Origin of the sequence: Anoxybacillus sp. EFIL, assembly GCF_013096955.1 — a bacterium.
Lineage (GTDB): Bacteria > Bacillota > Bacilli > Bacillales > Anoxybacillaceae > Anoxybacillus > Anoxybacillus ayderensis.
On sequence record NZ_SDLH01000002.1, the window covers coordinates 344,120 to 459,462 of the forward strand.

Here is a 115,343-nt window from a genome sequence, read left to right on the forward strand (position 1 = left end):
ACAAATACACTTCAATACGACGGTGACGTTCAGCAAATTAAAGTGATTTTATGGAAAGGACATTGTTCTGTCCATGAAAATTTTACAGTAAAACATATTGAACATATTCGAAAAACAAAGCCGGATATGAAAATTATTGTTCATCCAGAATGTAGCTGGGAAGTTGTTCAACAAGCAGATGATGCAGGTTCGACAAAATATATTATTGAAACGATCGCTCAAGCACCGTCAGGAAGTAAATGGGCAATCGGAACAGAAATGAATTTAGTTAATCGGATTATTCAGCAACATCCAGATAAAGAAATTGTGTCGTTAAACCCGTATATGTGTCCATGTTTAACGATGAATCGCATTGATTTACCACATTTGCTTTGGGCGCTTGAATCATTGCTTGAAGGGAAAGTTGTCAATCGCATTACTGTTCCGAAAGATGTAGCTGAAGGAGCGATGTTAGCGCTTGAGCGCATGTTAGCGCGAGCATAAACGGATCGGCATTTTTTTGCCGGTCTTTTTTATTTTTATCATAAAAAAAGCTTTCCGTTCATAAGTTATGTTGAAGCCTAGTAGCGACAAGCTGAACATGACATACACGTCACGTCTGAGTATAGGAGGGGGAAACACGTGAAAATCCATATCGTTCAAAAAGGAGATACCCTTTGGAAAATTGCGCAAAAATATGGAGTTGATTTTGAAGAGTTAAAAAAAATGAATGCTCATTTAAGTGATCCAAACTACATTATGCCAGGTATGAAAATTAAAGTACCGACGCCAGTAGCTCCAGTAAAACCTGTCAAAAAAGAAACACAAAATATTTCTGTTGATGTCGACATTCACGTAAACAAAAAGGAACAACAGTTACAACAGCCGGTGAATGTTGAACCAATTGCAAAAGAAATTCCAATTGCAAAAGAACAAGAGAAAAAAGAACAACCGAAACAAGAAACGCCGCTTTTACCACCGAAGCCACCAAATATTATGCCAAATATGATGGAGCCTGAAGAAGAGATACCAATGCCACCGTTTCCAGACATTCCACCGATTCCAACGACAGAGGCGCCAGTCATGGAAGAACAACCACAACAACCGATGCAGCCGCAGCCTGTTCCAATGCCTGTGCCGATGCCAATGCCAATGCCGTGCGTTCCTGTTTCGCCGATTATGCCGGGATACGGTTTTTATCCATGGTTCCCACCGATGTATCCTGTTATGCCATGGACGTATCCACAGGGTGCGATGAATAACGATGATTGCGGATGCGGTGAGCAGTTACAACCGACACCATATATGCCACAAATGCCAACAGGTGAATATGCTCAACAGTCGCAACCGATGATGCCGCAAATGCCAACAGGTGCAGGGGGATATTCACAGCAACCGCAACAAGCACCGTATCCACAACAAATGTATGGTGAAAATGTGCCAATGATGCAACAGCCGATGTATATGCCACAAGCTATGCCGTATGGTCCGTACGGATGGCAACAAGGATGGCCGGGGCAACCGTATATAAATCCGTATTTTTCAGTTCCTTATCGTGAGGAAGAAGAGGGGCAATAATGTCGCCTCTTTTTCTTTTTGTTTTTTGTGTGATAAAATGAACATGATGATGTAAAAAGAAAGGGATGTACATATATGGAACAAAAAATTGAAAAACTAATTACATGGCTTCGTGAACGAGTACAAGAAGCTGGAATGAATGGGGCGATCGTCGGCATTAGTGGCGGAATCGATTCTGCTGTCGTTGCCCATTTAATTAAACGAGCGTTTCCTAACAACTCGTTAGGGTTAATTATGCCATGTAAAAGCAATCCGAAAGATAAAGAAGACGCATTAAAAGTTGTCCAAAGTTGTGGGGTTGATTACCATATCATTGACTTAACAGAAACGCATCGCGTACTATTTGGGGAAATTGAAAAGCAATTAAAAGAAAAAGGGCAATGGAACGAGCAAGCGGCTCGCCTTGGCGATGCAAATACACGTGCGCGTTTGCGCATGACGACGTTGTATGCTGTGGCGAACAATTACGGTTATCTCGTTGTCGGAACGGATAATGCGGCGGAATGGCATACAGGGTATTTTACAAAATACGGTGACGGTGGCGTCGATTTAGTGCCACTCGTTCATTTCACAAAAGGCGAAGTGCGCGAAATGGCACGCATTCTCGGTGTACCTGAAGAAATTATTACAAAAGCGCCAAGCGCAGGTCTTTGGGAAGGACAAACAGACGAAAACGAAATGGGAACAACGTACGATATGATTGACAAATATTTAAAAGGTGAGCCCGTTCCAGAACGAGACCGTGAGATTATTGAGCGACTTCATGAACGTTCCCACCATAAACGGCAATTAGCGATCGCTCCGCCAAAATTTTAACAGCGATAAAACCCCTTTTTTTGCGCCAAGCTAATGATGTAGACTGATCGTCTACAAAAGCAAAAAGGGGGTTTTTCCTTTGCGGAAACGAATCGTCGCTCTCGGTGCAGTCATTGCGCTTAGTGGCTTAGCAGCTTGTAATAACCAAGCGTTTGATACACGTTATACCGATCGTACACGTCCGATCGGATATTACTCAAATGAAAATGATATGACCGGTTTTCAATACGGTCGTTACGGGACGGAACGTTTAAACGGAAACGTTCGTCCAGTGCGGGATAACGACGGATCGATTACAGAAATGCTTGATCGGGGCATGGATCGAACAACGCGAACACCGCAAGTCGATCGCAATTTTAGTCGTGCCGATCGCAACTATCATGGACATTTGAATGCGATGGATGAACGAACACGCCCATCGTATTACCGTAACTATAACGGGGCGTTAGCTGAAAAAATTGCAAAACGTGCAGCGAACGTTGCCAACGTAAAAGATGCACGCGCCGTTGTCTCAGGAGATCGTGTCGTCGTTGCTGTATCGACGACAGAGAAAAATACAACGCGCATTGAGCGTCTCGTTCGGCAGGCGATCGCCCCATATACAGCGGGGAAAACGGTTCGCGTTGTGGCAAATGAAAGCATGTATAACCGCATCCGCACGCTCGATAACGATATTCGCGACGGTGGTCCAATGGATCAACTAGAGCGTGATATTCGCGACATATTTAATGACATGGGTGATATGATGGAACGTCCATTTATGAATCGTGGGTAAAGAACAGGGGTGAGCCCCTGTTCTTTTTTATTTATTTTTGGTATAGTTTTTATGGACATTTTTCACATATGAGAGGGGATCCGAATGGCAGGACATTCCAAGTGGAAAAATATTCAACGGCGCAAAAATGCACAAGATGCGAAACGCGGAAAATTGTTTATGAAGCTTGCAAAAGAAATTTATGTAGCTGCCAAAATGGGCGGAGGCGATCCGACGACAAACGCTACGTTGCGTCTTGCGATTGAAAAAGCAAAATCAGCGAACATGCCGAATGAAAACATTGAACGTGCGATTAAAAAAGCAACAGGCAACCAAGAACATACACATTACGAAGAAATTCGTTATGAAGGATATGGACCGGGTGGCGTAGCGGTCATGGTCATTTGTTTAACAGATAATAAAAACCGTACCGCATCTAACGTTCGTGTCGCGTTTTCGAAAAACGGTGGAAACTTAGGAGAAACGGGATGCGTGTCGTATTTATTTGATCGGAAAGGGCTCATTGTCATCGCTCGTGAAGATTTAAACATCGATGAAGATGACATGTTGTTACAAGCGATCGAAGCAGGGGCGGATGAAATGGAAACGACGGAAGATTCGTTTGAAATTTACACATCCCCTGAACAGTTTGAGCAAGTAAAAAATACGTTAGCTGCGCAAGGGTTTACGTTTGCGACGGCTGAAATCACAATGATTCCGCAAACGTACACAACATTAACAGGCGACGATTTAACGAAAATGTTAAAGCTTATTGATATGCTTGAAGATGATGACGATGTACAAGAAATTTACCACAATTTAGATGAATCGATGTTAGAATAACGGTCTTGCGATGGCAAGACCGTTTATTTTTGGCGAAAATGGTCAACATATGAATGAGGTGAGAATGATGAATATTGTACTTACACTATGCCTTAGTTTATTTTTGACACAACACACATCTCCTGTACAGATGACAGTCATTTTAGAAACGGTATATATGGATGGAGAGGTGAGCGAGGAAATAAGAGAAGAAACAGTGATATCGATGAAAGACATTTGGAACAAATATAAAGATTGGCAGCTTATCAATATGGATGACGAACAAATTGTTTTCCAACGTTACGTTGATGACCTTTCGCCATTAACGAAAGCAGGGTATTTCGGTCTTACTGAAGATGGCACGCTTTCTATTTTTGAAGGAAAACCAGGTGAGTCATCTCGCGTCATTCAGTCGTTTTTTCAAATTGATGTAAAAAAACTCGAAAGTCACGAACGAGAAAAGCTGAAAAAAGGTATTTCTGTTCGTTCAAAAAGAAATTTTGAACGCGTCATCGAAGCGTATGAGCCATTCGGAAAATAAGTCCGCGCATAACAGCGGACTTTTTTTATGAGTGACTTGCGCTTTCCGCTTTCCTCATCTTATGCTAAAATGAGAGGCGTGAGAAAAGGAGGACGGGGCTTTGATTGAATTTATTCGTGGCTATGTGAATTACGTTTGTCCGGAATATATTGTTATTGAAAATAACGGAATAGGCTATCAAGTTTTTACCCCTAATCCGTTTTCGTTCCAAATGAATAAACAACAACAAATCGTTGTATATACATATCAGTATGTGCGTGAAGATGTCCTCGCCCTTTATGGATTTCATACGCGCCAAGAGCGATCGTTATTTTCTAAATTATTACAAGTGTCGGGAATCGGACCAAAAGGGGCGCTTGCCATTTTAGCTGCTGGTCAACTTGAACAGCTTGTGGAAGCGATCGAAGCGGAAGATGATAAGTTTTTATGTAAGTTTCCAGGAGTAGGAAAGAAAACAGCACGACAAATGATTTTAGATTTAAAAGGAAAATTGCAAGCAGTTGTCCCAGACGCTTTTCCGAATTTATTTACGGAGCCGATTGAAGAAACGAACCCGCTTTCTGAAGCGCTTGAAGCGTTGAAGGCGCTCGGCTATGCTGAGAAAGAAATTCAAAAAGTGGTGCCTATATTAAAACAAGAGCAGTTATCGACAGAAGGATATATTAAGCTCGCTTTACAAAAACTATTAAAGTAAGGGAGGATGCATGATGGAAGAGCGTCTCATTTCAAGCGCGGCCGATTACGACGATGCCTCGCTTGAATACAGTCTTCGCCCAAAGCAGTTGCGAGAATATATCGGGCAACAAAAAGTAAAGGAAAACTTAACTGTATTTATTGAAGCGGCGAAAATGCGGGGAGAGACGCTTGATCACGTATTGTTATATGGACCACCAGGGCTTGGAAAAACGACGCTGGCCGCCATTATTGCCAACGAGATGGGCGTTCAATTGCGCACGACAGCTGGACCAGCGATTGAGCGTCCGGGGGACTTGGCGGCAATTTTAACGACGCTTGAACCGGGTGATGTCCTATTCATTGATGAAATACATCGCTTGCCACGAGCAGTGGAAGAAGTGTTGTATCCGGCAATGGAAGACTTTTGTTTAGATATCGTCATCGGCAAAGGACCGGCTGCCCGTTCTGTCCGCCTCGATTTGCCGCCATTTACGCTCGTAGGAGCAACAACAAGATCCGGAGCACTCTCTGCTCCGCTTCGCGACCGTTTCGGTGTGTTAAGCCGTTTAGAATATTATACCCCTGAAGAGCTCGCTCATATTGTGAAGCGAACCGCCCACATTTTTGCTGTCGAAATCGAAGAAGAAGCAGCGTTTGAAATTGCACGGCGTTCGCGTGGCACACCGCGAATCGCCAACCGATTGTTGCGCCGCGTGCGCGATTTTGCTCAAGTGCGTGGGAATGGAACGATTACGTTTATTTTAGCGAATGAAGCGCTAGAACAATTACAAGTCGACCGTTTAGGATTAGACCATCTGGACCATAAACTATTAAAAAGCATGATGGAAAAATTCCGAGGTGGACCAGTCGGATTAGAAACAATTGCCGCAACGATTGGGGAAGAAGCGCAAACGATTGAAGATGTATATGAACCGTATTTGCTACAAATCGGCTTTTTACAGCGAACACCGCGCGGGCGAATCGTTACGCCACTTGCGTACAACCATTTCGGTTTGGAGGTGCCACGATGATGAATGTGCCAAAAACAATTATGCTTCTTGGTGTCGTTCTTATTATTGTCGGTTTTTTGATGCAATTTATTAAGCTTGGTCGTTTACCTGGAGATATCGTTATTAAAAAAGAAAATGCAACTTTTTATTTTCCGATTATGACGTCAATCATTTTAAGCGTCGTTTTATCGCTTATTTTTTATATGATTGGTCGTTTTCGTTAATAAAATAAAGAAAGGGACGTGTGGATATGAAAATAGATTTGTTTGATTTTTATTTACCAGAAGAGCTCATTGCGCAAACCCCATTGCCTAATCGTGAAGCATCACGTCTGATGGTACTTCATAAACAAACGGGGGAAGTGACGCATGAACCAACGTTTCGTTCCATTTTATCGTACTTGAAAGAAGGGGACTGCCTCGTTTTAAACGATACGCGCGTATTGCCAGCGCGATTGTATGGGGAAAAAGAAGGAACAGGGGCGCACATTGAAGTACTTTTATTAAAACAGCTTAGTGGAGATCAATGGGAAACGCTTGTTAAGCCCGCTAAACGTGTGAAAGTCGGAACGACGCTTTCGTTCGGTGATGGACGTTTACGCGCGGAATGTGTAGCTGAGCTGGAGCACGGTGGGCGCATTCTTTCGTTTTCATATGATGGCATTTTTCTTGAAGTACTTGAGTCGCTTGGCGAAATGCCGCTTCCGCCATACATTAAAGAACAGCTCGATGACCGAGAGCGATATCAAACCGTCTATGCTCGCGAAGCTGGATCAGCTGCAGCACCGACGGCTGGGTTACATTTTACAGAACAACTTCTTGAAGATGTGAAGAAAAAAGGAGTGCATCTTGCCTTTATTACGTTGCATGTCGGTTTAGGTACGTTTCGCCCTGTGAACGTAGAAAATATTGAAGAACATGATATGCATGCCGAGTTTTATCAAATGACAGAGGAAACAGCGAACTTGCTAAACGATGTCAAAGCAAAAGGAGGGCGCATCATTGCCGTTGGGACGACATCGACACGCACGCTTGAAACGATCGCCTCTCGTCACGATGGTACGTTTGTCGCTGAAAGCGGTTGGACGGATATTTTTATTTATCCTGGCTATACGTTTCGAGCGATTGATGGAATGATTACAAATTTTCATTTACCAAAGTCAACGCTCATTATGCTCGTGAGCGCGCTAGCTGGTCGGGAGCATGTGTTGCGAGCTTATGAAGAAGCGGTAAAAGAGCGTTACCGATTTTTCAGTTTTGGCGATGCGATGCTCATTATATAATTAAGAAAGGGGACTATACGTGACACCAATTCGTTACGAACTAATTAAAACATGTAAACAAACAGGGGCGCGTCTCGGTATTCTTCATACGCCACACGGGTCGTTTGAAACACCGATGTTTATGCCTGTCGGTACACTTGCGACAGTAAAGACGCTTTCGCCTGAAGAATTAAAAGAAATGGGAGCAGGCGTCATTTTAAGCAACACATATCATTTATGGCTTCGACCAGGACATGACATCGTCAAAGAAGCGGGCGGTCTTCATTCATTTATGAATTGGGATCGCGGGATTTTAACGGATTCTGGCGGGTTCCAAGTGTTTAGTTTAAGCGAGTTTCGTCGCATTGAAGAAGAAGGCGTATATTTCCGAAATCATTTAAATGGAGATAAATTATTTTTATCGCCAGAAAAAGCGATGGAAATTCAAAATGCGCTCGGGTCTGATATTATGATGGCGTTTGATGAATGTCCACCGTATCCTGCGACGTATGAGTATATGAAGCAATCTGTCGAACGGACAAGCCGATGGGCAGAGCGATGCTTAAAAGCACATCAGCGACCGAATGAGCAAGGTTTATTTGGCATCGTGCAAGGTGGAGAGTTTGAAGATTTGCGCAAACAAAGTGCGCAAGATTTAGTGTCGCTCGATTTTCCAGGATACGCAGTCGGCGGCTTGTCTGTTGGCGAGCCGAAAGATGTGATGAATCGCGTATTAGAATTTACAACGCCGTTATTGCCAGCGAATAAGCCGCGTTATTTAATGGGTGTCGGTTCACCAGATTCGCTTATTGACGGGGCGATCCGCGGCATTGACATGTTTGACTGCGTGTTGCCAACGCGCATCGGTCGCAACGGAACGGTCATGACAAGCGAAGGCCGCGTCGTCATTAAAAACGCAAAATATGCGCGCGATTTTTCACCGCTTGACCCGAACTGTGACTGTTATACGTGCCGAAATTACACGCGTGCGTACATCCGCCATTTAATTAAATGTGATGAAACGTTTGGTATTCGTCTTACGTCTTACCATAACGTCTACTTTTTGATAAAATTAATGGAGCAAGTTCGACAAGCGATTCGCGAAGATCGTCTCGGTGATTTCCGCGAGCAGTTTTTTGAACAATACGGCTTTCATGGACCGAATGCAAAAAACTTTTAGAAAGGGGTGAAAACATGGAAACGTTAGCAAGCTTACTACCGCTTATTTTATTCTTTGCGATTTTTTACTTTTTGCTTATTCGCCCGCAACAAAAACGCCAAAAAGCTGTTCAACAAATGCAGGCGAACTTGCAAAAAGGAGATAAAGTCATTACAATTGGCGGATTGCACGGCATCATCGATTCGCTCGATGAAAATACGGTCGTCATTCGCGCGGGTGACGGTTCGCGTCTTACATACGACCGTGCGGCCGTTCGTGAAGTCGTGAATGAAAAATAAGACAGGTTGCTGCCTGTCTTATTTTTATGCGCTTCGTGAACGAGATGTGGCGACATTGACACCAATGATGCCACCGATCATGGCAGTGATGAGAAAACCGACGTGGTATCCCCACTGTTCAATCGAAAACGTTCGATCCATTCCGAGAAATTGAAATAAAAAAATGATAGTTGTAAAGATGATGCCCGTTGCTCCACCAAGCATCCAGCCGCGTTCTTTCCCTTTTCCACCTGCAATAAACCCACCGAAAAATAATGATAAAAATGCGAGACCGTGCATGACCCATTGCAATGACGTTTCATCATAACTTGTCAACTTCAATAAAAGCGCAAATATAAAACTGCATATGATGGCGCTTATAAAAATTGTTATGACCCCGTGCAAAATAGCGCGAATCATTCTTATCCCTCCTTACTACATTTAGTACAAACATATTCCATTGTCCATTTGTTTAGAATAAAAACGTAGAACAAACGAGGAGGAATAAAGGTGGAGTACGTCACGATTATTTTGCGAACGTTACTGTTGTATGGAGCTATTTTATTTATTTTTCGCATGATGGGGAAAAGGGAAATTGGGGAGTTGAGCATTTTAGACTTAGTTGTTTTTATTATGATTGGGGAAATGGCGGTCATTGCGATCGAGCAACCGAAAGATCCGATTTTTCATACGCTCGTTCCGATGATTGTATTGACAATCGCCCAAATTGCTTTTGCATTTTTTTCTTTAAAAAGCGAAGTGTTTCGGCGTCTCGTTGATGGCTCCCCGACTGTCATTATTAAAAACGGAAAAATTGATGAAAAAGCGATGCGAAAGCAACGGTACAATTTTGATGATTTGCTTATTCAATTGCGTGAAAAAAATATTAAAAACATTGCGGACGTTGAATTTGCCATTTTAGAGCCGTCTGGCAAACTGTCCGTATTTGAAAAAGAAAAAGGAAAAAAGAAAACACCGTCTTTAGCCTTGCCTCTCATTAAAGACGGTGTCATTCAAGAAGAACATTTAACATTGATCGATCAAACGCCCACATGGTTAATCAAGCAACTAAAAAAGCGCGGATATGAACGAATTGAACATATTTCTTATTGTACATATGAAAATGGGACGTTCTATATTGATGAAAAAGATGAATAACTAACGAAACAATTGGCGAAATTCATCTTTTTCAATTAAACGAAACGATTGTGCAAGAACGAGATAGATGACCGTCATGATGACGATGACAACAATCGTTTTCGTAAGCAATGAAAACGGCAAAATCGGAACGAGTATATGTCCAATTGCTGCAACAGAAACGATAACGACGAAATGAGCAACATATTGTTTGACATATAAAGTAAGCGAAATCGCTTTAACGATTGTAGCAGCATGTAATAACGTGACAATCATGATGCCGACCGTAATGGCTAGCGCAGCCCCCATAATGCCGAGCGACGGTTGTGAAGCGAGCCAAAAAATAAGCGCTGTTTTTACGACGGCACCGATGAGACTATTTGTCATCGCTTCTTTTGCTAAATCAAGCGCTTGCAATACAGCTTGCAACGGCCCTTGCAAGTAGTAAAAGATAAAAAACGGAGCCATGACTTTGACAAAGATTGCTGCTTGATTAGCCCCATACATGAGGTGCATGATTTCTTCTGCTAATACGTACAACACGACAATGGACAATCCCCCAGCGAAAAGCGACAACCGTACCGCTTGATGTAACCGATATTCAATTAAACGATGTTGCTTTTGGGCAGCGGCTTCGCTAATTGCTGGAACGAGCGAAGTGGCGAGCGCGTATGTAATAAACGATGGAAGCATTAAAAGGGGCAGTGCGTATCCGGTCAGCTCCCCATATTGTTTTGTCGCATGGGTTGCAGTGATGCCGGCGAGCGCTAAACTTTGTGCGACGACGATCGGTTCAAAAAACCATGCAATCGATCCAATCATTCGGCTTCCGAGAGTTGGGACGGCGATGCGCATCAGCGAAGCAAACGTATCTTTCCCTTGTTTGACGTACGTAAAAAAACGATATCGAATGCGAATCGGCTTTTTTCGTTTAAACGTAATAAACAAATAAATAAGAGATACAAGCTCGCCAACGACGGCAGAAATCATCGCTCCCGCTGCGGCATATTCGATACCGTAAGGCAAAAAAGCGGTTGTAAAAGCAGCGATGAGCGTAATGCGTACCGCTTGTTCAAGCAATTGAGAATACGCATACGGTTTCATTTGCTGCCTTCCTTGAAAATAGCCACGTAAGACAGAAGAAACAGCGACAATCGGGACGACCGGTGCAATCGCAACGAGCGGATAATATACGCGCGCATCTGTAAATAACGTGTTAGAAAGAATTGGTGCAATGGCTAGTAGTGCTGGGAAAAAGATGAAACTTAAAACGACGGTAATAGATAAAGATACAACTAATATTTTTTTCACTTTTCGTTTATCGCCTACCGCTTCCGCTTCAGCAACGAGCTTTGAAATGGCGACTGGGAGGCCGAACTGCGTAATTGTAATCGCTAATACGAGCGTCGGCACAGCCATCATATATAAACCTACCCCTTCTTCACCGATGAGACGAGCAACGACGATGCGATTAATAAAGCCAAGTATGCGCGTCAACAATCCAGCAACAATTAAAATTATCGTCCCTTTCAAAAATTTGGACATGTTCCTCCCTACCTTCTCAAATGAGGTCATCTTTTATACAATGAAATATATGCACATGTTGGCCAAGCATGACAAAATGGGGGAGACGAATATGGATCGCGAACAATTAATGCCAGCGTTACAAAGTAAAGTGGATGAGTTAAAGTTGCTCGGCTATGAACAAGCGACGATTGAAGACGTATGGAATTGTTTAATGATGAAAAAATGGAAAAAAAACAAAGAAGAAAAGCGTCTATTTGAGCTTGTGAACGACGTTTTATCATTGCGGGCAAGCGACTATATGGCGTATATTGTCACAAAGGAACAAAAGCACGATCGATGGTTTACGGAAGAAGGGTTTTCGGAGTTAGAACAATTGTTTTAATTGTTCGTTTGGAAATTGACAGAAAGTGTACTGTCATTCATAATTTGTTTTGTTGGTAAAAATTCTGGCAGCGTCCAGAATAGAGGAGGATTTTTATGGTAAAACGTAGTCGCATCATTGCTTTTTTCCTTCTTGTCGTTTTACTAGGCGGCATGATGGGAACGACAGCAGAGAAAATTGTCAAAAATATTAAACTCGGCTTAGACTTGCAAGGTGGTTTTGAAATTTTATACGAAGTGAAGCCGACAAAAGAAGGAGAAAAAATTACGAAAGATGTATTGCTTAGCACGGTAAGCGCATTAAATAAACGCATTAACGTGCTTGGCGTAAGCGAACCGCGCATTGATGTAGAAGGAAACGATCGCATTCGCGTTCAGTTAGCAGGGGTAAAAGATCAAAATAAAGCGCGCGAAATTTTATCTACAGAGGCGAAATTAACGTTTCGCGACGTGCATGATAACGTATTGATGGATGGAAGCGACCTCGTTGAAGGAGGCGCGAAACAAACGTTTGATGATAAAGGAAAACCGAGCGTTGCGATTCAATTAAAAGATGCAAACAAATTTAAAGAAGTGACACAAAAAGTATTAAGCATGGCACCAAATAATGTGCTCGTCATTTGGCTTGATTTTGAGGAAGGCGTTGACTCATACGCAAAAGAAGTAGGAAAAGAGCATCCGAAATTTATTTCGGCCGCCCAAGTCAATGAAGTGTTCAACCAGACGGACGTTTCTATCGTTGGAAACTTTACCGTTGAAGAAGCGAAACAATTAGCCGATTTACTAAATGCAGGGGCTCTTCCTGTGGAATTAAAAGAAATTTATTCAACATCAGTAGGTGCACAGTTTGGGGAACAAGCATTACAAAAAACGATTTTTGCAGGAATCATTGGTATTGCGCTCGTCTTTTTATTTATGCTCGTTTTTTATCGCTTGCCTGGGATTGTTGCAGTCGTCACATTAAGCGTATATATTTACCTTATTTTGCTCGTCTTTGATTGGATGAACGGTGTGCTAACGCTACCGGGAATTGCTGCGCTCATTCTTGGGGTTGGGATGGCAGTCGATGCAAATATTATTACATACGAGCGAATAAAAGATGAATTAAAGCTCGGAAAATCGCTTATGTCAGCGTACCGCATCGGAAATCGTGGTTCTTTTGGAACGATTTTGGACGCGAACATTACAACGATCATTGCTGGCGTTGTTTTGTTTGTATACGGGACGAGCTCTGTAAAAGGATTTGCAACGATGCTCATCATTAGCATTTTAGCGAGCTTTATTACAGCAGTATATGGTACTCGTCTTCTGCTCGGCTTGCTCGTGAAGAGCCGCTTATTCGATAAAAAACCGCATTATTTTGGCGTCAATTCGAAAGATATATTAGATATTGCGAAAGTAACAGATGATACAGACGTTCCGACAAAATTTGCACGTCTTGATTTTGTTAAACGAAGCAAACTATTTTTCATGATTTCAGGAGCGATGGTCGTTATTGGACTCGTGTTATTATTGACCGCTAAATTAAATTTAGGCATTGATTTTTCAAGCGGAACGCGCGTCGATTTAATGAGTGAAAAACCGCTCACAACAGAAGAAGTGAAGAGAGAATTAAGTGAATTACGTCTTAAGCCGAAAGATGTTGTTCTGTCAGGCAACAACAACGAGATGGCGATTGTACGTTTTCTCGGCGTACTTGATCAAAAAGAAATTTCACAGTTGAAATCGCATTTTAAAGAAAAATATGGCATCGAGCCAAACGTAAGCACGGTATCGCCAACGGTCGGAAAAGAACTAGCGCGCAATGCGTTTATTTCTGTACTCATTGCGTCGATCGGGATCATTATTTACGTTACCGTTCGCTTTGAGATGTATATGGCGATTGCGGCCATTGTTGCGCTATTGCACGATGCGTTTTTCATCATTGCTTTCTTTAGTTTGACGCGTTTAGAAGTCGACTTAACGTTTATTGCCGCTGTGTTAACGATCGTCGGTTATTCGATTAATGATACTATCGTGACGTTTGACCGCATTCGTTATTTAATGAAAAAGCGGACAGTAAAAACGGTCGATGATTTAAAAGATGTCGTCAACAAAGCATTGCAACAAACATTTGGTCGTTCAATTAATACGGTATTAACCGTCGTGTTTACCGTTGTCGCCCTTTTATTGTTCGGTAGTGAAGCGATTCGCAATTTCTCATTTGCGTTGCTTGCTGGCTTAATTTCCGGCACATATTCTTCGCTCTTTATCGCGGCACAATTATGGCTCATTTGGAAATCGAAACAATTGAAAAAAGGAAAGCAAAAACGCGAACAGTGGGAAGCAGAACCGGAAGTATAAACGTCGTGGCGCATGCCGCGACGTTTTTTCGTGAAGTGAATAGGATACACTAAAAAAAACAAAAGAGAAAGGGAGCGAATGGGGTGAATGAACAAACGCGTTTTCAACAAGCTCAATTTGCCGCTATGGTTGGTGTTGTCGGCAACATTATTCTGGCGGTAATTAAAGGGTGGATCGGAATGATCGCAAACAGTAAGGCACTTATTGCCGATGCGGTACATTCCGCATCTGATGTGGCAGGATCATTTGCCGTATGGATTGGCTTGCGTGCGGCGAAGCAGCCGCCGGATGACGATCATCCGTATGGACACGGGAAGGCCGAATCAATTGCTGCCATTATTGTCGCGGTTTTGCTTTTTCTCGTCGGAATAGAAATTGGAACATCTTCTTTTTCTTCATTTTTTCATCCGATTGAACCGCCGAAAATGATTGCTGTATATGCCGTTATTTTATCGATCGTCGTGAAAGAAGCGATGTTTCGCTACAAGTATGCGTTAGGGAAAAAAATTAAAAGCGATGCCATTATCGTGAACGCGTATGAACATCGTTCAGACGTTTTTTCGTCGCTTGCAGCTCTCATCGGCATCGTCGCAGCGATCGTTGGACAAAAAACGGACATCGATTGGCTTATTTACGCTGACCCTGTCGCTGGATTGTTTGTTTCACTTCTCGTCTTAAAAATGGCGTGGAAGTTAGGAGCGGAATCGATTCATCATGCGCTTGACCACGTGTGGCATGAGGAAGAAACGATGAGTTTGCGCGAAGCCGTTTTGTCATTTTCAGAAGTGAAGCGCATTGACTCGCTTTATGCTCGTCAACATGGTCATTATGTTGTTGTTGACTTAAAAATTGCTGTGTCGCCACATTTAACGGTTTTAGAGGCGCATGATATCGGAAAAAAAGTGAAAGAAAAGTTATTGTCATTTCCACAAGTGCATAATGTGATGGTGCATATTAATCCATACGATGAATCAATTGCCCCTTAGCCTATTGTTTTGTATAATAAAAAGGTTGAGGGGTGAATGACATGTTAGCATCGAAAACCCGCTGGAACATGAAACAAGTAAACGAACAGCAAGTGCAAATGATTGCGCAAGCGTTACATATAGCTCCGCTCGTTGCTACATTGCTCGTCAGCCGCGGCTACGATACCGTTGAAGCCGCTCGTTCTTTTTTTGAGCAAAAGCAATCGTTTCACTCGCCATTTTTGTTAAACGATATGGAAAAAGCGGTTGAGCGAATAGAGAAAGCGATTACAAACGGTGAACATATTCTCGTTTTTGGCGATTATGATGCCGATGGGGTAAGTAGCACAGTCGTGATGGTAAGTGCGTTACGGGAAAAAGGAGCGAATGTTTCCTTTTACATTCCGAACCGCTTTTTAGAAGGATACGGTCCGAATGAACAAGCGTTTCGACTTGCGAAAGAACAAGGTGTCTCACTAATTATTACAGTCGATACAGGCATTTCCGCTTTGCATGAAGCGAACGTAGCAAAACAGCTTGGCATCGATTTAATTATTACCGATCATCACGAACCGGGTCCTGTGCTTCCTGAATCGTATGCGACGATCCATCCGAAAATTAGTCCAAATTATCCGTTTAAACATTTAGCCGGCGTCGGTGTAGCATTTAAACTCGCCCATGCGCTTATCGGGCGCGTGCCGTATGAATGGCTGGACGTCGTCGCGATCGGGACGATCGCCGATCTCGTTCCGCTTCAAGATGAAAATCACTTATTTGCTCGGCTAGGCATTGAACAATTTCGGCAAACGAACCGCCTCGGCTTACAGGCGCTTTGTAAACAATGTGGCGTATCTCATACGGCGGTGACAGAAGATACGATTGCGTTTATGATCGGTCCACGTATTAATGCGGCCGGACGTCTCGATTGCGCCGATCCTGCTGTGCAGTTGTTGTTGACGACAGATGTGCATGAGGCGGACATGCTCGCTGAACAAATTGATATGATGAATCGCGAGCGTCAACAACTTGTAAACGACATAACAGAAGAAGCGATTCAACTCGTTGAACAACATTATGCCGACGACCGCGTGTTAGTTGTAGCGAAAGAAGGATGGAATGTCGGCGTCATTGGCATTGTTGCCTCCCGATTAGTGGAACGATTTTACCGCCCGACGATCGTTTTAAGTATAGATCAAGAAAAGGGAGTTGCGAAAGGATCAGCGCGCAGCATTGAGGGGTTCGATTTATTTGCCAATTTGTCAAACTGCCGCGACATTTTACCGCATTTTGGTGGACATCCGATGGCTGCGGGGATGACGCTTTCTTTACATGATGTACATGAATTACGTCACCGTCTAAACGAGGCGGCGAAGCAACAGCTAACTCCTGAACATTTCGTTCCTGTCACGCATGTCGATGTATGTTGTTCGATCTCGGACGTTTCACTTGAATTAATTGAACAAATGAATCGGCTTGCACCGTTTGGCATGGGGAATCCGAAACCGCGTGTTCTTCTCGAACGTGTGCAGCTTGATACGTTACGAAAAATTGGAACAGATCAAAGTCATTTGAAGCTGTTGTTAGTTGAAGATGGAAAAACGTTAGAAGCGATCGGATTTGGCTTTGGACATATTGGCGATGAAATTGCACCGAACGCTCGTCTTTCTGTCGTGGGAGAGCTGTCTATTAACGAATGGAATAACTTTCGCAAACCGCAATTAATGATTCAAGATATAGCTGTCAATGAGTGGCAGCTGTTTGATGTCCGTCATATTCGTCATCCGAGCAAGTTCATGGCATCGCTTCCGAAAGAAAAGCGGTTGTTTATTGCTTTTCATCGCGACACTGCAGATACGTTGCAATTGTCCGCATACGCGAATGAAATTGTTTATGTGCAAAGCGAACAAGAAGCGGCGATCGATGTGAGTGGAAAGTATGTCGTCCTTCTTGACTTACCTCCGTCGCAACAAATCGTTAAAGTTTTATTAAGTTGTAGTTTACCTGAACGCATTTATGCGTTATTCTATCAAAGGGAGAGTCACTTCTTCAGCGTGTTGCCGACGCGCGAACATTTTAAGTGGCTGTATTCTTTTTTGCATAAGCGTAGCCCGTTTGATGTGCGGCGTTACGCAGACGATTTAGCTCGCTCGCGCGGATGGACGAAAGAAACGATTTTGTTTATGATTCAAGTGTTTAGAGAGCTTGGTTTCATTACAGTCGAAAACGGGATCGTTTCTTTAGCACGTAATGTACAAAAGCGGGATTTAACGGAATCACCGTCTTACCGGCTGAAACAAGCGCAAGCAGAGCTTGAACATATGTTTTTATATTCATCTTATGCCCAACTAAAACGTTGGTTTGATTCATTGTATGAGGAGGAAAAAGTCAATGGATTTAAAACAATACGTCACGATTGTTCCTGATTTCCCAAAACCAGGTATTCAATTTAAAGATATTACAACGATTATGGATAAAGGGGAAGTATATAAATACGCGACGGATCAAATCGTCAATTATGCACGAGAAAAGAAAATTGATGTCGTCGTTGGACCAGAGGCGCGCGGATTTATTATCGGCTGCCCGGTTGCTTACGCGCTCGGTGTTGGATTTGTTCCTGTTCGGAAAGAAGGAAAACTACCTCGCGAAGTCATTCGCGTGGAATATGGCTTAGAGTACGGCAAGGACGTATTAACGATGCATAAAGACGCGATTAAGCCAGGGCAACGCGTTCTCATTACAGACGATTTATTAGCGACAGGTGGAACGATTGAAGCAACGATTAAGCTCGTTGAACAACTTGGCGGCGTTGTCGCAGGTATTGCGTTTTTAATTGAATTAACGTATTTAGAAGGTCGCGAGAAGTTAAAAGGATACGATATTTTAACGTTAATGCAATTTTAAGGAAGGAGGGGCAAAACGCTCCTCTTTTTCACATCGTTGCTCTTTACATTTAAAAAAATTTTCATGATAATATTGTCAATACGTTTAAAATAAAAAAGGTGATTGCATGGCAAATGAACAAGTATTAACGGCGGAACAAGTCATTGAAAAGGCGAGCCGTTATTTGTCGAAAGACGACGTACAGTTTATCGAACGGGCATATGAGTTTGCGAAAGAAGCGCATCGCGAGCAATACCGAAAGTCTGGAGAACCGTACATTATTCATCCGATTCAAGTGGCGGGTATTTTAGTCGATTTGGAAATGGATCCTGCAACAATTGCGGCGGGATTTTTACATGATGTTGTGGAAGATACAGCTGTGACGAAAGAAGATTTAGAAAAAGAGTTTGGCAAAGAAGTAGCGATGCTCGTTGATGGCGTGACGAAGCTTGGGAAAATTAAATATAAATCACATGAAGAACAGCAAGCGGAAAACCATCGAAAAATGTTTTTAGCAATGGCGCAAGATATACGGGTAATTTTAATTAAGTTAGCGGACCGTTTGCACAATATGCGCACGTTAAAACATTTGCCGTTAGAAAAGCAGCGCCGTATCGCAAATGAGACGCTTGAAATTTTCGCACCGCTTGCGCATCGTCTCGGAATTTCAAAAATTAAATGGGAGCTCGAAGATACAGCGCTCCGCTATTTAAATCCACAACAATATTATCGGATTGTCAACTTAATGAAAAAAAAGCGTGCAGAACGTGAGCAATATTTAGAAGAAGTCATTCGAGAAATGCGCGAACGGTTAAACGAAGTCGGCATTGAAGCTGAAATTTCTGGACGTCCGAAGCATATTTATAGCATTTATCGAAAAATGGTTTTGCAAAATAAACAATTTAACGAAATTTATGATTTGCTTGCTGTGCGCATTATCGTTGAAAGCATTAAAGACTGTTATGCGGTTCTTGGCATCATTCATACATGTTGGAAGCCGATGCCAGGTCGCTTTAAAGATTATATTGCCATGCCGAAGCCGAATATGTATCAATCGCTTCATACGACGGTTGTCGGCCCAAAAGGTGAGCCGCTTGAAGTGCAAATTCGGACGTTTGACATGCATCATATTGCGGAATTTGGAATTGCTGCCCATTGGGCATACAAAGAAGGAAAGACGATTCGCCCAAATACGTTTGAAGAAAAACTATCATGGTTTCGTGAAATTGTCGAATGGCAAAACGAAACGAACAACGCGGAAGAGTTTGTAGAGACGTTGAAGATGGATTTATTTTCCGACATGGTGTTCGTTTTTACACCAAAAGGCGACGTCATTGAACTTCCAGCTGGTTCGGTGCCGATTGATTTTGCATATCGCATTCATTCAGAAATCGGAAATAAAACGATCGGTGCAAAAGTAAACGGAAAAATGGTGCCGCTCGATCATCCGCTTCAAACGGGAGATATTGTTGAAATTTTAACGTCTAACCATTCATACGGTCCAAGTCAAGACTGGTTAAAAATTGCGCAAACGTCGCATGCAAAAAATAAAATTCGACAATTTTTCAAAAAACAACGCCGCGAAGAAAATGTTGAAAAAGGAAAAGAGCTCGTTGAAAAAGAAATTCGCAACATGGGTTTTGACGTAAAAGAAGTGCTTACTGCAGAAAACACGAAACGTGTTGCGGAAAAATTTAATTTCGCCAGCGAAGAAGACATGTATGCCGCTGTTGGCTATAACGGCATTACCGCTGCTCAAGTGGCTCACCGCTTAACAGAAAAATGGCGCAAACAACGCGACTTAGAAGAGCAAGCGAAACGCCTGTCGGACATGCTGCAAGAAGCAAAAACGATTGCACCGATGAAAAAGCGCGATTTTGGCGTATGCGTCGAAGGTGTGGACAATTTGCTCATTCGTTTGTCGCGCTGTTGCAATCCGGTTCCGGGCGATGAAATTATCGGTTTTATTACAAAAGGGCGTGGCGTTTCCGTGCATCGTGCCGATTGTCCGAATGTACTTGCAGAAGAAGCAAAAGAGCGGCTCATTCCTGTTCAATGGGAGAGCAGTGCAAATTGTCAACGAGAATATACAGTCGATATCGAAATTACTGGTTACGATCGACGCGGCTTGCTTAATGAAGTATTGCAAGCTGTAAATGAAACGAAAACGAATATTTCGGCTGTATCTGGGAGAACAGATCATCGAAATAAAATGGCGACGATTCATATGACGATTTTTATTCATAACGTAAGCCATTTACAAAAAGTTGTTGAGCGCATTAAACAAATTCCAGATATTTATTCAGTGAGACGGATAATGAACTAGAAAGGGTTGTCGGAATGAGAGTTGTCGTTCAGCGCGCAAAAGATGCAAAAGTCACAGTAGCTGGCGAAGTCGTTGGGGAAATTGATTTTGGGCTTGTGTTGCTAGTTGGTATTACTCATGATGATACAGAGGAAGATGCGGCGTTTGTTGCAGACAAAATTGCTCATTTGCGCATATTTGAAGATGAGCATGGAAAAATGAACGTGTCGCTTTTAGATGTTGGTGGGTCAATTTTATCCATCTCGCAATTTACGCTGTACGGGGACTGTCGGAAAGGAAGAAGACCAAACTTTATGGACGCAGCTAGACCGGAACATGCGAAACAAATGTATGAAGCGTTGAATGAGCAACTGCGTCAAAAAGGGATTCGTGTGGAAACAGGCGTATTTGGTGCGATGATGGATGTGACGTTAACGAACGTCGGACCGGTGACGCTCATCGTGGAAAGCAAATAAAAACCGCGCTCGCATATGGACGAGCTCGGTTTTTTTACAAGATAAGAAAGTATAAAATTTCAGATTTGGGGAGCTGTCTAGCTCCAAGCGCCATCGGCTCGAGTCGCTCCGCCCCACACTGCGGCGGCGACAGCCTCCTCGGTGGGGCTTGTGCGCTCTTCGCCGATAGGCGGGCGCTTTGCGCTTTTCTTATCCTCGCGCTAAATGTTTTTTTAGTTTTTGTACGTCACGAAGAGTGAGCCCGAATTCAGAAGCGAGTTCAAACGATGTGAGCTCGTTTTCTTTTTGAATAAATGAGTGAAAATCAACGTGCATAAGCGGGGATTGTGAATGGATAAACTCTCCTTTTTCACTATGGCGCATGACAAATCTCCTTTCGTGTCCATGTCGTTCGTATTATTCCCAATTTTTCTACCTTTCCATTCAAAGAAGGATTTTTTTTATTTATGAAGAAATAAAGTAGCGACTATTGACAACGTAGGAGGATTTGCAACATGAAAAAATCGCTTATCGCGTCATTGTTCATGTTTTGTTGTTTGTTGCTGATCGTTCAAACAGCATCAGCAGCAATGAACGTGCGCATCGTTGTTGACCGATTGAACGTCCGCACCGGTCCAGGATTGACGTTTGCGGTGCAAGAAAAAGTAGCAAAAGGAAAGCAATATGCTGTCGTCCAAAAGCGAGGCGAATGGCTACAAATTCGGCTCGCATCGAACCGAACTGGCTGGGTGCATGGAAAATATGTTCAAATACAAAATGAAGCGAATGAAACGAAAAAACAAATACAACAACTTGTCGTCTGTCAAGTCGACGGTTTGCGAATTCGAAAAGGTCCGGGGACGACTTTTTCGGTCATCGGATATGTCAATCGCAATGAAAAAGGAATGGCAACGATCGCCCAAGGGGAGTGGGTGTACGTACGTTGGGACGGAAAAGAAGGATGGGTGCATCGGTCATATGTAGCGAATGTTGAACAAAATGAACAAAATAATCAACAAAATAATGAACAACATACATACGTCCAAATGTTATACGACAATACAAATATTCGTTCTGCTCCTTCTACCCAATCGCCTGTCGTTGCAAAAGCAAAGCGTGGCGATCAGTTTTCGGTCATTCGTAAAGAAGGGCAATGGTACGTTATTCAAGTTGATGCGCAAACAATTGGATATGTAGCAGAATGGGTCGTTCAAGTAAGTAACCAACCGTCTCCTTCTCAACCGCAATCGCTCGTAGGGAAAACGATTGTCATTGATGCCGGACATGGTGGCAAAGATTACGGTACGACAGGTGTGAATGGAACGATCGAAAAAATGTTAACGTTACAAACCGCATTGTTGCTAAGTGAAAAGCTAAAACAAACGGGCGCTAATGTCATTTTAACGCGCGAAAACGATCGGTTTTTATCGTTAAGTGAGCGAGTACAAATAGCTGGAAAAAATAAAGCCGATGCGTTCGTTAGCATTCATTACGATAGTGCATTAAACCGTACCGCCAGCGGTTTAACAGTATATTACTATAAGCAAATCGACCGTTCGCTTGCGGATGCGCTTTTTGATCCCCTCAGTCGATTAACAGGCATTCAACAACGCGGAGTTCGTTTAGGAAATTATCATGTGTTGCGTGAAAATAGCCGCCCTTCTGTGTTGCTAGAGCTTGGCTATTTAAGCAATCCGAGTGAGGAGATGTTCGTTGTGTCGCCAACATATCAACAAGCCGTGACAGAGGCGATTTGTAACGGATTAGTTCGCTACTTCGGAAAATAACGGTCATCTTGACAAATGGTTTGTTCGTACGTAATATAAAAAGAAAATTCAACATCTCGCCGATGATGGAGAAAAGTAGTTAAGAGTACACATGGCCAGAGAGGAAATGCCGTAGGCTGGAAGCATTTCTCCATGATGACTTAACGAACGAACACTCCGTAGGTTTCTCTTTGAACGCGCGATTGCTAGTAGGAGAGAACGCTTTCCGAGCGTTATCGGATAAAAGTGGAAGCATGCGCTTCAACTAGGGTGGCACCACGGGAATTCGTCTCTCGTCCCTAATTTATTAGGGATGGGAGATTTTTGTTTGCATAAAAACTAAAGGAGGGAAATATATGTCATTTCAAATTCCGCGCGGGACGCAAGATATATTGCCAGAACAAGCAGCAAAATGGCAATATATTGAACAAATAGCGCGCGAGCTTTGTCGTCGTTACAATTACCAAGAAATTCGCACCCCTATTTTTGAACATACCGAACTATTTTTACGCGGTGTCGGCGATACGACCGACATTGTTCAAAAAGAAATGTACACATTTGAAGATCGTGGCGGTCGCAGTTTGACGCTTCGTCCAGAAGGAACGGCAGCGGTCGTTCGCTCATTTGTTGAAAATAAAATGTACGGATATCCGAATCAGCCGGTCAAACTTTATTACATGGGACCGATGTTTCGTTACGAACGTCCGCAAGCAGGGCGTTTTCGTCAGTTCGTTCAATTTGGTGTCGAAGCGCTCGGAAGCAATGATCCGGCCATTGATGCCGAAGTCATTGCTTTAGCGATGGACATATATCGCACGCTCGGATTGAAAAAGCTGAAACTTGTCATCAATAGTTTAGGTGACGTTGAAAGTAGAAAGGCGCATAGACAAGCGTTAATTGATCATTTCCAACATCGCATTCACGAGTTTTGCGATGATTGCCAAGCGCGGTTACATAAAAACCCGATGCGCATTTTAGACTGTAAAAAAGACCGTAATCACGAGCTGATGCGCACGGCTCCGTCTATTCTTGATTACTTAAATGAACAGTCGCGCACATATTTTGAAAAAGTGCAAATGTATTTACAAAAGCTCGGTATCCCCTTTGAAGTCGACCCGCGGCTTGTGCGCGGTTTAGATTATTACAATCATACCGCGTTTGAAATTATGAGCGAGGCAGAAGGATTTGGCGCGATTACGACGTTATGTGGAGGCGGTCGCTACAACGGTCTCGTTCAAGAAATTGGCGGACCTGAAACGCCAGGTATCGGATTTGCTTTAAGCATTGAGCGCTTGCTTGCAGCATTAGAAGCAGAAAGTATTTCGCTACCAATTTCAGAAGGAATCGACTGTTACGTTGTTGCGTTAGGGGAACAAGCGAAAGAAGAGGCGGTTGCTCTCGTTGCTGCCCTTCGTCAAGAAGGCATCGCAGCAGAAAAAGATTATCAAGATCGAAAAGTGAAAGCACAGCTGAAAGCAGCCGATCGTTTGCATGCGACATACGTTGCTATTTTAGGGGAAGATGAACTTCAAAAAGGAGTTATTAACGTCAAACATATGGCAACAGGAGAACAGCAAGAAGTATCGCTTCATACATTTGTTTCACATATGAAAAACGTATTGCAATAGGAGGGGAAATTATGTTCGGAAGGACGCATTATTGTGGAGAAGTAACGGATCAAGCGATTGGTCAAACGGTTCGTTTAAAAGGATGGGTGCAAAAACGTCGCGATTTAGGAGGACTTATTTTCATTGATTTGCGCGATCGAACAGGCATCGTTCAAATTGTATTTAGTCCAGATGTATCGAAAGAAGCATTGCAAGTAGCAGAAACGATTCGTAGCGAGTACGTGTTAGACGTAGAAGGAAAAGTCGTTCAGCGCGAGGAAGGACAAGTCAATCCGAATTTACCGACAGGAACAGTCGAAGTGCATGCGACGCACGTAACGATTTTAAGTGAAGCGAAAACACCGCCGTTTCCGATTTCGGATAAAACGGACGTATCCGAAGATGTTCGGTTAAAATATCGTTATTTAGATTTACGTCGCCCGGTGATGTTTCAAACGTTTCAATTGCGCCATCAAGTGACGAAAGCGATTCGCGACTTTTTAGATGAAGAAGGTTTTTTAGAGGTAGAAACGCCAATTTTAACGAAAAGCACGCCAGAGGGAGCACGTGACTATTTAGTACCGAGTCGCGTCCATCCAGGAGAGTTTTATGCGTTGCCACAATCGCCTCAAATTTTTAAACAATTATTAATGGTCGCTGGTTTTGAACGGTACTATCAAATTGCCCGCTGTTTCCGCGATGAAGATTTACGTGCCGATCGCCAACCGGAATTTACGCAAGTCGATATTGAAACATCGTTTATGAGCCAAGATGATATTTTAGCGATGATTGAACGGATGATGGCACGCGTCATGAAAATCGCAAAAGGGATCGACATCCCTATTCCATTCCCGCGCATGTCATATGACGAGGCGATCGCACGCTTCGGTTCGGACAAGCCAGACACGCGTTTTGGACTTGAGCTTGTCGATTTATCTGAGCAAGTGAAAGATTGTGGCTTTAAAGTGTTCGCTAGCGCAGTGCAAAACGGTGGACAAGTAAAAGCGATCAACGTGAAAGGAGCTGCGGATAAATATTCGCGCAAAGACATTGATGCGTTGACGGAATATGTGGCTCGCTACGGGGCAAAAGGGTTAGCATGGTTGAAAGTGGAAGATGACGGATTAAAAGGGCCGATTGCGAAGTTTTTTAACGAAGACGAGCAAAAACAAATGATGCAAACGCTTGAAGCGGAAGTCGGCGATTTGTTGTTATTTGTAGCCGATAAAAAATGTGTCGTTGCAGACTCACTTGGCGCGTTGCGTTTAAAATTAGGGAAAGATTTGAAGTTGATTGACGAATCCGCGTTTCATTTCTTATGGATTACAGATTGGCCACTTTTTGAATACGATGAGGAAGAAGGTCGTTACTATGCAGCGCACCATCCGTTTACAATGCCTGTGCGCGAAGATGTCCCGAAATTTGAAACAGATCCAGCAAGCGTCCGCGCACAAGCATACGATCTTGTTTTAAACGGGTATGAGTTAGGTGGAGGATCGCTCCGTATTTTTGAACGCGACATACAAGAAAAAATGTTTAAGACGCTTGGCTTTACTGAAGAACAAGCGCGCGAACAGTTTGGGTTTTTGCTTGAGGCGTTTGAATACGGCACTCCTCCGCATGGCGGCATCGCGCTCGGATTGGATCGACTTGTTATGTTGCTTGCGGGCCGTTCCAACTTACGCGATACGATTGCCTTCCCGAAAACAGCGAGCGCAAGCTGCTTGCTAACAGAAGCGCCGAGTGCAGTAAGCGAAGCGCAATTAGACGAATTGCATTTGTCAGTGAAGGACGTTCAAAAAGTAGACTAAATTTGTAACGTTGCAAATGCATACGAAGTGTGCTAACATACAAATAACAACAAGTCCTGATGTGTTTGTCGTATCACCTATTGTTTTGACCGAACAATGTGTGATACGGGAGCCCGGGTTTTCAGGTGGCGTACATGCCTCATTTACATAGAGAGGACGTACATAAGCTTGAAACAGGGCACCCACCTGTGAGAGAGCGGGTTCAAAACAAAGGCCATCAGCGACGGCACGATTGGGACTTAAGAAACAAAAACGAATAAAGCCTTAACGTAAAGAACATGCTTTACGTTGGGGCTTTTTTTGTGCCATAATGCATGTATATCCGATTGAAATACTTACATATGGGAGGAGCAATATGTTACATCAATTTTCTCGTAACGAATTAGCAATCGGGAAAGAAGGATTGAAACGATTAAGCGAAAGTACAGTTGCCGTTCTCGGCATTGGCGGTGTCGGATCGTTTGCAGTAGAAGCGCTAGCTCGCTCAGGCGTCGGGCGCCTCATTTTAATCGATAAAGACGATATTGATATTACAAATGTCAATCGCCAAATCCATGCGTTGTTATCCACTGTCGGGCGTCCGAAAGTGGAAGTGATGAAGGAGCGGATCGCTGACATTAACCGAGCGTGCGAAGTGATTGCGTTAAAAATGTTTTATACAGAAGAGACGTATGAACAAATTTTTTCGTATGACATTGACTATGTCATCGATGCATCGGATACGATTTCATATAAAATTCATTTAATGAAACAATGTTTAGAACGCAACATTCCGATCATTTCAAGTATGGGAGCTGCAAATAAAATGGATCCGACTCGTTTCCGTATTGCTGATATTTCAAAAACGCATACAGATCCGATTGCGAAAGTCATTCGTACAAAATTACGAAAAGAAGGAATTAAAAAAGGTATTACGGTTGTTTTTTCAGATGAAAGTCCAATCGTCATTCGCGAAGATGTGCGAAAAGAAGTAGGAAACGATGAAGCGACGATTCGTAAGGCAAAAATGCCGCCGTCATCGAATGCGTTCGTTCCATCTGTCGCTGGTCTCATTATGGCGGCACATGTCGTGCAACAGTTATTAAAAGACATCCCGATTCAACGTGTTGATCAACAATAAGCGCAAGGGGAAATCCTTTGCGCTTTTCTTATCGCACATTATTAGTTGCAAATAAACAAAAATTGAATTATAGTGAAAGTATGACTGTTCGGTCGTAATCAAACGACCGATCGGTCATATTTCAGGAAAGAAAGGAAGAGCGGGATGAACTTTTTAACAAGGTTTAGTTTAAAAAACGCAGTCGCCGTGTTCATCATTTCATTTTTACTTATATTAGGCGGACTATATTCATTTTCTTCTTTAAAAGTGGATTTACTTCCAAATATTGAGTTTCCACAATTGTCTGTGGAAGTCATTTATCCGGGTGCTTCACCAGAAGATATGAATGAGCAAGTGACGGCGAAGTTAGAAGAAAAATTTAAAGCAATTGAAGGAGTAAAGAAGATTCAAAGTTCTTCATTTGAAAGCATCGCCATCGTGAATTTAGAATTTCCATTTAACACAGATATGGAAGAAGTCGAACGACAAGTTGAATCGCTTGTCAAAGAAGCGAATTTACCAGAAAACGTGCAGACGAAAGTGAATCGTTTCTCGTTTGGTACGTTCCCGATTTATAACATTTCTGTATTCGCTAAAGGAGATACGAACGCACAGCAGCTTTTAGATGAGACAATTATTCCAGAGCTGAAAAAAATTAACGGAATTAACTCCATTTCCGTCGGTGGAATGGAAGAAAAATTAATTCAAATTACAGTAGACAAACAAAAAGCGTTGCAATACGGCTTAAGCTTAACGCAAATTAAAGAACAAATTAACGAAAAGTTTTTAGCATTCCCAGCTGGAAACGTTCAAACAGAAACGGTACAAATTCCGATTCGCGTTCAACAAAAAATTGAAACGATAAAACAGCTTGAAAATTTACCATTATCTTCTCCGATCATGAATGCATCACCAGGTGCGCCGGCAAGCGGGCAAGAAGCACCGACAACGATTACATTAAAAGATGTCGCAACGATTGAACCTGTCACAGAACAAGGAGAAATCACGCGCTACAATTTAAACGCTGCACTGTCGATGGCCATTACAAAAAAGCAAGATGCCAATACGGTTGAAGTGGCAGAAAAAGTGCTAAACGTGCTTGACAAATATAAAGACAAAATTGATTATGCAATCGGATTTGATTCAGCAGAGGGAATTAAAAAGTCAGTTGAAACACTTGTGCGTGAAGGATTGCTTGGGGCATTGTTTGCATCTATCGCGGTGCTCGTCTTTTTACGAAACGTGCGTGCAACGATTATCGCAATCATTTCCATTCCGCTTTCGCTCTTAGTGGCATCAATTTTCTTACAACGAATGGATATTTCTTTAAACATTATGACGCTCGGTGGAATGGCGGTTGCTGTCGGACGTGTCGTTGACGATAGCATCGTCGTTATCGAAAACATTTTCCGCCGCGTTCGTAAGTCAAAGACAGGGATGACAGATGAACTTGTCCAAGATTCAACAAAAGAAATTTTAAAGGCGATTACATCATCGACCATTACGACAGTCGTTGTCTTTTTACCGCTCGGTCTTGTTGGCGGTGTAACAGGTGAGTTTTTCCTACCATTTGCGTTAACGATCGTATTTTCGCTTTTAATGTCGCTTGTTGTTGCCATTACGATCGTTCCAATTTTAGCGAAGTTCTCGTTTAAAAAGGTGCCGCCAGAAGAAAAAGAAGGAGCGTTGCAACGAGCTTACGGAAAAACGATTGAATGGGCGCTTGATCATAAAAAAACGGTGTTATTCCTGTCTGTTGTATTGCTCGGTAGTTCGTTTGCTATTGTGCCGAAGTTAGGCTTTACATTTATTCCAAACGAAGAACAAAAAACGCTCATTGCTGCCATTGAGCTTCCTTCTTCGACGCCGTTAGAAAAAACGAATGAAGTGTCGCTCCAAGTCGAGAAAATGTTTGATGAAAAGAAAGAAATTAAAGAAGTGACAGCTGGAATTGGTACGCGCGACTTCCGAAGCGGCTTAAAACGAAAAAATCAAGCGAACTATTTCATTACGTTAGAAGAAAACGTAAACGTTTCGCAATTTATTAAAGAGCTTGAAAAAGAAATGGAAGACATTGCCCAAGCTGAAGTAAAAGCAGCGAAAGTTGGCGTCCAAGAATTGCAATCGGGTGGACCGCCGTCTAACAATAACGTGAACATTGACTTATACTCGACAAACTTAACAGCGTTACAACAAGCAGCGAAAGATGTAGAGCTTTATTTGAAAAAGCGTTACGATTTAAAATATGTCACAAACAACTTTGCAGATAAACAAAAGCAAGTGATCGTAAACATTGATCCGCAAAAAGCAGCACAATACGGAGTTTCTGGCTTCCAAATTCTCGGCACGATCGCTGATCAAACTCGTCCGGTGCAAGTTGGAACGTTAAAACTCGACGATGAAGAGCGGATGGTTCAATTGTCATATAACGAACAAATGACGTCGATGGAACAGCTAGAAAATACGCTTATTTTCACAAAGTTTGGCCCTGTTCCAGTAAAACAGTTAGCAGACGTAAAAGAAGTAGATACGTTTACATCGATTCAAAAACTAGATGGAAAAGTGTTTGCTCGCGTTTCTGCCCAAATCGTAGGCGATAACATTCAAAAAGTGACACAAGACGTCATTAATGGCGTCAAACAAGACGTACAGTTACCAGAAGACGTCTCACTGGAAGGTGGCGGTGGAAGCGATGAAACGGTCGAAACGTTCCAGCAGCTCGGCTTAGCGATGGCTGTTGCGATTGGGCTTGTATATATTACAATGCTCATTACGTTTGGAAAAGCGCGTATTCCGTTCATCATTTTATCGTCGCTCATATTCGTCCCAATTGGTTCTTTGCTCGGTTTATTTATCGCAAATGAACCGATGTCTGTCAGCGTCATGATCGGTTTACTCATGCTCATTGGAATTGTCACAACAAACGCGATCGTTCTCGTTGACCGCATCGGACAAAATCGTGAGCAAAAAGGAATGACGATTCGTCACGCGCTCATTGAAGCAGGAAAAACGCGGCTACGCCCAATTTTAATGACCGCATTTGCGACAGTTGCCGCACTCATTCCGCTTGCGCTCACGAAATCATCAGGAACGCTCATTTCGAAAGGATTAGCGATTACGGTCATCGGCGGATTGACATCATCTACATTGCTGACGTTAATTCTCGTTCCTGTTGTGTATGAACTATTTTTCTTCCGTCAAGCGAAAAAAGAACGACAAGCATAATTGATGACAGGCTGGCTGAAATTCGGTCAGCCTGTTATGTTATAATAAAACGAGAAAACAATAAGGATGAGGCCGCATGAGCAGAAAAGAGCAAATTATTGAAGTCGCGATGAAACTATTTGCGGAAAAAGGGTATCACGCGACATCGATGCAAGAAATTGCTGAACATAGTCATTTAGCGAAAGGGTCGCTATACAACTACTTTAAGTCAAAAGAAGAAATTGTTTTGTCGATTTTTCAATATCATTACGATCAGTTGTTTCAACAATTTGCGCGCATCGCTTCAGATCGTTCGCTGACGGCAAGAGAAAAATTTTTAAAACAACTTTCTTTACAAATTGAAGCGTTTGAACAACATAAAGAAATTGTGCAAATGCATATGGGAGACCATGCGCAAAAAGTAAGTGAAGACGTTCATGCGCTCGTTTTGCGCATCCGTTCTCATTTATTTGATTGGTACATTCAGTCATTCATCGATATGTACGGGGAGCGTATTCGTCCATTTGTACTTGATTGTGCCATTATGTTAAATGGGATGTTAAAAGAATATTTATTTTTTGCTTTGTTTGAAAAACAGTCGTTTTCTTTTCAACGTTTAGCTCCTTTTTTAATGGAGCGACTAGATGCGCTTGTCGATAGTTTACAGCACGACATGCCGCTCATTTGCCACGATGCAAAAGCAGAAAAAGCGCGCGCACTTGCCCTCATTGATGAGATGATTGAAGAAGCACGTGATTATCATACGATGGATTTGTTGAAACAATTGAAAGAAGAAATGGAGCGAGATGAACCGAGAAAAGCGATTGTTGAAGCGTTTCTTTTATATTTACAACAAAGCGACATGCGTCAGTTCGTTCCTGCCTTACGTGCGGCGCTCGCGTTGTGAGGTGAAAAACAGTGTTTGCTCAAGAACCGCTTGCCTATCGTATGCGTCCACGCACAATCGACGAAGTCGTCGGACAAGACGATGTCATCGGTCCACATACAGCATTATATCGAATGATTAAAAATGGATATGTTCCATCCCTGTTACTTTACGGACAGCCGGGCGTCGGTAAAACATCGCTCGCTTATGCGATTGCTGGAACGATGAAACGCCCGTTTTATGCGTTAAATGCAACGACGGCAGGGAAAAAAGAAATCGAAGAAATTGTGGCAGATGCTCGTTTTGAAGGGAACGTTATTTTATTTATTGATGAAATTCATCGGTTTACAAAAGCGCAGCAAGATTATTTATTGCCGCATGTTGAAAATGGACTCATTACACTCATTGGGGCGACGACAGAAAACCCGTTTCATTCGATTAACCCTGCTGTGCGGAGCCGCTTAGGACAAATGAAACAATTACAGCCATTAACAAAAGAGAAAACGATCGAATTACTGCACCGCGCTTTAACCGATCGTGAACGCGGATTAGGAAATTGGCATATTGATATTAGCGACGAGGCGCTTTCCATCATTGCCGAAGGAGCGAACGGGGATGCGCGCATGGCATTAACGATTTTAGAAGAAGCGGTATATGCAACGAAACAAGGCGATCAGAGTGCCATTGTTGATACACATACCGTTTCATTTTGTGTAGAAAAAATGGCGTTGACGTATGATAAACAAGGAGATACGTACTATTCTTTGCTTTCGGCTTTTCAGAAAAGTGTTCGCGGAAGCGATGTAAATGCTGCGCTTCATTATTTAGCGCGGCTTCTTGAAGGAGGAGACCTTACCGCAGTGTGCCGTCGCCTCGCGGTTATCGCTTATGAAGATATTGGATTAGCGAATCCGCTCATTGGTGTGAAGGTCATGAGCGCGATCGAAGCAGCGGAGCGTCTCGGGATGCCAGAAGCGCGCATTCCGCTTTCGGTTGTGACGATTGAAATGTGTTTATCACCGAAATCAAATAGCGCATATGAAGCAATAGATCAAGCGCTTGCGGATGTGCGAAGCGGAAAAGGGCAGTCAATTCCGCTCCATCTGCAAGACGCTCACTATGCGGGGGCGAAACATCTTGGACGCGGAATAGGGTATAAATATCCACACGATTATCCGTACAGTTGGGTGGCACAACAATACTTGCCTGATGATTTAATCGGTGTGCAATATTATGAACCGAAACGAAACGGAGAAGAAAAGCAGCTTGCTTCCGTCTATGAGCGGCTCAATGAGCGAAAAAAACAGTAACGTTCCTTTGTTCTGCACTTTTATGTTATAATGGCTTGTGTTTCTTTTGATAGTAAATAAGGGGATGATTCGTTTGAAAATATCTACGAAAGGTCGATACGGCTTAACGATTATGATTGAATTGGCTAAGCGTTATGGAGAGGGACCAATTTCGTTAAAGTCGATTGCTCAAATGAACAATTTATCGGAACATTATTTAGAACAACTCATTTCCCCATTGCGAAACGCTGGTTTAGTAAAAAGCATTCGCGGCGCGTATGGCGGCTACATTTTAGCAAATGAACCGTCGAAAATTACAGCAGGCGATGTCATTCGTGTATTAGAAGGTCCGTTGCAAGTCGTTGAGGAGCTAGAAGACGAAGAACCAGCGAAGCGTGAATTATGGATGCGCATTCGCGATGCGGTAAAAGAGGTGTTAGATAGCACGACGCTTGAAGATTTAGCAAGCCATACTGACGATCACGGTGACGCATATATGTTTTACATTTAAGAAAGGAGAATATATTTGGAGCGCATTTATTTCGATCATGCAGCGACGTCTCCTGTTCATCCACAAGTTGTTGAGGCAATGATTCCGTATATGACGACATATTTTGGGAATCCATCAAGCATTCATTCGTTCGGCCGTGAAAGTCGACGCGCGCTTGATGAAGCGAGGGAGACAATCGCGAAAACAATTGGGGCAAAAGGAAACGAAATCATTTTTACAAGCGGCGGAACAGAAGCGGATAATTTAGCGTTGGTGGGCGTAGCGATGGCGAATCGCGATGAAGGTCGCCATATTATTACGACGTCTATCGAGCACCACGCCGTATTAAATACGTGCAAATATTTACAAAAACAAGGATTCGATGTGACGTATTTACCTGTTGATGAACATGGGATCATTTCGGTTGAACAGCTAAAAAGCGCGTTGCGCGATGATACGATTATCGTATCTGTGATGTTTGGCAACAATGAAACCGGCGTATTGCAACCGATTCATGACATCGGTCAATTGCTTCGTGACCATGGTGCTTATTTTCATACAGATGCGGTTCAAGCGTACGGTTTAGTTCCAATTGACGTTCGTGAACTTGGCATTGATTTACTTTCCGTATCTAGCCATAAAATTAACGGGCCAAAAGGAGTCGGCTTTTTATATGTGCGTGAAGGCGTTCGTCTTACCCCGCACATATACGGAGGAGAACAAGAACGAAAAAGGCGTGCGGGAACAGAAAACGTACCCGGTATTGTCGGATTGCAAAAAGCGGCAGAGCTTGCTCAACAAACGATGGCCGAAAAACGAGCGTTATATGAACAGTTTCAAAAAGTCATGTTAACGACGTTCGCGCAAGAAGGGATTCATTACGCAATCAATGGTCATGAAACATGTCGCTTGCCACATGTGTTAAATGTTTCGTTTTTCGGAACGAATGTCGAAGCATTGCTTGTCAATTTAGACTTAGCAGGCATTGCCGCATCAAGTGGATCAGCATGTACGGCTGGTTCGATTGATCCGTCGCACGTGTTAGTAGCGATGTACGGAAATGAATCAGAGCTCATTCGCTCATCTGTTCGGTTTAGTTTTGGGTATGGAAATACGTTGGAACAAGTAGAACGAGCAGCATATGACATTGTCAAAATAGTGAAGCGACTAACAAAAGTATGAAAGGAGGGAGAAGAATGGCAAGGGTAGTTGTTGGGATGTCTGGCGGTGTCGACTCATCTGTCGCAGCGCTATTGTTAAAACAACAAGGATACGATGTCATCGGCATTTTCATGAAAAACTGGGATGATACAGATGAAAACGGGGTATGTACGGCAACGGAAGATTACGAAGATGTCGTGCGTGTATGCAACCAAATTGGTATTCCGTATTATGCGGTGAACTTCGAAAAGCAATATTGGGAAAAAGTATTTACGTACTTTTTAGATGAATATAAAGCGGGGCGTACACCGAATCCAGATGTGATGTGCAATAAAGAAATTAAATTTAAAGCATTTTTAGAACATGCGATGGCGCTTGGAGCTGACTATTTAGCGACAGGGCATTATGCGCGCGTCGCTTATCGCGATGGTGAATATCAATTGTTGCGCGGATTAGATGCAAATAAAGATCAAACGTATTTTTTAAATCAGCTCGGACAAGCGCAATTGTCGAAAGTGCTGTTTCCAATCGGGGAATTGCAAAAATCGCAAGTGCGTGAAATAGCGAAAGAGGCGGGGCTTGCAACAGCAGGAAAAAAAGATAGCACAGGCATTTGTTTTATCGGTGAGCGCAATTTTAAACAGTTTTTAAGCAATTATTTGCCTGCGCAACCGGGCAAGATGCAAACGCTCGATGGAGAAATAAAAGGTACGCATGATGGGCTCATGTATTATACGATCGGACAGCGCCACGGGCTTGGCATTGGCGGAAGCGGAGAGCCTTGGTTTGTTGTCGGGAAAAATTTGAAAGAAAACGTGTTGTACGTCGCACAAGGATTTGATAACGAATTGCTTTATTCTGATGCCATTATTGCGACGAATGTCAATTGGGTAAGTGATCGGAAGCCGCACGAACCGATTTCATGTACGGCGAAATTCCGTTATCGTCAACCAGATGTGCCGGTTACTGTAGAAATGATTGATGAGACGACAGCGCGTGTATCATTTAGCCAACGCGTGCGCGCAGTGACGCCGGGACAAGCAGTTGTATTTTATCACGGTGAACAATGTCTCGGTGGCGGTACGATTGATCAAGTATTTCGCGACGGCAACCGACTCACATACGTTGGCTAACCTTCAACTCAACAGACGAGTTGAAGGCTTTTTTGTTATAATATGCATATGAGGTGAGGTAGATGGATTACAACGCACAAGGCATTCAATATATGCAGCAACGTAAATATGAAGAAGCGGTCAAATGTTTTCATGAAGCAATTGAACAAAACCCGAACGATCCTGTTGGTTACATTAATTTTGGGAACGTGTTGGCAGCGGTTGGTGAAGAAGAAAAAGCGATCCGTTTTTTCAAAAAAGCGCTTGAACTTGATGAAAAAGCAGCGACAGCGTATTACGGACTCGGATCCATTTATTACAACAAGCAACAGTTCGAACGTGCGAAAGAGCAATTTGAACGTGCTATTCAAGCTGGGTTAACAGATGGCGATGTATTTTTTATGCTCGGTATGTCGCTCATGTACTTAGAGCAACCGCGCTTAGCGATGCCGTATTTACAACGGGCGGTAGAACTAAACGAGCGCGATGTGGAAGCGATGTTTCAACTTGGGCTTTGTTTAGCACAACTGCAGTTTGTCGATGAGGCGATGACTTATTTTGAACGCACTGTGCAATTAAACAATCAACATGCCGATGCTTACTACAATTTAGGTGTCGCCTACGCATACAAAGACGATCCAAAAACAGCGCATGAGATGTTCGAACAAGCGCTTGCTATTCAACCAGATCATTTACTCGCAGGACATGGGAAAAAGCTAATGGAACGAGCGTTGCAATAAAAGAGGGGGAGATGGAGTTGCAACAACAGCTAGATCTAGACGGACGATCGTTTATTAAAGGCGTCCATATTGGCACGATTTTTCATAACGAAGACAATTTATATTCTGTCATTCGTGTACGCGTGGAAGAGACAAATGAAGCGCATATAGAAAAAGACGTTGTTGTAACAGGCTATTTCCCTTTGCTCGGAGAGTATGACACATATACGTTTTTCGGCTCATTTAAAGAACATCCACGCTTTGGGAAACAATATGTTGTCGAGCATTTTCGGAAAGAGTTTCCTGAAACAAAAAAAGGAGTCATTCAATATTTATCAGGTGGCATGTTTAAAGGAATCGGGAAAAAAACAGCAGCCGCCATCGTAGAAACTTTAGGCGAGAGAGCCATTTCTAAAATATTAGAAGACCCCGATGTGCTCGCGAACGTACCGAAACTGACAAAAGCAAAAGCGAAGCAACTATATGAAACGTTGCGCGAACATGAAGGATTAGAACAAATTATGATCGCCTTGTCACAATTCGGATTCGGTCCGCAGTTGTCGATGAAAATTTATCAAGTGTACAAAGATGAAACGTTACAAATCATTCGCACGAATCCGTATCAACTTGTAGAAGACGTTGAAGGGATCGGATTCGGCCGCGCAGACGATCTCGGCTTGCAACTTGGCATTTCGGGCAATCATCCTGATCGCATTCGCGCAGGTTGTTTATACGTCATTGAACAACATTGCATGCAAGAAGGGCACGTCTACATGACGTATGAACAACTGCTTACGGAAGTGAAACAACTATTAGAGGCGAAACGTCAAGAGCTTGTCGATGTCGGTTGTATTTCCCGCGAAATCGTTCATTTATCTGAAGAAGGAAAGTTAATCGCCGAAGAAGATCGCTTTTATATCCCTTCGCTATATTTTGCCGAAAAAGGTATTGTGTCAAACATAAAGCGACTGCTTAAACAAACGGACACGTTGACATGTTCTGAAGCCGAATTTTTACTTGCGCTCGGGGAATGGGAAGAAGAGGCAAACATTCAATACTCGCAGAAGCAAAAAGAAGCGATTCAACAAGCGCTTTGTTCCCCTTTATTTATTTTAACGGGCGGACCGGGCACAGGAAAAACGACGGTTATTAACGGCATCGTTCATTTGTTTGCGAAATTGCATGGGCTATCGCTTGATCCGACGAGTTATGATACGGAAGAGCCATTTCCTATTTTGCTTGCTGCTCCAACAGGACGTGCAGCGAAGCGAATGACGGAATCGACAGGCTTGCCTGCGATGACGATTCACCGTTTGCTCGGTTGGAGTGGTGATGGATTTCAGCGCGGAGAAGATGAGCCGATTTGCGGAAAGCTGTTAATCGTTGATGAAATGTCGATGGTTGATACGTGGTTAGCCAATCAGTTGTTAAAGTCTGTCCCAGCTACGATGCAAGTCATTTTTGTTGGCGACGAAGATCAATTGCCTTCTGTCGGTCCGGGACAAGTATTAAAAGATTTGCTTCGCGCAAACGTCATTCCGACCGTTCGGCTAACAGACATTTATCGGCAAGCGGAAGGTTCATCGATTATTTCGCTTGCCCATGCAATTAAAGATGGAAACATTCCTCACGATTTGACGGTTCCACAAAAAGATCGTTCGTTTATTCGTTGTACGAGCGGACAAGTCGTTGACGTCGTAAAAAAAGTGGCGGAAAATGCGAAGCAAAAAGGATATCGCGCAAAAGATGTGCAAGTGCTTGCGCCGATGTATCGCGGTCACGCAGGAATTGATCGGCTTAACGAGACGCTTCAACAACTATTTAATCCGAAATGCGACAGTAAACGTGAACTCGTTTTTGGTGATGTCGTTTATCGCGTGGGTGATAAGGTGTTGCAACTCGTCAATCAGCCAGATGAAAACGTATTTAACGGCGACATTGGTGAGATCGTTGCCATTTTTTACGCAAACGAAAATGTAGAAAAACAAGACCTTGTCGTCGTTTCATTTGATGGGAATGAAGTGACATACCCAAAACAAGAATTGCATCAAATTACGCACGCATATTGTTGTTCGATTCATAAATCACAAGGAAGTGAATTTCCGATCGTCATTTTACCTGTTGTAAAAAGCTACTATCGTATGCTTCGGCGGAATTTACTATACACAGCCATTACGCGCAGTAAGCAATATTTAATTTTATGCGGTGAAGAAGAAGCGTTCCAACTCGGGGTGATGCGAACAGAAGACGGAACGAGACAGACGACATTATACGAAAAATTAATTGCTACTATTTCACCAGAACAACAACTACTTCCGATGGAAGATGCAAACATCGGAATGGAAGGTGTTACCCCGTATGACTTTATGGAAAATGACACAACATAATGACGGACACACATCTTGGCACGCTCCTTCTTTCCGGGACGTATGTTTGCGTAAAAAAATGACAAAGATAGAAGAAAAAATAAAAAGGAGCGTGTCCTTTTATGTTAAAGTGTCCGAATTGTCAAAGTAAAGATTTAGGGAAAATCGGTGTTAATCAGTATTATTGTTGGAACTGCTTTATTGAGCTAACCGTTCAAAAAGGAATGATTTATACGCACCAAGTTGAAGAAGACGGAACGCTCAGCTCGCTCGATGATTTGTTTAGTGAACAAGAACGAACTTTGTTTTCGTAATGAAAGGAGAATGACGATGAATCGAACAATCGCTTCTTTAATTGCGATCGGTGCAGGAGTAGCCGCGTATCAATTAGCGCAACGAAACGGTGGCATGAACATGCGCAACATGCGAAAAGTCGGCAAACAAATGTTACGTCCATTTATGTAACGAAAAACCGGCAATCTCATCTGAGGTTGCCGGTTTTTGTATAACATCCTTCTTTTGACCTCACACTATGAAAAGAGGAGGGATCATCTTGGAACATTCACATCTTCATTTTTTCGTTCGTTTAACGAAATTGTTAGTTGTTTTAGTTTGTTTATATTTTATCGTAAAGCTGAAGTCTGTATGGCTTCCGTTTTTGCACTTATTTATAAAAATTTCGACCCCTTTTTTTATCGCTGCATTTATTACATACTTGCTGCATCCTGTCGTTGAATACGTTCATCAACGTGGCATGCCGAGGGCGTTCGCTATTCTTTTGATTTACGCCATATTTTTCGGCGGAATCGGTTTTGCTGTTTATAAAGGGACACCGTTATTTATCGCTCAGTTGGAAGACTTAAATAAAAGTTTGCCGATGTTTGTTCGTACGTATGAACAATGGACGAACGTCATTCATGAACAAACGGCAACGTGGCCTTATGATGTTCATCAACGAATTGAAGCCATGATAGCGGAAGCCGAGTCATTTATTAGCGAGGCGGTTACAGGGACGATTATTGGCTTGAAACAGTTGATTAATCGGGTTATCGTTCTTTTTATTATCCCGTTTATCGCTTTCTACATGTTAAAAGATGTGGAGCTCATGAAAAAAGCCGCGTGGGATTTAACACCGAAAAAATGGCGAAATGAAGGTGTTCAATTTTTGCGTGATGTCGATCGGGCGCTCGGTGGCTATATTCGTGGACAATTGTTCGTTTGCTTATTGATCGGAACAGCCGCCGCACTTGCGTTTTGGCTCATCGGCATGAAATATCCGCTGTTGCTCGGCATCATCGTCGGCGCAACAAATGTTATTCCTTATTTCGGGCCGATTATTGGCGCGATTCCAGCCGCCATTATCGCCGCTACCGTTTCAGTAAATATGTTGTTTTTGACCGTTGGCATCGTCTTTTTATTGCAATTTATTGAAGGGAACATTTTATCCCCTTTGATCGTAGGGAAAAGTTTACATTTACATCCGCTCATCATTATGTTTTCGTTATTTGTCGGTGGGGAAATAGGTGGAGTGCTCGGTTTAATTGTCGCGGTTCCAATTGTTGCGATCGTAAAGGAGACATTTATGCACATTCGTGCGTTGAAAACAACGGTGCATTGACAAAAAAAAGGGGCTTGTCTATAATTTTCACAAGAGTAATACATAAAAAACGATGAAGGATCGAGTATGTTACAGTCCATCTTAAAGCGCTTTCGGCGCACAGAGAGGAATTTCCGCGGCTGAAAGAAATTCCAGATGAAGGGTAACAGAACGCTAATCCGGAGTGCAGGCAAACCCTGCCGACGAAGCCACGTTACGGCGGTTGAGGTGATGGACGTTTTGTCCATAAACAGGGTGGTACCGCGAGCAAGCTCTCGTCCCTGAGCAGGGATGGGAGTTTTTTATATTTTTAAGGGAGGAAGGAAACGTGAAAAAGCTAACATCTGCTCAAGTACGTCAAATGTTTTTAGACTTTTTTAAAGAAAAAGGTCACGCCGTTGAGCCGAGCGCATCGCTTATTCCAATTGACGACCCGTCATTGTTATGGATTAACAGCGGTGTTGCAACGTTAAAAAAATATTTTGATGGCCGTGTCATTCCGGACAATCCGCGCATTTGTAACGCGCAAAAGTCGATTCGTACAAACGATATTGAAAACGTCGGAAAAACGGCGCGCCATCATACGTTTTTTGAAATGCTCGGAAACTTTTCAATCGGTGATTATTTTAAACGAGAAGCCATTCACTGGGCATGGGAGTTTTTAACGAGCGAAAAATGGATCGGCTTTGACCCGAACCGTCTTTCTGTGACGATTCACCCAGAAGATGAAGAAGCGTTTGACATTTGGCATAACGAAATTGGTTTGCCAGAAGAACGAATTATTCGTTTAGAAGGAAACTTCTGGGATATCGGGGAAGGTCCGAGCGGCCCAAATACAGAAATTTTCTACGATCGCGGGGAACAATTTGGTAACGATCCGAACGATCCCGAATTATATCCTGGCGGAGAAAACGAACGTTATTTAGAAGTATGGAACCTTGTCTTTTCTCAATTTAACCATAACCCTGACGGCACGTATACGCCGCTTCCGAAGAAAAACATTGATACAGGGATGGGATTAGAGCGGATGTGCTCGATTTTACAAGACGTGCCAACAAACTTTGATACCGACTTATTTATGCCGATCATTCGAGCGACGGAACAAATTTCAGGTGAAACATATCGCACCGATGCAGAAAAAGATGTCGCATTTAAAGTTATTGCCGACCATATTCGTACGGTCACGTTTGCCATTGGCGACGGAGCGCTTCCATCAAACGAAGGACGCGGCTACGTCTTACGTCGCTTATTGCGCCGTGCGGTTCGCTATGCAAAACAATTAAACATTCAACGTCCATTTATGTATGAGCTCGTTCCGGTTGTCGGCGAAATTATGGTCGACTATTATCCGGAAGTGAAAGAAAAAGCACAATTTATTCAAAAAGTAATTAAAAACGAAGAAGAGCGCTTCCATGAAACATTAAATGAAGGTCTTGCGATTTTAGCGAGCGTCATTGAAAAAGAAAAACAACGTGGTAGTGACATGATTAGCGGTGAAGATGTATTCCGTTTGTACGATACATACGGCTTCCCGGTTGAATTAACGGAAGAGTATGCGGCGGAAGAAGGAATGAAAGTGGATCACGACGGTTTTGAACGTGAAATGGAGCGACAACGTGAGCGAGCACGTGCTGCGCGTCAAGATGTTGATTCGATGCAAGTTCAAGGCGGCGTATTAGGTGACATTAAAGTGGAAAGCACGTTTGTCGGCTACGAACAACTTTCTGTTTCCTCTGTCGTGGAAGTGATCGTCAAAGACGGTCAACTTGTCAATGAAGTACGCGCAGGGGAAGAAGCACAAGTCATTTTACGTGAAACGCCGTTTTATGCAGAAAGCGGTGGACAAATTGCCGACCGTGGCTGGATCGAAGGAGAAACAGGAAAAGCGTACGTCAAAGACGTACAAAAAGCGCCAAACGGTCAACATTTACATCATATCGTTGTCGAACACGGTGTCATTCAAACAAACGGCACATATACAGCACATGTCGATGAAGCAGCGCGCGTCGATATCGTGAAAAACCATACAGCGACGCATTTGTTACATCAAGCGTTAAAAGATGTGCTTGGCGTGCATGTAAACCAAGCAGGCTCGCTTGTTGCGCCTGATCGTTTACGCTTTGACTTCACTCATTTCGGTCAAGTGAAACAAGAAGAACTTGAACAAATTGAGGCGATCGTCAACGAACAAATTTGGAGAAATCTTCCTGTAAACATCGACTATAAGCCGCTTGATGAAGCGAAAGCGATGGGAGCGATGGCGCTGTTTGGCGAAAAGTATGGTGACATCGTGCGCGTTGTGCAAGTAGGCGACTATAGCTTAGAGCTTTGTGGTGGTTGCCATGTCACAAATACGGCGGAAATCGGCTTGTTTAAAATCGTTTCTGAATCAGGTATTGGCGCAGGCACACGCCGCATTGAAGCGGTCACAGGAAAAGCAGCGTATCGTTTAATGAACGATCAAATTGCATTGTTAAAAGAAGTAGCGGAAAAATTAAAAACGAACCCGAAAGATGTGCTCACGCGCATCGATACGCTTATGAATGACATGCGTGAATTGCAACGTGAAAACGAATCGCTTGCTGCCCGTTTAAGCCATATGGAAGCAGAAAACTTAGTCAACCAAACGAAAGAAATCAACGGCGTTCAACTTGTTGTAAGCAAAGTAAATAACGCTGATATGAACAGCTTACGTGCAATGGTCGACGATTTAAAACAAAAATTAGGATCAGCAATCATTGTGCTTGCTTCTGTACAACAAAATAAAGTAAACTTAATTGTCGGTGTCACAAACGACTTAATCGACCGCGGTTATCACGCTGGAAAACTCATTAAAGAAGTGGCGACGCGTTGCGGCGGTGGCGGTGGCGGCCGAGCAGATATGGCACAAGCAGGCGGAAAAGATGCGAATAAAGTAGACGAAGCATTGAAATTTGTCGAGCAGTGGGTAAAATCTGTTTAATAAACGGTGGAAATCGTGTACAATGGATGTAAGGATGGATATGCCAGATTTCTCGGAACGTGAGAGTGGGGTGCAAAAACGATGAGTTCGTTTGATAATACAATGCAATTTAACTTCTCGGAAGAGCCGATGAACGTCGATGTTCGAGAAGTATTGCTTACTGTATACGACGCGTTGCAAGAAAAAGGATATAACCCGATTAACCAAATTGTCGGCTACTTATTGTCTGGTGATCCAGCTTACATCCCTCGCCATAAAGATGCCAGAAACTTAATTCGAAAAGTTGATCGTGACGAATTAATTGAAGAATTAGTGAAATTCTATTTACGAACACATCGCGAGGAATAGCCATATGCGTATTTTAGGATTAGACGTTGGAACGAAAACGCTCGGCGTTGCTGTAAGCGACGAATTAGGATGGACGGCTCAAGGCATCGAGACGATTCGTATCGATGAAGAACATGGCGAATATGGTTTTGACCGTTTGCGGCAACTGATCGAGCAATATGCGGTCGAAGAAATCGTCGTCGGGTTTCCGAAAAACATGAACGGCACGATCGGACCGCGCGGTGAAGCGACAAAACGCTTTGCAGAACAAGTGAAACAAACGTTTTCACTTCCTGTCGTCTTGTGGGACGAAAGGTTGTCTACCATGGCGGCAGAGCGCATGTTGATCGCTGCGGACGTCAGTCGAAAAAAGCGAAAGAAAGTGATCGACAAAATGGCCGCAGTGATGATTTTACAATCGTATTTGGACCATAAACAATTGAGGTGAACATGATGGAACACGGTGAAAAACACATTACAGTCGTTGATGACAACGGCAACGAGCAACTTTGTGAAGTATTATTTACGTTTGAATCTGAGGAATTTGGAAAATCTTATGTTTTGTACTACCCAATTGGTGCAGAAGAAGATGACAACGAAGAAATCGAAATTCACGCATCTTCCTTTATCCCAGGAGAAGATGGGCAAGCCGGAGAATTGCAGCCGATCGAAACAGAAGAAGAATGGGAAATGATCGAAGAAATGTTAAACACATTCCTCGGTGAAGAGGAAGAAGACGAGGAAGAAGAGGAAGAAGGCTCATTCCTCAGTGAAGAACAGAGAAGAGGAAGAAGATAAAAAAGGGGCTGACTGTGCGTCAGCTTCTTTTTTATTTATGTCATGTCGTGGTTTGTAGTATAATGTCAGAAGTGAGGGGAGGATAGCTTATGTTACAAGAACACGAAGCGAAAACGGTGCGAAAAATTGTTTTATATATTACTGCACCTTTGTTATTGTTCATGGTTGCTGCATGCATTGGTTTATTTGTATACATTCGTTCCGCTTTGCAACCGGTTGATCCGAACGACAAAACACCGATTCAAGTGGAAATTCCGATCGGTTCATCGGTGTATACAATCGCAAATATATTAGAAAAAAACGGTGTCGTAAAAGATGCAACGATTTTTCGCTATTACGTAAAATTTAAAAACCATGCGGACTTTCAAGCTGGCAATTATACGTTTACAAAAGCAATGACATTTGAACAAATTGTAAAACAGCTAAAAACAGGAAAAATCGTCAAAGAAGCGAAATTAAAAATAACGATTCCAGAAGGAAAACAGTTGACGCAAATTGCGACGATTATGTCACAAAAGACGGGCTATTCTACAGAAGACATTATGGCGAAATTAACAAATCGCACGTACATTGAAGAGTTAATGAAAAAATATCCTTCTGTTTTAACAGCGGATATTTTAAATAAAAACATTCGTTATGCGTTGGAAGGATATTTATTCCCAGCAACCTATTCATTTACGGAAGAAAAACCGCCACTTGAAGAAATGATTGAAACGATGATCGCCAAAACGGAAGAAATATTGGCAAAATATACGGAAGATATGGAAGCGCGCGGCATGACAGTTCATCAATTGTTAACGATGGCGTCACTTATTGAAGAAGAAGCGACGGAAAAAGCGGATCGCGAAAAAATTGCTAGTGTGTTTTACAATCGATTGGAAAAAGGAATGCCGCTTCAAACGGACCCAACGGTTTTATATGCGCTCGGAAAGCATAAACAACGTGTATATTACAAAGACTTGGAAGTAAACTCACCGTACAACACGTATATGCATAAAGGACTTCCACCAGGGCCAATTGCAAATGCGGGAGAAATGTCGATTCATGCGGCGCTTCATCCAGCCGAAACGGACTACTTTTACTTTTTAGCAACACCAGCAGGCGATGTCATTTTTACAAAAACGCTTGACGAACATAATCGTGAAAAAGCAAAATATATCGGAAAGCAATAAAACGTTCGCTTTTTATTTTGATTTATGGTAGTATATATAAAGTTATGGATCGTGATGAAACAAGAGTTCAATTCGTTTGAACTCTTGTTTTTGCGAGGAGGACAGTTCGTTGGTAAATGAGGAAATGATTCAATATGTAGAACGATTACTACCAAAAAAAGAAGAAGCGATCGTAGCGATGGAACGATATGCGCGTGAACATAACGTTCCGATTATGGATGCGCTTAGCATCGAAACGATGTTGCACATGTTAAAACTCGTGCAACCGATGCGTATTTTAGAAATTGGCACGGCCATTGGCTACTCTGCCATTCGGATGGCAAAAGCGTTGCCGCATGTACACATTGTCACGATCGAACGCGATGAAGAGCGCTATAAACAGGCGCTCGTTTATGTAGAGCAAACGAATACAAAAGAGCAAATAACGTTATTGTTTGGTGATGCGCTTGATATGGGCGACGAAGTGAAAAAGCATGCCCCTTTTGACGTATTATTTATTGACGCGGCAAAAGGACAATATCGCCGCTTTTTTGAGTTGTACGAGCCGCTACTAAGCGAGCGGGGAATCATTATAACAGATAACGTATTGTTTAAAGGGCTTGTCGCTACACATGAACCGATTGAACAAAAACGCATTCGCCAGCTGATTAAAAAAATTCAAGCATATAACGAATGGCTAATGGCGCATCCGCGCTATGAAACGGTCATCATTCCGATCGGGGATGGAATAGCGATATCGAGAAAAAGAGGTGAATAACATGAAAAAACCAGAATTGCTTGTTACACCAACGAGCGTTGCGCATATGGAACAACTTGCCCAAGCGGGAGCAAATGCTGTAATGATCGGTGAACAACGGTACGGCTTACGCTTAGCAGGCGAGTTTTCAAGGCAACATATCATCGATGCCATGCAAGTGGCACGAAAGTACGGGGTGCGCGTATATGTTGCGATGAACGCGCTTTTTCATAACGACAAAGTAGATGAACTAAGTGATTACGTTCGCTTTTTATCCGAACAACAAGTGGATGCCATCGTATTTGGCGATCCAGCGGTGTTAATGACCGTACGAGAAGTCGCACCGCATATGAAACTGCATTGGAACACAGAAACGACAGCGACAAACTGGTATGCGTGCAACTATTGGGGACGAAAAGGAGCGAAACGTGCCGTCTTAGCGCGAGAGTTAAATATGGAAGAAATTATTGATATTAAAAATCATGCAGAAGTGGAAATTGAAGTGCAAGTACACGGCATGACGTGCATGTTTCAGTCGAAGCGGTCCCTCATCGGCAACTATTTTGAATATCAAGGCAAGTTTATGGAAGTACAACAAATGAAATATGCGAAAGGGCTCTTTTTATACGATAAAGAGCGCGACAATAAATATCCGATTTTTGAAGATGAAAACGGTACGCATATTATGAGTCCAAATGACATTTGCATTATCGATGAACTTGAAGACATGATCGATGCGGGCATCGATAGCTTTAAAATTGACGGCGTGCTTCATGAGCCAGAGTATATTACAGAAGTGACGAAATTATATCGTCGTGCGATCGATTTGTGCGCAGAAAATCGCGAGCAATACGAGGAAGAAAAAGGCGAGTTGTTTGCGCGCATTGAAGCGATTCAACCAACACATCGTCCGTTAGATACCGGCTTTTTCTTTAAAGAAACTGTATATTAAACGAAAAGGAGGGAGACGTATGAGCATATCACAAATCATCAACGGCAAGCGCGTCATTGTAAAAAAACCTGAGTTGCTTGCGCCAGCCGGCAACTTAGAAAAGCTCAAAGTAGCTGTGCATTACGGAGCGGATGCTGTTTTTATCGGTGGACAAGAATACGGCCTTCGTTCAAATGCCGACAACTTTACGCTTGAAGAAATGGCAGAAGGTGTACAATTTGCAAAGCAATATGGAGCAAAAATTTACGTCACGACAAACATTTACGCTCATAATGAAAACATTCCAGGGTTAGAAGAATATTTGCGCGGCCTAGAGAGCGTTGGCGTGCACGGCATTATCGTTGCCGACCCGCTCATTATTGAAACAGCACGCCGCGTGGCACCGAAATTAGAAGTGCACTTAAGTACACAACAATCGCTCACGAACTGGAAAGCGGTGCAATTTTGGAAAGAAGAAGGGCTAGAACGTGTTGTTTTAGCGCGGGAAACAAGCGCGGAAGAAATTCGTGAAATTAAAGAAAAAGTGGATATTGAAATTGAAACGTTTATTCACGGTGCGATGTGTATCGCCTATTCTGGTCGTTGCGTATTAAGCAACCATATGACTGCGCGCGATTCAAACCGCGGTGGTTGCTGTCAATCGTGCCGTTGGGATTACGATTTGTACAAGCTTGAAGGCGATGAAGCGGTGGCGTTGTTTGATGAACAAGACGACCCGTTTGCGATGAGCCCGAAAGATTTAAACTTAATTCAGTCCATTCCAAAAATGATTGAACTCGGCATCGATAGTTTAAAAATTGAAGGTCGCATGAAGTCGATTCACTACGTCGCTACTGTCGTTAGCGTCTATCGAAAAGTGATTGACGCCTACTGTGCTGATCCAGACAACTTTGTCATTCGTAAAGAGTGGTTAGATGAACTCGATAAATGTGCGAACCGTGATACAGCGCCAGCCTTTTTTGAAGGTGTTCCTGGCTATAAAGAGCAAATGTTTGGGGTGCATAGTAAAAAGACGACGTACGATTTCGTCGGTCTCGTGCTAGACTATGATAAAGACACAGGCATCGTGACGTTGCAACAACGCAACTTCTTTAAACCAGGCGATGAAGTAGAATTTTTCGGACCTGAAATTGAAAACTTTACACAAGTTATTGAAACGATTTGGGATGAAGAAGGAAACGAGCTTGACGCTGCTCGCCATCCGCTCCAAATCGTTCGTTTTAAAGTCGATCGAGAAGTTTTCCCATACAACATGATGAGAAAGGGGCACTAACATGAGGAAGAAACCGGTTGTGATCGGAGTCGCAGGCGGCTCTGGTTCGGGGAAAACGACCGTCACAAAAGCAATTTATGAACATTTTCAAGGACATTCTATCTTAATGCTTGAACAAGATTTTTATTATAAAGACCAAAGTCATTTACCGTTTGAAGAACGATTAAAAACAAACTACGATCATCCGCTCGCTTTTGACAATGATTTATTAATCGAGCATATTCATAAGCTTTTAAATTATGAACCGATCGATAAGCCTGTATACGACTACACGCTTCATACACGTTCAAACGAAGTCATTCGCGTCGAGCCGAAAGATGTCATTATTTTAGAAGGCATTCTTGTATTAGAAGATGAACGATTGCGCAACTTAATGGATATTAAAGTGTACGTCGATACAGATGCGGACATTCGTATTATTCGTCGCTTGTTGCGTGACATTAAAGAGCGTGGCCGCACGCTTGAATCGGTCATTGAACAATATGTAAACGTCGTGCGTCCGATGCACAATCAATTTATCGAGCCGACGAAACGGTATGCCGACATTATTATTCCAGAAGGTGGCCATAATCACGTAGCCATTGATTTAATGGTTACAAAAATTCAAACGATTCTTGAACAAAATTCTATTTTGTAATACCATAGCATAGATAATATGTAAACTTTTTGTCTTTTGTACGAACAGCTCGTTCGTACATTTTCCATACATAAATAAAAAGGAGTGAGTCACATGTCAATGGAAAAAGAATACCCAATGACGAAAGCTGGGAAGGAGAAACTCGAGCAAGAACTTGAATATTTAAAAACGGTGAAGCGAAAAGAAGTGGTAGAGCGCATTCAAATCGCGCGCAGTTTCGGTGATTTATCCGAAAACTCGGAGTACGATGCAGCAAAAGATGAGCAAGCGTTCGTTGAATCACGCATCCAAATGCTTGAAAATATGATTCGCAATGCGAAAATTATCGAAGAAGATTTAGAAAGCACAGACGTCGTATCGCTCGGAAGAACGGTGACATTTATCGAGCTTCCAGATGGGGAAGAAGAATCGTATACGATCGTCGGTAGTGCAGAAGCGGATCCGTTTGAAGGAAAAATTTCAAACGACTCCCCAATTGCTAAATCTCTTATCGGTCGTCGCGTTGGCGAAGAAGTGACGGTTCATACGCCTGGTGGCGATATGGTTGTAAAAATCGTCGCGGTAAAATAGGTTTTAAAATGTGACACCTCGTCGACAATGAAGACGAGGTGTTTTTTATGATAAAGAAACGAATCATCATTATCTTAACGATGATACAATTAGGAATACTTGCGCTCGCAGGGCGACTCGTTCAACTACAACTTGTTAGCACCGAGTCGTTTCATGGGGTGAATTTAATTGAAGCAAGCGTTGCACAGCGGACGGAACAGCTTGTGATTGATAACGGACGCGGCATGTTCGTCGCACGAAACGGCGAGCCGCTCACATATGAATACATTCCGACGCTCGTGTTATTTCCTTTTTTAAAAAAAATGGACTGGCCCATTGATCAAATCGCAACGATTGTTTCCATACGAAAAGAAACGATAAAACGGCAGCTTGAAACGGCGAAAGGTCCGATCATTTTGCACGATGGACAACAACCAATTCAACTGCAACCTTGGCAAATGGAACGGATTAATGATTTGTGCATCCCAGGTGTGATCGCCGTTCACAAACAGTACGAACTCAAACAAAAATATGCGCAACATGTCATCGGCTTACTTGGAGAAAACGAAAAGTTGCTAAAGGAGCGATATGGCGACCGCAAATTATCACAAAAAACAAAAATAGGCGTGTCTGGCTTACAAAGTTCGTTTGATGAATTTTTAATTCCTGATGGGGAAACGAAGTTATTGTATCACGTAGATGCTCGCGGTGAGCCGCTGTTTGGGATGGATGTGAAATATACGGAGCAGGCGAATCCGTTTTATCCGATTACGGTACAAACGACGATTGATCGCACCCTTCAACAGCGTGTTGAACAAATTGTAGCGCAACATGGCATGCAAAAAGGGGCTGTCGTTTTACTTGATGTCAAAACAAATGACGTCCTCGCTTTAGCGAGCGCTCCAGCCATCGATGAACGAGATCCGTACAAAGATGGAGCGATGGAAAATAAAGCGCTTCTTCCTCAAGTGCCGGGATCTGTTTTTAAAGTCGTCGTTGCAGCTGCTGCGCTTGAACATGGACTCATTCACGGACAGACGTTTAACTGTGATCAAAAAATTAACGGTGAGCCAGAAGAAAAAAAGAGAGGAATGCGCACGTTTGAAGATAGTTTTGCGATCAGTTGCAACAGGACGTTTGGAGAGCTAGGAAAACAATTGATTGCGATAGATAAAAATGTGTTTGAGACATATGCTCAAAAACTTGGATTGTTGCCGCGCGTTGGTTGGGAGGGAGATGTATATCACTTTCCATCGTTTCGCCCGCTTCATGAAGAGAAAAAAGGGAACATTTGGGGGGATGAACGGGATAAACATATTCCGCTTGCTGTCGCGCAAACGTCCATTGGACAAAAAGATGTGCGCGTTTCACCGCTTGCGGTCGCGAATATGATGGCAACGATTGCTCGGGGCGGTGAAGCAAAACAAGTGCGCATCGTTCAAAAAATGATGTATAAAGACGGAACGACGTTTTTTGCATTTGATGAGAAGCGATTAACGATGGATTCATTGCGCAAAGAGACGGTAGACGAACTGCAACAACTGTTACAACTTGTTGTGACGCACCCAGAAGGGACGGGCCGTTCGTTTCAATCGTTGCCTTACGCTGTAGCAGGAAAATCAGGAACAGCGCAAACAGGAAAAAATGACGTAGTGAACAAATGGTTTGCAGGTTATTTTCCAGCTGACCGTCCAAAATATGCGCTCGTTGTGGTACAATTAGAAACAACGTCCTCTGCCGCCGTCACGAACAGTATATTTGCCGATATCGTTCATGCCACATACGAGTTGGAACAGAAAGGAAGGTACCAAGAGTGAGCAGCCGTTTTGCAAAACGTTCAAAACAAAGAAAAGTGAATCGTGTATTGAATACGTTCATTGCGATTGTGTTTGCGCTTATTTTATTTTTCGGATGGAAATGGTTGTTCGCTAACGACCGTTCCGTCAAGGAAACGAACGCTTCTCCGCAATTAGCACCAGTTGAAGTGGAAACAAATGAGCCGTCAAACGATGAGCCACCATCTGAAACGGAAACAGAAACAAATGAACAACAGCCGAACGACAACGTACAAGAAACGGTTGTTGAAGATCCAAATTCAAACGTCATTCGCGAAATTGTTAACCCGTCATGGCAGCCGATCGGTACAACCCAATCGGAGCCGCATGTGACACAATATGATAAAAACTCTGTTGATTGGAAAGAAATGCTCGATGCCATTAGTTATGCGACAGGCATTTCTTCTTCTGATCTGATCGTCTGGTTTATCGGGAATGGCGGCAGTCCGAACCACGCCGTTGCCACCGTCTCAAAAAAAGATAAAACAGAACATTATAAAGTGTTTATCGAATGGGTGACCAATGAAGGCTGGAAGCCGACAAAAGTGCAACAACTAAAAGAAATAGAGCGCCGTCCGTGACGCTCTATTTTTTTGCTTTAAAATGCACCATCGCACTGTATAGACGTTGTCCGTTTTCTAACAGCTGTACGTCATACGACACATGATGCACTTCAAGCATAATCGCTTTGTTATGTTCAATTTGTTCATTAATTTTCTTTTCCAATGTTTTTAAATCTGTCGCTTCAAAAAACTCCACTTTATCTTGAATGAGATCAAACGTAATCATCGTCTTCCTCCTTTCTACACGTAGTTTAACACATTTCCATTGAACATCTAAAAAAAATATGGTAGATTGAGAACAGCAATACATTAAATTCATACTATACTTATAGGAATTATTATAATTATGGAGTGTGACATCATGGGACGTGAATTTTTAGACATCTTTGAAACGTGGGCGCAGTCGTACGATTCGTCTGTATACGGACACGATGAACAATATCGTGACGTATTTGACGGATATGAGACGATTTTAAATACAGTCGTTGAAAAAAGTGGCGATGTCGTGCTAGAGTTCGGCGTTGGCACAGGAAATTTAACGAAAAAGCTTATCGAGGCGAAAAAAATAGTGTACGGCATCGAGCCGTCTGCCCCGATGCGCGAGCTGGCGAAAGAAAAACTTGGAGATGTGTCCGTTGAGGACGGTGACTTTTTACAATTTCTGTTGCCGAATGAACAGATCGATACGATCGTGAGCACGTATGCGTTTCACCATTTAACAGATACGGAAAAAGAAGAAGCGATCGGCAAATATAGCGCACTTCTTCGTAAAGGTGGTAAAATAGTGTTTGCTGATACAGCGTTTATCGACCGCGAAGCGCACGAGGCGATGATTGCAGAAGCGAAACAAAAAGGATTCGACGATTTAGCCGAAGATTTACAACGGGAATATTACACGACGATTCCTGCTCTTGAGCATATGTTTACAACGCACGGTTTTACCGTCACATTTACGCCAATGAATCGTTTCGTCTGGTTGATGGAGGCTGTGAAACAATAAGTGAAAGAGGTTGAAACGATGAAAATAGCAATCATTGGAGCGATGGAAGAAGAAGTGGCGATTTTGCGCGAAAAAATTGCCGATCGAACAGAAACGACGGTAGCGAATTGTTCTTTTTATAGCGGCACGTTAGATGGGGCAGACGTCGTTTTATTAAAATCAGGCATCGGTAAAGTGAATGCAGCGATGTCGACGACGATTTTACTTGAACGTTTTGCCCCAGATGTCGTTATTAACACAGGTTCAGCTGGCGGTTTTGCGCCATCATTAAACGTTGGAGATATCGTCATTTCGACCGAAGTTGTTCATCACGATGTCGACGTCACCGCATTCGGCTATGCATACGGTCAAGTGCCAGGCATGCCAGCGCGCTATAAGGCAGATGAACAATTAGTACAAGCGGCTGAAACGAGCGCAGCGCACATTCGTGACATCCAAGTGGCGAAAGGATTAATTGCGACAGGCGATTCATTTATGCACGATCCTGCGCGCGTTGATTTTGTGCGCACACAATTTCCTGATTTATATGCTGTGGAAATGGAAGCGGCCGCGATTGCGCAAGTATGCCATCAGTTTGGCGTGCCGTTTGTCGTCATTCGTGCATTATCAGACATCGCTGGCAAAGAGTCGAACGTATCGTTTGAACAATTTTTACAAAAAGCAGCCCTTCATTCATCTGAGCTTGTTCAATTAATGGTGAACGAGTTAAACAAATAGGAGAGTTTTCCTCTCCTTCTTTTTATCTTTCGGGAGGTCACAACATGAAAGTAGCGAAAAACGTGCATGAATTAATCGGTCATACGCCGATCGTTGAAATTACACAGTTTCCGCTTCCAAAAGGAGTACGTTTATTTGCGAAGCTCGAATATTTGAATCCGGGTGGAAGCGTGAAAGATCGTCTCGGTCAAGAGCTGCTAAACGATGCACTAGCGACAGGAAAGCTTAAAGAAGGCGGAACGATTATTGAACCGACGGCAGGAAATACAGGAATTGGTCTTGCGCTTGCAGCGATCGGGAAAAATATTCGCGTCATTTTTTGCGTTCCAGAAAAATTTAGCATCGAAAAACAACAACTGATGCGCGCGCTTGGCGCAACGGTAATTAACACCCCAACGAGCGAAGGGATGGCGGGAGCGATTCGCAAAGCGAAAGAGCTTGCTGCGGAAATTCCGAACGCTTATTGCCCACAACAGTTTGAAAATCCAGCGAACCCACGCACGTACTACAAAACGCTTGGACCAGAAATTTGGGAACAACTGAACGGACGAATTGACGTATTTGTCGCCGGTGCCGGATCAGGGGGCACATTTATGGGAACGGCTAAATTTTTGAAAGAAAAAAATGCAAGTATTAAAACGGTCATCGTTGAACCTGAAGGCTCGATTTTAAACGGCGGAAAACCGGGCCCGCATCGAACGGAAGGCATCGGGATGGAAAGTTTACCACCATATATGGATGAAAGCTATTTTGATGCGATTTATACAATTCTCGATGACGATGCATTTCGTCGCGTCAAAGAACTTGCCCTAAAAGAAGGATTGCTTGTCGGCAGCTCATCTGGGGCAGCGTTTCATGCGGCGTTGCTAGAGGCGGAACAAGCGAAAGAAGGAACGAACATCGTCGTCATTTTCCCAGATAGTAGCGAACGATATTTAAGTAAAAACATTTACGAAGGTGGGATGTAACGTGAGAAGAAAAACGAAACTCATTCATGGCGGCATTGCGGGAGATGCCCATACAGGTGCTGTATCCGTTCCGATTTATCAAGTGAGCACGTATAAACAAGAGGCAGTCGGGGTGCATAAAGGATATGAATATTCGCGCACAGGCAATCCGACGCGCCATGCGTTAGAGGAGCTCATTAAAAATGTGGAAGAAGGATATGCAGGTTTTGCGTTTAGTTCAGGTATGGCAGCGATTACCGCAGTCATGATGTTGTTCAATAGTGGCGACCACGTGATTTTAACGGACGACGTATACGGTGGCACATATCGCGTCATGACGAAAGTATTAAACCGCTTGGGCATTGCATCAACGTTTGTCGATACGAGCGACTTAGCGAATATTGAAGCACACATTCAACCAAACACGAAAGCGATTTATATCGAAACGCCGACAAATCCGCTTTTAAAAATTACTGATTTACAAGGTGCATCAGAAATTGCGAAACGCCATGGACTATTGATGATTGTCGACAACACGTTTAGCACGCCATATTGGCAAACGCCGATCGCATTTGGCGCAGACATCGTCATTCATAGCGCCACAAAATATTTAGGCGGACATAGCGATGTCGTCGCAGGGCTTGTCGTCGTCAATAACGAACAGCTTGCGCAAGATGTACATTTTATTCAAAACTCAACAGGTGGCATTCTCGGCCCACAAGATTCATGGCTATTAATGCGCGGCATGAAAACGCTCGGCATTCGCATGGAAGAACACGAACAAAATACGCGCAAAATCGTTGAATTTTTAATCAACCATCCAGCTGTCACACGCGTATACTACCCAGGTCTTCCGTCTCATCCAAACTATGACGTAGCGAAAAAACAAATGCGTGGCTTTGGCGGCATGGTTTCATTTGACGTCGGCAGCGGCGAAAAGGCAGAACAAGTATTAACCCGCGTCCGTTATTTTACACTTGCGGAAAGCTTAGGTGCAGTAGAAAGTTTAATTTCACTCCCAGCAAAAATGACGCACGCCTCTATTCCGAAAGAGCGTCGCGACGAATTGGGCATTACGGACGGGCTCATTCGCATTTCTGTCGGATTAGAAGATGTTGACGATTTAATAGAAGATTTAGCACAAGCGTTGGCATAAATTACATCGCCCCCTTTTTTCTTTTCTATGATACATTGAAAGAAGGAAGGGGGACGGTTATTTTGGATGAACAAAAGCGAAATTGGTTAGGAAAAGCGCGTGACTATAAAGCATACAGTCTCGTTTTATTTGCGCTTAGTGCGTTTTTATATGTCGGTACACTCATCCCAAGCGCAATCGACGGTGAAAAGCGTCCACTTGTGCTCGGCACAGTATTCGTTCTCATGCTCGCCTCGATCTTTTTCACTCACCGTTCGCACGCATACGCACGAAAAATAGAAGAAGACGCATAAACCCATTTTCGAACAAAGAAAAAACGTGTAAAATAAAAGAAAATGGGCAAAGGGGGAATGCACGATGATGTGGATGATCACAGGCTTAGTCATCACAGCCGTCATTGGCTTTGTTATTATTGCGGAAGTGAACGCGGAAGCATAAAACAGTCTCCGAATCGGAGGCTGTTTTTTACACAAAGGTTGTGAAAAACTTCACAACCGTCGTCGACCTCCAATCTTGCAAAAATCCTAGGGGATCGACGACAAGTTTTTTTTCGGGATTTTTGCATATGTAACAAGGAATACAGGCTATTGACTGAATTTTCAAATGTGTGTATAATGACATTGTATAGCTTTTCCATGTGTTGATACATCAACACTTTTTGGGGTTTGTATCGTACCTATGAGGAATTGAAACAAAATTTCCGCAACATCAAGGTTCAATGAAAACCGTCGAGTTTGTATCGTACCTATAAGGATTGAAAAAGCTGTTCCGAGGTGTTTTTCGGAACAGCTTTTATGTTGTTATGATTGCCATAGCCCTTTCTTTTGTTGACGTGCTTTTCGTTCAGCTGTAATAAAGCGTTGTTGATATTTGACGTTTGGTTGAATTGTCATCACTCGTGCATATCCGTCTTGGACAAGCGTTTCGTTATACAGCTCTTTTCCGACCCAAACATACGCTAGAAAACGGCCGTACTTGTCTTTCACTCCTACATCAAACTCAAGTGTAACCGTTTGATTGGTTAATCGTTTTTTTGTATAATTAGACGCTTCTTTTCCATATTTCTCTACTGGTTTTTGAGGATGAACAGTTTCTGGCGTATTAACGCCAATGAAACGAACTCGTGATGTTGCGCCGTTAGAAAAACGAACATCGATTGTGTCGCCATCTACTACACGAATAACTTTTACGACATGTTTTGAATTAACACGAACGACAGGAGGATGAATAGTTTTATTTGTTTGACGAATGATATTGCCATTTTTATCGTGATAATGATATTCTCCAGATTTTAGTCCCCATTTTTCGCAATTTGTTCGACAAGTATGCCCCCCGTTTGCATCTGTTTTCCCAGGATGAGCATATACAGAAGAAGTAAAGAAAAGAGTGAAAGCTGTAACAAGCGATAATAGAACCCTTAACAATATCGATCCCTCCCAAGTCCTTATGTTTTTGCTCCCTTCCCTATTATTTGTATATTTAAATATTATGTCAAGAAAGTGTAGAAGATAGATGGATATTTGCGAGTTTTTTGATTTCGAATTTATTAATATAATGACTGAATATGGTATGTTTTAAATTGTTAAATTTTATTGAATTTTCTTTTTATGTGACAAAAAACGACAACATTTTCTTTTCTTTTTCGATAAAATGAAGCAAAAGGAGGTGTCTTATGAGAGTTATTTGTTCATTCCAAGTGAAAAAACTCCCACTTCATTATCGAATGGCAATTGTGTCGATCATGAAAGAAAGTATACGGGCATCTAGCGAGGAATATTACGAAAAGTTGTACATGAATCAAAAAACAAAACCTTTCGTTTTCTCACCTTTTTTAAAAAACTTCTGTTTAAAAGGTGATGAAATTGAGCTAGATGAATTACGCGTTATTGTTAGTTCACCTGATTATGAATTTTTGCTTCATTTGTATAATGGTTTGCAAAGTAAAAAAAGGTTTGAATACAAAGGATACGAATTTATTCGAAGAAAAATAGTAATGGGAGAGGAAAAAAAGATTACATCATCTGCCGTCATATTTCGAACGCTTTCTCCTTTGTTAATAGAAGATGAAAAGAAAATTCCCATTGCTCCAGATGATCCAAATTATGAAAAACATATCAATTACTTAGCCGATACGATTTTATATGAATATCGTGAGAAGGGATTATATAGACCGTTGACGGTGCGACCGATTCGATTTAAAAAGACGGTCATAAAAGAATCTAATCATCAATTTACTGAAAAGTATGGGGAACAACAGCATTTATACTTCACTGCGTATCATGGCTTATTTAAGGTAAGTGGAGAACCTGCCGATTTACAATTGCTTTATCAACTCGGTTTATCAAAACGGCGTAATCAAGGATTTGGCATGCTTGAAGTGGAGGAGGTGAAGGAATGAAGGTTGAATTGCACATGGGGGAATGGATGATTAATATGGGACTTGTCGGGCTATATCGTGTGTTTGAATACGGACGAAAACACGAAATAATTAGCGAAGAACAAAAACATAGCGTGACAGTTAAACCATGGGGAATTGAATTGGATACCGATGTGCTTCCACAATTGCCACGGGCATATTTCTTGTATTTGTTGGAGGAGTATAGTGTTGCTAGAAGGGAATGCGAAAGATTAGATGCTTACATAGAGCAAGTGACAAATGAAAAACAATTTAAAAGTAATATAAATACTTTAAAAAAATCTATATCAGATACAGGAACTAAAATACTTAAATATTTCACTCATGAAACATTGGAAAATACATTAAAACAGATAAAAGAAATAAAGAAATATGAGCAAGTACATCAGCTGGAAGAGCATATACGTACTTTAAAGCAAGTGTATAGTGAACCGAAAATCAATGAAAAATTAACTTTTAATTATTTTAAATATGCTATACTTAAACCATTATTTTTTGGGCAAGTTTCATTTTTAAATGTGTCAAAAAATAATTTAGATTTTGAAGGTCACGTAGAAGAATTTTACAATAGATATGTTTTTCCTGTAGTGAACGATTTATACTTGGAATCTGTCATTAATAATAGTCACTCTATGGAAGCGATAAGTTCTTTGTTAGAAAAACAGAGTGATTATCAACCGTTTAAACAATTAAAACGGGCATGGAAGAAAAAAACGTTAGAAGAAGTACAAGAATACATCAAGACAAAAATAAATAAGTGTCTGCTCTTCAATGAACGTCTTGCTTTTTGCAACTTCGAAGAAATGGTGTTTTCTCCGATAGGGGTTGCGAAAGATGAAGCGTTTAACTTTAGTTGGCATTTTGATAGTAAGCAACCTCGACCATTGTCTTCATTAGCTAAACTTGTGCTTTTATTCGCACCAATTGGATCGACCATTTATTACAAAAACGAAGGAATAAATGAACAAACAGAACGACGATTGTATGCAGGGTTTGTTCAGACGGACGCCACTTTTGCGGAGGTTTTACAGAAAAACAATCATTTTAGGGAGTTAAAGAAAAAAAGAGAGCCTTTTAACAAGATCGTTAGTCAGCTTGTTCAAAGTGTAAAAAAAGAATCGGAATATACAGTCGATCATTTGTTTTTCTTAGAATTCTTTTCGGACTACGACAGTAAAAAAACACACTTGCATTATTACCACCTTCCTATGTACTTAGCCCATTATTTCAAACAATATGCTGACGGGCTTGATTCCATCAAACCATACGACTATCGCGAGCAGTTTGTGCAATATGTATTGCGCGGCGCGGATCCAATTCATGTCATCTATCACTATTTGCGCGATTGCATCAAAAATGAAAGAAGTACGAACGGCCCGTACATTGCTGTGCGGGAGCGGAATCGAATTTTGCAGTTTAAAAAAGGAGTGAGAGATATGGCCACGACAGATAAAAAAGTAAGCGCATTGTTTATGCAAGGGCGAGAAATTCGCGATGCGATCATCCGTTCAAGCGGTTCGGAGAAAAAAGTAACAAGCATTGCTTACCGTTTATTAAACGCTGCAAAAGCCGGAAATCGAAAAAGTTTTATGGATACGCTTTTGCGTATTTACATGTCGGCGGATCGCCCGATTTCTCCCATTTTCTTAAATGCGCTACATGAACGGGATTTAGATTTTGCGACAGTGGCGAATGCGTTTATTGCTGGATTACTAGCAAATCAATATAAAGAAGAACAGGAGGAAGTTCAAGCATGAAAAAAGCGTTAACGATGACCGCGATTTTTCAAGCAAACTCATTAAACTATGGAGAAGGTATTGCTAATATTTCAGAGTTGAAAAAATTTCATCGCGGCGATGGCGAAGTATATACGTACGCATCGCGACAAAGTATCCGTTACGATATTGTTCGGCTCGGGAACGAACTGTTTGGGTGGAATTTAGATACTGTTACAAAGGCGAGCGATGGGGGAAAAAGCGTCGTTCAATTCAAAAAAGATATTTCAATTAGAGATTCAGTAGAGATGGATTTATTTGGATATTTAAAAACAAAAAAAGGTGAAGGAGGAGAAAAACGTCCTGCTGTTGTTCGTCTAAGCCATGCGATTTCGCTTGAGCCATACAAAAGTGACTTGGAATTTTTAAACAACATGGGGCTCGCAAGTCGCATTGGACAAGATGCTAACTTGGCCAATATTGAACAACATCATAGTTTTTACACATATACGATTACCATCGATTTAAACCATGTCGGTGTAGATGGGGAGATTGAACTTCCAAGCGAAGAAAAAGCGAACCGTGTCCTTCAGTTGCTTGAAGTGTTAAAAGTGCTAAACCGTAACATTCGCGGACGACAAGAAAATTTATCTCCTCTTTTTGTCATCGGTGGAATGTACAATGTCGCCAATCCGTTTTTCCTCGGGCGCATGCAACTAAGTGTAACAGGGAACGGATGGGCCATTCAAACGAAGCCAATTAAAGAAACGATGGAACAAACATTTGCTGGAGAAGCGATCGGCAAGGATACACGCATCGGTATATTGAGCGGTGTTTTTGCAAATGAAGGAGAGTTGTACGATGTATTCAACGAGCAAGTGATGCCTGTCGAGCTGTTTTTCCAATATGTTTCAAAACAAATTCAAGCGTATTACGGTGTTTAAATATGAAGGCATTACGATTAAAGTTATTTCAAGAAACAGCGTGCTACAAAAAGCCGTTTGCTTCCAAAGTGGCGGAAACGTATCCGCTTCCGCCATATTCAACCGTAAAAGGAATGATTCACGCTTTGCTTGATGCAAACCAATTCATTCCGATGCGTCTAAGTGTACAAGGGACGTATGAAGCGAAGTTGCTTGATTATCAGCGATATTATTTTTTCAAAAAGAAAGAACTATCAAGCTTTCCGCTTGTACTAGATGGGTTAGCACGAATGGAATTTTCCTACGATAAAAACGAAATCACAACGATGCCAATGTACACGCATTTGTTGCACAACGTCCATTTATTAATCCATGTCGAAGCAGAGCAACACATCTTAGAACAAATCATTCATGCTATCGAGCATAGTACCACTCATTATAGCCTTGGGCGGTGGGAAGATTTAGTTCGGATTGATGAATATAAGCTCGTAGAAGTCCAAGAGCTTGAAGAAGAAGGGGAGACTTTGCAGCGAGATGCTTATATTCCAAGACATCTTCTTGATCCAGAAACAAAAAGTATTCCTTATCAGCTGAATTGGAAATATGAAATTGTTAATGGAATTCGGCAGTGGGAAAAAATTCATGTTGGTTATGTTCAAAAAGGAATTGAGGCTCCAGAGGGAGTATGGATTGATGAAGATGGGGAACTAGTTTTTTATCATCTGCAGGAGGGGCAATGATGACTTTTTATGCAAAATCGGAGGGAAAAGAGACGATTCGTGAACATACGGATCGTCTCCTTCATAATTTAAACTTGTTAAAAAATGCTTACGGTTACAAATTCATGTTAATGGACGAGCGAATGTGGAAGCTGTTAGAAATAGCTGTGCAATATCATGATGTTGGCAAAGCAAATACGGTATTTCAAAACAAAATTCGTCAAGTAATTCATGAATCCGTGTTAGAAACAGATGTAGAAACAAATGTGCCTCACAATTATTTATCAGTAGGATGTATCCCGCTAAAACAGCTAGACTTCACGAAAGAAGAAGAGCGACTGCTTATTCACGCAGTCGGTTATCACCATGAGCGTGAGCAATTTCCAGAAAAAGAAATGATTCGTCATATTTTAGAAAACGATATAAAGCAACAGTTACCACAACTAAGTGAACATATGGGATTACCTATGACAGAAAAATTTTCATATCGATTCGTTGATCGATTGTTAAAGCGATATACGTATCATGACGGAGAAGAGTTTTGGAAATATGTCATGATTAAAGGATTGCTACATCGTTTAGACCATGCGGCATCTGCTCATATGGATGTCGAAAGAGATGTAGAAAAATCAATTTACATAAATGTAAATGAATATATGCAAAAACAAGGATTTTATAAAAACGATTTGCAACAATTTGCTGAACAACATCATGATAAGCATGTGATCGCGATCGCACAAACGGGAATGGGTAAAACGGAAGCAGCCCTTTTATGGATTCGAGATGATAAAGCATTTTTTACATTGCCACTTCGAGTGAGCATTAATGCGATATACGACAGAATAAAAGAAAAAATGGGCTATGACGCGGTTGGGTTGTTACACTCCACGAGCGTGCATTATTTAGTAGACAAGGAGGAAAATTGGGAAGAATTAAAACAGCAGTCTGAACATTATGCGAAGAAGTTATTGCTTACAACCATTGATCAAATTTTAAAGTTCCCGTTTTATTATAAAGGTTTTGAAAAGGAACTAGCAGCGATGGCGAATGCAAAAATAGTAATCGACGAGATACAAGCATATGAGCCGAGAATTGCAGCGATGTTAATCAAAGCATTAGAAATGATCCATCGTGTAGGTGGGAAATTTATGATTATGACTGCCACACTTCCAACTTTATATTTGGATGAGCTAAAACAGCGAAATGTGATTGACAACGACCAGATTGTAGTTGGGGAGTTCATCGATACAAGCGTACACCGTCACCGTATTCGCATGCGTGCGGAGGGGATTGAGGAAACAATCGGAGAAATGTTAGAACTGGGCGAAACGTCACAAGTGCTTGTCATTGTCAATACTGTTCGTAAGGCAATGAGTCTTTATGATAAATTTTTAGACTGTGATACACAAGTCCCTATCTACTTACTCCATTCGCAATTCACACAAGAAGATCGTCAGTTGTTGGAAAAGCGCATTAAACAATTTAACGAAAAAAATGAACGAGGAATTTGGATTACGACGCAACTCGTCGAGGCGAGTATTGACATTGATTTTGATTATTTGTTTACCGAAATGTCAACGTTAGATAGCTTGTTTCAACGTTTCGGACGTTGTTACCGTAAAAGAGCACTAGACCATGACCATTGCAATATTCACATTTTTACTGAAAAGATCTCTGGCATTCCAAGAGTATATAACGAACATCTTGTAAATGAGAGCATTCGGCTGTTAGAGCAATACGATTACCAAATTGTTGACGAACGTGCCAAGGTAGAAATGGTAAAGCAGCTATATGATCGAAAACAATTAAAGGGCACATCATTTTTGAAAGAGTTTGAAGATGCCTTATATATGTTTGACAATCTCGATCCATACGGAATGGATAAACGTGAGGCGCAACAAAAACTGCGTGATATTCAAAACATCCAAGTTATTACGCGGCAAATGTATGATCAAATTGAGCATCTATTCGAGCAATATAAAAAAGAAAGAGAATGGAGAAAGCGGTTGAAATTACGAATGGAAATTGAAAAGAAAACAGTTAGCGTCCAGCGATATGTAGCGGAAAAATATGTGTCGGAGCGGTTGCCAAAGCCATTTGACCACATATATATTGCCTATGTTCAATATGACTTTAATCGTGAACAGTTGAAAGGAAAAGGCATTTTATTGGACAAACCTTCATCCAATCAACATTAAGAGGGAGTTTATATTCATGGTTAGTGGTGTGCAAATGCAGTATTACAAAGTGTGTAAGCGGAAACTATGGTTGTTTTCAAAAGGAATTGCGATGGAAAATGAACATGAACGTGTCATTGAGGGAAAGATTTTACACGAGCGGGCTTATCCACGTTTGGAAGATAGGGAAATTTTGGTTGATGATACATTCAAGTTAGATGCTTTAGATAAGGAGTATGTTCGCGAAATTAAGATCTCTAGCAAAATGTCAGAAGCCGATCGATTTCAAATGTTGTATTACTTATATGAGCTAAAGAAACGGGGCATTACGAAGAAGGGATTGATTAGCTATACGAAGGAGCGGAAAACAGAAGAGGTAGAACTGACAGAAAAAGATGAGAGTGTGATTGAAAAGGCGATAAAGGAGATTTATGTCATTTTACAATCTCCTTTTCCACCACGGTTAAAAAAACTTCCTTACTGTACAAAATGCGCATATTATGAATTTTGTTTTGCGCTAGAAGGTGATGATTAAATGTTACGAGATCACTATATTTTTTCTAACGGCAGATTGAAAAGAAAAGATAATACGCTATACTTTTTGGATGAACAAGAAAATAAAAAGAGCCTTCCTGTTCATCAAACGGATAATTTATATGTATTTGGAGAAGTAGATTTAAACTCGTCGTTATTGAACCTATTGAGCCAGCATGATGTTCATCTTCATGTATTTAATTACTATGGTTTTTATGCAGGAACGTTTTGTCCGCGAAATAAAAAAGTTTCAGGATTTACTGTGGTACAACAAAGTGCCCATTATCTCGATCACGAGAAACGACTACATATGGCGAGGTTGTTTTTGCAAAGTGCCGTGCATCATATGCTACGGAATATTCGACGATACAAAGAAAAAACGGAGCAATATGTAAAAGACATCGAAGAAGAAGCGAAAAAGATGGATAGTGCTACGACAATTCAAGAGCTAATGGGGTTAGAGGGACGCATTCGCCAACATTATTATCAGTCATTTAATGCAATTTTGAAGCAAGATTTTATCTTTGAAAAACGAACGAAACAGCCACCCCAAGATCCATTGAATGCCCTTATTTCGTTTGGCAATTCGCTTTGTTATACGGTGGTTTTGTCGGAAATTTATAAAACACAATTAGATCCGACTATTAGCTTTTTGCATGAGCCATCAACGAAGAGATTTTCTTTATGTCTAGATTTAGCGGAGATTTTCAAGCCACTACTTGTTGACGTTGTGATTATTTCGTGCATTAATAATCGCATCATCACCCAGAAGCATTTCGATTTCCTCGATGGAATGGTGTTGCTAAGTGAGGAAGGAAAAAAGCGTTTTATTAAAGAGTGGGATGAGAAGCTATCAACAACGGTACAACATCGGAAACTGAAGAGAAAAGTAAGTTATCGGTATTTTATTCGTCTGGAATGTTACAAACTCATTAAACATTTCATTGGCGATGAGCCTTATAAACCATTGAAAGCATGGTGGTAGTTATGTTTGTAATTATTACGTACGATGTTGGGGAAAAGCGCGTAAATAAAGTGTGTAAAAAGTTAAGAGAGTACTTAACATGGACACAGAACTCTGTGTTCGAGGGGGAAATTACTAAAAGTTTGTTAATGAAATGCTTAAACGAAATCGATCAAATTATCGATGAAGATGAGGATTCCATTTATATTTACGAAGTGGCTAATCCGAAGAACATCAAGAAGCAAGTATTTGGACAGGAGAAAAACTTTGATGAACTTTTTCTTTAACATTTGCAGTGAACCTCTAATTTGAAAAAACGGAAAAAATGCTTGATATATCAACAAGAAATGCGGTAGTTTTAGGATAAGAAAAAACACGACTGACGCTTCACTGCAAAAAGTAGAAACTTGTCATATCAACCATTCTCCAAAATCGTTGATATGACAGCACTTTGTGCTTTTAGATTTGAGGGGTTTTATCTGAACGTAGTGGGATGTAAAGATGTTCGTGAGCGCGAATACGAGGGAAATAAGAGAACTGAGTTTTATCTGAACGTAGTGGGATGTAAAGAACACGCAAAGAATGCTGTCTAATCTCATCACCATAGTTTTATCTGAACGTAGTGGGATGTAAAGACAAAAAATCAAAAAGTAAATCGAAATCATAATCAAAGTTTTATCTGAACGTAGTGGGATGTAAAGGCTCGTCCAAGTCACGTTTGCAGCGAAGGAATTCCTGTTTTATCTGAACGTAGTGGGATGTAAAGGGTCTAATTCGTCATCTTTCGGAACAAAAGAAGGAGGCGAGTTTTATCTGAACGTAGTGGGATGTAAAGAAAGCGATTAAGGCTAAAGTGAACAAGATGAGGCAGGCAGGGTTTTATCTGAACGTAGTGGGATGTAAAGTGTAAAAACGCTTTTTCTGTGCGATCGTCACTTTCTGCGAGTTTTATCTGAACGTAGTGGGATGTAAAGTTTTCAATCGTTCGAGGATAGATTTCTTGTCAACCTTCGCGTTTTATCTGAACGTAGTGGGATGTAAAGGGCATTTATGCTGGGCTTTTTTGGGATAGAAGGTGTTTTTAGTTTTATCTGAACGTAGTGGGATGTAAAGTAAGGTGATGGCGGAATAGGTAGACGCATGATTTTCGTTTTATCTGAACGTAGTGGGATGTAAAGACAGTAGAAAATCGCGTCGTGATCTCGGCGCATTCATAGTTTTATCTGAACGTAGTGGGATGTAAAGAAATCAGTAATTCTATCATTTGTCGAAACAGACTGATAACGTTTTATCTGAACGTAGTGGGATGTAAAGACGCTCGATTGCGCGCTGTTTCGCACTCTTTTTTACAGTTTTATCTGAACGTAGTGGGATGTAAAGATGAATGGTTTAAAAAGCAAGTTTCCCCTACTTTTTATGGTTTTATCTGAACGTAGTGGGATGTAAAGAAAAATAGGCGAGTGCATGACCAGATGCAAGGTGCAGTTTTATCTGAACGTAGTGGGATGTAAAGAAAGAAAATAAAAGTAAGTTAAGTTCATGATAACCGTTTTATCTGAACGTAGTGGGATGTAAAGATCCCAGAAGGATATCACAATGGGAGCGGAATCGTCAAGTTTTATCTGAACGTAGTGGGATGTAAAGACCGTTTCACGAATACGTTCTTTTAATACCTCATAAGAGTTTTATCTGAACGTAGTGGGATGTAAAGCTACCTGTAATCGGATAAACCCAACCTGCTTGTACGTTTTATCTGAACGTAGTGGGATGTAAAGTTGCCTAAACTTTTTAAACTCATAGTTTGCCATTTTTATGTTTTATCTGAACGTAGTGGGATGTAAAGATTATTGCAAAAAACGAAAACCATCTATGAAGTAAGGTTTTATCTGAACGTAGTGGGATGTAAAGGTGTTACAAATACGAGGGCGCAAATTTTCATTTTCGTTTTATCTGAACGTAGTGGGATGTAAAGGTGATACCTTTAGTCAATTAGCGACGCATATTACAAAGTTTTATCTGAACGTAGTGGGATGTAAAGCAGGTTTTGAAGATGTAAAAACTTCTGTGACTTCTACTGTTTTATCTGAACGTAGTGGGATGTAAAGAAGCATCTTGTAAAGCTAGCATGTATTCGAAATCTTGTTTTATCTGAACGTAGTGGGATGTAAAGTTTCTTTCTCATCTTCAACTACTGTCGGAACAACGGTTTTATCTGAACGTAGTGGGATGTAAAGAAAGAACGTTTAGTAAGCGCCCCGCGTATTCGAGATAGTTTTATCTGAACGTAGTGGGATGTAAAGGTTTTTCGCGTTGTTGCTGGATCTTTGGCGGAAAAGGTTTTATCTGAACGTAGTGGGATGTAAAGACAAATGTTTCTGTTTCATAAAATAAGATGTCCCCGTTTTATCTGAACGTAGTGGGATGTAAAGAGATTTTGAAATATACGCGGCTTTAAAAGAGCGTGTCCGTTTTATCTGAACGTAGTGGGATGTAAAGTTGTTGATTGTTCAGCCACCAGCAAAATTGCGCGAAGGGTTTTATCTGAACGTAGTGGGATGTAAAGGAAAAACTTATTCTTTTCTATGTTTTTTTGGAGTAAAGTTTTATCTGAACGTAGTGGGATGTAAAGTTAATTTTTCTATTTAAACGTGGCGCATCATGTAAGTTTTATCTGAACGTAGTGGGATGTAAAGTTTTGGGTGCAAAGGTTGGATGAAAAATGAACGCAGAGTTTTATCTGAACGTAGTGGGATGTAAAGCGAGCATTTCATCATCTTGCGTGTTCCCTAATAGTAGGTTTTATCTGAACGTAGTGGGATGTAAAGATACATCTGTCGATAATGATTTTAAATTTCTCATTTCCGTTTTATCTGAACGTAGTGGGATGTAAAGTGGGACATTGGTCGGGCATTTGACGCGGTTTTTGGTTCAGTTTTATCTGAACGTAGTGGGATGTAAAGCTGGACTCATTTTTTCAATCATTTCGCGTGTCAGCGGGTTTTATCTGAACGTAGTGGGATGTAAAGTTCGGATACAACAGCGTACGAAACAAAGATTTGTATGAGTTTTATCTGAACGTAGTGGGATGTAAAGTTGTTTTCGACTTTTTCGAGCCGCGTGAGCCTTTTACTGTTTTATCTGAACGTAGTGGGATGTAAAGCTAGTAGTGGTCATAACGTTTTTTAAAACGGTAGGTGATGTTTTATCTAAACGTAGGTGAAATATCCCCCTTTCACCTAATTTTCACCATTCACTCGTACACTTACGGTATACAGTACATGATATGGTGAATCAGGGGGATATGTGTTGAAGAAAAACATCGTAAAAATCATATTGGACGTCTCAATGGCGATTACGTTTGTGTTGTTAATGAATCCGAGAGTGTTTAATGGATTGCCGTTTCATGAAATTGCTGGAACTGTAATCGGAGTGGCGATTCTTGTTCATATCGGATTGAACTATCGTTGGGTAATCAACACGACGAAAAAAATATTTTCTTCCGAACTTCCGAAGAAAACGAGGATCAGCTTTGCCTTAAACATCTTGTTGCTTGTTTCGATGGCAGCGGTCATTGTATCGGGGATTTTGATTTCGCGTGTTTTGTTTTCGAACGTCGCACTAGAGGGGAACCATTTTGTACGGGAAATTCACGACCTTTTCGCCAACACAACGCTTGCTTTAGTCGGCCTTCATCTCGGCTTGCATTGGCAATGGATCATGGGTGTTAGTAAAAAAGTGTTCAAAGCAAAGGACGGAACGTGGCGGAAAGGAGCGTTCATTTCTAGCGTGTTGACATTTGCGCTTTTAGCTGGCGGGATGTATTGGAGTTCGCAATATGTCAAGCCAAGCGAAGGAGAGTTCAAACCGAAATTTGCCGAACAAAACGCACCATCCTTTGCTGGAAAGACGGTTGGCACACTGCCAACCCCACCGGACGGAGCGTTTCGCCATGAAAAATTCCTTAAAGAACACGGCACAAACAACCCGCTGCTTGTCTTGCTTTACTACTTTACCATTTGGGCAGTGATGATCGTTCCCACATACTACATCGAAAAACGAATGCGCAAGAAACGAAAACTTAGCGTATGAAAGGTGTCCCGTGATGTTGGGACACCTGTTTTATGATCCTTTTTTTCCTTTATCGTGCTTATAACATTCGTGATATAGCTTCATTAATGCCCGTTTTTCGATGCGTGAAACGTAGCTGCGGGAAATGCCAAGTTCTTTAGCGATTTCGCGCTGGGTGCGTTCAGGTTGCATGTTTAAGCCGAAGCGGCTAACGATGACTTGTCGTTCACGATCGTCAAGGACGTGTAAATGTTGAGCGATATTTTCAAGCTCATTATTTTTTTCAATCATGTCGATAATGTCTTCATCTTCTGACTTTAATACATCGAGTAGACTAATTTCATTTCCGTCGCGATCTTGCCCGATCGGATCGTGCAAAGAAACGTCTTTCCTCGTTTTTTTCAGTGAACGAAGGTGCATTAAAATTTCATTCTCAATACAACGAGCAGCATATGTCGCTAGTTTCGTCCCTTTTCCTGTTGAATAGCTTTCGATCGCTTTAATTAAGCCGATTGTGCCGATGGAAATTAAATCTTCCGGATCTTCTCCGGTGTTTTCGAACTTCTTTACAATGTGCGCAACGAGGCGCAAATTGTGTTCGATGAGCTTGTTGCGTGCGTATTCATCCCCTTTTGCCATTTGTTTTAAATACATTGCTTCTTCTTTTGCATCAAGCGGTTGTGGAAAGGCGTTGTTTTTCACATAAGATACGAAAAAGACGAGCTCCTTTATAAACAAAGCAAGCGCAGAAAAAATGGTACCCATCATCGTTCACCTCGCAGGTGGTCTTTTGTTGTTTATGTATGTATATGCATTAGAAAACTTGTTCGTGTTTGGACACATCATTTTTCTTTTTTCCCCTTTGTTTGTGAACAGAAAATCTTGTATAATCGGAACATGTAACATACATACGAAAGAAGGATGAAGCGTGAGAAGGGCAATGATGAAACCGTTAAAGCTCACCCCACCTCAATTGTTAGCAAGCATGTTTCTTTTTCTTGTCGTTGTCGGTGGTGTGTTGTTGAAGTTGCCGATTGCAACAGAGAAGGAAATTAGTTGGCTCGATGCGTTCTTTTTATCGACATCCGCAGCAACCGTAACCGGCTTAGCACCGATTGATCCCGGTTCGACATTTACTGTATTTGGAGAAGTTGTTTTAATGGTGCTTATTCAAGTTGGTGGGCTCGGTATTATGACATTTGCAGTGCTTGTCGTCATTGTGCTCGGAAAAAAAATCGGGATGAAGCAACGCATGTTGATGCAAGAGGCGTTAAATCAGCCATCGCTCGGTGGTGTCATTCGTTTGGCGCGCAATTTACTGTTGTTTTCTTTATTTATGGAACTCGTCGGGGCGGCGTTGTTGGCAATCGATTGGGTTCCGAAAATGGGCTGGGCGAAAGGGTTATATTACAGCCTTTTTCATACCATTGCATCGTTCAATAATGCTGGATTTGCGTTATGGCCTGATAATTTATCGCGTTTCGTCGGTGATCCGATCGTCAATGTGACGGTCACGTTATTAATTATCATCGGCGGGCTCGGTTTTACCGTCGTATTTGACGTATTGTATCAACGACGTTGGAGAAAGTTATCTATTCATACGAAGCTGATGTTAGTCATGACACTTGTTGTGAATATTGTGGCGATCATTGCCTTCTTTCTATTCGAACATAACAATCCGAAAACGCTCGGTTCTCTTTCGCTTCGTGAGCAACTATGGGCATCTTATTTTCAAGGTATTACCCCGAGAACAGCGGGATTTAATACGATTGATATCGGTTCCCTTGAACAGCCGACGGCGATGCTTATGATTTTCCTTATGTTTATTGGAGCAGGAAGCACGTCGACAGGCGGAGGAATTAAGCTGACGACGTTTGCGGTCATTATTTTTGCGGTGATGAGTTTTTTAAAAGGAAAAGAAGAAACGGTCGTTTGGATGCGAACGATTCGCCATACGATTATTTTACGAGCATTGGCTATTGCGTCGATGAGCATGTTGTTTATTTTTGTTATGACGATGATATTGACACTTACGGAAGATGCTTCGCTTCTTGCGCTTTTATTTGAAGTTGTATCCGCATTTGGTACAGTTGGTCTTTCGATGAATATGACATCGCATTTATCAACGATTGGAAAAATGCTCATTATTTTCGTCATGTTGTTTGGGAAATTAGGCCCGTTAACGCTCGTATATTCGATTGCGAAGCCGAAAAAGACAAACATTCGTTATCCGAATGGCGATATATTGACAGGATGAAAAAAGCGAGGGAGACTCCCTCGCTTTTATTGTGCAGGTTCTTGTGGCATAATTAAAATTTCTACCCGTCGGTTTTTGGCACGTCCTTCAGGTGTAGCATTTGAGGCGATCGGTTTAAACTCTCCATACCCTTTTGCGCTAAATAACTGCGGGTTTAACCTTGTATTTTCAAGCAATAGTTTCATAAAGTTGACGGCGCGCATAACGCTTAATTCCCAGTTCGAAGCAAATTTCGCATTGCTGATCGGCACGTTGTCGGTATGTCCGCTAATGACAATATTGCGCGGCGGATTCATGACAAGCAAGTTCGATATTTTTTTTGCGACATCGCGATATTGTGGCTTAATATCAGCGCTCCCTGAGTCGAACAACACATCGTTTGCAATCGTCACAAGCAATCCTTCTTCTGTCATCGCGACAGACAATTCTCCACTTAGTTGATTCGTTTTGACGTATTCGTTAAATTTACTTTGAATCTTTTTTAATTCCTCGTATTCTTCTTTTGAAATTTTGACATACGGTTTTTGATTTGGCGAATCTTTAATAATCGAGTCCATTTCTTCTCGTTCAACGGGACTTAAATATTGTAGCGCCCCTGTGCCACCTGTAAATACGCTATTAAACGCACGTGCAATTTCCATAAATTTTTTTGAGTCAATTTGACTACTTGCGAATAAAACGATAAATAGCGCAAGCAACAACGTTAATAAGTCGGCGTACGGAATTAACCAGCTTTCATCGACATGTTCCTCATGATGATGTTTTTTATGCTTTTTCGCCATTATTTTGAGCTCCTTGTCCTAAAAGTTTTTGACGTTCGCTCATCGGTAAATAAGAAGCTAATTTTTGTTCAATCGCCCGCGGTGCTTGTCCTTCAATGATCGAAAGCACGCCTTCAACCATCACTTGTCGCACTTTAATTTCTTCTTTCGATTTGCGTTTTAGCTTGTTCGCAAATGGATGCCAAAGCACGTATCCTGTAAAAATTCCCATAAGCGTCGCAACGAACGCCGCACTAATCGCGTGACCAAGGCGTTCAATATCGGACATATCTTGAAGGGCAGCGATCAATCCGACGACGGCACCAAGTACCCCAAGCGTTGGAGCATACGTTCCTGCTTGCGTAAAAATCGTTGCATTCGCTAAATGGCGTTCTTCCATCGCTTCAATTTCTTCAGTCATTACGTCGCGAATAAATTCTTGTGATTGTCCGTCAATGGCTAAACTTAATCCGTTGCGTAAAAACGGGTCATCGATTTCGGCTACTTTTGCTTCTAACGCTAACAACCCCTCGCGGCGAGCGATGTTTGCCCACTCCACGAACAGCGGAATGAGTTCTTCAATTTTTGGCGTTTTTGACTCTTTAAAAAGGACCCCGAATAACTTTGGGACTTTTGCAATTTCTTTCGTTGGAAAGGCGATCGTGACGGCGGCCGCTGTCCCTAATAAAATGATTAAAATCGCAGCGGGGTTAATGAGCACGGCCGGGCTTACCCCTTTAAACACCATTCCGACACCGACAGCGATAATGCCAAGAATGAGCCCGATTAAGGACGTACGGTCCATGTTATCACCTCTAGTTGTTGTAGAATGAAAAATAAATCCAAGTTTATCATATAACTTATCCGAATGTTTGAAAAGGGAAATTTGTACGAAAAAAACCCTTGAAGTGGGAAACTTCAAGGGTTACATTTTCTTTAATCGGAATGAGCCGACCATTAAAAGTGAAAGCGTAAAAATAATAAAAATAAAGACGTAAGGTGGAAAATAGTGAATCGTTAAATAACTAAGCGTCAATAAACAACCTGCTGCTGTGATCGGCAAACCGGTAAAATATCCGTTGCTTTCCGTAACGTTAAATCGCGCTAGGCGAAAAGCGCCGCAACCGATATAAAAAATCGTAAAAAATGAGCCGGGTGCACCAAATTCGTGCAATAATCCTTGATAAAGTAATAGTGCAGGCGCTACTCCAAATGATATAATATCACTCATTGAGTCCAATTGCTTCCCTAAGTCAGATTCAATGTTCATTTTCCGAGCGACTGTTCCGTCAAAACGATCGGCAAGTGCCGCTAAAAAAATAAACAATACAGATACGTTTAGCTGGCCTTTCACCGCAAATAAAATGGCAAAGCCACCTAAGCTTAAATTTGTCAACGTCAATACGTTTGCCGTATGCGCTTTAAGTTTTTTGATGGTATGATCAATATAATCAGATAAAAACATACACGTTCACTCCTTTATTAAAATCGTGCCGACCCACTTGCCAAAAATATCACTCGGTTACTAATATTTTATTGATAATAAGCAAACTAGTAAAGGATATTCTTTACTTTAGGAGGGAAAATCGTTGGTTAAATGGCTATATCGCCTATTTATTGAATTAACAAATCATCCTTTGACATCTAAGTGGCTCGCTTCGTTTACGCGCTCAAAATGGAGTCGCTTAGTTATTCCATCTTATGCGAAAGTATATAAAGTCAATGAAGAAGAAATGGAAAAAAAGTTGCACGAATATGAAACGCTTCAACAATTGTTCGTTCGCTCCTTAAAAGAAGGGCTTCGTCCGATCGATGAACATCCAGATAGTGTCGTAAGTCCTGTCGATGCGGTGATCGAAGATGTTGGCATCATTACGGACAAGAAAGAAATAATCGTGAAAGGAAAAACGTATTCCATTCGTGAAATGCTCGGTGATGACCACATAGCTGAAAAGTATTTGCATGGAACGTTTATTATTTTGTATTTAAGTCCAAGCCATTATCATCGCATTCATAGCCCAATATGTGGGGAAGTTGTGAAGCAATGGACGCTCGGCGGCAAGTCATACCCTGTCAACCGCCTCGGATTAAAGTATGGCAAAGATCCACTTTCTAAAAATTACAGAAGAATTACTGAACTGTGTACAAATGGCATGCATACAGCCATTGTGAAAGTCGGAGCGATGTTTGTCAACAGCATTGAATTAACACATGAACACGACTATGTGAACAAAGGGCAAGAAATCGGATATTTTTCGTTCGGTTCAACCGTTGTGTTATTGTTTGAAAAAGGCGCCTTTACGCTAGATGAACAAATTATTCCGCCACTTGAAGTAAAAATGGGGCAACGTCTCGGCTTTTTTGCGCAAAAGAAAAAGAGCCAGTAACTAAGGGCTCGTTATGAAGACTGTTTAATTTTATGGTCCAAATGGCGACGGAAAATTTCTCGTTCAATGAGTTGAATAAATTCTTTACTTAATTGTAATTCTTTCGCTTTGTAGTATGACTCAATTAACAAGTCGTCAGGCAAACATTTCATTTTTTCGCCTCCTCGGTATACATGGAAAGATGTATACATATAATGGTAGGTTTATCTTCACTTTACCATAAATCAAACATAAGAACAATTGTTCTAATTATCCACATGTGTTGGTGGATAAGTTGTGGATTTGTTGTTTATAACGATGAAGAAACGCTGAAAAATGAATGTGGATCATGTGTATAAAGTTATCCACACGATGTGAAAAACGTCGGATTTTGTCGAAAAATTTTACAATTTGTTTATTTATGTAAAAAAGAGAGAAGGAATGAGGACGTATGTTAAAATATTTTTTGCCGAACGAACATGCGAAAAGTATTTTTGAAATTACCCCAGAACATTTACAACAAAAAGGAATAAAAGGAATTATTACAGATTTAGATAACACGTTAATTGAATGGGATCGTCCGCTTGCGACGCCTGACGTTGTTCGGTGGTTTGAACAAATGAAACAAAGCGGCATTCAAGTCACCGTCGTATCTAATAACAATAAAAAGCGAGTGGAAGCGTTCGCTAAGCCGCTTGGCATTCCGTTTATTTTTGAAGCGCGCAAGCCGTTGACGCGAGCGTTTCAACAAGCGTTGCGCGACATGAAATTGAAAAAAGAAGAAGTTGTCGTCATTGGCGATCAACTTCTCACCGATGTATTTGGTGGCAATCGGCTTGGGCTACATACGATTTTAGTCGTTCCTGTTGCACAAACAGACGGTTTTTTTACTCGAATTAACCGAAACATTGAACGAAAAATCTTAAATATGATGCGAAAAAAAGGTATGATTCATTGGGAGTGATGAAAATGAGTGAACAAATGATTTGCATTGGATGTGGAGTAACGATTCAAACGGAAGATGAAACGAAAATCGGATATGCGCCCCCTTCAGCGCTAGAGAAAGATCCAATTATTTGCCAACGCTGTTTTCGGTTAAAACATTACAACGAAGTGCAAGACGTGTCGTTAACGGATGACGACTTTTTAAACATTTTGCACGGCATCGGACAAGCGGACGGATTAGTCGTGAAAATCGTCGATATTTTTGATTTTAACGGTAGTTGGCTGCCGGGACTACATCGGTTTGTCGGGAAAAAAGATGTGCTGCTTGTCGGCAACAAAGTCGATTTATTGCCGAAATCCGTCAAACATGAAAAAGTGACGCGCTGGATGAAACAATCGGCTCGCGAACTCGGTTTACATCCACGCGACGTCTTTTTAGTGAGCGCCAATAAAGGCTACGGAATGAAAGAGGTGATGGCTGCGATTGATGAATATCGAAACGGAAAAGACGTGTATGTCGTCGGTTGCACGAACGTTGGAAAATCAACGTTTATTAATCGCATCATTAAAGAAGCGACAGGAAAAGGAAATGTCATTACGACATCGTATTTCCCGGGAACGACGCTCGATATGATTGAAATACCGCTTGATGACGGCTCGGCTCTTTATGATACGCCGGGAATTATTAACCATCATCAAATGGCGCATTTCGTCGATAAAAAAGATTTAAAAGTCATTACGCCAAAGAAAGAAATTAAACCGAAAGTGTATCAATTAAATGAACAACAAACGTTATTTTTCGGAGGGCTAGCTCGGCTAGATTACGTAAGCGGTGGAAGACGTCCATTTGTATGTTATATGTCAAATGAATTGTTTATTCATCGAACGAAGCGTGAACATGCGGATGAGTTGTATGAGAAACATCTTGGGGAGTTGTTGCAGCCACCGCGCAAAAGCTATTGCGAGCAATTGCCGCCGCTCGTTGCCCACCATTTCACATTAAAAGAACCGAAAACAGATATTGTTTTTTCAGGACTCGGTTGGGTGACATGTCATGAACCTGGCGCTCATGTCGTTGCGTATGCGCCAAAAGGTGTCGGTGTCATGTTGCGCCGATCGCTCATTTAACAGAAGAGGGGGAGAGGAACGTGAAATTATTTGCGCTAATCGGCTGTCCTGTTCATCATTCCTTATCACCGCTTATGCATAACGATGCGTTTCAATCGTTGCGTATCGATGCGCATTATCATGCGTTTCATGTTGAGCCTCACCTGTTAAAAGAGGCGGTGCAAGGGTTAAAAGCGTTACAATGTGCAGGGTTTAATGTGACGATTCCGCATAAAACAGCAGTGATGGCGTATATGGATGAACTTGATGAAACGGCAAAACAAATGGGAGCCGTCAATACAGTCGTCAATGAAAACGGAAAATGGATTGGTTATAATACAGATGGTGAAGGGTTTGTCCGAGCGTTATGTGAGCAAATGAACATTGAATTGTCCGGTGCGCGCATTTTGCTTGTCGGCGCAGGCGGCGCGGCGCGCGGCATTTATTTTACTCTTTTGAAACATCGTGTGTCTGCCGTTGATGTATGTAATCGCACGGCAGGAAAGGCGGAGACGTTTATTGCAAAACAAACATCTTCTGTTTACTCGCTTGAGGAAGCAGAGGAACGTTTAGGGGAGTATGATATTATTATTAATACAACGTCTGTCGGCATGTATCCACATGTCGATGCGATGCCTATTTCTCTTCAAACGTTAAAAAAGGGGACGATCGTCAGCGATATTATTTATAATCCGCTGATGACAAAATGGCTGCAAGAAGCAAAAGAGAAGGGCGCGCGCGTGCAAAACGGCGTTGGCATGTTCGTCTATCAAGGTGCACTAGCGTTTGAAAAATGGACAGGAATTTTTCCAGATACAAAACGAATGGAACAAGTTGTGATGCAACAGTTAGGAGGAAAAACATGTTAACAGGAAAACAAAAACGATTTTTACGTTCTTTAGCTCATCATTTAACGCCGATTTTTCAAGTCGGAAAAGGCGGCGTGAACGACAATATGATTAAACAAATTGCCGATGCGCTTGAAGCGAGAGAGCTGATTAAAGTGAGCGTATTAAAAAATTGCGAAGAAGAAAAAGAAGTGATTGCCGAGCAGCTAGCGAGCGGAGCAGGGGCGGAAGTCGTCCAACTGATCGGTCATACGATTGTGTTATACAAAGAGTCTCGTGAACGAAAGCAAATTGTGTTACCAAAGTAGGAGCGATGCAGTGAAAAAAGTAGGCATTTTAGGTGGGACGTTTGATCCGCCTCATTATGGGCATTTATTAATTGCGGATGATGTACGAACGGAATTAAAGCTCGATGAAATATGGTTTATGCCAAACTACATTCCGCCGCATAAAGATAAACAGGTGACTGATCATGTGCATCGCGTCAATATGTTGCGTATGGCGATTGCCAATGACCCACATTTTCGCGTTGAAACGATTGAATTAGAACGGAAAGAGCGATCGTATACGTACGACACGATCGTTTTGTTAAAAAAAAGACATCCGCATACGACATTTTACTTCATTATTGGCGGAGATATGGTCGAATATTTGCCGCATTGGTATCGCATTGATGAGCTCGTTCAACTCATTCAATTTGTCGGCGTGAAACGTCCGGGCTATTCGCTTTGTACGCCGTATCCGATCATCGAAGTGGACGTGCCGACGTTTGCGGTTTCTTCTTCGCTCATTCGCGAACGTATCCAAAACGGAAAAAGCGTGACATATTTGTTGCCAGAAGCGGTTCAATTATATATAAAGGAGAATCGATTGTATGAAACGTGAAGAGGCGTTAGCTATCGTGCGTAAGCAATTAAAAGAACAGCGGTACGTTCATACGGTAGGTGTGATGGAAACAGCTATTGAGCTAGCGAAATTATACGGAGCTGATGTGCAAAAGGCGGAATTAGCTGCCATTTTTCACGACTACGCGAAATTCCGTACGAAAGAAGAAATGAAGCGCATCATTGTAGAACAACAAATGCCACAAGACTTGTTAGCATATAGTCCGGAATTATGGCATGCACCTGTTGGGGCATATTTAGTACAAACGGAAGTCGGCATTCGAGATGAAGAAATTTTGCAGGCAATTCGTTATCATACATCCGGGCGACCGAATATGACGTTGCTTGAAAAAATTGTGTATATCGCTGATTATATTGAGCCGAATCGTTCGTTTCCAGGCGTTGATGAAGTGCGAGCGCTAGCGCGAGAACATTTAGATCAAGCGCTTTTCCGTGCGCTTCAAAATACGATTCAATTTTTAATGGACAAACGCGAGCCCATTTACCCAGATACGTTTCATACGTATAATGATATAGCAAAAAAATTAAAGGGGGTTTCATCGTGACAGAACGAGATATTTTACGCATCGCAGTCAAAGCAGCAGATGAGAAAAAGGCAGAAAACATTGTAGCATTGAATATGAAAGGCATTTCGCTCGTTGCCGATTATTTTATGATTTGCCACGGCAATTCAGATAAACAAGTGCAGGCGATTGCGCGTGAAATTAAAGAAAAAGCGGAAGAACACGATGTTGTAGTCAAACGTGTGGAAGGATTTGACGAAGCGCGTTGGATTTTAGTTGATTTAGGAGATGTCGTCGTCCACGTGTTTCATAAAGAAGACCGGGAATATTACAATCTCGAACGGTTATGGGGCGATGCGCCGCTTGAACAAATTGAGAGTGATCTTCGGGCATGACGTACGAACGGTTTGCGAGTTGGTATGATCAATTAATGAGCGATGCTCCGTATGATCAATGGTGTGCGCTCGTCGAACGAGCGGTCTCATCTTACCAGACAGGAAAGCGAATGCTTGATCTCGGATGCGGCACAGGAGAGCTTGCCCTTCGTTTAGCTGAAAAAGGATTTGACGTGACAGGTGTGGATGTATCGGAACAAATGTTGGCGATTGCGCAAATGAAAGCGCAAGAACGTGGAGTTAATCTTTCATTTTTTCAGCAAGATATGCGCGACTTTGGTCCGTTTGAGCCGTTTGATACGATCGTCATTTTTTGCGATTCACTCAATTATTTATTGCAGGAAGAAGATGTGGTCGCTACGTTTTCGTGCGTATATGATCAATTGAAGTCAGGTGGATTGTTTTTATTTGACGTTCATTCTTTATTTAAAATGGAAAACGTCTTTTTACAACATGGGACGTTTGCGAGCAATGATGACGAAGTGAGCTATATATGGAACTGTTATCCGGGCTCGTGGCCGCATAGCGTCGAACATGAATTGACGTTTTTTGTCCGATTAGACGAAGGGGTATATGAGCGAGTTGATGAAATGCATGTGCAACGCACGTACGATGTAGATCGATATGCCACATGGCTAAAGCAAGCTGGTTTTCGCTTGTTGCACATGTGGGCGGATTTTACAGAACAACAGCCGACAAATGAAAGCGAGCGCATTTTTTTCATTGCGCAAAAATAACGTCCCAAAAGTGTTTGCTTTTGGGACGTTTTATTTAGCAGGATTTTTTTTATTCATCGCGAATATAATCGATTTGTTGGCGCACCTTTTCTTTTTCTTCGTCAAATTTTTCATGTGTTTTTTGAAAAATGTGAACGAACAAGTCCCCGACTTCTTTTTCTAACACGTCAATGCCAGCCCCTGTAATGCCACCTTTGACGCACACTTTCTCTTGCAATGTCGGTAACGTATACAATTGTTTCTCAAGCAAAGCACCTAGCCCGATCATCATTTCTGTCGCTAACATCGTTGCTTGTTCTTTTGTAATGGACGTTTGTTGCACAGCTGCATCGATAAATTTTTGAATTAAGTAGCTAAAAAAGGCCGGTCCGCAGCTCGTTAAATCAGAAGCGATGCGCGTAATAGGCTCGTCTATGTATATTGGACGAGAAATGGAACGAAACAGCTGTTCAACTGTTGTCCGATATGCATCTGCGCAACGTTCGCTGACGGTAATTAAAGAGCTCCCTGCGAGCGCGCGGTTTGTGATGCTCGGAATGACGCGAATGACGTGGCATGGCACGAGCGATTCGAGCTGTTGAACAGAGACCGGGCTCGTAATCGATACGATGCAATGATCATCTGTTAGATGTGGACGTAGTTGCTTTAAAACAGCAGGCATATGTAACGGCTTTGTGCAAATGAAAATAATCGTTGCATGTTTTGCTATTTCTTCGTTCGTTTGTATGACATGGACGTTTGGATAACGTTGTTGTATACTGTACGCTTTTTCAAGCGTTCGATTCGTAATGAATAGTTGTTCTTGCTTCACAGCATTGCTGTTAATAAACGATTCAATTAAAATCGTTCCCATGTTTCCTGTTCCGATAAACCCTATATTCAACGGTACTCCCCCCTTATCCGTCACCACTATATGTCATATGTATGCGACGATGACACGTTTTATGAAAGGGTGAACGTATGAAGTGGATAAAAACGTATGAGCGTTGGATATATATTGGGGCGCTTGTCGTTGGAGCGATCATTTGGGTGACGCAACGAGAAGAAACGACGATACAACCGTTGCCGTTAGAACAAAATGAACAACAAGTAGAACAGGCGGAGAAACAAGAAGAGCAAACGTCTGTTTTCGTCGATGTGAAAGGAGCGGTCAAGCGAGCTGGAGTATATGAAGTCGCACCGACAAGCCGTATTCGAGATGTCATTGAAATAGCAGGAGGATTAACAGAAGAAGCGGATGAAACGAAAGTGAATTTGGCGATGAAAGTGCGGGATGAAATGGTCATTTACGTGCCGAAAAAAGGCGAAGAAATAAGCGAATTAGCGGACATGCATACGACGACAGACGGATCAAACGGAAAAGTAAACATTAATACAGCCACAGCAGAGCAACTGCAAACGTTACAAGGCATCGGGCCTGCGAAAGCCGCTGCCATTATTGCATATCGCGAAGAGCACGGACCGTTTCAAAAAGCGGAAGATTTGTTGAATGTAAGCGGAATTGGGCAAAAATCGCTTGAAAAAATAAAAGAACAAATTGTCGTGCGTTAAAATTGGCGATAAACTAAAGGCATAATGGACAAGGGGGAGAAGCGATATGAACCGAATTACATGGGATCAATATTTTATGGCGCAAAGCCATTTATTAGCGTTGCGCAGCACGTGCACAAGGCTGGCGGTCGGCGCAACGATCGTGCGCGATAAACGTATCATTGCAGGGGGATATAACGGCTCAATCGCAGGCGGGGCGCATTGTATAGACGAAGGATGTTATGTCATCGATAACCATTGTGTGCGTACGATTCATGCGGAAATGAACGCCATTTTACAATGCGCGAAGTTTGGTGTGCCAACAGAAGGGGCGGAAATATACGTCACCCATTTTCCTTGTTTACAATGTTGTAAAGCGATTATTCAAAGCGGGATAAAAGCTGTTTATTATGCGAATGACTATAAAAATCATCCGTTTGCTTTGCAATTGTTTGAACAAGCAGGGGTAACGGTCAAGCACGTCCCGTTTGATGTGGAATCTATTCCGACATTTTTACATGCGAAGGGGAGATGATGTATCGTTTATGTAGCGATGGCGGCCGTTTTGGCCGTCCTGTCTATATTGACAAAATCGGTTGTTTGCTTTGTGCTCTCGGTTGCGTATCATTTGTTTTTGTTTTGGCGGAAGCGAGCGTTCTTTTTCGTTTGTGCTAGCGGTTATTTGTTTTTTTCGTTATGGAGTCATTGGATCGATCGTCATAACGTGACGACACTTTTAGGACATGAAACAGCGTTTTTCGTGCGATTTGTTGCTCCGATTTATATCGATGGGGATCGAATAAAAACGGTTGTACAATGGAAACAAGAACGTTTACAGCTTATTTATCGCCCTCGTACAGAAGAAGAAAAACAAGAATGGGATGCGCTTCAAATCGGTACAGCCTGTTTGGTGAAAGGAGCGCTTGAACGTCCATCTTTACCGACGAATCCGTATGCGTTCAATTATCGCCAATATTTGTTTTATCATCGTATCCATTGGATCGTTCGCCCTACTTCGCTTGAACGGTGCATACGCACACATGTGACATGGGTGGAACGATTACAAATCATTCGTCAACAAGGCATTCGCTACATTCAAAGCCATTTTCCTCACGACGTAGGCGCGTTTATGCAGGCGTTGATTTATGGTGAACGAAGCGATATAGAGCCAACCGTTCTTGCGAGCTATCAAAAGTTAGGGCTTATCCATTTGTTAGCGATTTCAGGTTTGCATATGACATTGCTTGCTGGTGGTTGTTTTTATTTATTCATTCGCTTCGGGATCACAAGGGAACGAGCAACCGTGATTTTATTATGTTTTATTCCTTTATACGTCATTTTATCAGGGGCTGCTCCGTCAGTGATGCGCGCAGCAGTCATGACAAGTTGTTTTCTTCTCTTTTCCTCTCGTCTTCGTACGCTTGATGCATTAAGCGTCGCTTGTCTTCTTTTACTACTAAAAGATCCATATATGATATTTCATCTCGGTTTTCAATTATCTTTTCTCGTTTGTTTCGCGTTAATCATTTGTTCTTCGTTTATTCAAAACGAACGTTCAATGATTCGTCAGTTGTTTATGACGTCGTTTATTGCACAAATAGGGGCATTACCGATTTTGCTTTACCATTTTTATGAAGTTTCCATTTTATCGATTCCATTAAACATCATTTTTGTTCCGCTTTATTCTTTTGTCATTTTGCCGCTCTCATTTCTCGCATGGTTCATCCACTTCTTTGTGCCGTTTGTTAGCCCGATCATCACATATGTATTGACGTTTGTAATTGAACATGCAAACAAGCTTGTCACTTCATTAGCAGATTCGTTTTTGCTCACCCTCGGTCGTCCGCCGACGTGGCTATTGATCGCTTATGTGATCTCGATTGCTCTCTTTTTTCTTTCGTTTGAGTATAAACAAATCATCTTTCGCTTTTCGTTTCTTTTTGTGATCATCGTTCATTTCGTTTGGCCGTTTTTTCGTCCGAGCGGTGAAGTCGTTATGTTAGACGTTGGGCAAGGAGATAGTATATATATTGAACTGCCATATCGAAAGGCGATTTATATGATTGATACGGGCGGAACGATGTCATTTGGCGATGAGCCGTGGAGAAAAAGGAAGCAATCGTTTCGCGTCGGTGAAGATGTCATCGTTCCATTTTTGAAAGCAAAAGGGGTTCGTGCTCTTGATGCGCTCATTGTGACACATGGTGATTTCGATCATATCGGGGATGCGAGCGATGTATTGAATGCTGTCCGTGTGCGAAAACTGTTTGTCGGTATGCACAAAAATGATTTGCTGCAAACGGTCATGGCACATGCGATCAATAAAGGGACGCATGTCCAAATGGTGAAAAGCGGCGATCGTTGGACGGTTGGGAAAGCGCAATTTCACATTCTTTCTCCATTTGGAAATGAAGAGACGACAAATGACGGTTCGATTGTGCTGTATGCGTTTATGGGAGGAGCATATTGGCTATTTACAGGTGATTTAGAAGAAAAAGGAGAACAACAACTCATCACGATGTACCGCTCATTGCCCGTTGACATATTAAAAGTCGGGCATCACGGAAGTAACACATCGACATCTGAGCCATTTTTACGACATATTCGTCCGAAAGTGGCGCTTATTTCAGTCGGACGTCGCAATCGATACGGTCATCCGCATCGTGAAGTGATCGACCGTTTGCGTGACTATCACGTTCGTACGTTTCGTACGGATGAACATGGTGCGATCGTCATTCGTTTTTCGAAACAAATAAGCACCATTCAAACCTTTTCGCCATAAAATGCAAGAAAAAAGAGACTGCAACGTGCAATCTCTTTCGGGTGTTCATTATGCGCCGAAAAATTTTACAAGTGTAGCAATAATGAACATAGTGGCAAAAAAGCCGAATGATACGATGAAGCCAACAGCCGAGTCAACGGCATCGTTGCGCGTACATTGAACGTTTTTTTCAAATTCGTTCATGACCATCCCTCCTATTTTCTCACCATTAGTATAAGGGAAAAAAGAGAGAAAATCTACATCGTTGACAACAGTTGTCACAAATAGTTCGTGCGAGATCGGAAAAGATAAGGATACCCGTTGGACAAATGAGTTCCTAGGGCTTGTTTTCCAACGTTTAAATAAATGGGAGTTGGCGATTTTCATCTGCTAACTCCCTTGTAAAATGCTCCGAAACGTTGTATGTTCTTTAAAGAAAATGGATGAAGAATGGGGAAGAGAACATGGAACAACTATATGTCATATATGGCACGGAGCATTTTTTAATGAAGCAAGCGTATGAACAAATTGTTCGCCGAGCGTTGTCAGATGAAGAACGTGAATGGAATGTTAGTACATACGATTGTGAAGAAACACCAATTGAAGTGGCGCTTGAAGATGCGGAAACGCTTCCGTTTTTCGGTGAGCGCAAAATCGTCATCGTGAAGCAACCGTATTTTTTAACGGCGGAAAAAGGGAAAGAAAAAGTGGAACACGATATAAAACGGTTAGAAGCTTATATTGAAAAGCCCGCGCCGTTTTCTAGCGTCATCTTCGTTGGAACGTATGAAAAGTTGGATGAACGGAAAAAAGTAACGAAAGCGTTATTAAAAAAAGCGCATGTGATCGTTGCCAAACCGCTCAACGAAAAAGAATTAAAACAATGGGTAAAAGGACAATGCCAAATCGACGATGATGCGATCGATGTGTTACTTACATTAGCTGGCACAGATTTAGCGACATTAGCGAATGAAATTGAAAAGCTTATGCTTTTTGCTGAACATCGTTCCATTACAGCAAGCGATGTTCGGTTACTTGTGTCGCGCACGCTTGAACAGAACGTATTTACCCTCGTTGAACAAATGGCAAAGCGAGACGTCCCAGCTGCGTTGCAAACGCTTCAAGATTTGTTGCGCCAAAATGAAGAACCAATTAAGCTTGTTGCTCTATTAGCAAGCCAATTTCGGCTTATTTATGAAGTGAAGGAACTGATGAAAACAGGGTACGGTCAACAACAAATCGCCTCGATGTTAGGTGTTCATCCGTTTCGTGTGAAAGTAGCGGCAAGTTATGCGAGCGGATTTTCAGAACAACAGCTCATGAGCATTTTATACGATTTAGCAGAAACCGACTATGCGCTAAAAAGTAGCGCAATGGATAAACAGTTGTTATTGCAGTTGTTTTTCTTAAAGTTGCAGCGGTAGAGATTTTATCTACCGCTTCATTCTTCATTAGGCAATTGAAAAAATAACGAAATCGTTTTTAACTGTTGTTTTACCCAATGAAACATATATCTCCCCTCCCAAAATGAAAAAACAGCTTGCCGCGTATGACAAGCTGTTTTTTCATTATGCTGTAATGCTGTTTAATTTTTTCGCTAAACGTGATTTATAGCGATTTGCAGCATTTTTGTGGATTAAGCCTTTGCTAGCTGCTTTGTCAATTTTTTTCGTTGCAAATGCGAAAGCTTCTTTTGCTTTTTCCACGTCTTTTAACTCAACAAGCGCTTCAAACTTTTTGATTGCTGTGCGCATTGCTGATTTCATAGCTGCGTTATGAGCGCGGCGCTTTTCGCTTGTTTTTGCACGTTTAATTGCAGATTTAATGTTTGCCATTTTTTCACCTCCGTTAACCGATCGCAAATATATACGTTCAATACGCGACAGTTCGATGAACAATAAGAACAAGTGATATTCTACCAAACTGCTCTTAATTATGCAATAGGGCAAAGCCGGAAAAGTGCGATTGTATGAAAAAGGAGGAAAATGGATAAAACAAATGATAAAAAATACATGGAGGAGACCGTATGATTGATTTACGACCGTATAGCGTACGAACGGATTTAGCCATTGAAGCGCACGAAATAGCCATTGAAGAACGATTGCAAAACGAAAAACAAACGTCGCTGGAAGGGGTATTCATTCGCGATTGGGAAGAAGATGGCATTCATTTTTCGTTTGTCGAAGTGACAGAGGAAGGTGCAAAAACGTTAGGGAAGAAAGCTGGAAAATATTTGACGATAGAGGCGCAAGGCATTCGAACACAAGATACCGATTTGCAGCAAAAAGTGGAAAAATTATTCGCAAAACATTTTCATGCCTTTTTACAGCAGCTTGGCATTTCGAAAGAAGCAAGTTGTCTTGTTGTCGGATTAGGGAATGCGGAAGTAACCCCTGATGCGCTCGGTCCGTTAGCTGTATCGAATTTAGTCGTGACGCGCCATTTATTTCAACTGCAACCAGAAAGCGTTCAAGACGGATTTCGGTCGGTCAGTGCGCTCGCTCCAGGGGTCATGGGGATGACAGGCATTGAAACGAGCGACGTCATTGCCGGTATTGTTGAAAAAATTCAACCGGATTTTATTATTGCCATTGATGCGTTAGCTGCGCGTTCGATTGAACGAGTAAATGCTACCATTCAAATTTCTGATACAGGCATTCACCCGGGATCAGGAGTGGGAAATAAACGAAAAGAACTTAGTAAACAAACGTTAGGTATTCCTGTCATTGCGATTGGTGTGCCGACGGTTGTTGATGCTGTGTCAATTGCAAGTGACACGATTGACTTATTGTTAAAACATCTCGGTCGCGAGATGAAAGAAGGCAATCAACCTGCCCGTGCTCTTGCCCCGGCGAGTCTCGTATTCGGAAAGAAAAAAAAGTTGACGGAAGAAGATTTACCGAGCGAATCGGATCGTTCTACTTTTTTAGGGATGGTCGGCATGCTTAATGAAGAAGAAAAACGGAAGTTAATTTACGAAGTGCTCGCCCCGATCGGCCATAATTTAATGGTTACGCCAAAAGAGGTTGATGTATTTATTGAGGAAATGGCAAACATATTAGCAGGCGGGTTGAATGCTGCCCTACATCATCGCATTGATCAAGAAAACGTTGGGGCATATACGCATTAGTTTTTCGTTCTACCTTTCAAAGCGTTGTCATATTGATAGAGTAGACAAGCTTTGAAAGGGTGAAGTGAAGAAAATGATGGTGACCGTTCACGGAACAAGTATAAAAAAGTGGATCATATTCATTTTGTTTACGTTTATTAGTACGATAACAGTTGTCGCGACAATGACAGCGACGTCAACATATCGCCTTTCCTCTTCTTCTGTTCATGAAATGACGAATCGTTTTTCGACGGAGTCGCTCGTATATGTACTTTCATTTGAAAATGTGTATTTTCGCGAAATGCTACCAAAAGAAAAACAGCAACTGCCGTATTCTACATATTTTTTTCAAATGACAACAAGCGTGAATTTTCAAGATCCGCGCAGTTTGTTAGGACGGGAGTTGCCCGGCTTTTCACTGTATGATAGCGAAATTATTTTAGCTGGTGAAGGAACGAACTTTACGAACATTCCGTACGAGTCGCCCCCTCCTTTAGAAGTGTTGCTTGCTGAGCGAGAAGCGGCACAAGAGCAGCTTCAAGAGGAAGAAACACCTCCTGCTCCCGCCCCTTCACAAACGACAGGAGGAAAGAAAGTTGTTTATATTTATCATACACATACGCAAGAATCGTATTTGCCTGCATTAAAAGGGGTGACGAACCCTAACTTCGCCCATCATCCGACTGTGAATGTAACGAAAGTCGGAAAAAAATTAGGCGAAGAACTAGAGAAGCGCGGCATCGGTGTTGTTGTTGATACGACCGATTTTATCGGGAAATTGTTAAAAAATAATATGGAATATTATCAAGCGTATGATATGTCGCGTAAAACGGTTGTTGAAGCGATGGCAAACAATCGTGACGTTCAATATTTAATTGACATTCATCGTGATTCTCGACGCCGCAATGATACGACGGTGACGATTAACGGCGTTGACTATGCGAGAGTGTCGTTTATTATCGGCGGCGAGAATGCAAAGTATGAAAAAAACTTGCAGCTTGTGACGAAATTGCACGAACTGCTTGAAAAAAAATATCCTGGGCTAAGCCGCGGAACATTCGAGAAAAAAGGGGTCGGAACAAACGGGAAATTTAATCAAGATTTATCGGAGAACGCGATTTTAATCGAGTTTGGCGGAGTCGATAATACGTTTCAAGAATTGTATCGAACGGCATCAGCTGTGGCAGATGTATTTAGCGAATATTATTGGCAAGCAGAAAAAGTAAATGCGACACAACCGGCAGAAAAAAAGTAGGTGGGTAAGATGGTGAAATTTACGATTCAAAGTTTACTCATCGCCGTCATTTTTTTAGTAGGTGTATTGCTCGGCATGCAGCAAGCGAACGAAGGAATGCGGAAAATGAAAGGGTATAACGATCCGTCGCTTGAGCGGGTCATACACGTATCAAAAGACGAAACGATCGTGCTCGGGCAATCGATTGAAGAAAAAAAAGAAAAATTACAACAAATTGAGGCATTTAACATGTTTTCAAAGGCAGGACAAAAACTTGCGACATTCGTTCATTCACTCGTTGAACATATGCTTTCGTTTATGCAAAAGGCAGGATAACGATCCGCCTTTTCTTCATTTTGCGTTGAATATTGCAAACGTTGTTGCTATAATCAAAGCTAGCGTATTTCGGAAATTATAGGAGTGGAACATAGATGAATCGTGAAGAAAGATTAAAAAGAAGGGATCGCATTCGCAACTTTTCGATTATTGCACATATCGACCATGGCAAATCTACGCTTGCCGACCGCATTCTTGAAAAGACGGGTGCGCTATCTGAACGCGAAATGAAAGAACAAGCGCTCGATTCGATGGAGTTAGAGCGCGAGCGCGGCATTACGATTAAATTAAATGCAGTTCAACTTCATTACAAAGCGAAAGATGGAGAAGATTACATTTTACATTTAATTGATACACCTGGTCACGTCGACTTTACGTACGAAGTGTCGCGTAGTTTAGCGGCGTGTGAAGGAGCGATTTTAGTCGTTGACGCGGCGCAAGGCATTGAAGCACAAACGCTTGCTAACGTATATTTAGCGATTGATAACAATTTAGAAATTTTGCCGGTCATTAATAAAATTGACTTACCGAGTGCGGACCCTGAGCGTGTTCGCCAAGAAATTGAAGATGTGATCGGTCTTGACGCATCAGAAGCTGTATTAGCATCAGCGAAGGTTGGCATTGGAATTGATGAAATTTTAGAGCAAATCGTTCAAAAAATTCCTGCCCCATCTGGAGATCCAGATGCCCCGCTTAAAGCGCTTATTTTCGACTCGCTTTATGACCCGTATCGCGGCGTTGTCGCATACATCCGCGTTGTCGAAGGAACGGTGAAAGCGGGCCAAAAAATTAAAATGATGGCGACAGGAAAAGAATTTGAAGTCGTTGAAGTTGGGGTATTTACACCGAAGGCGAAAATCGTTGATGAATTGACCGTTGGCGATGTGGGCTACTTAACGGCATCGATTAAAAACGTAAGTGATACGCGCGTCGGGGATACGATTACGCATGCGGACAATCCGGCAAGCGAACCGCTTCCAGGATATCGTCGTTTAAATCCGATGGTGTTTTGCGGCTTGTATCCAATCGATACAGCACGGTACAACGATTTGCGCGAGGCGTTAGAAAAGCTTCAGTTAAACGATGCGGCGTTGCAGTTTGAACCAGAGACGTCCCAAGCGCTCGGTTTCGGTTTCCGATGCGGCTTTTTAGGTCTTTTGCATATGGAAATTATTCAAGAGCGTTTAGAGCGCGAGTTTAACATTGATATTATTGCGACAGCGCCAAGCGTTATCTATAAAGTGTATTTAACGGACGGAACAGAGTTAGCGGTCGATAACCCGTCAAACATGCCAGATCCACAAAAAATTGACCGCGTCGAAGAGCCGTACGTGAGAGCAACGATTATGGTACCGAACGATTTCGTCGGTCCTGTCATGGAACTATGCCAAAAGAAACGCGGCATTTTTGGCGATATGCAATATTTAGACGAGCGGCGCGTGACGCTCACATATGAATTGCCGCTTGCTGAAATTGTATACGACTTCTTTGACATTTTAAAATCGAGCACGAAAGGATACGCATCGTTTGACTACGAGTTGATTGGCTATAAGCCGTCTAAACTTGTAAAAATGGACATTTTATTAAACGGTGAAAAAGTCGACGCTTTATCGTTTATCGTCCATCGCGACTCAGCATACGATCGCGGAAAAGTTATCGTTGAAAAGTTAAAAGATTTAATTCCGCGCCAACAGTTCGAAGTACCTGTGCAAGCTGCCATCGGCAATAAAATTATTGCGCGTTCAACAATTAAAGCGTTGCGCAAAAACGTATTAGCGAAATGTTACGGTGGAGACATTTCTCGTAAGCGAAAGTTGCTTGAGAAGCAAAAAGAAGGGAAAAAGCGCATGAAACAAGTCGGCTCCGTTGAAGTGCCGCAAGAAGCGTTTATGGCTGTGTTAAAGATGGACGATCAAAAATAAACCGCAGAATGTTTCTGCGGTTTTTTGCATAGAAAAGGGTGAAGCAAATGATTCAAGCAGCATATATTCATATTCCGTTTTGTACGCACATTTGTCATTATTGTGATTTCAATAAAGTATTTTTACATCAGCAACCGGTTGACGCTTATATCGATGCGTTAATTATCGAAATGGAACGGACGTTTGAACGTGTTCCGACATCGCAATTGCAAACGGTATTTATCGGAGGAGGAACACCGACGTCGGTGACCACCAAACAGCTCGATCGATTATTGCGTGCCATTCACCGCATCGTTTCGCTCGCTTCTGATGTCGAGTTCACCGTTGAAGCGAATCCGGATGAAGTGAGCGATGAACAGTTATACGTGCTTAAGCAGTGGGGAGTGAACCGCCTCAGTTTTGGCGTGCAAACGTTCGATCGTGAACTGCTCCAACGCATCGGACGTACCCATACGAAAGAAACAGCGATCGAGACGATTGAGCGCGCGCGCAAGCTCGGCTTTCATAATATAAATATCGATTTAATGTACGGATTGCCGACACAAACGATCGACCATCTAAAAGAAACGTTACGTGTGACGTTTTCGCTGCCGATTCAACATGTGTCTGCCTACTCGCTCATTATTGAGCCAAAAACAGTATTTTACAACTTAATGAAAAGACAGACGTTGCCGTTGCCAAGTCAAGAAGAAGAAGCATATATGTATGAAATGATTATGGAACAGATGGAGCAACATGGATATAAACAATATGAACTAAGTAATTATGCTCAAAAAGGGTTTGATAGCCGTCATAATATGACATATTGGAATAACGACGATTACTACGGATTTGGCGCAGGTGCTCATAGCTATATGAACGGCATAAGACATGTAAACGCTGGACCGATTAAAAAATATATACAGCTCATTGAGCACGGGCAGTTGCCACATGTGGACACGCATGTTGTGTCAAAAGAAGAGCAAATGGAAGAGCATATGTTTCTTGGTTTACGAAAAATCGAAGGGGTTAATAAAAATGAATTTTTCATGCGATATGGAAAAACGGTGCATGACGTGTTCGGTGAAGCCATTGCCTTGCAAAAACAAAACGGATTGCTTGAAGAGACAGAGGAAGCAATTTTCCTTACTCATCGCGGCAAATTGCTTGGAAATGAAGTATTTCAATCGTTTCTTGGCGTTTCATCTTGACACGACAAGTGCAATTTGATACCTTAATAGTAGATTTAGCACTCGCTTCATTAGAGTGCTAACAGAGGTGATGAGCGTTGCTAACAGATCGCCAATTGTTAATTTTAAAAATTATTGTCGATGATTTTATTCGTTCTGGGCAACCTGTTGGTTCACGAACGTTATCGAAAAAAGAGCAAATTACGTTTAGTTCAGCAACGATTCGTAACGAGATGGCGGACTTAGAGGAGCTAGGTTTTATTGAAAAGACGCATATTTCCTCTGGTCGCGTTCCTTCTCAAAAAGGATATCGTTATTACGTTGACCATTTATTGCGACCTGTCCAGTTAACACAAAAAGATGTACAAACGATCCAGTCCATTTTCCATGAACAAATATATGAATTAGAAAAGCTCATTGAAAAATCGGCGCAAATTTTATCGGACTTGACGAACTATACAACCGTTGTTCTCGGTCCTTCGGTGAAAGAACATAAATTAAAAACGATTCAAATCGTTCCGCTAAATGCAGAAACAGCCGTTGCCATTATTGTGACGGATACGGGGTATGTAGAAAAGCACGTCGTGACGCTCCCACCGTCTATTCCGCCATCAGACGTCGAAAAGATGGTTAACATTTTAAACGAGCGGTTGACAGGTGTACCTTTAGAAGATTTAACAGATAAAATTCAAACAGAAGTTGCGCACGTGCTTCGCGAACATATCCAAAGCTACGACCACATGTTGCGAATGATTTCGTCTTCTTTAGATTTAAACGCGCCTGCGCAAATGTTTTTAAGCGGAAAAATGAACATGCTTCGTCAACCGGAGTTTAGCGACATCGATAAGCTTCGCGCATTGCTGAATGTCATTGAACAAGAAAAAGAGTTTTATCGTTTGTTAAGAAAGCATAAGCAACAAGGCATTCAAGTGAAAATCGGCACAGAAAACGATGTAGAAGGAATGGAAAACTGCAGTTTAATTACAGCGACATATTCTGTCGATGGAGAAAAGCTTGGTACGATTGCTGTTCTTGGACCGACTCGTATGGAATATTCGCGCGTCATTTCACTATTAAACCTTGTTGCGACGGATTTGTCGAAGGTGTTATCGGTGTGGTATCAAAAAGATTAGCGATGTCAATATTATGGATGGGGAATTTCCCCATCCGCTTTTCAAGTGCTTGAGGGAGGTGAGAAGATGGAGAAAGAACAGCGTACATATGATGAAACGGTTGAACAATTGGAAGACGTACAAGACGAGCAAGCGCAAGAGGAGCAAGCGCAAAGTGAAGAAACACAACAAGAAGAGCAAGATGAGCTAGCGCTTGCATATGAAAAAATTGCTCAATTGGAAGCGAAGTTAGCAGAAACAGAAAATCGTTTACTTCGCCTGCATGCCGATTTTGACAACTATCGTCGCCGTGTGCGTTTAGATATGGAAGCTGCTGAAAAATACCGCGCGCAAAGTTTAGTTTCCGATTTGTTGCCGATTTTAGATAACTTTGAACGCGCGTTACAAGTGCAAGTAGAAGATGAAAAAGCAAAGTCGTTATTGCAAGGAATGGAAATGGTTTATCGCTCATTAGTTGAAGCGCTCAAAAAAGAAGGGGTCGAAGTCATTGAATCGGTTGGAAAACCGTTCGACCCGCATGTGCACCAAGCAGTGATGCAAGTGGATGATCAAAATTATGAGCCAAATACAGTTGTGGAAGAATTCCAAAAAGGCTACAAATTAAAAGATCGTGTCATTCGTCCAGCAATGGTCAAAGTAAATCAATGAGGAGGGATTACGTATGAGCAAAATTATCGGCATTGACTTAGGCACAACAAACTCTTGCGTCGCTGTGTTAGAAGGCGGCGAGCCAAAAGTTATTCCAAACCCAGAAGGAGGTCGCACGACACCATCTGTCGTTGCGTTTAAAAACGGTGAGCGTTTAGTCGGCGAAGTCGCAAAACGTCAAGCGATTACGAACCCAAACACAATCATTTCGATTAAACGCCATATGGGTACAGACTATAAAGTACAAGTAGAAGGAAAAGAATATACACCACAACAAATTTCTGCGATGATTTTGCAATACTTAAAATCATATGCGGAAGCGTACTTAGGTGAACCTGTCACACGTGCCGTGATTACTGTTCCAGCTTACTTTAACGATGCGCAACGTCAAGCGACAAAAGATGCTGGCCGCATCGCTGGTTTAGAAGTCGAGCGCATCATTAACGAGCCAACAGCGGCTGCGTTAGCATACGGATTAGATAAAATGGACGAAGATCAAACGATTCTCGTATACGACCTTGGTGGAGGTACGTTTGACGTATCGATTCTTGAGTTAGGTGATGGCGTATTCGAAGTCAAAGCGACGGCTGGTGACAACCACCTCGGTGGTGACGACTTTGACCAAGTCATTATTGATTATTTAGTTGAGGAGTTCAAAAAAGAACATGGCATCGATTTATCAAAAGATAAAATGGCGTTGCAACGTTTAAAAGACGCGGCAGAAAAAGCGAAAAAAGAGCTTTCTGGCGTGATGCAAACGCAAATTTCATTGCCGTTTATTAGCGCAAATGAAAACGGTCCACTTCACTTAGAAATGACGTTAACGCGCGCAAAATTTGAAGAATTATCGGCGCACTTAGTTGAGCGCACGATGGGACCTGTTCGTCAAGCGTTAAAAGACGCTGGATTGACGCCTGCAGATATCGACAAAGTCATTCTTGTTGGTGGTTCAACGCGCATCTCGGCTGTTCAAGAAGCGATTAAAAAAGAAATTGGCAAAGAGCCTCATAAAGGGGTAAACCCAGATGAAGTTGTTGCGATCGGTGCAGCGATTCAAGGTGGAGTAATCGCAGGGGACGTAAAAGACGTCGTATTATTAGACGTGACACCACTTTCGCTCGGTATTGAAACGATGGGTGGCGTCTTTACAAAATTAATTGAACGCAATACAACTATTCCGACAAGCAAGTCGCAAATTTTCACAACGGCAGCAGATAACCAAACGGCTGTAGACATTCACGTTTTACAAGGTGAACGTCCGATGGCTGCCGATAACAAAACGCTCGGTCGCTTCCAATTAACAGACATTCCGCCAGCTCCGCGCGGTGTACCGCAAATTGAAGTGACATTTGACATTGACGCAAACGGTATTGTGCATGTGCGCGCGAAAGACTTAGGTACAAATAAAGAGCAATCGATTACAATTAAATCTTCTTCTGGTTTGTCTGAAGAAGAAATTCAACGCATGATTAAAGAAGCAGAGGAAAATGCAGAAGCAGACCGGAAGCGAAAAGAAGAAGTGGAACTTCGCAACGAAGCAGACAATCTCATTTTCACAACAGAAAAAACGCTAAAAGAATTAGAAGGAAAAGTAGACGAAGCGGATGTGAAAAAAGCGCAAGAAGCAAAAGATGCATTAAAAGCAGCGCTTGAGGGCAAAGATATCGAAGACATTCGCGCGAAGAAAAACGCGTTGCAAGAAGTTGTGCAACAGCTTTCTGTTAAGCTATACGAGCAAGCGGCTAAACAAGCGCAAGCACAACAAAGCGAAGGCAAAAAAGACGACAACGTCGTCGATGCGGAATTTGAAGAAGTGAAAGAAGATAAGTAAACAAACAAAAAGTCAAAGTCAGGCCTGCCTTGGCTTTGACTTTTTTGCTATGGAAACATCAAATATATTGCGCAACAAGTTCAGACAATGATAAAATTACGTTCATGTGAACGAGTCGGGAGTGGGTGATCATGAGTAAACGAGACTACTATGAAGTGCTCGGCGTGAGTAAAAACGCAACAAAAGAAGAAATTAAAAAAGCATATCGAAAGTTATCAAAACAGTATCATCCAGATATTAACAAAGCGCCCGATGCAGCTGAAAAGTTTAAAGAAATTAAAGAAGCATACGAAGTGTTAAGCGATGACCAAAAGCGTGCCCACTATGATCAATTCGGCCATACGGATCCGAATCAACAGTTTGGTGGATTTGGCGGGGCTGATTTTGACTTCGGTGGGTTTGGCGGCTTTGAAGATATTTTTAGTAGCTTTTTTGGCGGTGGGCGTCGACGTGATCCGAACGCGCCGCGTGCAGGGGCAGATTTGCAATATACGATGAGACTTACATTTGAAGAAGCGGTTTTTGGAAAAGAAACGGACATTGAAATTCCACGTGAAGACACGTGCGATACGTGCCATGGTTCTGGAGCGAAGCCAGGAACGAAAAAAGAAACGTGCGCACATTGTCACGGTACAGGTCAATTAACGATTGAACAAGCGACGCCGTTTGGTCGCATCGTAAATCGTCGCCCGTGTCATCATTGCGGTGGCACAGGACACTTTATTAAAGAAAAATGTTCGACATGTCATGGAACAGGTCGTGTGAAAAAACGGAAAAAAATTCACGTCAAAATTCCTGCCGGTGTCGATGACGGTCAACAATTGCGCTTAGCAGGTCAAGGTGAACGAGGAATAAACGGTGGACCGCCTGGAGATTTGTACATCGTTTTCTATGTCGAACCGCATGAGTTTTTTGAACGTGATGGCGATGATATTTATTGTGAAATGCCAATTACGTTTACGCAAGCCGCGCTTGGTGCGGATATTGAAGTACCGACGTTGTATGGAAAAGTGAAATTGAAAATTCCAGCAGGTACGCAAACAGGTACGAAATTCCGTTTAAAAGGAAAAGGCGTACCGAATGTGCATGGATATGGAAAAGGAGACCAACATATTCGCGTTCGTGTTGTCACACCAACGAAGTTAACCGAACGTCAAAAACAATTGTTGCGTGAGTTTGAACAACTCAGTCAAGGGAATGGACAAGAAGATAGTTTTTTTGCGAAAGTGAAGCGAGCATTTAAAGGGGAGTAACGTGAAGGAGGAGTTGGTAGATCATGAAATGGTCTGAAATAAGCATTCATACAACACACGAAGCGGTCGAGGCGATTTCAAATATTTTACACGAAGCAGGTGCGGGTGGCGTCGTCATTGAAGATCCGTTTGAATTAACGAAAGAACGAGAAACGACTTACGGGGAAATCTACCAACTCAATCCTGACGATTACCCCGAAGAAGGAGTTATTATTAAAGCGTATTTGCCGGTAAATAGCTTTTTAGGTGAAACAGTCGAAGAAATTAAACAGGCGATTAACAATTTAATGTTATATAACATCGATATTGGACGAAACAAAATTACGATTAGCGAAGTGAACGAAGAGGAATGGGCGACAGCGTGGAAAAAGTATTACAATCCGGTCAAAATTTCTGAGCGATTTACGATCGTTCCGACATGGGAAACGTATGAACCCGTTTCAAGCGACGAATTAATTATTGAATTAGATCCAGGCATGGCGTTCGGCACAGGGACGCACCCGACGACAGTAATGTGTATTCAAGCGCTTGAAAAGACGGTCAAACAAGGTGATATGGTCGTCGATGTCGGTACGGGTTCAGGCATTTTAAGTATTGCTGCTGCGATGTTAGGAGCGAAACGCGTTCATGCGCTCGATTTAGATCCTGTCGCAGTAGAAAGTGCAAAATTGAACGTGAAGTTAAATAAAGTGCACGATGTCGTCGCCGTTTCGCAAAACAATTTACTTGATCGAGTCGATGAGCAAGCAGATGTCATCGTTGCGAACATTTTAGCTGAAATTATTCTTCGTTTTGTCGATGATGCGTATCGTTTGTTGCGTTCGGGAGGCGTATTTATTACATCGGGCATTATTCAAACGAAAAAACAAGAAGTGAAAGAAGGTCTTCTTCGCGCTGGTTTCACAATTGAAGAAACGTTAACGATGGAAGATTGGATCGCATTTATTGCGAAAAAACAATAAAAAGGGTGTTCGCGTTGCAACGATATTTCGTACGTAACGAGCAAATCGTTGGCGATCACATCATGATTTCTGGCGACGACGTCCATCATATTGGGCGGGTCATGCGCATGAATGAAGGTGATCGTCTTCTTTGTTGTAATGAGCGTAGTGAAACGATGCTTTGTGAGATCGAACAAATTTCCAATGATTTTGTCCGATGCCGTATTATACAATGGATAGAGGCAAATGTTGAACTGCCTGTGCACATTTATGTCGCAAGCGGACTGTTAAAAGGAGATAAATACGAACTCGTTTTACAAAAAGGAACAGAGCTTGGAGCGAGAGGCTTCCTTCCGCTCATCACATCCCGTTCGATTGTCAAATGGGACGAGAAAAAAGGCGATAAAAAAGTGGAACGTTGGCAAAAAATTGTGAAAGAAGCAGCTGAACAATCTCACCGGGCATATATGCCGTCTGTTTATGCTCCGATGACGATTCGTGAACTCATTGCGTGGGCGAACGACATGGATTATACATGTATCGCTTACGAAGAAGAAGCGAAAGAAGGAAGGCACAGTGTACTTGCCCACCTTCTTCAAACGATGAATGAAGGTGAGTCACTTCTTCTTGTTTTTGGACCAGAAGGCGGTTTATCCGAGCAAGAAGTGACGTTATTAAAACAACATAGTTTCATGACATGTAGTCTTGGACCGCGCATTTTACGAGCGGAAACGGCACCGTTATATGCGTTGTCAGCGGCGTCTTATGAATGGGAACTTAAGTGAGGTGATATATATGCCAACGGTTGCATTTCATACGTTAGGATGCAAAGTAAATCATTACGAAACAGAAGCGATTTGGCAATTGTTTAAACAAGCAGGATATGAGCGAAAAGATTTTGAAAGCCATGCCGATGTATATGTTATTAATACATGTACAGTCACGAATACAGGCGATAAAAAAAGCCGCCAAGTCATTCGGCGTGCAGTGCGTCGCAATCCAGATGCGGTCGTTTGTGTAACAGGTTGTTATGCGCAAACTTCTCCAGCGGAAGTGATGGCTATTCCAGGTGTCGATATCGTCATCGGCACACAAGATCGCGGAAAAATTTTAGAGTACATCGAGCAGTTTAAACAACAGCGTGAGCCGATTAACGGTGTGCGCAACATTATGAAAACGCGCGTATATGAAGAATTGGATGTGCCTGCATTTACAGATCGAACGCGCGCATCGCTTAAAATCCAAGAAGGATGCAATAACTTTTGTACATTTTGTATTATTCCATGGGCGCGTGGCTTAATGCGTTCACGCGATCCGAAAGAAGTCATTCGCCAAGCGCAACAACTCGTTGACGCAGGCTATAAAGAAATTGTCCTAACAGGCATTCATACAGGCGGATATGGTGAAGATATGAAAGACTATAATTTCGCCATGTTGTTGCGCGATATTGATGAGCAAGTGAAAGGATTAAAACGATTGCGTATTTCGTCGATTGAAGCGAGCCAAATTACCGATGAAGTGATCGAGGTATTGAAACAATCTGATAAAATTGTCCGCCATTTACACATTCCGTTGCAATCGGGTTCAAATACGGTATTGAAGCGGATGCGTCGCAAATATACAACGGAATTTTTTGCGGAACGGTTAGCGCGTTTGCGTGAAGTATTTCCAGATTTAGCTGTTACGTCCGACGTCATTGTCGGCTTCCCGAGTGAGACGGAAGAAGAATTTATGGAGACATATACGTTTATTCGTGAACAACGTTTTTCTGAATTGCATGTTTTCCCATATTCGAAGCGGACAGGCACGCCAGCAGCAAGAATGCCAGATCAAGTAGATGAGGAAGTGAAAAATGAGCGCGTTCATCGCTTAATTACACTTTCTGATCAGCTAGCGAAAGAGTATGCATCGAAGTTTGAAGGACAAGTGCTTGAAGTTATTCCAGAAGAGCTGTACAAAGAAGATCCAACAAGCGGCTTATATGTTGGCTATACGGACAACTACTTAAAAGTAAAATTCCCAGCAACAGAAGAGATGGTCGGTCAACTTGTTAAAGTGAAAATTACAAAAGCAGGTTATCCGTATAATGAAGGGGAATTTGTGCGCGTGATAAATGATCATCATGAGATCGTTCGGTTAAGCTCATAAAAAGAAGTTGACTTATGAACTTGGTTATATTATACTTTGAAAGTACATGTTCCACATGTACCAAGGATTAGCGGTTTTGTTCGGAGGGAGGGAAGTAGGATGTCGAAAACGATCGTTCGTAAAAACGAGTCGCTTGAAGATGCTCTTCGTCGCTTCAAACGTGCGGTTTCAAAAACAGGTACGTTGCAAGAAGCAAGAAAGCGCGAATTCTATGAAAAGCCAAGCGTAAGACGTAAGAAAAAGTCTGAAGCGGCTAGAAAGCGCAAATATTAAAAGAGGGTGTATTTATGAGTCTTCTCGAACGTTTGAACAATGATATGAAGCAAGCGATGAAAAACAAAGAGAAGGACAAATTGTCGGTCATTCGCATGGTGAAATCCGCTTTGCAAAACGAAGCGATTAAACTTGGCAAAACGTTGACCGAAGATGAAGAATTAACCGTACTTTCTCGCGAATTAAAACAGCGTAAAGACTCCCTCCAAGAATTTGAAAAAGCTGGTCGCACAGACCTTGTTGATAAAGTCAAGGAAGAGATTACGGTTCTTGAACTTTACATGCCGAAGCAGTTGAGCGAAGAAGAGCTAGTGCAAATCGTCAAAGAAACGATTGCCGAAGTCGGCGCTTCCTCAAAAGCGGATATGGGTAAAGTAATGGGAGCGATCATGCCGAAAGTGAAAGGAAAAGCGGACGGCTCGCTCGTCAACAAGCTTGTTCAACAACATTTAAGCTAAAAACACCTTACGATATCGTAAGGTGTTTTTTTGATTTTTGAAACTTTTTCTTCTTTCATACGTACATAATAAGTGTGAAGGGAGGAAAAAGCATGGCCGGTCCAATTGTTGTTTTCACCCATCCATTTCTCGCCGCGCTTTTGTTAATTGCCGGCAGCGTCACGTTCGTTTGGCAACTGTACGATGCGCGTTGGGGATGGAAAGGAACTGTAAGCATCATTTGTTTTTTACTTTTTTTCTCATCGCATTTAGTAGCTGGTTTAACAACCGTTGGGGCGATGATGTTGTTTGCGATTGGCCTTATTTTGTTAGTCATTGAGTTGTTTGTGCCGGGAGGAGTCATTGGCTTTTTCGGGCTTGGTACGCTCGTCTGGAGCTTATTTTTAGCCGCAAAACATTCCCCGTTCGTTACAGTGTCATTAGCCGTAGCTGTCGTGAGTGCGATTATGATGGGCATATGGCTCAGTCGAGTGAGCAAAAAAAAGATGGCGCTTTTTGAAAAAATCGTGCTTACTGATGAACAACGGAATGAAGAAGGGTATGTGTCTCATGAAGCGCGCGTTGATTTAATCGGAAAGTGCGGAGTGGCAATCACTGTATTGCGGCCAGCAGGAACGGCGCTCATTGATGACGAACGTGTAGATGTCGTCACAGAAGGGGAATATATTGAACGACATCGTCCGATTGAAGTTGTTGATGTAGATGGGTTAAAAGTTGTCGTTCGAGAATGTAAAAAAGAGGAGGAAATCGTATGACACCGGATCAACTTTTATTTATTATTGCGCTTGCGTTAGGGCTTGTGTTGCTAGCTGTATTTTTTTCGTTCGTTCCCGTTATGCTTTGGATTTCCGCACTTGCTTCGGGTGTGCCAATTAGCATTTTTACCCTCATTGGGATGCGGTTGCGTCGCGTCATTCCATCGCGTGTCATTAATCCGTTAATTAAGGCAAAAAAAGCAGGGCTTGATGTCACAACGAACCAATTAGAAAGCCATTATTTAGCGGGAGGAAATGTCGACCGTGTCGTTAATGCGTTAATTGCTGCGCAGCGAGCGAATATTAATTTAACGTTTGAACGTTGTGCGGCAATTGATTTAGCTGGTCGAAACGTATTAGAAGCGGTACAAATGAGCGTCAATCCAAAAGTCATTGAAACACCGTTTATTTCTGGTGTAGCGATGGACGGTATTGAAGTGAAAGCGAAAGCACGCATCACTGTACGTGCGAATATTGATCGATTAGTTGGTGGTGCGGGAGAAGAAACGATTATTGCACGTGTAGGGGAAGGGATTGTTTCTACGATCGGGTCCCAGGACGATCATAAAAAAGTACTTGAAAATCCAGATATGATTTCACAAACCGTATTAGCAAAAGGGCTAGACTCAGGAACGGCGTTTGAGATTTTATCCATCGACATTGCTGATATTGATATCGGGAAAAACATTGGTGCTGAATTGCAAACAGACCAAGCGGAAGCAGATAAAAAGATTGCCCAAGCGAAAGCGGAAGAACGTCGGGCGATGGCAGTTGCGCTTGAACAAGAAATGAAAGCGCGCGTGCAAGAAATGCAGGCGAAAGTTGTGGAAGCGGAAGCGCAAGTGCCGCTTGCGATGGCGGAAGCGCTCCGTTCCGGTAAACTTGGTGTGATGGATTACATGAACTTAAAAAACATTATGGCAGATACGAACATGCGTGATTCCATTGGGAAATTGACACAACATCCGGATGACGAGAAAAAGTGAGGAATACATGATGGCGCTAATTGAATGGCTCCTAAACAACATATTTGTCGTTTTCATTTTGGCAGCATTTGTCTCATGGGTTGGAAAACGAATGAAAGCGGGAGAAGAAACGATTGAACGAAAACAACAGCAAGAAAAACAACAAGAACAAGAACAGAAATTACCAGTTGTGATGGCCGAAGTGAAACCGCGAACGAGACGATCGATGAAAAAAGAACAAGAGCAAATGATCGCACCGCAACGAACGGAAGAGCAACGAGTGGAGAGGAGAAAATTACCTAAACACCCGCTCGTGCAAGGCGTGATTTTTTCAGAAGTGCTCGGTCCACCGCGAGCAAAGCGTCCGTTTGGTAGAAAATAAGTGCTACAACCCCCGTTTCACTCATACATATGAGATGAAAGGGGGTTTTGTTTATGATCGGAAAGTGGAAAAGCAAAATGCGACAATGGTTAACGAATCAAATGGAACTACCTGCGGATGTTGTCGCTGACCTCCCCCGTATTACGATGATTGGACATATTCATATCTACATAGAGAATCATCGTGGTTTGCTTTTGTTTACAGATCGCGAATTGCGCTTGTTGCTGAAAAACGGGCAGTTGCTTGTCAAAGGGGAATCGTTTACCATTAAAACTATTTTGCCAGAAGAAATTTTGCTCGAGGGGAAAATTAGTCAAGTTTTATATTTGGAAGAATAGGGGGGGCGGGTGTGAAAAACGAATGGGTACATCAACTGACTGGGAATTTGCGAGTACGTATTGTTGGAAAAGGATTAGAGCGGTTATTAAATGAATTTACACGCCGTGGGATATATGTATGGAACGTCAGGCGAGAGCGGGACGATTCGCTAACATGCCATATGCTCCTTCGCGATATTCATCATGTGCGAGGGGCGATGAGAAAAAGTGGTTGTAAATTATATGTTCTCGATCGACGAGGTGCGCCGTTTTGGTTAAAAGCATCGTGGAAAAATAGCGGTATCGTCATCGGAGTCGTTACGTTTATATGTATCGTGTTTATATTATCTAACATGATTTGGCGTATTGAAGTCACAGGGGCGAATCCAGAAGTCGAACATACTGTCAGGCAGCAGTTGAAAAAAATAGGGGTTGAGCGCGGTGCATTGCAATTTGTCATTCCGTCTCCTGAGACGATTCAGCGAACGCTAATGAACAATATAGACGCGATTACGTGGATTGGTGTGGAGTGGCGTGGAACGACGTTATATTGTCAAGTCGTTGAAAAAAAGCGGCCAACAGAAACGAAATCGAATACCCCCCAGCATCTTGTTGCGAAGAAAAAAGCAGTCATTACGTACATGTTTGTTGAACAAGGTCAGGCGGTTGTAGAAGTGAATGATCATGTCGTTCCGGGGCAATTGCTCGTTTCCGGTTTTATTGGAAAAGAAGGGCAAACAGAGATCGTGCCAGCGCGCGGTCAAATTTTAGGCGAGACATGGTACAAGTCTACTGTTGCTGTTCCGATGAAAACGACGTTTTATATGTTGACGGGAAAAAAGCGTGAAACACATTACGTTCGTTTTTGGTCGTGGAAAATCCCGATTTTTTGGGATCATGAAGAGCAGTTTTCACAATTTGAAAAACAAGTAGATGAAAAAACGTTTCGCTTTTTCACATGGACGTTACCGATTGTTTATGAAAAAGTCGTGTGGCGTGAAAAAGAAGTAGCTGTTCGTGAGTATTCGTACGAACAAGCAAAAGCGGTAGCGAAACAAATTGCGCGCGAGCAGTTACAGCGACAACTACCTGCGGATGCGAACATTCAAGGTGAAAAAGTTTTGCATGAGGCGAAGGAGAATGGTAAAGTAAAAGTAGAAATGCATTACCAAGTCATTGAAAACATTGCGATACCACAACCAATTATTCAAGGAGACTGAGGAATGTCGGAACAGTTTGTCACGATTCACCTTAACGTACAAAATGCAGATGAAGCGCTCGCTTTGTTCGGTACGCACGATGTTCATTTAAAACGCATTGAACAAGAACTTGGTGTTTCGATTGTGACGCGTGGCGAATCGGTAAGCGTGTCAGGAAACAAACAACATATTGAGCTTGTTGATGAGTTGTTGCGTCATTTGTTGCTTGTTATTCGCAAAGGCATTGTCATTAGCGAGCGTGATGTGCTTTATGCGCTACAAATGGCTAAAAATGGAACGATTTCTTACTTTATTGAACTGTACAATGAAGAAATCGGAAAAAATGCAAAAGGGAAAGCGATTCGTGTTAAAACGCTCGGTCAGCGTCAATACGTTTCCGCTATCCAGCGCCATGATTTAATTTTCGGCATTGGACCAGCAGGAACAGGAAAAACGTATTTAGCGGTTGTGATGGCTGTACAAGCGTTAAAAAACGGACAAGTCAAGCGAATTATTTTGACGCGTCCAGCTGTGGAAGCAGGGGAAAATTTAGGCTTTTTGCCGGGGGATTTAAAGGAAAAAGTCGATCCGTATTTACGCCCACTTTATGATGCGCTTCATGACGTGCTTGGTCATGAACATACCCAACGATTAATTGAGCGCGGTGCGATTGAAATTGCTCCGCTTGCATATATGCGCGGGCGAACGTTAGATGATGCGTTTGTCATTTTAGATGAGGCGCAAAATACGACGCCTTCGCAAATGAAAATGTTTTTAACACGTCTCGGTTTCGGCTCGAAAATGGTGATTACGGGAGATATTTCACAAGTCGATTTACCGAAAGGAGTTCGTTCTGGGCTTGCGATTGCAAAAGACATTTTGACGAATGTAAGCGGAATTTCATTCGTCTTTTTGGAGCAAGCTGATGTTGTACGCCATCCACTCGTCGGCAAAATTATCGCTGCATACGAAGATGCTGGAATGTAAATGTGACCCATGTTGATGTGGGTCCTTTTTGCACTTTAACAAAAGAAAGAGGGAGATTTTATGTTAGTGATTGATTTTATGGATGAAACAAATGAGATGACAGAAGAACAAGTAGAACTGATTGAAAAACTATTGCAACATGCGGCAAAGGAAGAACGTGTGCCAGATGGCGCAGAGGTGAGCGTTACGTTTGTTGACAATGAAAAAATTCGCGAAATAAATCGCGATTATCGTGGAAAAGATCAGCCGACAGATGTCATTTCGTTCGCCCTTGAAGAAATGGGCGAAGAAGAAATTGAAATTGTCGGTGTAGATGTTCCACCTGTGCTCGGGGATATTATTATTTCTGTGCCGAAAGCACGCGAGCAAGCGGAGCAATACGGTCATTCATTTATGCGTGAACTCGGTTTTTTAGCTGTACACGGTTTTTTACATTTGCTTGGCTATGATCATGAAACAGAAGAAGAAGAAAAAGAGATGTTTACGAAACAAGAACAACTATTACAACAATTTGGCTTAACGAGATGATTGATGATGCGTTGGAAGCGGTTTGTCGCTAGCGTATTATATGCTCTAAATGGCATTCGTCTTGCCGTTTGCCATGAACGAAATATGCGCATTCATCTCGTGGCAACGGTTGCTGTTATCGTTGCTGCAGCGATGTTTCGTATCTCGAAAATGGAATGGCTCGTGTTGCTTTTGACGATTGGAGCAGTCATGAGTTTAGAAATCGTCAATAGCGCAATAGAGCGGACGGTTGATTTAGTAACAGATGAGTATCGGCCGTTAGCAAAAGAAGCGAAAGATTTAGCCGCTGGCGCTGTACTCGTGTTTGCTTTTATATCCGTGATCATCGGGATTTCCATTTTCCTTCCTTATCTGTATGTATTTTTTAAAAATTCTTTACATTTTCATAAATAGTAGTGAAATTGCGCTCATATTTTGGTAAAATAAAAAGCAAGCATATTTTATGCGATGGAGGTTTTTATGATTCGAGAAGGATATAAATCAGGATTCGTAGCAATTATCGGAAGACCGAATGTAGGAAAATCTACATTTTTAAATCGCGTCATCGGTCAAAAAATTGCAATTATGAGCGATAAGCCGCAAACGACGCGCAATAAAATTCAAGGTGTGTACACAACAGATGACGCGCAAATCGTTTTTATTGATACGCCGGGCATTCATAAACCGAAACATAAGCTTGGCGATTTTATGGTAAAAGTAGCGCAAAGCGCGTTGCAAGAAGTTGATTTAATTTTATTTATGGTGAATGCTGTCGAGGGGCTCGGTCGCGGTGATGAGTTTATTATTGAACGTTTAAAACAAGTGCAAACACCGGTGTTTTTAGTCATTAATAAAATTGACGAAGTGCACCCAGACGATTTATTGCCGCTCATTGAGCAATATCGCTCGCTCCATTCATTTGCCGAAGTCATCCCTATTTCAGCGTTGCAAGGCAACAATGTAGAAACGTTGTTGCAACAAATTAAACATTACTTGCCTGAAGGACCGCAATATTATCCAGCACATCAAATAACCGATCATCCTGAACGATTTATTATTGCTGAGTTTATTCGTGAAAAAGCGCTCCATTTGACGCGAGAAGAAGTGCCACATTCGATTGCGGTTGTAATTGATTCGATTGAACGGCGCGAAAATGGCGATACGGTATATGTTGCAGCGACCATTATCGTTGAGCGTGATTCGCAAAAGGGAATTATTATCGGCAAGCGCGGTCAAATGTTGAAGGAAATTGGTCAACGTGCGCGCGCTGATATTGAGGCGCTACTCGGTTCAAAAGTGTTTTTAGAATTATGGGTAAAAGTACAAAAAGATTGGCGCAATAAAATGGCACAGTTGCGAGACCTTGGCTATCGTGAAGATGAGTATTAATGCTGTAAAATTTTAAAAGACATTGCGACAGCGCAAAAAGGGCAAACTACAAGTGAGCTGCTCAATCACCGTCAACTAATGAGAGAAAGGTGTGGTTCGATGCTCGATTTTACCTGGAAACTGTTCAGCCAAACAGGGAATATTGACACGTATCTTTTGTTTAAGGAGCTAGAACGCGAAACGCAAGAGCAAGCCAACGATTCCACGTATCATATAACTGAAAGAGATTATCACGTCCTTTAACTTTGGAAGGTTATGTTATATGTTTGAAAAATGTGAAGGCATTGTTATTCGAACGATTGACTATGGAGAGACGAATAAAATTGTGACGATATTTACACGCGAATGGGGAAAGGTTGCTGCGATGGCACGAGGAGCGAAAAAGCCAAGCAGCCGCCTTTCTTCTGTTACGCAAATATTTACATACGGCGTATATCTCGTTCAAAAAAGTCGCGGTGTCGGAAGCTTACATCAAGGGGAATTGCTTTCAACGATGCGCCATATACGCGAAGACATTTTTTTAACAGCATACGCCTCATACGTTGTTGAATTGACAGATAAAGCAACGGAAGAAAGACGACCAAATCCGTATTTGTTTGAACTTCTTTTACAAACATTGACGTATATGAATGAAGGGCTCGATGCCGAAGTATTAACGTACATATATGAAATGAAATTGCTTCCGGCATTCGGACTGTATCCGAAGTTAGATGGCTGTGCTATTTGTGGGGAAAAAGAAGGAACGTTTGCCTTTTCGATTGCACACGGAGGATTTCTCTGTCACCGTTGTTTTGAGCACGATCCACACCGCATCCCGATGACGCCATCGGTTTTAAAATTACTTCGCCTGTTTTACTACGTCGATTTGTCTCGCATTGGCCAAATTGCTGTCAAACAAGAAACGAAACAACAACTACAAACGATCATTTCAGCTTATTACGATGAATATTCAGGTCTTTCGCTGAAAACAAAACGGTTTTTACAGCAGCTCCATATGTTAAAAGGTGAAAGCGGACAAATATAACGTTGTCCGCTTCCCACTTTTGTTTGCAAAATATAATGATGAATTATAATATGATCTTATAGTGTAGCCTATTGTAAGGTGGTGAGCGACAATCGAACTCAATAAACGTCAAGAACAAATTTTACAAATCGTCAAAGACCACGGGCCGATTACAGGTGAGCATATTGCTGAAAAGCTCAATTTAACACGGGCGACGTTACGGCCTGATTTAGCTATCTTAACGATGGCTGGATACTTAGAGGCAAGACCTCGTGTTGGTTATTTTTATACAGGAAAAACGGGGACACAGTTGCTTGCTGATAAAATTAAAAAAATGAAAGTGAGCGATTATCAGTCCATTCCTGTTGTCATTAACGAAAACGTAAGCGTCTATGATGCGATTGTCACGATGTTTTTAGAAGATGTTGGCACGTTGTTTGTTGTAGATGATGAATCGTTGCTTGTTGGGGCATTGTCACGCAAAGATTTGTTGCGCGCGAGCATCGGAAAACAAGAGTTGACATCTATTCCTGTCAATATTATTATGACACGCATGCCGAATATTACATTTTGCGAAAAAGATGATTTACTTATTGATGTCGCCCAAAAATTAATTGAAAAACAAATTGATGCGATGCCCGTCGTTAAAAAGGTGGACAAAGGGTACGAAGTCGTCGGGCGCATCACGAAAACGAATATGACGAAGGTGCTTGTCGCGTTAGCGAATGAAGACGTGCTTTAAAGGGGGAAAATCATGAGTCAAATCGTATACGTCGTATCCGACTCAGCAGGGGAGACGGCCGAACTCGTTGTAAAAGCAGCAGCGAGCCAGTTTCAAGGGGCGCTCGTTCAATTTCGACGTGTTCCTTATGTCGAAGATGTGGAGACGTTATCGGAAGTCGTCGCTTTAGCAAAAATGAATCGCGGCATCATTGTATTTACGTTAGTTGTACCAGAAATGCGTCAATTTTTATTAGCTGAAGCGGCACGTGAAGGAGTGCCTGTATACGACATTATCGGACCGCTTATTGAGCAAATGGGAAAGTTATTACAAATGGAGCCACGTTGCGAACCTGGACCTATTCGCGTATTAGATGAAGACTATTTCCGAAAAATCGAAGCGATCGAGTTTGCGGTCAAGTACGATGACGGGCGAGATCCACGCGGTATTTTAAGAGCGGATATCGTTTTAGTTGGTGTATCGCGCACGTCAAAAACACCGTTATCACAATATTTAGCCCATAAACGATTTAAAGTGGCGAACGTACCGATCGTTCCAGAAGTAGATCCACCTGAAGAATTGTTTCAAGTACCGCCTGAAAAATGTTTTGGCTTAAAAATTAGTCCAGAGAAGCTAAATGAAATTCGTCGTGAGCGGTTAAAATCGCTCGGATTAGATGACCGTGCCATTTATGCAAACATTGATCGCATTAAAGAAGAGCTGCAATATTTTGAGGGGATCGTAAAAAAAATGGGCTGCGAAGTCATTGATGTGACAAATAAAGCAGTCGAAGAAACAGCGAACGTCATTATGAATATTATGCGTAAAAGGGAAAAATAAGCAGTCAAAGCACAGTCACAACGTGTGATATGTGCTTTTCCTTTTTCATAAAAAACTTTGTAGCCAATTGATGTTTTTTATATTATAATAAAAAATTGTGATAAAACAGGTTTAGACTGAACATAGGACGAATAAACTATTTATAGCTAATTGTCAAGTGACAATGCATCGGGATTTTCGACAATATTTTTTTCTTAAAAAGAAGGATTGTTTCGCGCGATGGAGAATAAAAACATACAAAACATTTCTATTTCAGAAACAAGTTTTGTCGAAATATGTTTGGAGCTGTTGAAATATGGGACAACGCATTCCTGAGGAAACGGTTGAGCACATTCGTCGCTCAGTCGATATTGTAGACATCATCCAACAGTATGTCTCACTAAAAAAGCAAGGACGCAACTACTTTGGGTTATGTCCTTTCCACGGGGAGAAAACACCTTCTTTTTCTGTTTCACCAGAAAAGCAAATTTATCATTGTTTTGGCTGTGGAGCAGGCGGAAATGTGTTTTCGTTTTTGATGGACATCGAAGGGATTACATTCATAGAGGCAGTGAAGCGATTAGCACCGCGAGCGAATGTCGATTTATCGCACGTCGTTGATGAGCATCCGACAGCGGAACGGAAAGAAACAGCGACGATGATTGCTGCGCATGAGTTATTAAAAAAGTTTTATCATCATTTGCTTATGCATACAAATGAAGGAGAAGAAGCATTAAATTATTTGCTTCAACGAGGCTTTACGCGCGAGCTCATTGAGCAGTTTGAAATTGGCTATGCTTTGCCGTCTTGGAATGCAGCTGTCACATTTTTAGCAAACAAAGGCTTCTCACTTCCGCTTATGGAACAGGCCGGACTCATTGTGAAAAAATCGGGAGAGGACTCATATTTTGATCGTTTCCGTCATCGCATTATGTTTCCCATCCATAACCATCAAGGAGAAACAGTTGCTTTTTCGGGGAGAGCGCTCGGAAACGAAGAGCCGAAGTATATGAATAGCCCCGAGACGCCAATTTTTAATAAACGCCATATTTTATATCACTTTCATGAAGCGCGTTTGCCGATGCGCCAAAAACAGCAAGTGATACTGTTTGAAGGATTTGCAGATGTGATTGCTGCTGTGCAAGCTGGCATTTCCCATGCTGTAGCAACGATGGGAACAGCTTTATCGGAAGAACAGGCGCGCATGCTTCGTCGCAATGCTTCATCGGTCATTGTTTGTTATGATGGCGATCGAGCGGGAATAGACGCTGCTTTGAGAGCATCGGAAACGCTCGTTGAAGCTGGCTGTTATGTAAAAGTCGCGATGATTCCAGATGGGCTCGACCCTGACGAGTATGTACGCCGATATGGCGCGGATCGTTTTCGCCATCATGTGCTTGATGCCAGTTTGTCGCTGACAGCGTTTAAGCTTGAATATTTAAAGCGCGGCCGCCATTTACAAAACGAAAGTGAGCGTCTTCGTTACATTGAAGAAGCAGTGAAAGAAATTAGCCGGTTATCTAATGCAATTGAAGCGGATTATTATTTACGACAACTAGCTAATGAGTTTTCCATTTCTATGGATGCGCTACGCGAACAAATGATGATTTATGGAAAAAAGCAAGTAGAACAAAAGCAAGAACGTCGTGAAACGGTTGTTGTGCCTGTGAAGGCGAAACTGTTACCGGCTTTTCAAAAAGCAGAGCGGATGTTAATTGCTCATATGTTGCGCGATAAAGCAATCGCATTCGCTGTTCAAGAAGCGATTGAAGGTGCATTTAACGTCGAAGAACATCGCGCTATTGCCGCCTATTTATATGCGTTTTACGAAGAAGGACACGAACCCGATGTAAGCTCGTTACTTGAACGCATTCATGATCCGCAATTAAAGCGCATCGTTACAGAACTGTCTATGATACCGATCAACGAAGACATCTCGTCAGCCGAGTTACGAGATTACATTCAATGCGTGCTCAATTACCCAAAAGAGCAGTTGCTCAAGCAAAAAGAAGCGCAGTTGCGCGATGCCGAACGGCAAAAAGATTATGAGCGCGCGAAACGCATTGCAAGCGAAATGATTGCGTTGCGAAAGTCTTTGCATTTTGGAAGGAGGGGAATAAATGGCTGAAAAGTCAACACATTCCGATTTAACGTTAGAACAAGCAAAAGAACAATTAGTCGAGCTAGGTAAAAAACGCGGCGTTCTTACCTATGAAGAAATCGCTGAGCGATTATCTGCATTTGATCTTGATTCCGATCAAATGGATGAATATTATGAGTATTTAAATGAACAAGGGATCGAAGTCGTCGCCGAGTCTGATTTAGATGAGGCAGATTTAGACGACCCAGACTTCGATGATTTAAAAGACGAAGAGTTCGATTTAAATGATTTAAGCGTCCCTCCAGGGGTAAAGATTAACGACCCTGTTCGCATGTATTTAAAAGAAATTGGTCGCGTACCGCTATTATCAGCAGAAGAAGAAATTGAGCTAGCGAAACGCATTGAACAAGGAGACGAAGAAGCGAAACGTCGTCTAGCTGAGGCAAACCTTCGCCTCGTCGTTAGCATTGCGAAACGTTACGTTGGTCGCGGCATGCTTTTCCTTGACTTAATTCAAGAAGGAAATATGGGTTTAATTAAAGCGGTCGAAAAATTCGATTACCGCAAAGGATATAAATTTAGCACATATGCAACATGGTGGATTCGCCAAGCGATTACTCGTGCCATTGCTGACCAAGCGCGTACGATCCGTATTCCTGTTCATATGGTTGAAACGATTAACAAGCTTATTCGCGTTCAACGTCAACTTTTACAAGACCTCGGCCGCGAGCCATCTCCTGAAGAAATTGCGGAAGAGATGGACTTAACACCGGAAAAAGTACGCGAAATTTTAAAAATTGCCCAAGAGCCTGTATCGCTTGAAACGCCAATTGGCGAAGAAGACGACTCTCATTTAGGCGACTTTATTGAAGACCAAGATGCGACATCTCCAGCTGAACACGCAGCGTATGAGCTGTTAAAAGAACAACTCGAAGATGTGTTAGATACGTTAACAGACCGAGAAGAAAATGTGCTTCGTCTTCGTTTTGGTCTTGATGATGGACGTACGCGAACGCTTGAAGAAGTGGGCAAAGTGTTTGGTGTTACGCGCGAACGCATTCGCCAAATTGAAGCAAAAGCGTTGCGAAAACTACGCCACCCAAGCCGTAGCAAACGTTTAAAAGACTTTTTAGAATAACCGTTTACAAGAAATAGTTTACTTCTTACAATGGAAGTAAGCTATTTCTTTATTTAGGAAGGAATGCGTATTCAATGGAACAAAAACGAAAAGAAATCATTATTAATGAAATTAAATATTGGAAACAAACGCGATTGCTGCCGGAACAATATTGCGATTTTTTGCTTGCGTTGTACACGGAAGGAAATCGCGACGATGTTGAGACACAAACGAAGCAAGTTCCAGCGTGGGCGATTCGTGCAACCGCAGTGATGATCGGTATATGTTTACTTTTCGCCCTTCTTGTCATTTATTTTACTGAATTGTCGTTCGTTTTGCAAACGCTCATTTTGTCACTTTTTGTCATAATTTGTTTTGTTTCTGTTCGTTTTTTTGCAAAACATAAAATCGTTGTTCATATGGCTCTTATCGGTGGCGCTTTATCACTTCTTCTGCTTTCTATTCGCGCGTGCGATGTTTATTTTTCTGGAAGTATGGGGGCATTAGCGATTGCTGTGATGGGCAACTGTTTCGTCTGGTTGTTCATCGGTTGGCGTTTTTCACTTATGTATTTTGTCATTTCGGGCGTGGTCGGCATCGTTCTTCTTTTTTCTTCATTTTTCATTTAAAAAAATTTACATACAGGGCTTTTCCTTTATGGGAATTTAAAGTACAATAAAATTGTTTGTAACGTTTTCATTTTGAAAAACATGCTTTATTACATAAGGGAGGGTAAAGTATGAATCGCAATCCGTTAATCCCATTTGCACTCATTATGGTAATGGGAATTGGTCTCATTTTCTTTCTGTCTGTGAAAGGCCTTGGGGATATGAAAGAAGTTGCGAAAGAGAAAGAAGGCGGCGCGAAGACAGAAGAAACAGCAGCTGCAGGTCCAGAAGACATTTACAAAAAAAGCTGTGTTGCATGTCACGGTGCGAACTATGAAGGTGGCGTTGGTCCGGCATTAAAAGGTATCGGTGATCGTCTATCTGTTGACCAAATTAAAGACGTGCTAGTAAACGGTCGCGGAAGCATGCCGGGTGGCTTGGTGCCTGCAGATCAAGCAGAAGAAATGGCAAAATGGCTTGCTGAATTAAAATAAGCGGAGAAGAAAGATCCCTTTACTTCGGTGAAGGGATTTTTCGTTTCTTATAAAACATGATAAACTGAAGAAAAAAGTGTGGTGATTGATCGTGAACGAATTACAGTTATCTAAGCGATTGCAAACAGTTGTTTCATTTATTCCAAAAGGAAGCGTACTAGCGGACATCGGTTCAGATCATGCGTATTTGCCGTGTTATGCGTATTTGCACGGATACATAACAAAAGCAGTTGCAGGAGAAGTGGCGGACGGACCGTTTCGTTCTGCCAAACAACAAGTCGAAAAGTGTGGGCTTTCTCACGTCATTTCCGTTCGAAAAGGGGATGGGCTACAAGTTGTGGCGCCGAATGAAGTCGATTGTGTAACGATCGCAGGGATGGGAGGAACGCTCATCTCAAACATTTTAGAAGCAGGAAAGGAAAAATTGACATCCGTTCAACGTTTAATTTTACAGCCAAATGTCGGTGCACATATTGTGCGAAAATGGTTGCTAGAAAATGAGTGGGAATTAATTGATGAACGCATTTTAGAGGAAGATGGGCAAATGTATGAAGTGCTCGTTGCAGAGCGTGGCGACCCTTATCGTCCGTACACGCAGCTTCATGTTGAACTGTTGCTCGGTCCGTTTTTACTAAAAGAACGAAACGAAGTATTTGAAAAAAAATGGGCGATGGAAATGAAGCATTGGCAAAACGTTATCGAGCAATTGAAATATGCGAAAACGGAAGATGCAGTCAAAAAGAGACAACAATTTGTTGACACATTACAAATGGTAGAGGAGGTTTTGAAGCGATGAAGACACCAAACGGATATGAAGTCATTCAACTATTTGAACAGTTTGCCCCAAAACATTTGGCGATGGAAGACGATAAAATCGGGTTACAAATCGGCACGCTAAATAAACCGATTCGCCGTATCATGATTACGTTAGATGTATTAGAACATGTTGTCGATGAAGCGATCGAACAAAACATTGATTTAATCATTGCGCACCATCCGCCCATTTTTCGTCCACTTAAACATATTGTTACCGATCAGCCGTACGGTCGTATGATTGAAAAATGTATAAAACATAATATTGCGATTTATGCGGCGCATACAAATTTAGATATTGCAAAAGGAGGGGTAAATGATTGGCTCGCTGAAGCGCTTCAGTTGCAAAACGTTGACGTCCTTGTTCCGACGTATGAAGAACCGCTGAAAAAGCTTGTTGTATATGTGCCGCGTACACATGCGGATGCAGTAAGAAAAGCGATTGGTAATGCGGGGGCTGGACATATCGGAAATTATAGCCAT

General features: G+C 42.1%; 121 protein-coding genes, 1 other RNA gene, 1 CRISPR repeat array and 1 other annotated feature (2 of these 124 running past the window's edge). Of the genes, 109 read left to right on the forward strand and 13 right to left on the reverse strand.

Annotated elements, in window-relative coordinates:
• From nadA to yajC, 12 genes are all read left to right on the forward strand, one after another.
• On the forward strand, positions 1–483 hold the 3' end of the coding sequence (gene nadA, locus ES017_RS04800; protein ID WP_042534180.1) for a quinolinate synthase NadA. The gene continues 621 nt to the left of window position 1, outside the view; only the last 483 of its 1,104 coding nucleotides appear in the window; its start codon lies off the left edge, out of view; its stop codon occupies positions 481–483.
• Between the two features lie 138 nt (positions 484–621).
• Positions 622–1,557 carry a LysM peptidoglycan-binding domain-containing protein gene (locus ES017_RS04805; RefSeq protein ID WP_042534181.1) on the forward strand — a complete coding sequence of 312 codons (936 nt, stop codon included), beginning with the start codon at positions 622–624 and terminating at the stop codon, positions 1,555–1,557.
• 75 nt (positions 1,558–1,632) lie between these two features.
• A complete protein-coding gene (gene nadE / locus ES017_RS04810; protein ID WP_042534183.1) occupies positions 1,633–2,373 on the forward strand; it encodes an NAD(+) synthase in 741 nt (246 codons plus the stop codon).
• A gap of 79 nt (positions 2,374–2,452) precedes the next feature.
• Positions 2,453–3,148 (forward strand): YhcN/YlaJ family sporulation lipoprotein, encoded by a 696-nt coding sequence (locus ES017_RS04815; RefSeq protein WP_042534184.1) that lies wholly within the window; start codon positions 2,453–2,455, stop codon positions 3,146–3,148.
• 84 nt (positions 3,149–3,232) lie between these two features.
• Positions 3,233–3,970 (forward strand): YebC/PmpR family DNA-binding transcriptional regulator, encoded by a 738-nt coding sequence (locus tag ES017_RS04820; RefSeq protein WP_009361714.1) that lies wholly within the window; start codon positions 3,233–3,235, stop codon positions 3,968–3,970.
• Between the two features lie 64 nt (positions 3,971–4,034).
• On the forward strand, positions 4,035–4,490 hold the full coding sequence (locus ES017_RS04825) for an intercompartmental signaling factor BofC (protein ID WP_021093893.1): 456 nt from the start codon (positions 4,035–4,037) through the stop codon (positions 4,488–4,490).
• A 100-nt stretch (positions 4,491–4,590) separates the two neighbouring features.
• Complete coding sequence (gene ruvA / locus ES017_RS04830) at positions 4,591–5,184, forward strand: Holliday junction branch migration protein RuvA (RefSeq protein ID WP_021093894.1); 594 nt, start codon at positions 4,591–4,593, stop codon at positions 5,182–5,184.
• 13 nt (positions 5,185–5,197) lie between these two features.
• Entirely contained in the window at positions 5,198–6,196 is a 999-nt protein-coding gene (gene ruvB, locus ES017_RS04835; protein ID WP_021093895.1) for a Holliday junction branch migration DNA helicase RuvB, read from the forward strand.
• Positions 6,193–6,399 carry a DUF2905 domain-containing protein gene (locus tag ES017_RS04840; RefSeq protein WP_021093896.1) on the forward strand — a complete coding sequence of 69 codons (207 nt, stop codon included), beginning with the start codon at positions 6,193–6,195 and terminating at the stop codon, positions 6,397–6,399. The genes ruvB and ES017_RS04840 overlap by 4 nt, the downstream gene beginning before the upstream one ends.
• A gap of 26 nt (positions 6,400–6,425) precedes the next feature.
• Complete coding sequence (gene queA / locus ES017_RS04845) at positions 6,426–7,457, forward strand: tRNA preQ1(34) S-adenosylmethionine ribosyltransferase-isomerase QueA (protein WP_021093897.1); 1,032 nt, start codon at positions 6,426–6,428, stop codon at positions 7,455–7,457.
• Between the two features lie 19 nt (positions 7,458–7,476).
• Positions 7,477–8,616 (forward strand): tRNA guanosine(34) transglycosylase Tgt, encoded by a 1,140-nt coding sequence (gene tgt, locus ES017_RS04850; RefSeq protein ID WP_021093898.1) that lies wholly within the window; start codon positions 7,477–7,479, stop codon positions 8,614–8,616.
• Positions 8,617–8,630: 14 nt separating this feature from the next.
• Entirely contained in the window at positions 8,631–8,894 is a 264-nt protein-coding gene (gene yajC / locus ES017_RS04855; protein WP_009361707.1) for a preprotein translocase subunit YajC, read from the forward strand.
• 24 nt (positions 8,895–8,918) lie between these two features.
• Here the strand turns inward: yajC and ES017_RS04860 are convergent, their stop codons facing one another.
• On the reverse strand, positions 8,919–9,293 hold the full coding sequence (locus tag ES017_RS04860; protein WP_021093899.1) for a TIGR04086 family membrane protein: 375 nt from the start codon (positions 9,291–9,293) through the stop codon (positions 8,919–8,921).
• 84 nt (positions 9,294–9,377) lie between these two features.
• On the opposite strand from ES017_RS04860, the gene ES017_RS04865 reads away from it, so the two are divergent.
• Positions 9,378–10,031, forward strand: a complete 654-nt coding sequence (locus tag ES017_RS04865) for a DUF421 domain-containing protein (protein WP_420864981.1) — start codon at positions 9,378–9,380, stop codon at positions 10,029–10,031.
• On the opposite strand, the gene spoVB is transcribed toward ES017_RS04865, so the two are convergent.
• The gene (gene spoVB, locus ES017_RS04870; RefSeq protein ID WP_021093901.1) at positions 10,032–11,555 is read right to left on the reverse strand and encodes a stage V sporulation protein B; all 1,524 of its coding nucleotides are present in this window, start codon (positions 11,553–11,555) and stop codon (positions 10,032–10,034) included.
• 91 nt (positions 11,556–11,646) lie between these two features.
• Here spoVB and ES017_RS04875 point away from each other — a divergent pair, with 91 nt between their 5' ends.
• The 7 genes from ES017_RS04875 to dtd all read left to right on the forward strand — a co-directional run bounded on the left by ES017_RS04875 (position 11,647) and on the right by dtd (position 20,887).
• Complete coding sequence (locus tag ES017_RS04875; RefSeq protein WP_021093902.1) at positions 11,647–11,919, forward strand: post-transcriptional regulator; 273 nt, start codon at positions 11,647–11,649, stop codon at positions 11,917–11,919.
• A gap of 95 nt (positions 11,920–12,014) precedes the next feature.
• Positions 12,015–14,261, forward strand: a complete 2,247-nt coding sequence (gene secDF / locus ES017_RS04880; protein WP_021093903.1) for a protein translocase subunit SecDF — start codon at positions 12,015–12,017, stop codon at positions 14,259–14,261.
• A gap of 83 nt (positions 14,262–14,344) precedes the next feature.
• Positions 14,345–15,247: a cation diffusion facilitator family transporter gene (locus ES017_RS04885; protein WP_021093904.1), complete on the forward strand. Its 903-nt coding sequence runs from the start codon at positions 14,345–14,347 to the stop codon at positions 15,245–15,247.
• Positions 15,248–15,288: 41 nt separating this feature from the next.
• A complete protein-coding gene (gene recJ, locus ES017_RS04890; RefSeq protein ID WP_042534189.1) occupies positions 15,289–17,649 on the forward strand; it encodes a single-stranded-DNA-specific exonuclease RecJ in 2,361 nt (786 codons plus the stop codon).
• Positions 17,615–18,127, forward strand: coding sequence for an adenine phosphoribosyltransferase (locus tag ES017_RS04895; RefSeq protein WP_003396235.1), 513 nt, complete (start codon positions 17,615–17,617; stop codon positions 18,125–18,127). Before recJ ends, ES017_RS04895 begins: the two co-directional genes overlap by 35 nt.
• 106 nt (positions 18,128–18,233) lie before the next feature.
• Positions 18,234–20,432 carry a RelA/SpoT family protein gene (locus ES017_RS04900; RefSeq protein ID WP_021093906.1) on the forward strand — a complete coding sequence of 733 codons (2,199 nt, stop codon included), beginning with the start codon at positions 18,234–18,236 and terminating at the stop codon, positions 20,430–20,432.
• A 14-nt stretch (positions 20,433–20,446) separates the two neighbouring features.
• Positions 20,447–20,887 carry a D-aminoacyl-tRNA deacylase gene (dtd, locus tag ES017_RS04905; protein ID WP_021093907.1) on the forward strand — a complete coding sequence of 147 codons (441 nt, stop codon included), beginning with the start codon at positions 20,447–20,449 and terminating at the stop codon, positions 20,885–20,887.
• Between the two features lie 189 nt (positions 20,888–21,076).
• Here dtd and ES017_RS04910 read toward each other — a convergent pair whose 3' ends face one another.
• Positions 21,077–21,250 carry a hypothetical protein gene (locus ES017_RS04910; protein ID WP_009361696.1) on the reverse strand — a complete coding sequence of 58 codons (174 nt, stop codon included), beginning with the start codon at positions 21,248–21,250 and terminating at the stop codon, positions 21,077–21,079.
• A 131-nt stretch (positions 21,251–21,381) separates the two neighbouring features.
• On the opposite strand from ES017_RS04910, the gene ES017_RS04915 reads away from it, so the two are divergent.
• The 28 genes from ES017_RS04915 (at position 21,382) to ES017_RS05050 (ending at position 51,795) form a co-directional block, all read left to right on the forward strand.
• Entirely contained in the window at positions 21,382–22,653 is a 1,272-nt protein-coding gene (locus ES017_RS04915) for an N-acetylmuramoyl-L-alanine amidase family protein (protein ID WP_021093908.1), read from the forward strand.
• Positions 22,654–22,706: 53 nt separating this feature from the next.
• Positions 22,707–22,936, forward strand: a binding site (T-box leader).
• Between the two features lie 52 nt (positions 22,937–22,988).
• Positions 22,989–24,260 (forward strand): histidine--tRNA ligase, encoded by a 1,272-nt coding sequence (gene hisS / locus ES017_RS04920; RefSeq protein WP_021093909.1) that lies wholly within the window; start codon positions 22,989–22,991, stop codon positions 24,258–24,260.
• A gap of 11 nt (positions 24,261–24,271) precedes the next feature.
• The gene (gene aspS / locus ES017_RS04925) at positions 24,272–26,050 is read left to right on the forward strand and encodes an aspartate--tRNA ligase (protein ID WP_021093910.1); all 1,779 of its coding nucleotides are present in this window, start codon (positions 24,272–24,274) and stop codon (positions 26,048–26,050) included.
• A gap of 50 nt (positions 26,051–26,100) precedes the next feature.
• Positions 26,101–26,293: non-coding RNA, 6S RNA (gene ssrS / locus ES017_RS04930), on the forward strand.
• 112 nt (positions 26,294–26,405) lie between these two features.
• Positions 26,406–27,170 (forward strand): tRNA threonylcarbamoyladenosine dehydratase, encoded by a 765-nt coding sequence (locus ES017_RS04935; protein ID WP_021093911.1) that lies wholly within the window; start codon positions 26,406–26,408, stop codon positions 27,168–27,170.
• Positions 27,171–27,314: 144 nt separating this feature from the next.
• Entirely contained in the window at positions 27,315–30,374 is a 3,060-nt protein-coding gene (locus ES017_RS04940; RefSeq protein WP_021093912.1) for an efflux RND transporter permease subunit, read from the forward strand.
• A 76-nt stretch (positions 30,375–30,450) separates the two neighbouring features.
• Entirely contained in the window at positions 30,451–31,260 is an 810-nt protein-coding gene (locus tag ES017_RS04945) for a TetR/AcrR family transcriptional regulator (RefSeq protein WP_021093913.1), read from the forward strand.
• Between the two features lie 41 nt (positions 31,261–31,301).
• Entirely contained in the window at positions 31,302–32,549 is a 1,248-nt protein-coding gene (locus tag ES017_RS04950; RefSeq protein ID WP_035062896.1) for a replication-associated recombination protein A, read from the forward strand.
• 73 nt (positions 32,550–32,622) lie between these two features.
• The gene (cymR, locus tag ES017_RS04955) at positions 32,623–33,039 is read left to right on the forward strand and encodes a cysteine metabolism transcriptional regulator CymR (RefSeq protein ID WP_009361688.1); all 417 of its coding nucleotides are present in this window, start codon (positions 32,623–32,625) and stop codon (positions 33,037–33,039) included.
• 15 nt (positions 33,040–33,054) lie between these two features.
• The gene (locus ES017_RS04960; RefSeq protein ID WP_171334824.1) at positions 33,055–34,200 is read left to right on the forward strand and encodes a cysteine desulfurase family protein; all 1,146 of its coding nucleotides are present in this window, start codon (positions 33,055–33,057) and stop codon (positions 34,198–34,200) included.
• Positions 34,197–35,312 (forward strand): tRNA 2-thiouridine(34) synthase MnmA, encoded by a 1,116-nt coding sequence (mnmA, locus tag ES017_RS04965; protein WP_035062885.1) that lies wholly within the window; start codon positions 34,197–34,199, stop codon positions 35,310–35,312. Before ES017_RS04960 ends, mnmA begins: the two co-directional genes overlap by 4 nt.
• A gap of 62 nt (positions 35,313–35,374) precedes the next feature.
• Positions 35,375–36,031, forward strand: a complete 657-nt coding sequence (locus ES017_RS04970) for a tetratricopeptide repeat protein (protein ID WP_021093917.1) — start codon at positions 35,375–35,377, stop codon at positions 36,029–36,031.
• Positions 36,032–36,042: 11 nt separating this feature from the next.
• A complete protein-coding gene (gene recD2, locus ES017_RS04975; RefSeq protein ID WP_021093918.1) occupies positions 36,043–38,397 on the forward strand; it encodes an SF1B family DNA helicase RecD2 in 2,355 nt (784 codons plus the stop codon).
• Between the two features lie 101 nt (positions 38,398–38,498).
• Positions 38,499–38,690: a hypothetical protein gene (locus ES017_RS04980; RefSeq protein ID WP_021093919.1), complete on the forward strand. Its 192-nt coding sequence runs from the start codon at positions 38,499–38,501 to the stop codon at positions 38,688–38,690.
• Positions 38,691–38,700: 10 nt separating this feature from the next.
• On the forward strand, positions 38,701–38,841 hold the full coding sequence (locus tag ES017_RS04985) for a YrzQ family protein (RefSeq protein ID WP_080730253.1): 141 nt from the start codon (positions 38,701–38,703) through the stop codon (positions 38,839–38,841).
• Positions 38,842–38,929: 88 nt separating this feature from the next.
• The gene (locus ES017_RS04990) at positions 38,930–39,994 is read left to right on the forward strand and encodes an AI-2E family transporter (RefSeq protein ID WP_084220257.1); all 1,065 of its coding nucleotides are present in this window, start codon (positions 38,930–38,932) and stop codon (positions 39,992–39,994) included.
• Positions 39,995–40,301: 307 nt separating this feature from the next.
• Entirely contained in the window at positions 40,302–42,935 is a 2,634-nt protein-coding gene (gene alaS, locus ES017_RS04995) for an alanine--tRNA ligase (RefSeq protein WP_021093922.1), read from the forward strand.
• An 81-nt stretch (positions 42,936–43,016) separates the two neighbouring features.
• Positions 43,017–43,283, forward strand: coding sequence for an IreB family regulatory phosphoprotein (locus ES017_RS05000; protein ID WP_026011524.1), 267 nt, complete (start codon positions 43,017–43,019; stop codon positions 43,281–43,283).
• Positions 43,284–43,287: 4 nt separating this feature from the next.
• Positions 43,288–43,710, forward strand: coding sequence for a Holliday junction resolvase RuvX (gene ruvX, locus ES017_RS05005; protein ID WP_021093924.1), 423 nt, complete (start codon positions 43,288–43,290; stop codon positions 43,708–43,710).
• Between the two features lie 5 nt (positions 43,711–43,715).
• Positions 43,716–44,060, forward strand: a complete 345-nt coding sequence (locus tag ES017_RS05010; RefSeq protein ID WP_042534194.1) for a DUF1292 domain-containing protein — start codon at positions 43,716–43,718, stop codon at positions 44,058–44,060.
• Between the two features lie 89 nt (positions 44,061–44,149).
• Entirely contained in the window at positions 44,150–45,232 is a 1,083-nt protein-coding gene (gene mltG, locus ES017_RS05015; RefSeq protein WP_021093926.1) for an endolytic transglycosylase MltG, read from the forward strand.
• 109 nt (positions 45,233–45,341) lie between these two features.
• A complete protein-coding gene (locus tag ES017_RS05020; protein WP_021093927.1) occupies positions 45,342–45,989 on the forward strand; it encodes an O-methyltransferase in 648 nt (215 codons plus the stop codon).
• 1 nt (position 45,990) lies between these two features.
• Entirely contained in the window at positions 45,991–46,920 is a 930-nt protein-coding gene (locus ES017_RS05025) for a peptidase U32 family protein (RefSeq protein WP_021093928.1), read from the forward strand.
• A 19-nt stretch (positions 46,921–46,939) separates the two neighbouring features.
• On the forward strand, positions 46,940–48,193 hold the full coding sequence (locus ES017_RS05030) for a peptidase U32 family protein (RefSeq protein WP_021093929.1): 1,254 nt from the start codon (positions 46,940–46,942) through the stop codon (positions 48,191–48,193).
• 1 nt (position 48,194) lies between these two features.
• Complete coding sequence (gene udk / locus ES017_RS05035) at positions 48,195–48,830, forward strand: uridine kinase (protein WP_006320548.1); 636 nt, start codon at positions 48,195–48,197, stop codon at positions 48,828–48,830.
• Positions 48,831–48,923: 93 nt separating this feature from the next.
• A complete protein-coding gene (gene greA, locus ES017_RS05040) occupies positions 48,924–49,400 on the forward strand; it encodes a transcription elongation factor GreA (protein ID WP_009361671.1) in 477 nt (158 codons plus the stop codon).
• A 47-nt stretch (positions 49,401–49,447) separates the two neighbouring features.
• On the forward strand, positions 49,448–51,196 hold the full coding sequence (locus ES017_RS05045) for a peptidoglycan D,D-transpeptidase FtsI family protein (protein WP_021093930.1): 1,749 nt from the start codon (positions 49,448–49,450) through the stop codon (positions 51,194–51,196).
• Entirely contained in the window at positions 51,193–51,795 is a 603-nt protein-coding gene (locus tag ES017_RS05050; protein ID WP_021093931.1) for a YrrS family protein, read from the forward strand. Before ES017_RS05045 ends, ES017_RS05050 begins: the two co-directional genes overlap by 4 nt.
• 4 nt (positions 51,796–51,799) lie before the next feature.
• Here the strand turns inward: ES017_RS05050 and ES017_RS05055 are convergent, their stop codons facing one another.
• Positions 51,800–52,003, reverse strand: a complete 204-nt coding sequence (locus ES017_RS05055) for a DUF2536 family protein (RefSeq protein WP_021093932.1) — start codon at positions 52,001–52,003, stop codon at positions 51,800–51,802.
• Positions 52,004–52,138: 135 nt separating this feature from the next.
• Between ES017_RS05055 and ES017_RS05060 the strand changes: the two genes are divergently transcribed.
• The 5 genes from ES017_RS05060 to ES017_RS05080 all read left to right on the forward strand — a co-directional run bounded on the left by ES017_RS05060 (position 52,139) and on the right by ES017_RS05080 (position 55,890).
• A complete protein-coding gene (locus ES017_RS05060; protein ID WP_021093759.1) occupies positions 52,139–52,777 on the forward strand; it encodes a class I SAM-dependent methyltransferase in 639 nt (212 codons plus the stop codon).
• An 18-nt stretch (positions 52,778–52,795) separates the two neighbouring features.
• Positions 52,796–53,494 carry a 5'-methylthioadenosine/S-adenosylhomocysteine nucleosidase gene (gene mtnN, locus ES017_RS05065; RefSeq protein ID WP_042534198.1) on the forward strand — a complete coding sequence of 233 codons (699 nt, stop codon included), beginning with the start codon at positions 52,796–52,798 and terminating at the stop codon, positions 53,492–53,494.
• A gap of 44 nt (positions 53,495–53,538) precedes the next feature.
• Complete coding sequence (locus tag ES017_RS05070; protein ID WP_042534200.1) at positions 53,539–54,462, forward strand: PLP-dependent cysteine synthase family protein; 924 nt, start codon at positions 53,539–53,541, stop codon at positions 54,460–54,462.
• Position 54,463: 1 nt separating this feature from the next.
• Positions 54,464–55,597, forward strand: a complete 1,134-nt coding sequence (locus tag ES017_RS05075) for a bifunctional cystathionine gamma-lyase/homocysteine desulfhydrase (RefSeq protein ID WP_171334825.1) — start codon at positions 54,464–54,466, stop codon at positions 55,595–55,597.
• A gap of 62 nt (positions 55,598–55,659) precedes the next feature.
• Positions 55,660–55,890 (forward strand): YrhC family protein, encoded by a 231-nt coding sequence (locus ES017_RS05080; protein WP_042534204.1) that lies wholly within the window; start codon positions 55,660–55,662, stop codon positions 55,888–55,890.
• A 507-nt stretch (positions 55,891–56,397) separates the two neighbouring features.
• On the opposite strand, the gene ES017_RS05085 is transcribed toward ES017_RS05080, so the two are convergent.
• Complete coding sequence (locus ES017_RS05085) at positions 56,398–57,021, reverse strand: thermonuclease family protein (RefSeq protein ID WP_042534206.1); 624 nt, start codon at positions 57,019–57,021, stop codon at positions 56,398–56,400.
• A gap of 248 nt (positions 57,022–57,269) precedes the next feature.
• Here ES017_RS05085 and cas6 point away from each other — a divergent pair, with 248 nt between their 5' ends.
• From cas6 to ES017_RS05130, 9 genes are all read left to right on the forward strand, one after another.
• Entirely contained in the window at positions 57,270–57,995 is a 726-nt protein-coding gene (gene cas6, locus ES017_RS05090; RefSeq protein WP_042534208.1) for a CRISPR-associated endoribonuclease Cas6, read from the forward strand.
• Positions 57,992–59,770, forward strand: a complete 1,779-nt coding sequence (gene cas8a1 / locus ES017_RS05095; protein WP_042534210.1) for a type I-B CRISPR-associated protein Cas8b1/Cst1 — start codon at positions 57,992–57,994, stop codon at positions 59,768–59,770. The genes cas6 and cas8a1 overlap by 4 nt, the downstream gene beginning before the upstream one ends.
• The gene (gene cas7i / locus ES017_RS05100) at positions 59,767–60,672 is read left to right on the forward strand and encodes a type I-B CRISPR-associated protein Cas7/Cst2/DevR (protein ID WP_042534212.1); all 906 of its coding nucleotides are present in this window, start codon (positions 59,767–59,769) and stop codon (positions 60,670–60,672) included. The genes cas8a1 and cas7i overlap by 4 nt, the downstream gene beginning before the upstream one ends.
• A gap of 2 nt (positions 60,673–60,674) precedes the next feature.
• Positions 60,675–61,391, forward strand: a complete 717-nt coding sequence (gene cas5b, locus ES017_RS05105) for a type I-B CRISPR-associated protein Cas5b (RefSeq protein ID WP_042534214.1) — start codon at positions 60,675–60,677, stop codon at positions 61,389–61,391.
• Positions 61,391–63,568, forward strand: a complete 2,178-nt coding sequence (locus ES017_RS05110; RefSeq protein ID WP_042534216.1) for a CRISPR-associated helicase/endonuclease Cas3 — start codon at positions 61,391–61,393, stop codon at positions 63,566–63,568. Before cas5b ends, ES017_RS05110 begins: the two co-directional genes overlap by 1 nt.
• Positions 63,569–63,584: 16 nt before the next feature.
• Positions 63,585–64,082: a CRISPR-associated protein Cas4 gene (gene cas4, locus ES017_RS05115; RefSeq protein ID WP_042534218.1), complete on the forward strand. Its 498-nt coding sequence runs from the start codon at positions 63,585–63,587 to the stop codon at positions 64,080–64,082.
• Positions 64,083–65,066, forward strand: a complete 984-nt coding sequence (cas1b, locus tag ES017_RS05120; RefSeq protein ID WP_042534220.1) for a type I-B CRISPR-associated endonuclease Cas1b — start codon at positions 64,083–64,085, stop codon at positions 65,064–65,066.
• A gap of 2 nt (positions 65,067–65,068) precedes the next feature.
• Positions 65,069–65,332: a CRISPR-associated endonuclease Cas2 gene (cas2, locus tag ES017_RS05125; RefSeq protein ID WP_012574449.1), complete on the forward strand. Its 264-nt coding sequence runs from the start codon at positions 65,069–65,071 to the stop codon at positions 65,330–65,332.
• 185 nt (positions 65,333–65,517) lie between these two features.
• Positions 65,518–68,205: direct repeats of the CRISPR family, unit length 29 nt; unit sequence GTTTTATCTGAACGTAGTGGGATGTAAAG.
• Positions 68,206–68,348: 143 nt separating this feature from the next.
• Positions 68,349–69,134, forward strand: coding sequence for a DUF4405 domain-containing protein (locus tag ES017_RS05130; protein WP_042534223.1), 786 nt, complete (start codon positions 68,349–68,351; stop codon positions 69,132–69,134).
• A 30-nt stretch (positions 69,135–69,164) separates the two neighbouring features.
• Here the strand turns inward: ES017_RS05130 and sigK are convergent, their stop codons facing one another.
• On the reverse strand, positions 69,165–69,878 hold the full coding sequence (sigK, locus tag ES017_RS05135) for an RNA polymerase sporulation sigma factor SigK (RefSeq protein WP_042534225.1): 714 nt from the start codon (positions 69,876–69,878) through the stop codon (positions 69,165–69,167).
• Between the two features lie 178 nt (positions 69,879–70,056).
• On the opposite strand from sigK, the gene ES017_RS05140 reads away from it, so the two are divergent.
• Positions 70,057–71,370 (forward strand): TrkH family potassium uptake protein, encoded by a 1,314-nt coding sequence (locus ES017_RS05140; RefSeq protein ID WP_171334845.1) that lies wholly within the window; start codon positions 70,057–70,059, stop codon positions 71,368–71,370.
• 26 nt (positions 71,371–71,396) lie between these two features.
• Here the strand turns inward: ES017_RS05140 and motB are convergent, their stop codons facing one another.
• From motB to pssA, 3 genes are all read right to left on the reverse strand, one after another.
• On the reverse strand, positions 71,397–72,152 hold the full coding sequence (gene motB / locus ES017_RS05145; RefSeq protein ID WP_075038981.1) for a flagellar motor protein MotB: 756 nt from the start codon (positions 72,150–72,152) through the stop codon (positions 71,397–71,399).
• Positions 72,136–72,936, reverse strand: a complete 801-nt coding sequence (gene motA, locus ES017_RS05150) for a flagellar motor stator protein MotA (RefSeq protein ID WP_021095143.1) — start codon at positions 72,934–72,936, stop codon at positions 72,136–72,138. The genes motB and motA overlap by 17 nt, the downstream gene beginning before the upstream one ends.
• Before the next feature lie 120 nt (positions 72,937–73,056).
• Positions 73,057–73,596: a CDP-diacylglycerol--serine O-phosphatidyltransferase gene (gene pssA, locus ES017_RS05155; RefSeq protein ID WP_021095142.1), complete on the reverse strand. Its 540-nt coding sequence runs from the start codon at positions 73,594–73,596 to the stop codon at positions 73,057–73,059.
• A gap of 124 nt (positions 73,597–73,720) precedes the next feature.
• Here pssA and ES017_RS05160 point away from each other — a divergent pair, with 124 nt between their 5' ends.
• Positions 73,721–74,518: a phosphatidylserine decarboxylase gene (locus ES017_RS05160; protein WP_021095141.1), complete on the forward strand. Its 798-nt coding sequence runs from the start codon at positions 73,721–73,723 to the stop codon at positions 74,516–74,518.
• 11 nt (positions 74,519–74,529) lie between these two features.
• Here the strand turns inward: ES017_RS05160 and sda are convergent, their stop codons facing one another.
• Complete coding sequence (gene sda / locus ES017_RS05165; protein ID WP_021095140.1) at positions 74,530–74,670, reverse strand: sporulation histidine kinase inhibitor Sda; 141 nt, start codon at positions 74,668–74,670, stop codon at positions 74,530–74,532.
• Between the two features lie 278 nt (positions 74,671–74,948).
• Between sda and ES017_RS05170 the strand changes: the two genes are divergently transcribed.
• From ES017_RS05170 to ES017_RS05205, 8 genes are read left to right on the forward strand one after another with little or no spacing between them, the layout of a single operon-like run.
• On the forward strand, positions 74,949–75,461 hold the full coding sequence (locus ES017_RS05170) for a YqeG family HAD IIIA-type phosphatase (protein WP_021095139.1): 513 nt from the start codon (positions 74,949–74,951) through the stop codon (positions 75,459–75,461).
• Between the two features lie 5 nt (positions 75,462–75,466).
• Positions 75,467–76,570 carry a ribosome biogenesis GTPase YqeH gene (yqeH, locus tag ES017_RS05175; RefSeq protein ID WP_171334827.1) on the forward strand — a complete coding sequence of 368 codons (1,104 nt, stop codon included), beginning with the start codon at positions 75,467–75,469 and terminating at the stop codon, positions 76,568–76,570.
• Positions 76,571–76,590: 20 nt separating this feature from the next.
• Entirely contained in the window at positions 76,591–77,418 is an 828-nt protein-coding gene (gene aroE / locus ES017_RS05180; RefSeq protein ID WP_042894030.1) for a shikimate dehydrogenase, read from the forward strand.
• Positions 77,412–77,705 (forward strand): ribosome assembly RNA-binding protein YhbY, encoded by a 294-nt coding sequence (yhbY, locus tag ES017_RS05185; RefSeq protein ID WP_009374068.1) that lies wholly within the window; start codon positions 77,412–77,414, stop codon positions 77,703–77,705. The genes aroE and yhbY overlap by 7 nt, the downstream gene beginning before the upstream one ends.
• A 10-nt stretch (positions 77,706–77,715) precedes the next feature.
• Positions 77,716–78,282, forward strand: a complete 567-nt coding sequence (locus tag ES017_RS05190) for a nicotinate-nucleotide adenylyltransferase (RefSeq protein ID WP_171334828.1) — start codon at positions 77,716–77,718, stop codon at positions 78,280–78,282.
• Positions 78,272–78,847, forward strand: a complete 576-nt coding sequence (gene yqeK, locus ES017_RS05195; RefSeq protein WP_021095134.1) for a bis(5'-nucleosyl)-tetraphosphatase (symmetrical) YqeK — start codon at positions 78,272–78,274, stop codon at positions 78,845–78,847. The genes ES017_RS05190 and yqeK overlap by 11 nt, the downstream gene beginning before the upstream one ends.
• Positions 78,844–79,200 carry a ribosome silencing factor gene (gene rsfS / locus ES017_RS05200; RefSeq protein ID WP_021095133.1) on the forward strand — a complete coding sequence of 119 codons (357 nt, stop codon included), beginning with the start codon at positions 78,844–78,846 and terminating at the stop codon, positions 79,198–79,200. Before yqeK ends, rsfS begins: the two co-directional genes overlap by 4 nt.
• Positions 79,197–79,937, forward strand: coding sequence for a class I SAM-dependent DNA methyltransferase (locus tag ES017_RS05205; RefSeq protein ID WP_171334829.1), 741 nt, complete (start codon positions 79,197–79,199; stop codon positions 79,935–79,937). Before rsfS ends, ES017_RS05205 begins: the two co-directional genes overlap by 4 nt.
• Positions 79,938–79,986: 49 nt before the next feature.
• On the opposite strand, the gene comER is transcribed toward ES017_RS05205, so the two are convergent.
• A complete protein-coding gene (comER, locus tag ES017_RS05210) occupies positions 79,987–80,820 on the reverse strand; it encodes a late competence protein ComER (RefSeq protein WP_021095131.1) in 834 nt (277 codons plus the stop codon).
• Positions 80,821–80,897: 77 nt separating this feature from the next.
• Here comER and ES017_RS05215 point away from each other — a divergent pair, with 77 nt between their 5' ends.
• From ES017_RS05215 to ES017_RS05225, 3 genes are read left to right on the forward strand one after another with little or no spacing between them, the layout of a single operon-like run.
• Positions 80,898–81,488, forward strand: coding sequence for a helix-hairpin-helix domain-containing protein (locus ES017_RS05215; RefSeq protein ID WP_021095130.1), 591 nt, complete (start codon positions 80,898–80,900; stop codon positions 81,486–81,488).
• A 46-nt stretch (positions 81,489–81,534) separates the two neighbouring features.
• The gene (locus tag ES017_RS05220) at positions 81,535–82,002 is read left to right on the forward strand and encodes a ComE operon protein 2 (RefSeq protein WP_021095129.1); all 468 of its coding nucleotides are present in this window, start codon (positions 81,535–81,537) and stop codon (positions 82,000–82,002) included.
• A gap of 18 nt (positions 82,003–82,020) precedes the next feature.
• Positions 82,021–84,249 carry a DNA internalization-related competence protein ComEC/Rec2 gene (locus ES017_RS05225; RefSeq protein WP_075038979.1) on the forward strand — a complete coding sequence of 743 codons (2,229 nt, stop codon included), beginning with the start codon at positions 82,021–82,023 and terminating at the stop codon, positions 84,247–84,249.
• Between the two features lie 48 nt (positions 84,250–84,297).
• Here ES017_RS05225 and ES017_RS05230 read toward each other — a convergent pair whose 3' ends face one another.
• Entirely contained in the window at positions 84,298–84,432 is a 135-nt protein-coding gene (locus ES017_RS05230; protein ID WP_003393868.1) for a YqzM family protein, read from the reverse strand.
• A gap of 239 nt (positions 84,433–84,671) precedes the next feature.
• On the opposite strand from ES017_RS05230, the gene holA reads away from it, so the two are divergent.
• Positions 84,672–85,652: a DNA polymerase III subunit delta gene (gene holA, locus ES017_RS05235; RefSeq protein ID WP_035063275.1), complete on the forward strand. Its 981-nt coding sequence runs from the start codon at positions 84,672–84,674 to the stop codon at positions 85,650–85,652.
• A gap of 144 nt (positions 85,653–85,796) precedes the next feature.
• Here the strand turns inward: holA and rpsT are convergent, their stop codons facing one another.
• Entirely contained in the window at positions 85,797–86,063 is a 267-nt protein-coding gene (gene rpsT, locus ES017_RS05240; protein ID WP_021095125.1) for a 30S ribosomal protein S20, read from the reverse strand.
• 191 nt (positions 86,064–86,254) lie between these two features.
• Here rpsT and gpr point away from each other — a divergent pair, with 191 nt between their 5' ends.
• From gpr to ES017_RS05405, 33 genes are all read left to right on the forward strand, one after another.
• Positions 86,255–87,358 carry a GPR endopeptidase gene (gpr, locus tag ES017_RS05245; RefSeq protein WP_021095124.1) on the forward strand — a complete coding sequence of 368 codons (1,104 nt, stop codon included), beginning with the start codon at positions 86,255–86,257 and terminating at the stop codon, positions 87,356–87,358.
• A 64-nt stretch (positions 87,359–87,422) separates the two neighbouring features.
• Positions 87,423–88,592 carry a stage II sporulation protein P gene (gene spoIIP, locus ES017_RS05250; RefSeq protein WP_483296337.1) on the forward strand — a complete coding sequence of 390 codons (1,170 nt, stop codon included), beginning with the start codon at positions 87,423–87,425 and terminating at the stop codon, positions 88,590–88,592.
• A gap of 9 nt (positions 88,593–88,601) precedes the next feature.
• Positions 88,602–88,907: a YqxA family protein gene (locus ES017_RS05255; RefSeq protein WP_021095122.1), complete on the forward strand. Its 306-nt coding sequence runs from the start codon at positions 88,602–88,604 to the stop codon at positions 88,905–88,907.
• A 95-nt stretch (positions 88,908–89,002) separates the two neighbouring features.
• On the forward strand, positions 89,003–90,829 hold the full coding sequence (gene lepA / locus ES017_RS05260; RefSeq protein ID WP_021095121.1) for a translation elongation factor 4: 1,827 nt from the start codon (positions 89,003–89,005) through the stop codon (positions 90,827–90,829).
• Positions 90,830–90,876: 47 nt separating this feature from the next.
• Entirely contained in the window at positions 90,877–92,019 is a 1,143-nt protein-coding gene (gene hemW / locus ES017_RS05265; protein ID WP_171334830.1) for a radical SAM family heme chaperone HemW, read from the forward strand.
• A 77-nt stretch (positions 92,020–92,096) separates the two neighbouring features.
• Positions 92,097–93,131, forward strand: a complete 1,035-nt coding sequence (gene hrcA, locus ES017_RS05270; RefSeq protein ID WP_021095119.1) for a heat-inducible transcriptional repressor HrcA — start codon at positions 92,097–92,099, stop codon at positions 93,129–93,131.
• A gap of 66 nt (positions 93,132–93,197) precedes the next feature.
• Entirely contained in the window at positions 93,198–93,779 is a 582-nt protein-coding gene (gene grpE, locus ES017_RS05275) for a nucleotide exchange factor GrpE (protein ID WP_042534243.1), read from the forward strand.
• 13 nt (positions 93,780–93,792) lie between these two features.
• On the forward strand, positions 93,793–95,610 hold the full coding sequence (gene dnaK / locus ES017_RS05280; protein WP_042894013.1) for a molecular chaperone DnaK: 1,818 nt from the start codon (positions 93,793–93,795) through the stop codon (positions 95,608–95,610).
• Between the two features lie 131 nt (positions 95,611–95,741).
• Positions 95,742–96,863, forward strand: coding sequence for a molecular chaperone DnaJ (gene dnaJ, locus ES017_RS05285; protein ID WP_021095117.1), 1,122 nt, complete (start codon positions 95,742–95,744; stop codon positions 96,861–96,863).
• Between the two features lie 23 nt (positions 96,864–96,886).
• Positions 96,887–97,825: a 50S ribosomal protein L11 methyltransferase gene (gene prmA, locus ES017_RS05290; RefSeq protein ID WP_171334831.1), complete on the forward strand. Its 939-nt coding sequence runs from the start codon at positions 96,887–96,889 to the stop codon at positions 97,823–97,825.
• A gap of 14 nt (positions 97,826–97,839) precedes the next feature.
• The gene (locus ES017_RS05295) at positions 97,840–98,589 is read left to right on the forward strand and encodes a 16S rRNA (uracil(1498)-N(3))-methyltransferase (RefSeq protein ID WP_042534245.1); all 750 of its coding nucleotides are present in this window, start codon (positions 97,840–97,842) and stop codon (positions 98,587–98,589) included.
• A 10-nt stretch (positions 98,590–98,599) separates the two neighbouring features.
• Positions 98,600–99,952, forward strand: coding sequence for a tRNA (N(6)-L-threonylcarbamoyladenosine(37)-C(2))-methylthiotransferase MtaB (gene mtaB / locus ES017_RS05300; protein WP_021095114.1), 1,353 nt, complete (start codon positions 98,600–98,602; stop codon positions 99,950–99,952).
• 99 nt (positions 99,953–100,051) lie between these two features.
• Positions 100,052–100,225, forward strand: a complete 174-nt coding sequence (gene rpsU, locus ES017_RS05305; protein WP_003393897.1) for a 30S ribosomal protein S21 — start codon at positions 100,052–100,054, stop codon at positions 100,223–100,225.
• Positions 100,226–100,239: 14 nt separating this feature from the next.
• Positions 100,240–100,683 carry a GatB/YqeY domain-containing protein gene (locus ES017_RS05310; protein WP_003393899.1) on the forward strand — a complete coding sequence of 148 codons (444 nt, stop codon included), beginning with the start codon at positions 100,240–100,242 and terminating at the stop codon, positions 100,681–100,683.
• Between the two features lie 92 nt (positions 100,684–100,775).
• Positions 100,776–101,438, forward strand: a complete 663-nt coding sequence (locus ES017_RS05315) for an NfeD family protein (RefSeq protein WP_021095113.1) — start codon at positions 100,776–100,778, stop codon at positions 101,436–101,438.
• Positions 101,435–102,424 (forward strand): flotillin-like protein FloA, encoded by a 990-nt coding sequence (gene floA / locus ES017_RS05320; protein ID WP_021095112.1) that lies wholly within the window; start codon positions 101,435–101,437, stop codon positions 102,422–102,424. Before ES017_RS05315 ends, floA begins: the two co-directional genes overlap by 4 nt.
• Positions 102,425–102,431: 7 nt before the next feature.
• A complete protein-coding gene (locus ES017_RS05325) occupies positions 102,432–102,785 on the forward strand; it encodes a hypothetical protein (protein ID WP_019416895.1) in 354 nt (117 codons plus the stop codon).
• Between the two features lie 53 nt (positions 102,786–102,838).
• The gene (gene yqfC, locus ES017_RS05330; protein ID WP_171334832.1) at positions 102,839–103,123 is read left to right on the forward strand and encodes a sporulation protein YqfC; all 285 of its coding nucleotides are present in this window, start codon (positions 102,839–102,841) and stop codon (positions 103,121–103,123) included.
• Positions 103,124–103,134: 11 nt separating this feature from the next.
• Positions 103,135–104,322, forward strand: coding sequence for a sporulation protein YqfD (yqfD, locus tag ES017_RS05335; RefSeq protein ID WP_171334833.1), 1,188 nt, complete (start codon positions 103,135–103,137; stop codon positions 104,320–104,322).
• Between the two features lie 3 nt (positions 104,323–104,325).
• Complete coding sequence (locus ES017_RS05340; protein ID WP_042534251.1) at positions 104,326–105,288, forward strand: PhoH family protein; 963 nt, start codon at positions 104,326–104,328, stop codon at positions 105,286–105,288.
• A 60-nt stretch (positions 105,289–105,348) separates the two neighbouring features.
• Positions 105,349–105,816 carry an rRNA maturation RNase YbeY gene (gene ybeY, locus ES017_RS05345; RefSeq protein ID WP_021095107.1) on the forward strand — a complete coding sequence of 156 codons (468 nt, stop codon included), beginning with the start codon at positions 105,349–105,351 and terminating at the stop codon, positions 105,814–105,816.
• Between the two features lie 6 nt (positions 105,817–105,822).
• Positions 105,823–106,209, forward strand: coding sequence for a diacylglycerol kinase family protein (locus ES017_RS05350; protein WP_021095106.1), 387 nt, complete (start codon positions 105,823–105,825; stop codon positions 106,207–106,209).
• 66 nt (positions 106,210–106,275) lie between these two features.
• Positions 106,276–107,184 (forward strand): GTPase Era, encoded by a 909-nt coding sequence (gene era, locus ES017_RS05355; RefSeq protein ID WP_009374020.1) that lies wholly within the window; start codon positions 106,276–106,278, stop codon positions 107,182–107,184.
• Between the two features lie 99 nt (positions 107,185–107,283).
• Positions 107,284–107,427: a YqzL family protein gene (locus ES017_RS05360; protein ID WP_021095105.1), complete on the forward strand. Its 144-nt coding sequence runs from the start codon at positions 107,284–107,286 to the stop codon at positions 107,425–107,427.
• Between the two features lie 19 nt (positions 107,428–107,446).
• Positions 107,447–108,208, forward strand: a complete 762-nt coding sequence (gene recO, locus ES017_RS05365) for a DNA repair protein RecO (RefSeq protein ID WP_021095104.1) — start codon at positions 107,447–107,449, stop codon at positions 108,206–108,208.
• 91 nt (positions 108,209–108,299) lie between these two features.
• Entirely contained in the window at positions 108,300–108,929 is a 630-nt protein-coding gene (gene ccpN / locus ES017_RS05370; protein ID WP_042894011.1) for a transcriptional regulator CcpN, read from the forward strand.
• Between the two features lie 12 nt (positions 108,930–108,941).
• On the forward strand, positions 108,942–109,748 hold the full coding sequence (locus ES017_RS05375; protein WP_021095102.1) for a pyruvate, water dikinase regulatory protein: 807 nt from the start codon (positions 108,942–108,944) through the stop codon (positions 109,746–109,748).
• A 295-nt stretch (positions 109,749–110,043) separates the two neighbouring features.
• Positions 110,044–111,855 carry a DNA primase gene (gene dnaG / locus ES017_RS05380; RefSeq protein WP_171334834.1) on the forward strand — a complete coding sequence of 604 codons (1,812 nt, stop codon included), beginning with the start codon at positions 110,044–110,046 and terminating at the stop codon, positions 111,853–111,855.
• Positions 111,848–112,966: an RNA polymerase sigma factor RpoD gene (rpoD, locus tag ES017_RS05385; RefSeq protein ID WP_021095173.1), complete on the forward strand. Its 1,119-nt coding sequence runs from the start codon at positions 111,848–111,850 to the stop codon at positions 112,964–112,966. Before dnaG ends, rpoD begins: the two co-directional genes overlap by 8 nt.
• Before the next feature lie 74 nt (positions 112,967–113,040).
• Positions 113,041–113,574 (forward strand): hypothetical protein, encoded by a 534-nt coding sequence (locus ES017_RS05390; RefSeq protein WP_021095174.1) that lies wholly within the window; start codon positions 113,041–113,043, stop codon positions 113,572–113,574.
• A 110-nt stretch (positions 113,575–113,684) separates the two neighbouring features.
• Positions 113,685–114,047, forward strand: coding sequence for a cytochrome c550 (gene cccA, locus ES017_RS05395; protein ID WP_021095175.1), 363 nt, complete (start codon positions 113,685–113,687; stop codon positions 114,045–114,047).
• Positions 114,048–114,138: 91 nt separating this feature from the next.
• Positions 114,139–114,843: a tRNA (adenine(22)-N(1))-methyltransferase gene (locus ES017_RS05400; protein ID WP_021095176.1), complete on the forward strand. Its 705-nt coding sequence runs from the start codon at positions 114,139–114,141 to the stop codon at positions 114,841–114,843.
• A protein-coding gene (locus ES017_RS05405; RefSeq protein WP_042894008.1) for a Nif3-like dinuclear metal center hexameric protein crosses the window boundary here: on the forward strand, positions 114,840–115,343 show its start. 615 nt of this gene lie beyond the right edge of the window; only the first 504 of its 1,119 coding nucleotides appear in the window; the start codon lies at positions 114,840–114,842; the stop codon falls past the right edge of the window. The genes ES017_RS05400 and ES017_RS05405 overlap by 4 nt, the downstream gene beginning before the upstream one ends.

What these genes read in the sequence shown, in the direction of transcription:
- nadE (WP_042534183.1), top strand. Translation starts at nt 1,633, where the DNA reads ATGGAACAAAAAATTGAAAAACTAATTACATGGCTTCGTGAACGAGTA.
- ES017_RS04820 (WP_009361714.1), top strand. Translation starts at nt 3,233, where the DNA reads ATGGCAGGACATTCCAAGTGGAAAAATATTCAACGGCGCAAAAATGCA.
- ES017_RS04825 (WP_021093893.1), top strand. Translation starts at nt 4,035, where the DNA reads ATGATGAATATTGTACTTACACTATGCCTTAGTTTATTTTTGACACAA.
- ruvB (WP_021093895.1), top strand. Translation starts at nt 5,198, where the DNA reads ATGGAAGAGCGTCTCATTTCAAGCGCGGCCGATTACGACGATGCCTCG.
- ES017_RS04840 (WP_021093896.1), top strand. Translation starts at nt 6,193, where the DNA reads ATGATGAATGTGCCAAAAACAATTATGCTTCTTGGTGTCGTTCTTATT.
- queA (WP_021093897.1), top strand. Translation starts at nt 6,426, where the DNA reads ATGAAAATAGATTTGTTTGATTTTTATTTACCAGAAGAGCTCATTGCG.
- yajC (WP_009361707.1), top strand. Translation starts at nt 8,631, where the DNA reads ATGGAAACGTTAGCAAGCTTACTACCGCTTATTTTATTCTTTGCGATT.
- ES017_RS04860 (WP_021093899.1), bottom strand. Translation starts at nt 9,293, where the DNA reads ATGATTCGCGCTATTTTGCACGGGGTCATAACAATTTTTATAAGCGCC.
- spoVB (WP_021093901.1), bottom strand. Translation starts at nt 11,555, where the DNA reads ATGTCCAAATTTTTGAAAGGGACGATAATTTTAATTGTTGCTGGATTG.
- ES017_RS04875 (WP_021093902.1), top strand. Translation starts at nt 11,647, where the DNA reads ATGGATCGCGAACAATTAATGCCAGCGTTACAAAGTAAAGTGGATGAG.
- secDF (WP_021093903.1), top strand. Translation starts at nt 12,015, where the DNA reads ATGGTAAAACGTAGTCGCATCATTGCTTTTTTCCTTCTTGTCGTTTTA.
- recJ (WP_042534189.1), top strand. Translation starts at nt 15,289, where the DNA reads ATGTTAGCATCGAAAACCCGCTGGAACATGAAACAAGTAAACGAACAG.
- ES017_RS04895 (WP_003396235.1), top strand. Translation starts at nt 17,615, where the DNA reads ATGGATTTAAAACAATACGTCACGATTGTTCCTGATTTCCCAAAACCA.
- ES017_RS04900 (WP_021093906.1), top strand. Translation starts at nt 18,234, where the DNA reads ATGGCAAATGAACAAGTATTAACGGCGGAACAAGTCATTGAAAAGGCG.
- dtd (WP_021093907.1), top strand. Translation starts at nt 20,447, where the DNA reads ATGAGAGTTGTCGTTCAGCGCGCAAAAGATGCAAAAGTCACAGTAGCT.
- ES017_RS04910 (WP_009361696.1), bottom strand. Translation starts at nt 21,250, where the DNA reads ATGCGCCATAGTGAAAAAGGAGAGTTTATCCATTCACAATCCCCGCTT.
- ES017_RS04915 (WP_021093908.1), top strand. Translation starts at nt 21,382, where the DNA reads ATGAAAAAATCGCTTATCGCGTCATTGTTCATGTTTTGTTGTTTGTTG.
- hisS (WP_021093909.1), top strand. Translation starts at nt 22,989, where the DNA reads ATGTCATTTCAAATTCCGCGCGGGACGCAAGATATATTGCCAGAACAA.
- aspS (WP_021093910.1), top strand. Translation starts at nt 24,272, where the DNA reads ATGTTCGGAAGGACGCATTATTGTGGAGAAGTAACGGATCAAGCGATT.
- ES017_RS04935 (WP_021093911.1), top strand. Translation starts at nt 26,406, where the DNA reads ATGTTACATCAATTTTCTCGTAACGAATTAGCAATCGGGAAAGAAGGA.
- ES017_RS04940 (WP_021093912.1), top strand. Translation starts at nt 27,315, where the DNA reads ATGAACTTTTTAACAAGGTTTAGTTTAAAAAACGCAGTCGCCGTGTTC.
- ES017_RS04945 (WP_021093913.1), top strand. Translation starts at nt 30,451, where the DNA reads ATGAGCAGAAAAGAGCAAATTATTGAAGTCGCGATGAAACTATTTGCG.
- ES017_RS04950 (WP_035062896.1), top strand. Translation starts at nt 31,302, where the DNA reads ATGCGTCCACGCACAATCGACGAAGTCGTCGGACAAGACGATGTCATC.
- mnmA (WP_035062885.1), top strand. Translation starts at nt 34,197, where the DNA reads ATGAAAGGAGGGAGAAGAATGGCAAGGGTAGTTGTTGGGATGTCTGGC.
- ES017_RS04970 (WP_021093917.1), top strand. Translation starts at nt 35,375, where the DNA reads ATGGATTACAACGCACAAGGCATTCAATATATGCAGCAACGTAAATAT.
- recD2 (WP_021093918.1), top strand. Translation starts at nt 36,043, where the DNA reads ATGGAGTTGCAACAACAGCTAGATCTAGACGGACGATCGTTTATTAAA.
- ES017_RS04980 (WP_021093919.1), top strand. Translation starts at nt 38,499, where the DNA reads ATGTTAAAGTGTCCGAATTGTCAAAGTAAAGATTTAGGGAAAATCGGT.
- ES017_RS04985 (WP_080730253.1), top strand. Translation starts at nt 38,701, where the DNA reads ATGACGATGAATCGAACAATCGCTTCTTTAATTGCGATCGGTGCAGGA.
- ES017_RS05000 (WP_026011524.1), top strand. Translation starts at nt 43,017, where the DNA reads ATGAGTTCGTTTGATAATACAATGCAATTTAACTTCTCGGAAGAGCCG.
- ruvX (WP_021093924.1), top strand. Translation starts at nt 43,288, where the DNA reads ATGCGTATTTTAGGATTAGACGTTGGAACGAAAACGCTCGGCGTTGCT.
- ES017_RS05010 (WP_042534194.1), top strand. Translation starts at nt 43,716, where the DNA reads ATGGAACACGGTGAAAAACACATTACAGTCGTTGATGACAACGGCAAC.
- mltG (WP_021093926.1), top strand. Translation starts at nt 44,150, where the DNA reads ATGTTACAAGAACACGAAGCGAAAACGGTGCGAAAAATTGTTTTATAT.
- ES017_RS05025 (WP_021093928.1), top strand. Translation starts at nt 45,991, where the DNA reads ATGAAAAAACCAGAATTGCTTGTTACACCAACGAGCGTTGCGCATATG.
- ES017_RS05030 (WP_021093929.1), top strand. Translation starts at nt 46,940, where the DNA reads ATGAGCATATCACAAATCATCAACGGCAAGCGCGTCATTGTAAAAAAA.
- udk (WP_006320548.1), top strand. Translation starts at nt 48,195, where the DNA reads ATGAGGAAGAAACCGGTTGTGATCGGAGTCGCAGGCGGCTCTGGTTCG.
- greA (WP_009361671.1), top strand. Translation starts at nt 48,924, where the DNA reads ATGTCAATGGAAAAAGAATACCCAATGACGAAAGCTGGGAAGGAGAAA.
- ES017_RS05045 (WP_021093930.1), top strand. Translation starts at nt 49,448, where the DNA reads ATGATAAAGAAACGAATCATCATTATCTTAACGATGATACAATTAGGA.
- ES017_RS05055 (WP_021093932.1), bottom strand. Translation starts at nt 52,003, where the DNA reads ATGATTACGTTTGATCTCATTCAAGATAAAGTGGAGTTTTTTGAAGCG.
- ES017_RS05060 (WP_021093759.1), top strand. Translation starts at nt 52,139, where the DNA reads ATGGGACGTGAATTTTTAGACATCTTTGAAACGTGGGCGCAGTCGTAC.
- mtnN (WP_042534198.1), top strand. Translation starts at nt 52,796, where the DNA reads ATGAAAATAGCAATCATTGGAGCGATGGAAGAAGAAGTGGCGATTTTG.
- ES017_RS05070 (WP_042534200.1), top strand. Translation starts at nt 53,539, where the DNA reads ATGAAAGTAGCGAAAAACGTGCATGAATTAATCGGTCATACGCCGATC.
- cas6 (WP_042534208.1), top strand. Translation starts at nt 57,270, where the DNA reads ATGAGAGTTATTTGTTCATTCCAAGTGAAAAAACTCCCACTTCATTAT.
- cas8a1 (WP_042534210.1), top strand. Translation starts at nt 57,992, where the DNA reads ATGAAGGTTGAATTGCACATGGGGGAATGGATGATTAATATGGGACTT.
- cas7i (WP_042534212.1), top strand. Translation starts at nt 59,767, where the DNA reads ATGAAAAAAGCGTTAACGATGACCGCGATTTTTCAAGCAAACTCATTA.
- cas5b (WP_042534214.1), top strand. Translation starts at nt 60,675, where the DNA reads ATGAAGGCATTACGATTAAAGTTATTTCAAGAAACAGCGTGCTACAAA.
- ES017_RS05110 (WP_042534216.1), top strand. Translation starts at nt 61,391, where the DNA reads ATGACTTTTTATGCAAAATCGGAGGGAAAAGAGACGATTCGTGAACAT.
- cas4 (WP_042534218.1), top strand. Translation starts at nt 63,585, where the DNA reads ATGGTTAGTGGTGTGCAAATGCAGTATTACAAAGTGTGTAAGCGGAAA.
- cas1b (WP_042534220.1), top strand. Translation starts at nt 64,083, where the DNA reads ATGTTACGAGATCACTATATTTTTTCTAACGGCAGATTGAAAAGAAAA.
- cas2 (WP_012574449.1), top strand. Translation starts at nt 65,069, where the DNA reads ATGTTTGTAATTATTACGTACGATGTTGGGGAAAAGCGCGTAAATAAA.
- sigK (WP_042534225.1), bottom strand. Translation starts at nt 69,878, where the DNA reads ATGGGTACCATTTTTTCTGCGCTTGCTTTGTTTATAAAGGAGCTCGTC.
- ES017_RS05140 (WP_171334845.1), top strand. Translation starts at nt 70,057, where the DNA reads ATGAAACCGTTAAAGCTCACCCCACCTCAATTGTTAGCAAGCATGTTT.
- motB (WP_075038981.1), bottom strand. Translation starts at nt 72,152, where the DNA reads ATGGCGAAAAAGCATAAAAAACATCATCATGAGGAACATGTCGATGAA.
- motA (WP_021095143.1), bottom strand. Translation starts at nt 72,936, where the DNA reads ATGGACCGTACGTCCTTAATCGGGCTCATTCTTGGCATTATCGCTGTC.
- pssA (WP_021095142.1), bottom strand. Translation starts at nt 73,596, where the DNA reads ATGTTTTTATCTGATTATATTGATCATACCATCAAAAAACTTAAAGCG.
- sda (WP_021095140.1), bottom strand. Translation starts at nt 74,670, where the DNA reads ATGAAATGTTTGCCTGACGACTTGTTAATTGAGTCATACTACAAAGCG.
- ES017_RS05170 (WP_021095139.1), top strand. Translation starts at nt 74,949, where the DNA reads ATGTTAAAATATTTTTTGCCGAACGAACATGCGAAAAGTATTTTTGAA.
- yqeH (WP_171334827.1), top strand. Translation starts at nt 75,467, where the DNA reads ATGAGTGAACAAATGATTTGCATTGGATGTGGAGTAACGATTCAAACG.
- yhbY (WP_009374068.1), top strand. Translation starts at nt 77,412, where the DNA reads ATGTTAACAGGAAAACAAAAACGATTTTTACGTTCTTTAGCTCATCAT.
- yqeK (WP_021095134.1), top strand. Translation starts at nt 78,272, where the DNA reads ATGAAACGTGAAGAGGCGTTAGCTATCGTGCGTAAGCAATTAAAAGAA.
- ES017_RS05205 (WP_171334829.1), top strand. Translation starts at nt 79,197, where the DNA reads ATGACGTACGAACGGTTTGCGAGTTGGTATGATCAATTAATGAGCGAT.
- ES017_RS05215 (WP_021095130.1), top strand. Translation starts at nt 80,898, where the DNA reads ATGAAGTGGATAAAAACGTATGAGCGTTGGATATATATTGGGGCGCTT.
- ES017_RS05220 (WP_021095129.1), top strand. Translation starts at nt 81,535, where the DNA reads ATGAACCGAATTACATGGGATCAATATTTTATGGCGCAAAGCCATTTA.
- ES017_RS05225 (WP_075038979.1), top strand. Translation starts at nt 82,021, where the DNA reads ATGGCGGCCGTTTTGGCCGTCCTGTCTATATTGACAAAATCGGTTGTT.
- ES017_RS05230 (WP_003393868.1), bottom strand. Translation starts at nt 84,432, where the DNA reads ATGAACGAATTTGAAAAAAACGTTCAATGTACGCGCAACGATGCCGTT.
- holA (WP_035063275.1), top strand. Translation starts at nt 84,672, where the DNA reads ATGAAGAATGGGGAAGAGAACATGGAACAACTATATGTCATATATGGC.
- rpsT (WP_021095125.1), bottom strand. Translation starts at nt 86,063, where the DNA reads ATGGCAAACATTAAATCTGCAATTAAACGTGCAAAAACAAGCGAAAAG.
- gpr (WP_021095124.1), top strand. Translation starts at nt 86,255, where the DNA reads ATGATTGATTTACGACCGTATAGCGTACGAACGGATTTAGCCATTGAA.
- ES017_RS05255 (WP_021095122.1), top strand. Translation starts at nt 88,602, where the DNA reads ATGGTGAAATTTACGATTCAAAGTTTACTCATCGCCGTCATTTTTTTA.
- lepA (WP_021095121.1), top strand. Translation starts at nt 89,003, where the DNA reads ATGAATCGTGAAGAAAGATTAAAAAGAAGGGATCGCATTCGCAACTTT.
- hemW (WP_171334830.1), top strand. Translation starts at nt 90,877, where the DNA reads ATGATTCAAGCAGCATATATTCATATTCCGTTTTGTACGCACATTTGT.
- grpE (WP_042534243.1), top strand. Translation starts at nt 93,198, where the DNA reads ATGGAGAAAGAACAGCGTACATATGATGAAACGGTTGAACAATTGGAA.
- dnaK (WP_042894013.1), top strand. Translation starts at nt 93,793, where the DNA reads ATGAGCAAAATTATCGGCATTGACTTAGGCACAACAAACTCTTGCGTC.
- dnaJ (WP_021095117.1), top strand. Translation starts at nt 95,742, where the DNA reads ATGAGTAAACGAGACTACTATGAAGTGCTCGGCGTGAGTAAAAACGCA.
- prmA (WP_171334831.1), top strand. Translation starts at nt 96,887, where the DNA reads ATGAAATGGTCTGAAATAAGCATTCATACAACACACGAAGCGGTCGAG.
- mtaB (WP_021095114.1), top strand. Translation starts at nt 98,600, where the DNA reads ATGCCAACGGTTGCATTTCATACGTTAGGATGCAAAGTAAATCATTAC.
- rpsU (WP_003393897.1), top strand. Translation starts at nt 100,052, where the DNA reads ATGTCGAAAACGATCGTTCGTAAAAACGAGTCGCTTGAAGATGCTCTT.
- ES017_RS05310 (WP_003393899.1), top strand. Translation starts at nt 100,240, where the DNA reads ATGAGTCTTCTCGAACGTTTGAACAATGATATGAAGCAAGCGATGAAA.
- ES017_RS05315 (WP_021095113.1), top strand. Translation starts at nt 100,776, where the DNA reads ATGGCCGGTCCAATTGTTGTTTTCACCCATCCATTTCTCGCCGCGCTT.
- floA (WP_021095112.1), top strand. Translation starts at nt 101,435, where the DNA reads ATGACACCGGATCAACTTTTATTTATTATTGCGCTTGCGTTAGGGCTT.
- ES017_RS05325 (WP_019416895.1), top strand. Translation starts at nt 102,432, where the DNA reads ATGATGGCGCTAATTGAATGGCTCCTAAACAACATATTTGTCGTTTTC.
- yqfC (WP_171334832.1), top strand. Translation starts at nt 102,839, where the DNA reads ATGATCGGAAAGTGGAAAAGCAAAATGCGACAATGGTTAACGAATCAA.
- ES017_RS05340 (WP_042534251.1), top strand. Translation starts at nt 104,326, where the DNA reads ATGTCGGAACAGTTTGTCACGATTCACCTTAACGTACAAAATGCAGAT.
- ybeY (WP_021095107.1), top strand. Translation starts at nt 105,349, where the DNA reads ATGTTAGTGATTGATTTTATGGATGAAACAAATGAGATGACAGAAGAA.
- ES017_RS05350 (WP_021095106.1), top strand. Translation starts at nt 105,823, where the DNA reads ATGCGTTGGAAGCGGTTTGTCGCTAGCGTATTATATGCTCTAAATGGC.
- era (WP_009374020.1), top strand. Translation starts at nt 106,276, where the DNA reads ATGATTCGAGAAGGATATAAATCAGGATTCGTAGCAATTATCGGAAGA.
- ES017_RS05360 (WP_021095105.1), top strand. Translation starts at nt 107,284, where the DNA reads ATGCTCGATTTTACCTGGAAACTGTTCAGCCAAACAGGGAATATTGAC.
- recO (WP_021095104.1), top strand. Translation starts at nt 107,447, where the DNA reads ATGTTTGAAAAATGTGAAGGCATTGTTATTCGAACGATTGACTATGGA.
- ES017_RS05375 (WP_021095102.1), top strand. Translation starts at nt 108,942, where the DNA reads ATGAGTCAAATCGTATACGTCGTATCCGACTCAGCAGGGGAGACGGCC.
- dnaG (WP_171334834.1), top strand. Translation starts at nt 110,044, where the DNA reads ATGGGACAACGCATTCCTGAGGAAACGGTTGAGCACATTCGTCGCTCA.
- rpoD (WP_021095173.1), top strand. Translation starts at nt 111,848, where the DNA reads ATGGCTGAAAAGTCAACACATTCCGATTTAACGTTAGAACAAGCAAAA.
- ES017_RS05390 (WP_021095174.1), top strand. Translation starts at nt 113,041, where the DNA reads ATGGAACAAAAACGAAAAGAAATCATTATTAATGAAATTAAATATTGG.
- cccA (WP_021095175.1), top strand. Translation starts at nt 113,685, where the DNA reads ATGAATCGCAATCCGTTAATCCCATTTGCACTCATTATGGTAATGGGA.